We start from the raw sequence: 115,343 nt of genomic DNA on the forward strand, positions 1-115,343 counted from the left end.
AGCTTATTTGCATCTGCAGACATCGAAGCCGTTGGAATAGCGATAAAACTAATCCATTGACCGTTAGGAGACCATTTAAAGCTGCTTGTTGTATACGCAAAAAATGAATCATTTTCTGCTGGCAGCGTCGTAAAAGCCTCTACTTTTTTCACATCTAACCCTGCATATTTGCTCACTGTATATAGCTTTACCGGTCCCCATCCCGTGGGCGCCAGCGCAGCAGCTGACGTAATTAAAAATCGATCTCCTTCCGGAAACCATGAAAACTGATCAACTCCTATGGCTACACGCTTCTTTTCATGCGTTTTAACGTTGTAATATACTAAGATTCCATTCGAAATATACGCAAGCTCCTCGGCAACCGGTGACCATTGATAATGAGTCACATCATTTTCAACAAGCAGCGGTTTTCCTTTTAACGGTGCAATCATTAAAGAATCATTTTCTGCATACGCAACTATATCTCCATGTGATGACCATTGAGGTATAGAGGCATGACGGGCATAGGATAACTGCCTTTCGGTACCGTTATCATATACCCATAGGTTTCCTTGCCGTATAAAACTGACCTTCACTGTATTGGCAGCATTTATTTGCATAGGGAACAACATAAGAAAAAGCAGACATAACGCTATTTTTTTCACCATGTTCACTCCTGTCTTTTTTTATAGCGTTACACAAATCTCCTCATCTCATCACATTTTTGAAAAAATAAAAAAGCGCAGCGGATAGCTGCGCTTTTTGTATATTATGATTTTGACTTAGATTTTGGTGATGGCTTTGTTTTAGCTTGTGCTGCATTATTAGCCGCATCTTTTTCTTTTAATAAACTCATACGTTTTTTCAAGTAGTAACCTTGTCCAATTCCGAATAAGTTACCAATTACCCAATATAGTGCAAGAGCAGATGGAAGTGAAATTCCCGCTACTAAGATGAAGATTGGCATAATGTTCATCATCATTTTCATTGGAGGTTGAATTTCATCCGTCATACTTACACGAATTTGTAAGAATGTCGTAATCGCTGCAACTACCGGTAAAATGAAGTAAGGATCTGGCTTTCCTAAACTTACCCATAAGAATGAATGCTGCGCAATTTCATGCGTTCGTGCAATGGCATTATAAAATGCGATAATAATAGGCATTTGAATAAAGATTGGCAAACATCCGCCAACCGGATTAATTTTATGCGTTTGGTAAAGCTGCATCATTTCTTTTTGCTGCTTTTGCTGTGTTTCCGGATCTTTTTTACCAGCATATTTCTTTTGAATCTTTTCCATCTCTGGACGAAGTGCTTGCATAGCCATCGTGCTCTTTTGCTGTTTTAAAATAAGTGGCAATAGAACTAAACGAATGATAACCGTTGCAATAATAATAGACAGACCATAGCTTCCGCCTGCCCACTCAGCAATTTTCGTTAATGCCATAGATAAAGGGTAAACAAAATAATGATCCCAGAATCCGCCACTTGTAGCCGTAACCGGTGTTTTTGTACTGCTACAGCCGGCTAGAGCTAAAAGAAGCGCTCCCATTAAACCAAGCAATAATAATTTTTTATTTCTTTTCATATTCTTTCCTCCTAATAATGACTAAATGTATGAAGTGTTTTTCAGAAGGAAAGGATCTTCTTCATCATTATTCTTCTCTTTAACTGGTGTTTTTCTATACACATGTATAAATACATTTCGTCTTTTCCATATCGTTAATACTGAAGGATCGATCCCTGCATTCACATGGTCAGTGACAGGTTCCGCATGAAAAGCCGTAAACCTAGCTTCACGAAGCATATAATAACAAAGGATGTATAAAACGAAAGCAGATAAATACGGCGCATATAGAAAAAGATCGTGATAAAATTCCATGTGCCAGCTCTCTTTCTGACTATAATAGTACAATCCAATATATGTAGTGTAGCATTTACGTTCCTGTTACACAACATCAACTTATCTCTTTGACTGTTCTACGTATTACTTTTTAAAAAGTTTCATATTTACGACACAAAATTTGCTCATCATAAAATATGATGAGCAAATCTAATCCCATTCTCTATTCTCGTATGCTTAGCGCTGGTTCTCAGTCTTCTTTTAGTTTCATGAACCACGTAACGCCGAATGCTACACCCACAGAAATAATCATACCGATGATATAGTGAATTAAATTGCTCATACCAAGCGGTGCGGCGATTGCCATCATTGGAATACCTGTGAGTCCGTATGCATTGGCTACTACGTGCATAAGTACAACGTAGCCTCCCCCGGCTGCCCCGCCTATAGCCGCAGCAATAAATGGCTTGCGAAGCCGTAAGTTGACGCCAAAAATAATCGGTTCTGTAATTCCTAAGAAAGAAGAAATAGCCGCCGGAATCGCAATTTTTTTCGTTTTGGCATTTTTCGTCTTAAAGTAAACAGCCAGCCCTGCTCCTCCTTGCGCTACATTCGCGCAGGCCCAAATAGGAAGTAAGAAGTTAACACCAATCTTCGGGTTAGCAAGCAGCCCTGCTTCAATAGCATGAAAACTATGCTGCAAGCCTGTTAATACAATGGTTGAATATAAGCCACCAAACAAAATTCCTGCAAACACTCCGGCTACATCGTATAGAGACTGAAGGCTAATGGAAATTACATCTCCAATATAACGGCCGAAAGGACCAATAAACACAAGTGACACAAAGCCCGTAATAATAACAGTTAAAAAAGGCGTAACAAGTAAATCAACCGAATTCGGCACAATTTTCCGCAGGCCCTTTTCAATTTTACTCATCACGTAAATAGCTAATAAAATTGGAACGACCGTACCTTGATAGCCAATCAGCGGAATACTTAAGCCAAACAAATCCATATATTCTGGCTTAGCATCTGCTAATGTCCATGGATTTAATAACATCGGATGCGTCAAAATCCCTCCGATAACCGCTCCAAGATAAGGGTTTGAACCAAATTCTTTTGCAGCTGAAAACCCGATTAAAATCGGTAAAATGATAAATGCTGCGCCTGAGAACATGTCCAATAAAACAAATAACGCACTATCTTCTGAGACCCAGTGGAACGCTTTCATCATACCGAGCAATCCCATTAATAAACCGCTTGCTACAATGGCTGGAATAATCGGAACAAAAATATTGGAAAGCATGCGAGCAAAACGGGCAAATGGGTTCATCTTCTTCTTCATTTCTTCTTGGTGATCTACTGGGGCAGCAGCCTCTTCAGCGCCTAATTCTTTAACAAAAGCAGCGTGGATTTTATTAACGAGACCGGTTCCAAAAATGATTTGAAACTGTCCTGAATTTGAAAAAGCCCCTTTTACATCCTCTATTTCATCCAAACCTTTTTGATCGATTTTGCTTTCATCTCGAATAACGAGGCGCAAACGCGTAGCACAGTGCTGGGCACTAGCAATATTTTCTTTTCCTCCCAAAAGCGGAACAAGCTTTTTAGCAATTTCTTTTACGTCCATCTTACTTCCTCCTTGTTGTATGTCATAAAAAAAGCAAGACCTAAAACACGCTTATAAAAGACACACTTGTCCTTTATGCGCATTCTAGGTCTTGCCTGCTTTACCAGTCACAATCCCGATTATTCAATTAATACGCTTTCATTGTACTCAATACAACAATATTCGTCAATGCTTTTTTCTATATTCTTTGCTCTATTCGGCAAATGTGAAGCGTGATGTAGCCTAACTCCGCTTCTGGAAAATTAATGTCGTACTCCTCTTTGACAAATTGCTTTATCGTTTCAGCACACTGATACGATTTTTTATATTTGACTTTTAATACGTCGAGCATCTCTTCATCCATCTCATGAAAAGGTTCATTTTGCGCTAAACGATTTAACGCAAAGCGCAAGTGAGTCAGCAGACGCTGATAGGACATGCTGTTTTCATCAATCTCCATATTCAGCTCTTTTTTTATAATCGTAACCATTTCATTAATAATCGTTGTATTCATCATAAGCTGCTGCATTCCCGGTGAATTCAGTTTCGCCGTATGAATATGAAGCGCAATATATCCCGCTTCATCAATCGGCATCGTGATGTCTAACCTCTTTTTGATATGCTGAAGAGCCCACACTCCTATTGCATACTCAGGCTGATAGAGTGATTTAATTTCATTAAGCAATTTATTTTGGATGGAAATTCCGCGGGCTATCCTTTCGACAGCAAAGGATAAATGATCGCTCAAAGCAATATGCACATGATGACTTAGCGTAGCAGAAAGCTGCTGCTCAGCATACGAAATGATTTCTTCCGCCACTTGAATATGCTCTTCAGGAAGATTTTTTAATAGTTCTTGAAACTTTTCCTGTTCTTCTTTCATGACAAAGACTTTCTCCACTTTTGTAGCATTAATAAGATCATTTTTACCTTTTTGAAAAGCGATGCCGGGACCCATCGCAATCTTTTCAACTCCGCCTTCCTTAAAGACAACGGCGTTGTTATTTAACACTTTTAATATCTTCAAATGCGCTCTCCTTTCTTAAAGGAAAAGGCCTTGCTTATTACTTCATCGTTACTTTTGCACAAGCAGTTTCGCCTTTTTGAACCGTCCCTTGAGCCAAAATTTCGAAACTTTCACTTGCATCACTATTTGTAATAACAATTGGTGTGATAATGCTTTTCGCTTTTTCTTGAATAAGCGCTAAATCAAATGTAATAAGAGGTGTTCCTACACTTACTTTGTCACCTTGTGTTACGTGAGCTTCGAATCCTTCGCCTTCCATTGCCACTGTTTCAAGGCCGATATGTATTAATACTTCTGTACCGGCTTCTGTTTTTAAGCCTACCGCATGTTTTGTATGAAAAAGCTGAACGACTTCCCCAGCAACGGGTGAAACAACTTGTCCTTCTGAAGGTTCGATTGCAAAACCGTCTCCCATCATCTTCTGTGCAAACACTGGATCTGGCACTTCGCTGATTGGCAGGATATTACCTGAAAGCGGAGCTAGAACGGTTGTTTCTTTTGATTTTGTCTTATTACCAAATAATTTTTTAAACATCTCAATCACCCTTTTTTAGATTGTACTTGTAGCATACCCCAATGATTCTGCAGAAAAACTTCCCTATCCTGATGGTACATTAACATGGTCATTATTTAACCATGCTTTTTTTATCTTGTAAATAAAAATGTATAAGCGCTTTTATAAGAAGCACGTTCCCTATGCTGCACTTTATGTAACCCTTTCTACATCTTCTGAAGGGTGGATATTGAATTTTAACCCTAAAAAAGAGGTTAAGACATAAACAAATGAATCCAATCTAAAGACGAATAACTCGTATACATGAGCCGAACCGCTTTTGACACCGCAGTTGATTTCCGTGCAAGACTTCGCTTTCCGCGGGCGGATGCTGAGCCTCCTCGTCGCATACGCTCCTGTGGGGTCTCACCTATTCCGCTTTTCCCGCAGGAGTCTTCGGCTTGCCCTCCCATCAACTGCTAGAAAGACTTACAAACATGAAACCTACGTTCACCGTAACAAAAAAAAACGAACCACTAATCAAACATCTTGATCAGTGGTTCGTTTTTCACTTCGTCTAAAATCCTTTTGTCCCAGCCTCTTGAGATTAGAACGTTGACGCAACTTCTTTTGCTTTTTCAGATGCTTTTGCTAGAATATTGTCTGCTTCTGCTGGCGTGTAAGCCATGCCTTCTGCAACAACCAGTTGGAAATCTTGAACACCAATGAATCCCATTACTGTACGTAAATAGCTTTGAGTAAATTCTAGCTCTGCCGCAGGGCCTTCTGAATACACGCCTCCACGAGCTTCTAGTAATACTACCTTTTTATCTGAAGCTAATCCTACTGGACCATTTTCAGTATATTTAAACGTTTTTCCTGCAATTAAAATGTTATCAATATATGCTTTCATTAGTGGAGGGAAACTTAAGTTCCACATTGGAGCTGAGAAAATAACTTTGTCAGCTTGTAAAAACTGCTCTACTAATTCACCCATACGCGTTACTTTTTCTAATTCAACAGCTGATAATTCGTCACCAGCTCCAGCTTTTCCCCACGCCGCTAAAACATCTCCGTCGATGAATGGAACTGTTTCTTTATACAGATCAAGCGTTGTCACTGTATCAGTCGGGTTTGCTGTTTTATACTCATCCAAGAAAACCTGTGCTAAACGAGTTGAAAATGATGCTTCATCAACCTGTGGATTTACTTTTACATATAATACATTTGCCATAAATGTCATCTCCTAAAAAGTGTCTATTATCATCAATTCGAGATATTACTAAACAAATTATCTTTAATTCGAGATTTATTATATAACGTCATTTTTTATGCGTCAACCTTTTCGCACAAAAAAACTCCGCAAGCGGAGTTTTATACACATTGAAATTCTCGAATTTGATTTACATCTACCCCAGCATACACCCAGAAAGATCCTGTCCAGCGATATCCTGCAACTGAGCGTCTGCCCACAAAGGTTGGGTAAAACCAGTAAGGTCGACCATTTCTCGGCCATATATAGGTGTATCGGTATAGGCATCCTGAAATAGCGCCTGGATCAACAGCATAAAGTGATGGACCTCCTGAACCTAGCTTTGGTGCAGGTGTAAAACCTGGCGGCGGACTTGAAGGCGGCTGCGCTCCTCCCTGCGGCGGAAACCCTTGGCCCCCTCCTCCAGGTGGCGATGGTGGAAAGCCTTGACCTCCTCCTCCAGGTGGCGGCGGCGGAAAGCCCTGACCTCCTCCAGGTGGAAACGACGGAAACCCTTGGCCTCCTCCTCCAGGTGGAAACGACGGAAACCCTTGGCCTCCTCCAGGTGGAAACAAATTTTGAAAACGTGGATCGTATTGATATGGATACATACGCACTCCCCCTTTATAATGCTTGCTACGTTACAATATGCATCATAATGAAGATAGGTGAATGTCTACTTTTACCTTCTATAGACTAATTGAACGATGTCAAACTTGGTAAGCTTAAAGAGGAGCCTTATGGGAGAAAGTAATAAATCCAACACGGAAACTACTTGCGTGTTGGATCTGCTTGCGGAAAATACTTTTCAATAAAATTATACAGCCAAAATACGGTAATCAAAATAGGCGCTATCAGAAAAGGATGTTGAACCCACCTTTTCACCAGTACCTTTTCAAATGACGGAATCGATTTTAACACTTGAAATAACGAGCTTCCGCTAAAAATAATGCTCGTTCCTATCAATAAAAAAGATAGCCAGTTAAATTGACCCATCCACATGCTCATAGAGATATAAAAACTAACACTCGTTCCTATCCCCCCCATTATTCCGCTTAAAATACTTTTTACGGAAAAAGGAATCCCTACAAACCATCCGGCTCCTAGTCCTGCACACCCTGCTAAAATGCTAGAAAAAAACAGCGGCTGCTCAAGCCAGAGACATGCATTCACCCCAACCACTAAGGTGACATGTATTCCTACGTGAAGGGAAATTCTTTGGCCAACAGGTTCTGAAACATAATGATAGTAGCGACCGCTATAAAAAATTGTCCACCATAATAATAAAAATGCTGTCACACTTGCCCCTATAATCATAAACACACCTCTCTACGTTATGATTCTATTAATCTCTATCTATTATTTTCCTAATATCCTGTGTCTCTTATTCGGTAATCTACCCTATGCCTTCCATACGTTCACCAGTAAGAAAGTAGACTATGACTGTTTACTTGTAGGGAGCTAAGAAGTTGAATGTCTGCATGTAGAAAAAGATAGTGTAGAACACTTTCTCTTACCTTTACTATTATTCATATGTATAGCTTGCTAGATTTAGTCCTTACAGTTTAGAATTTTTCAGTCGTTCATATGAAACTATTTGCCCCTTTCTTTCGTTATATATATACATGTTTCTTTATCTTTTCACGTGCAAAAAAAGATAAATTCCTATAATATGTTTTCATATTAACCTTTAAGACCTGCGGTAGTATGTCAACTGAAAAATGAAAGAACGTAAAGTTATCAAAGGGCAATTTACTTAAAAAAAGCATCACGAAACTAGACCAGTAACGAATGTTATTTACTGGAAAATATTTGAAAGGTAGCGATGACAAGTTTTATGTCATATTTTCACGCCCCTTTCTGGCGTAAAGAGTTGGTGACTGCGTAGTAGCGCATCCACCAATCGCACGAGTTTTCTTGCGGTTAGAACGAGTGCACGTTTGTGTTGATGTTTTGGTACTTCACTGTACTTTTTCACGTAGTAATCCCGGTAATCTGGAACTTGCTTTCGTACGGAGTTGGCGGCTTCAACTAAGTAATATCGCAAGTAGTGGTTACCGTTACGTGATAGGGACGTGTCTTCGGCAGTAAAGCGCCCAGACTGATGCTTTCGCCAGTATAGACCTGCGTATTTTGCTACTTTAGCTTCATCATCAAACCGGTCTATTTGGCCAATTTCAGCTATGATACCCGCAGCGAATACGGGACCAATTCCAGGGATGGATTCAAGCGTGTGTGTCAATCCAGCCATCAGTTTTTTGATCGCTTTGTCAATTTCTTTTATCTGCTTTTGGAAGGTGCGAATGACCTCGATCGAGGTCCCAAGTATCACATCCATGGAATCTTCCACTACCTTGTCCAAGCGATACGAAGATCGCACGGCTTTCTGAATGGAGGTTGCCACACATTTCGGGTCACCAAATCGGTTTTTCCCTTTCTCTTGAAGGAATGCTGCTAGTTCCTCCAGTGGTAGGTGGGCTAGTTCTTCCAAGCTGTATTTCTCTAAGAAAAGCTCCATCATTGCGTTACCGAAGACCGAGGAGTCTACTTCTTGAGAGAAAGTATTACACTTATAGCTTAGGTGTTGAAGAAAATGCTGCTTTTCTTTTGTCATCATACGAATGAGTTGGTAACGGGACCGAGTCAGTTGTTGTAAGGCCACGTATTGGCTTTCTTTGACCACTGACATCTGGTTACGTCCAAAACGTAAGTAATCCGCAATGATAAAGGCATCGATTTCATCTGTTTTGTTCATGTCCGAATAGCTTTTCTTAAAATTAGCTATTTGTTTAGGGTTCATGACAAACACCTTGGCACCGAAGACTTTTAAGTCTTCATCATGATGGAGAAACATCGACGGGTGAAAACTATAGACCGATGTAGATTCTAAGCCAATCTTTAAGACGTCAACTTCTTGATCGCCTATGCAGTCCAATAAACGCTCTTTAAGCAACGTCGCGCCTGGTAAGTCATTGGTGACGGTAAAGGCATTCAGCTTTTCTCCTTCACCATTTAAAATGCATACTTTCATATCAAACGAACTTACATCTAAACCAACAAATAATCTCACGGGAGAGACCTCCTTTCGATTTAGAATCACTTGGCATTTCCTTGGACGTCTCGAGATATCTCTAGTGTGTACGCCGACCAACAACCTCGTGTATCAGAGCTTCCCCTGCATTCGAAAGCCGCCATAGAGCTACTACCCTCTAGGTTCGAATGACAGGCTGCTCAGCCTGCGAGTAGGGAGTCCCGCGCGTTCACTGAGAAACAGTCTTACATTGTGGTTAATCCACAGGAGAAAGAAGAATTGTCCCAAATGATCCTATGATCATTATCTAGAAATATCTTGAGACGTCCAAGTAATATGTTATTTAGTTTATTAATTAATATGGAAACAGATCTTAGCTCCTAAATAGGGCTTAAATATAATATACGAGGAGATAAAGAAGATGAATTGAATCAATCCTTACAAATAGAGTTTTTAGAAAAAAGAAATTGTTATCATTTCTCCTATTTATGTTATAGAATAATTCATGTATAATAAAAGGCTGTATGGTAACGCAGCTTGCGACATATCTTTTCTTACTTTTAGCAAGTCTATATTCGAAGCAAAAACTGCAAAGCGGGGTTAGTGCGACTCTTCATTAATCGACTTTGCATTAAAAACCAGCATTTTTCTTTTATCATAAAGAAAGAATGAGATTTAATAGTGACAGGTGAATAATATGGGTGAAAATCAAAGAAATGTTAGTAGATTTGACTGGAACTTGGCTTTCCTAATCTTCCTATTGTTTTGCGTAAGCGTTGTGGCAATCCATAGTGCTGAAAAAATTGGGCAGTATGATAAGAACTTCGTAGCGCAACAAGTTGTTTTTTATATTATTGGAATGGTGATTATAGGATTTGTCATGCGTTTTGACTCCGATCAGCTTCAAAAGCTAACGTGGGTTTTTTATGGATTTGGGAACTTTTTATTGCTTCTTTTACTAGTGGCTCCTTCAAGTATTGCTAGAGAAATTAACGGGGCAAAAAGTTGGTTCACACTTCCCGGCTTCTCGTTGCAGCCATCAGAGTTTATGAAAGTGTTTTTGATTATCACACTGAGTACGGTCATTGTTAAACACAATGAAAAATATCGTATCCGAACAGTAAGAGAAGACTTTTTACTGCTTGGTAAACTAGGCGCTGTACTTGCTTTACCTTTATTGTTAATCATGCAGCAGCCTGACTTAGGTACCGCTCTTGTGTTCTTAGCAATCACAGTTGGACTTGTATTTGTTTCAGGCGTAAGCTGGAAAATCATCGCGCCTGCATTTTTAGGCATTACAGCAGTTGGTTCTGTTATTTTGGGACTTGTTGTTTATGCACCTAACTTATTAGAAAAGTATTTAGGGGTTAAGCAATACCAATTTGGACGTATTTATTCTTGGCTTGATCCTGAGTCATATAGTTCGGGAGAGGGCTATCATTTAAAGAAATCGTTAGATGCGATTGGGTCAGGAATGGTAAACGGTAAAGGGATCGGAAATGGAGTTGTCTATTTGCCAGAAGGACAGACCGACTTTATTTTTGCGGTTATTGGAGAAGAGTTTGGCTTTATAGGCGCCAGCATTGTTATTAGTCTTTTCTTCGTACTCGTTTATTACTTGATCAAGCTAGGGCTTGAAACAAAAAATGAATTCAATTCTTACTTATGTGTAGGCGTTATTTCAATGCTTACGTTCCACGTATTTCAAAATATCGGTATGACCATTCAAGTCTTACCTATTACCGGAATTCCACTTCCTTTTATTTCATATGGAGGTAGTTCACTGATGGGGAACATGTTTGCAATGGGTCTGATGTTTGGAATCTCATGGCATCACAAACGCTATATGTTTGGAAATGATTAAAGAGAGACAATGGTCTCTCTTTTTTCTTTTATCTCCCTATTAAGCATGCTACAATAAAGAAAACGCTTTCAAAATCTGTTTTAAAAGGAGTAGATATGCATGCTTGATTACCAATATCGTCGCAAAGCCTATGCTATTTTGTTAAAACAGACATCCGCACCTTCATCTACAACTTCTTTTTCCACCTGGCTCATACAGCTACTAAAACGAAACAAGTAAAAAAGGTGTGCTACTGCACACCTTTTATTTGTTCGACAGCGACGTTAAGCCAATCTGCCTAACGATTTTTTTACTGTCTTCATTTAATCCTTTTACAATAACCTTTTTATTCAATCGCTCATACTTATCGATAATTTTTGAGATGCCGATCACGGCCGATTGATCCCATATATGAGAAGAACTAAAATCAATAATGATGGTATCTGGGTCTGTTTCATACTGAAATTCATCCATAAAGAAACTGATGGTAGCAAAAAATAATTGCCCTGAAACCCTGTATTGCTTCATATTGCCTTCTTTTTGTGAAGTTGTTTTGATTTTAGCCATCTTCCAGCCAAATACAATCGTACTTAAAACAATACCTACCATTACTCCTAATGCTAAGTTATGTGTAAACAATACGATAACCACCGTAACAACCATTACAATAGCATCCGATAGCGGATATTTCGTTAAGTCTTTAAGGGACTGCCAATCAAATGTACCGGCAGCTACCATAAACATAACGCCTACAAGAGCAGCCATTGGAATTTGTTTAACGACATCGCCAAGCACCATAATTAAGAACAATAAAAAGACTCCGGCGACTAAGGTAGATAACCTTCCACGTCCCCCTGATTTTACATTAATCATAGATTGTCCAATCATGGCACAGCCAGCCATCCCTCCAAAGAAACCTGTTACAATATTAGCAATGCCTTGACCGCGCGCTTCTTTATTTTTATTCGAAGGCGTATCTGTAATTTCGTCCAGCACCGTTGCCGTTAGCATAGATTCAAGTAGGCCTACAATCGCCAAAGGAAGCGAATAAGGTAAAATGATGACCAGTGTCTCCACTGATAAATCAACCTTTGGAAAGTGAAGAACCGGCAGCGAACGCGTAATATTCCCCATATCTCCTACCGTTTTTAAATCTAAATGAAAGACAATCGCTACAATCGTCATCAAGACAATAGCAACAAGCGGAGATGGTATTGCCTTGGTCATGAGCGGAAATAAGTAGACGATGAGCAGCGTTCCGGCTACCATGGCGTACATCATCCAATTTGCTCCTTCAAAATGCGGAAGCTGTGCGGTAAAAATCAAAATACCGAGCGCATTTACAAAGCCAATCATCACTGTTTGAGGAAGAAACGATAAAAACCTTCCTACTTTCAAAACACCAAGTAAAATTTGAATAATTCCGGTTAAAACAGTAGCTGCAAATAAATACTCAATGCCGTGATCTTTGACTAAGTTAATCATCAATAAAGACATTGCTCCTGTTGCAGCTGAAATCATAGCTGGTCTTCCACCTGTAAAAGCAATCACAATTGCCATACAAAAAGATGCATACAGACCAACCATAGGATCGACACCGGCGATAATGGAAAAAGCAAGGGCTTCTGGAATAAGCGCAAGAGCAACTGTCATCCCTGACAAAATGTCTACTCGAACATTTGAAAACCACTGCTGTTTAATGCTTGCCATCATGATGGTTTATCACCTCTTATGAATTTTTTATACGATTTTCGACTTTCACGAAAATCAAGGCCGTTTTTAACGTATCAAATCGTACCATACAATTTCCTATTTGGAAACAATTAATTTTCACAAATAAAAAGACGAGAAGCTTGATTGCTTCTCGTCTTTTTATTTGTTACGCGGCAGCATTTCGCTTCCATTCAGCAAATAAATGAAATTATGTTCATTCATTAATTGCTGCTTCAAGCGCAACAACAATCATATCGTTGAACGTCGTTTGACGTTCTTCTGACGTTGTTTCTTCACCAGTGAAGATGTGATCACTTACTGTTAAAACCGACAAAGCATTACGGCCGTATTTAGCGGCTAGCGTATACAGAGCCGTCGTTTCCATTTCAACTGCCAATACGCCGTGAGCTGCTAATTTTTCTAGCTGGCCGTCTTCATTGTAAAATTGATCAGATGTAAATACACTTCCTACTTTTAACTGAAGGCCTTTTTCAACACCTGCATCGTAAGCGCGCTTTAATAAATCAAAGTTAGCTGTCGGTGCGTAGTCAATAGGACCAAATTTAACGCGGTTCATTTGTGAATCACTTGACGAAGACATGGCTAAAATAACGTCACGTACTTTTACATCTTTTTGGATTGCTCCGCATGTACCCACGCGAATTAGGTTTTGAACACCATATTCATTCATTAGTTCATTTACATAAATAGCAATCGATGGTACACCCATTCCCGTTCCTTGAACAGAAACGCGCTTTCCTTTATATGTTCCTGTAAATCCAAGCATACCGCGCACTTCGTTATAGCAAGTTACGTCTTCTAAAAACGTTTCTGCAATGTATTTTGCACGAAGTGGATCACCTGGAAGTAAAATCGTTTCTGCAATATCACCTTGTTTTGCCCCAATATGTACGCTCATTTCGTACCTCCTATATGTAAAAAATCTTACGCTTTCACTATACCATATTGTATCCCTTGCATGTCTATTTACTTCTAACATTATGCGTCAAAAATAAAAAGACATACTGCCCAAAAAATGGCGTAGTATGTCTTTTTATATAAGGGTACGCTAATAGCGCAAGGGATTTACTAACTTTAGCTGAGGTGATATGTATGGGGAAAAAACATCGCAACCGAATTAATTCGCCTAAAAAGAATAATCACATTCCAAAAGAAGCAATTATAGCAGAACATGAAGCCCATGGAGATGAATATTCAGCAACAAACCGAAAAAATGGCCCTGGTCATCATACTCGTGATTACTAAGAGTCAACATATAAATAAAAAGCGGCCAGATAGGTCGCTTTTACCTTATGTTTAACGTACGTGCAGGCGATTCACTTTTTGCCATCCGTCTGTCCATAGCTTGTAGTAATACTTCCCTCGAGTACCTTCATCAATTAACAAAATATCGCCTGTGCTAATAAATCTCGCATCACAATCTTTTGGCAAATTATCAGCAATATTAAACATCTGAAATACTTGTGTTGCTGCGTCTTGATGATCGAATGCTGTAATCGTTAGACGATGGACAGGCTTATATCCGCGCTTTTCACCTTTTTCTTCTGTTTGCATAATGGTTACATCATATTCTGTGCTAATATTAAATTGTTTTTTTATTGTGGTCCACACACTCAACATTCTTCCCTCCACCCAAAAGCAAGTATTTACTCTTTTACGTCATGTATTCTTATATAATTAGTGATAAAATCCGAAAACCCTTTATCGAATCAAAACGTTTTTTGTCGAAATTACTAGTTTTTTCTTATTAAACATGTACATAAAATATTTGTTTCCCATTTTATCATTAGTTGTTTTTGAATGGATGAATCAATAGGCCTACTTAAACAAAATGAAATATTAACGAAAAAAATGTAACCATTGCTCCTATTTTTGGTTATATAGGCGCTTAGAAAGGAGGTAGACTCCTAATGACCAAGCAAGTCCTACACAATATCCAGCTAGTATATCCGTTAAAAAGTGTACGCCTAAATACAAACGGCTAAATCCAATTAATAAAATAATAATAGCAATTACGCATGCAGCTGCCGTTTTAATAGCCCTGCTTCTTGTATACATCCATATTAACAAAAGCACTCCGCTGTAAAACGCCATCGAGTTCATGGCATGTCCGCTCGGAAAACTATAGTGAGAGGCGGGAACGACTTGACTCCAATCAGGTCTTGGTCTTGCAAAAATCTCCTTCAATCCCCAATTTAAAGCGCGAACTCCCCAAAAAACAAGCGTGATATATAAAGCGAGCAATCCTTTTCGTTTATAAAGAAGAAATACTATAATGGCAAACCATATTGGCGCAGTGACATACCAAGATCCTACAGTTGTTATAAATATGATGATGGGTGTTAACGTATCCGTCCTCCATCCTTCAATGGTATGAAGTACATTAAAGTCAAGCTGTTTCACCCAAGGTGTATTAAACGTAAATAAAATGAGTAAAAAGAAAGCTAAAAGCGATACAATAAATAGAGAATATTTTGTAGTGCGATTTACCATTTTTTATTTCCTCCAACCTATTAAAAGAAAAAGCATGTAGCGTGCTACATGCTTTACTTATTCACACGTTTTGGCTGAATATAGTCTTCCGGCTTGGGAGCTTGATGAACGACAAATTCAGCCGAAAATTCCTCTTTTGCATTTATTTTTTTCGTTTGTTTTGATTGCGGCATATACCTCTCTCCTTTCTTTTTACTGTCTTTAATATACGAAAAATAAAGGAGAGCTATGCACGTTAGCTATAGCGTGAAATAATATTGGTTAATCTATTTTTTAACTGAGGAATTTCTTTTTCAGAAACATGAACATGAACGAGCGACTCATCTGCATCCAGCATTTCAGATAAAAACCCGCCAAATCCTCTGGCCCGTCGATCTACTTCTATAAATAAATCGTAGTCATGTAAGCCGCTCGGCTGCACGATGATTTCAATTTCATCTACTTTCCCAGCGTACACTCCACCGCTTGGAACAAATTCAAATTCTTGAACAAAAGGAAGTCTTTTTCTCATCCTGCGAGGAGCTTCTTCGCACTCGACTTGACGCAAGCGAAAGCCAAGCTGTTCCATCGCTTCAATTGTGCTTGTTACCATAAGGTTAGGGAGCACTTTTACATGATCAATATCCGACGGATCAACCGCATCTTTAATATCGAGGCTCGTCGCCACCCACACTCGGGTTCTCCCTAATGTAACAGGCGTATCATCAGGTAGCTGAAAGGTAAAAGGAATAGACTTGGTTTCAGATGGTTGGATCGTAAACGGGTCGTTAATCTTAAACGTATTAAGTTCAATGTCCTGCTTGTATTTTTTATCGTCTCTTTCTTTTACATAGGTTGTGAATAGACGCAGATAGATGCTGTCAATTTTCTGCTCAACATTTCCGCCGTACACTTCAACAATCCCTTCAATCGTTTCACCAGCACGAAATTCATCATTGACAAGCTTAGCATCCACTCGCGCTGCACCAATTCCAATGCGGGCTAACGCTTTATTAAATAGCGCCATGCTTTTCCCTCCCCGAGTTCTTACTATTTATATAGTCATAAATGTCTTTTTGTAAACTTTTAATACTTTCATACGCTTCATCTGCTCTCAGCATTTTTTGAATGATGGTTTTAATGGGCGCCGACAAGCTTAGCTCTTGTTCCCAGCTTTTTTCTTGTTTATCCGTCGGCTCATAACCAGAATACAATAAAAATAAAAGAAAATGACCAAGCGCATAGATATCGCTTGCAACCGATGTTTGTCTCATAAACTGCTGTTCTTCTATAAGGCTGCTTGTTTCTTCATGAGCTCCCAAAAATCTTGCAAGACCAAAGTCAATAACATAAATGGTCCCGTTAACATCAATAATGTTTGGAATACGAAGATCACGGTGAACGATTCCTTGCTCATGAATAACGGAAACTACTTTTAGAATATCAAGTAAAATGTCAAGCGCTTTTTCTTCTGTATATACGCGCTTCTCTTCAAAAATTAAATCTTCAAACGTTTTTCCTTGAATCAACTCCATCACTAGAAAACACCCTTCATCTATTTCAACAGCTTCATACAGCGAAGGAATTTGAGGATGATCTAGTTGAGACAGCAGTTTTGCTTCATAATGAAAAGACTTCAGCCCCTGAGGCGTGCGCTGCTTCGTTTTGCGGAGTTGCTTTATTACTACCTCTTTTTGTTGCACAATGTCACTAGCAACATATGTTATACCATAGCTCCCCATTCCCAGTACATTTATGATTTCATAGCGCTCACAAATGACTGTTCCTTTTTTAAAAGGACGGTCAACTAGCCAGCGATGAAAGTGTTTGAACATTCGATTTTTCATTCCAAATCAACTTGAGAAAAAGCTTGAGAAGAAGCTTCCGCTTTTGCGTTTACGCTTGTAATGGTGATGACCATATTTTGAATGACTGTGGCTGTCATAATATTTGCTTCGTTTATAATCGCTACTGCTGCTATGGTGACGCGGACGTCTGTGATGATGATCACTGCTGCTGTAGTGGCGTGGACGTCGGTAGTGTCGATCACTGCTGCTGTAGCGGCGATGTTTAGATCCAGTTAATGATTCAAATATTTTTCTGAACATAAAGAAAACCTCTTTTCTTAACATTTGTTACCCTTTATACGTACGAAATGTTATAAAGGTTTCAAAAAGTCCCTTACCCTTTTTTAAAATAGTTAAACGTTTCAAAGGAGGCTTAACATGACTTCTACTGACACAAATCCCCTCATTAGATTGGAGGATGTTCTTCGTCTGCAGCAGATGATGCAGCACAAACCTCCTGCTATTCTCCCGCTCTCTTTTATTGGAGAAGATGTAAAATGGATTAAAGAAATTCGAAGAAAAGTAAAAAAAGCTAATCAAAACAATGTTACACGTACACAAGCTTATTTGGACTATTATCAAAAACACCCTGAAATTCACTGGGCTCTTTTAGCACACTTAGTTTCACGAAACGGCGGCTATTATATGACAGATCTCTCCACTACCTTAATAAAATCCCTGCTTTCATCAGAGAAACAGCACGCATACTTCTTGTTTTTAGAACATTCCAACTCAGCGATATTTCATGATGCTTACGCTCAGCTGTTACTCTATGAAAAAAGCAAAGAGCAAAACAGCAATCTGTTTCATTTACTCCCCGCCTTTCACATATCTTCTTTTATGAAAGCTGTTTGGAATGACTTTTGGCAGCATAGAAACAAAACGCTCTTATCAATAGCCCTGATTGTGAACGAACAGTATCATATCGAAAAAAATGTTCTCTTTAAAAAAGAGTTTCAGCGTAATGTTCTTCACTCTTGGCAGTTTCACACTCAAAATTTTCTCGGTATGACTCAAATCGTCTTTCCCTATTATTCAGGTAATAAAATTGATTTATGTGGAACGAAAGTGTACCATTTTGAGTCTGTGATAAGACGGATTGAAGTGGGAAAAACCCTATACGTTCTTCTTTTTTATTCAAACTTGCATGATGCTATTTATACCTTTAGCCTTAAACACCCTCATACAGGGTCTCGAAGCGATTATAATTCAGATATATTTACAAATGACAGAACTCATTCCAAAAAGCTCTATAGCCCGACTTTAACTATGAGCTGGGGAGACCGCGTACATCTTTTTTTAAGAAAAGAAGAATGGTTTGAAGACGAAAGCATATTTTCTCTTCTTGACTCTATTCCCGCTTCTTCAGTTAAAAAAATTCCCCTTCAGCATCATATAAAAGTGCAATCCGCTATAAAAGCTGCTAATCCTTTTTCATAACCGCTGTCTCATAAACAAAACGACGAGTTTCCCCGTCGTTACAGATGTATCTATCTTTTTATTCTTCATCTTGCTCATCAATAATACATTTATCAATGAGATAATCAAAAGTTATATCCGCTAATTCGCCTAGCTCTTCTTCAGCGGGAACATAGCCTCGCTTGACTAGTTCATTGTAAAAGAACTCCGCAATTTCTTCCGTATCAATGACCACTTCGATTTCTTTCACAATATCACTCCTTATCCCGTTTGAACGGATTAGCGTACCTTATTTTTCTTAAAAATAGGTTCACTCCATCTTCTGCTTGAAGTTTTACCTTATACACATTTATGAACAATTTGGCAATAGTATGTCTAAAATTTCAGCAGTTTAAATAGAAAGGTAATTATACCCATTCTTTTTTCATTACCATCGCCGTATACACAATAAAAGATAGCTAAGAGAGATGTGATGATCTATCTCGGCTATCTTTTATTTATTAGGCATCTACCTGCTATTTTCCTTGTTCGGATTTTGCTATCTTTTTTAAATGTTTCAGCACTAAGTTCATGACTTCAGCGTATTCTTCATCTTCAAAAAGCTCATACAAAAATTTATAATCATTGTACACATCTAAAAGACCGTTTATAATCTCATGCTTTTCTTTAGTTAACCTCACTTCTTCTTTTTCAGAACCGTTTTGTTTTTTCATCTTTGGTAGCAACTCCGTCTTTTTAATTTCTTTACCTAAATACAACATATCAACACTTTGAGCGTAATTTTCTGTTTCCTCATGAGGAGTTACGAGAATGAGTTCTTCTTCACTAGCCTCAAGCCATTCTCCATCTGTTACACGTGACAATTCATAGACAATATCTTCCCATGAATCCTCTTTATAACGCCATATTTCTGTTCGAATACCAATGATTTTAAATAACTCTTTTCCATAATTAAAAACCTGGACGATATCGCCGAAGAAAAATTTATATTCAAGCTCTACTCTTTCCTGTACTAATATTTGACCTTCATATTCTTCTAGAAGCTCAATTGTATCTTCTAAAAAAAGACCTTCACTATGGTTGATTTCGTATACAAAAATCCCATCCATCACTTTTATATCGGTAATAGTGCCAACGGTCCCGTATATTGTTACAACGACTGTTTCACCAATTCCGTATTTAGGTTTTTTCTTCCCTGCCATCGTCGCACCTCCTTAGTAAACATACACCTACTGAAAAGTTACAATATTATATGCAGTAACTAAAAAAGGGGAAGTATAACATCTTTAGAACCAAGCCTTTATTATCTATTGCCCTCTATCATTTTTTTCTGCTTATTGTACAGGCTAAGGAAAATAAAAAGATCCGAACGATGAATCGTTCGGATCTTCCTTCAACTAAAATACTGTTGTTCTAGCCTCTTTTTATTTTCTCACGCATTATTTTGATAAAGCTCCCATGCTTCATCAAATACGGTCATACTTGATAAATAATGTCCGTTGAGCTCTAAATAAGAACTCAGTTCGTCATAGTCTGTTGAAGATTTCGGGAAGCTGTGATCATCATAAGCACTTCGCGCAAACTCTCCCATTCGATCATGTTTTTTATTTGATCGGAATTTCATTATATAGTGATAAAAGGATTTCATCGTACTCCCCCTCCAGCGGTATGTGTATCTTTTCTATCATTTTTTCAAGAAATCTACAACTTTCTTCTGTGATATGTAGATGTCGAACACTGCAATATGAGTGTTTTACTGGACAAAAAATATTAAATTCATGTTACAGTTGCAAAACAAATTTCACTATTAGCGTAACGAATAAATATTGTTATATCAATATTTTTCTTTTTTCAAAAAGACATTTGTAACAAAAACACATCGTTTTTATAACAAAAGCGTTGATTCGACAGGTTTCTCAAGCCTTTATGTAATTGCAAAAAAGAAGAATTCATGTTTTAATTCCGTAGTGAAAGGTTATTCTAACAATAATCGCCATTTAAATAAATCTTGTTGGTGGGAGGTTTACATCAGCATATGTTGAGGAAAAATAATACTATGAATACTCGAAATGCTTACTTTGATAATGCTAAATTCGTATTAATTTTTTTAGTTGTATTTGGGCACATGATTTCTCCGTACCGAACAGATAGCAGCGGAATGCTGTCCATTTATCACTTTATCTTTATTTTCCATATGCCTGTCTTTATTTTACTAGCAGGTTATTTCTCGAAAAATTTCCATAAAAAAGGATATTACAAAAAAATATTTACAAAGGTGGCTCTTCCTTACTTAGCTTTCCAAACGATCTATACTCTTTATTATAGTGTGCTTTATACAGATGAAACGTACACGCTTCAATATTTGGTTCCTAGATGGGCAATGTGGTTTCTACTGAGCTTAATTTTTTGGAAATTAATGCTTCCTTTCTTTGCAAAATTCCCAATGTGGATTAGCTTAACTGTCTCTATTTCGCTTGGACTTGCAATGGGCTTCATTGATATTGACGGATTTGATAAAATTCTAAGCATTAGCAGAATGTTTGTCTTCTTCCCGTTTTTCCTTTTAGGCTACTATTTGTCACAGCGACAAGAGCCTTTTACAAATCTTTTGACAGCGCGAAATCGAATCATTGCATCCATCGTATTACTAGTTACATTAATTGGAAGCTATTCTTTCTTAGACGACACGGCTTACACAGATATGCTGTATGGAACGAACACGTACGACAATGTGGCCGAATTTTTAATGCGCGTTTCTCACTATGGAATTGCTTTTCTTGTATCTTTTGCCTTTATGGCTTTAATTCCAACGCGCGGTTTTGCTTTAACAAGCATTGGACAGCGATCACTATACGTGTATTTATTGCACGGCTTCATTTTAAAATGGTTCTTTACAACTGACTTCTCAAAAAGTCTAGAGCCAACATCATGGGGTATTATCGTCTTAATCGCACTGTCCATTTTAGTAACGATGCTTCTTGGCAGCCGTATTGTCGATTGGTTCATCACCGGTACCAAGCTCATCGTTCAGTTTGTTACACCTAAAAAAGCCATTCAGAAATTTTCATTAGCATTCAAACGTACGTTTTCATAAAAGTCATACTCCTAAAGGAGTATGACTTTTTTCATTTTCTTTAGAGAAACCAAGTAAATAATTTCATTTTGCTGAATTTTATGTTAACGTTTTAATATCTAAAGGAAGGGAGTTTTTCAAGATGGAATTAGCATATTATGCTGGAGAGTTTAGAGATATTAACGAGGCTGTTATTCCAATTGATGAACGCGGTCACCAGTTTGGAGACGGTGTTTATGAATTTATTCGTGTATACAAAGGAGTTCCGTTTTCGATTGAACGTCACTTAGACCGCTTAGAAAGAAGTGCAAAGGCAATCTTTATTGAACTGCCGGTTTCAAGACAGGAACTAAAGGACATCATTCGTCAAGGAATGGAAAAATCAACGTTAAAAGACGCTGATATTTATATTCAAGTTACGCGCGGGATTGCTCCTCGAAATCATTTATTTCCTGATGTACCTGCACAATTAGCACTCACAATACGCCATCCTCGCCAAACACCTGAAGAAGCCTATGAAAAAGGCATCTCCACTCTTCTATTGGAAGACGAACGATGGGCTAATTGCTATATCAAATCATTGAACCTACTTCCTAACCTTCTGGCCAAACAAGCTGCGGCTTCTAAAGGGTGCAAAGAAGCTATTTTAGTAAAAGACGGATACATAACCGAAGGGTCGAGCAGCAATGTATTTGCGATAAAAGACAACGTCTTGTTCACGACTCCTGCCACAAGAAAAATTCTATCCGGTATTACGCGCGCTAACGTACTGGAATGTGCGCAGGAACAAGCCATTCAAATCCGAGAACAAAATATGACTCCTTCCTTTTTAAAAGACGCTGATGAAGTTTTTATTACGAGCACGTCTGTTGGTCTTTTGCCCGTTTCGAAAATAGACGAAGTCGAACTTCCAACTGTTCGTCCTGTTACAGTAGCTTTAAAGCACGCATACAGCCTACGTACTGCTGGAACAAAGGCTTATCAATAAGAAAATCCGCCCCTTACAAAATAAGGGGCGGATTTTTAGAATTTAAAGTAGTTGCGCTTTAATAATCTTGGCACTTTTAATAGCTCATCATACCGAATGGATTCATCAAGTTTTTTTGTATCGACAAGAAGCAGCTGTGTTTCCACTTCTTCTATGATCTCTTCTTCTTGATATGACATCCCGCAACCTGAACAGCTGATACATGGCATATGAGTAATTTCGATACTTCTCGTTCCATCTGGCAATTCCCAGTATGCGGTATTGGTTGTTTCTACCGCTTTTTCTTCTTCGCACCATGCGCATTGAACAGTCATATTACAGGACCTCCTTAAGATGATGGAGCATCGTCGCTTTTACCGTCTTTTTTCAATTGAGCTTTAAACTTTTTATCTTTTAATTCATCTCTTTTTTCACGTTTGTCTTTTAGGCTTTCGTGAGCACTGTCACTTTCATATGTTTTACGTCTTTTTACTCTCCCTAACCCTTCCGGTACAAGGTTGAATTGAGCATCATTCATAAGACCCGAGATGCCGATGGAAGAATCTTTAGCATCCGATTCTGGATAAACAGCTCGAAAATAATCATCTGCACGCCCAGGCACATAGCTTTCTGGCTCCGGATACGTCGTAATCACGCCTTCAAAGTTTCGCAGAACAACTTTACTTGCGCTTTGACTAATAATATAGTTTGGTTGAACGGCAATCTTTCCTCCACCTCCTGGCGCATCAATAACAAACGTTGGAACAGCGTAGCCAGACGTATGACCTCGCAGCCCTTCCATAATTTCAAGCCCTTTGGAAACAGGTGCTCGGAAATGCCCAATTCCTTCTGATAAATCACATTGATAAATATAGTAAGGACGAACGCGTATTTTTACTAAATCGTGCATAAGCTTTTTCATGATAGCTACGCTGTCATTAATCCCAGCTAAAATAACCGCTTGATTGCCAACTGGAACGCCTGCATCGACAAGCATTTCACATGCTTTTTTTGTCTCTTCCGTAATTTCAATGGATGTATTAAAGTGAGTATTTAACCACACTGGATGATATTTTCTTAAAATGGCACATAAATTTTCCGTTATTCGCTGTGGAAACACAACGGGTGCTCTGGTGCCAATTCGAATAATTTCCACGTGGGGAATAGCTCTTAAATTTTTCAAAATATATTCTAAAATGTTGTCATTAATCAGCAAGCCATCACCGCCTGAAATGAGTACATCTCGTACTTCAGGTGTTTTGGCGATATAAGCAATCGCAGCATCTAACTGCTTTTTTGGAACGCCCATTCCAATTTGTCCTGAAAACCTTCTTCGAGTGCAGTATCTGCAGTACATGGAGCATTGATTGGTAACTAAGAACAAAACGCGATCCGGATAGCGATGAGTCAATCCTGGCACTGGAGAATCTTCGTCTTCATCTAGCGGATCTTCTAGATCGTATTTTGTTTTATGAAGTTCTTGGCCAACCGGAACAGACTGCATACGGACGGGGCAGCGAGGATCATCTGGATTCATTAAAGATGCATAGTAAGGCGTAATATTAAGCGGAATGGTTTTGGTTGAAATGCGCACTCCTTCTTCTTCTTCAGGAGTTAAATTAATGACTTTTTTTAAATCATCTAGCGTTCGAATTGTGTTTGTTAATTGCCAAATCCAATCGTTCCACTTTTCCTCGGGCACATCTTTCCATAATTCGATATCTTTCCAATGTCGGGACGGCTTATATAAATCATATAACATACAATCGCTCCTTTATGAAGATTTACTATTGTTATATGTTACAGCCCATAAATTGGTTAATTATTTCTCATCCTTTACTTTTTGATAGATCCTTCACCCATACGTTCATATCTTCTAACGATTTATAAATGTAACAATTATTCGTTAACCGTCCCGTATAGGTATACCCAAGCTGATGAAAAGCGGCATTCATCCCAAATGAAAGCGCTCTCGCTATTGTGTATGCACAAAAAATATGCCTCTGTTTTAGCTCCGCCTCTAGTGCGCTTAATAAATGCTTCATGAATCCATACTTTCGGTAAGCAGGGAGAGTCGCACAATCCGTTAGTTCAGCATTGTGATAGACATAGTCAATTTCAGCAGAAGCAGCGCTAACGATATCGTTCTTGTCAACGATGATATAAAACAAACTATCTTCTTGAAGCAAACTAGAGAGATACTCTTCTTCATAGAGGGGAGTCGGATACACTGTGAAGATTTGACGGTAGAGCTGAGAAAGTTGTTTAGCGTCAGATGAAATGGCTCGGCGCATGATCAGTTGATTCGATAAAGGAGAATAATCAGATGTCGGCAAATTCAAAACATCTTGAAGCAGCTCTGTTTCTTTTAACGTCTCCCCGCTGTCTCGGCGGGATTGAGACGTATAGTAGCATAAAAGATACGCGTCGCTTCCGTTAAAATAGTAGGGAACAGTTGCTTCTAAAGAAAATCCCAAGCTCATCCAGTCCAACAGATGTTCGGCACGTGCTTTTATAATCCACTTTTCGTACGTTACCTTATCAATTTCTTTATATATATAGCTGCAAATATCGTTCACATTTCCCCGGTAATCATCCATTCTCAGACGCTTGTTACATTCATCTAAAAAAAGAGTCATAGCAAAGGTTGGTTGACAAATAGTTTCTTGTTTCGCCATTTGTTTGTATCCTCTCCCTTTTTAGCTTAGTCCGCAATACTGCACCAGTCTGCTACGGTGAGCGCAATAATTTCTGCTGCATCAAGCATCGTTTGAATACAAATATACTCATTCGGAAAGTGGGCTACTTCTGTTACTCCTGGTCCAAACACAACTGTTGGAATATCTCCAACTTGTGACAATATCCCTCCGTCCGTTCCCCAAGGAGATGCTTCAATGATCGGCTGTTTCTGTTTCACTTGATAAAAAGAGGACGAAAGAGAGGTCATAAGCGGATGCTCTAATTCAATTTCACCAGGAAGCCAGTGGGCCCCAAACCATTCCAAGTCGACAGGATGCTCAGCAAACCACTCATCACACTGAGGCAAAAGTTCAAGCCACGATTTCATTTCCGCTCTGACATTTTTCATTTTTTCATGCGGAGCAACTCCTATCCTGCCTTCTAATACTACTTGATCAGCAACTGAAGAAGGCCACGTTCCTCCTTGTATATTTCCGATATTAATGGGCACGGGAATGGGAATTTTATTATAGAGCGGGTCTGTAATTCGGCTGTTTCTCTCTTTTTCAAGACCCTCAATATGTTTAAGCACAACAGCTGCTTTTTCAATGGCACTCACGCCTTCATACCGAGTCCCTCCATGTGCTGCTACTCCATGTACGGTCACGCGAAACCACATCGACCCTTGCTGTTTAGGAAAGATCTTCATGTTGGTTGGTTCTGGAATAATGGCACCATCTGCTTTATACCCTCTAAGCACGCAGGAAAGTGTTCCTGCCCCTCCGCTTTCCTCTTCTACTACGCTTTGAAAAATAACATCTCCTTTTAATGAAATACTTAGCTCTTTTAATGCTTGAATCGCTAAAAGTAACGACACATTCCCTCCTTTCATATCTGTTGCACCGCGCCCATATAAGTTTCCATCTTTTACAACGGCCGTATAAGGGTCTTCCTTCCACTGTGAAAGATCGCCGGGAGGCACAACATCAATATGTCCGTTTAAAATGATGGATTTTCCCCCACCTTTTCCTTTTAACACGCCTACCACATTCGGGCTATCTCGGAAACTAGAACGGTTGGAGGCAAAAGCTTCATGGGTACGAAGTGTTTTTTCGTCTGGTTCCCATATATCAATATCTAACTGCAGCTGTCGAAGGCGTTCAATGACAATTGCCTGCGCATGCTTTTCAGAACCCTGTACGCTTGCTTCTTCTACGAAACGCTTGAGTAAACGCACTGCACTTTGACGATGCTCTGTCATCCAGTTATGAATAGATTGCTGTATGTTCATGTAATGGTCCTCCTTATGGTATCGTAATCAATTGATCACTCAGGCGAACTGTCGCTTCTGTTGAACTCAAAATATCCTCTACGGTATAAGGAGACATTAACTCGGTTAGAAGAAGCGCATCTTTTTCTACTTTAAAAACCGCCCGATCCGTAATAACTAATCCCACGCAGCCCGAAGCAGTAAGAGGTAAAGAGCATGTCTTGACCAGTTTTGGTTCTCCTGTCTTGCTCGTATGATTCATTAGCACAATGACTTTTTTCGCTTTTTGAGCTAATTCCATCGCTCCTCCCATCCCAGGAACTCGCTTACCTGGCACAATCCAATTAGCTAAATCCCCTTTTTCACTCACTTCTAACGCACCAAGAATGGTCATATCGACGTATCCTTTTCGAATCATCGCGAAGGCTGTAGCACTATCACAGTATGAAGCCCCTTGAACAGTAGTTGTTGGATAGCCTGCTGCATTGCAGACATTCTCATCTTCTTCACCTAAAGGAGGCGAAGATCCTAACCCTAAAATTCCGTTTTCAGCATGAAACATCACATGAACAGCGCTTGGTACATAATTAGGAATAAGAGAAGGAATGCCAATCCCTAAGTTAACAATCATGCCGTTTTTGATTTCAGCCGCAGCACGTCTTGCAATACGATGACGAATATCTATTCCCAAACCCATTTCCAATTCACTCCTTTTGAAGGCACAATATAATCCACAAATACGCCTGACGTCATCACATTCTCTGGGTCAATGTCGCCAAGAGGAACGATTTCCTCCACTTCAGCAATAGTTATACGACCTGCCATAGCCATTAATGGATTAGTGTTTCGAGCGCTTTTATCATAGAGCAAGTTGCCGAATGGATCTGCTTTTTTTGCATATACAAAAGCCACGTCGGCTGTGAGCGGTTTTTCAACTAAAAATGTCTTGCCGTCTACTTCCACTTTTTCTTTTCCAAATTGAATAATGTCATTTTCTATTCCTACATCAATCAGTACTCCTCCAAGTCCAACTCCCCCCGCTCGAATCCGTTCAGCAAGCGTTCCTTGAGGAGAAAACTCAACTTTCAGCTTTTCTTCTGTCATCAGCGTTCCAGCCACAGGATTCGATCCAATGTGAGAAGCGATCAGTTTTTGAATTCTTCCTTGACTTACTAATTTTCCCGCACCAATATGAGGAAAGCCTGAATCATTGCATATCAGTGTGAAATTTGATTTTTCGCTTTCAATAAGGCCGTCAATGAGAGAAGGCGGACTGCCTACGCCTCCAAACCCTCCTATCATCAGCGTAGCAGCATGATCCACGTATTCAATTGCTTGTTCCACAGTTGTAATCTTTTGAAATGAGTTTTCGACCTTTGTCACTTATTTCACCTCATCTCCCTGTTTTTCATTTTGTACTTCATACAATGTTTTCGAAAGCAACACGACCGCTTCATCAAGTTGGCGATGAGTAATCGTAAATGGTGGCGCAATAATAATACCGTCTCCTTCTACTCCATCTGTTCCTGCTTGTGAAGGATAAAGGAGAAGACCATTTTTATGGGCTTTACTTATTACGCGCGCCGTCATATTTTCGGAGGATGAAAAAGGCTCCTTCGTTTTTGGATTTTGTACAAGCTCAAGACCAACTAGTAAGCCTTTGCCACGAATATCACCAATGATAGGGTAAAGAAGTTGAAGCTCCTTCAATTTTTTTACTAAATAGTCTCCTTTCAGCGCTACTTGTTGAACAAGATCGTTCTTTTCAATATAGGCTAAGACAGCTAGCCCTACAGCGGCTGACAGCGGATTAGCGCTTAGCGTATGGCCGCTCATAATTAATTTGGATCCGTTCATGATAGGTTCAATCGTTTTGCTGCTAGCTAACGTAACGGCTATCGGTGTATATCCTGCTCCCACTCCTTTTCCAAGCGTCATGATGTCTGGTTTAGCTCCCCAGTGCTCATATGCAAACATCACGCCTGTACGCCCAACTCCAGTCATGACTTCATCGGCTATCCATAACACATCATATTTATCACAAATTTCTCTTATCACTTCATAATAACCGGGTGGAGGTGTGAGAGCTGCTCCGGCAGCTCCTACAATGGGCTCTGTAATAAAAGCAGCAATATGTTCAGGGCCGGTTCGTTTGATAACTGTTTCCAATTCGTGTGCACAAGCAAGATTACAGGATGGATAGGTTTGATGAAACGGACATCGATAGCAATAAGGAGGTGAAACCGAAGGATAATCTTCAAGCAAAGACGAGAAACGTTTTCGTCTTCCAACGTGCCCTGACATAGACAGCGCTCCTATTGTAATACCGTGATAGCTCATCCAGCGTGACAAAACCTTTGTTTTGGTTGGCTTTCCTTGCTCTTGAAAATGCTGAATGGCTGTTTTCATAGCCGTTTCAGTCGCTTCTGTCCCGCTGTTAACAAAAAAGCTCCACTGGAAATGATTGCTGCTTAATTCACATAGTTTCTTAGCTAAGGCTTCCGTCGGATCGCTTGTAAACTGCGACCGATATACAAACGCAACTTTCTGTGCCTGATCCGTCATCGCATCAATAATTTCTTTTACGCCGTGTCCGATGCTTGCTGTAACTGCCCCTGACGAAGCATCTATGTACTTTTTTCCATCTTGGTCGTACAAATAAATTCCTTTTCCATATGAAATAACTGGGTAGTCGTCGTCGAGCAGCGGCTTTATCACATGGGTTTTATTCATTTCCGCACTCTCCTTTCAAACACACACTCTTATTAAACTGTATGCTGAAAAGAAGAGTTTCTTGCCAATAAAAAAAGCCCTAGCATATAGCTAGAGCTTTTACACATATTAAGCTGATTGCGTTACAGATTTATCGATACGCTTTGCTTCTGACTCAGCCACAATAACGGCACACGCAGCGTCTCCTGTAATATTTACAGACGTACGAAGCATATCAAGCAAGCGATCAATTCCGATAATTAATCCGATACCTGCTACAGGCAGGCCAACCGAACTCAGTACCATCGCTAGCATAATAAGACCAACTCCCGGCACGCCTGCTGTACCAATACTAGCAAGCACCGCTGTCAACACAACCGTCACAAGAGCGCCCAACGACAGATCAACCCCGTATACTTGCGCAATAAAAATAGTCGCTACACCTTGCATAATTGCCGTTCCATCCATGTTAATAGTTGCACCTAATGGCTGAACAAAACTGCTGATAGACTCGGGGACACGAAGATTTTTTTGCGCCACATTCATTGAAATCGGAAGCGTTGCATTACTGCTTGATGTACTGAATCCAACTGTCATCGCAGGAGCAAACCCCTTAAAAAATTCAATAGGGTTACGTCTGGCCATAAGAGCGACTGATCCCCCATATGTTACGATTGAATGGATGAACAGCGCGAGCACGACTACAATCATGTATAGCCCCATCGCTTTAATTGCCTGCCAGCCTTGACTTCCAACCGCGGTTGCAAGAAGCCCAAATGTTCCGTACGGAGCAAACTTCATCACTAGATTCACAAGGTACATCATCAATTCATTTCCTTGCTCAAGTAAATTGTAAAGTCCTTTTGTTTTACTTCCAAGCATCGTGATACCAAAACCGATAAAGATAGAGAAAACGATAAGTTGAAGCATATTCCCTTCAGCCATCGCTTGAATTGGATTGACTGGAATCATATTTAAGAATGTCTCTCCAACAGGTGGTGCTTTTTCAGCTTCAAAAGAAGCGTTTTGTGTATCAAAAGATCCAAATGTACCCGGTTTAATTGCATACGCTAAAATTAAACCGATAATAATTGCAACGGTTGTTGTCACTAGGAAGTAGGAAACTGTTTTTGCCCCGATTCTTCCTAATTTTTTAGGATCTCCTAAACCTGCTACACCTAACGTGATAGAGAAAAACACAATTGGTACAACAAGCATTTTAATTAAGCTTAAGAAAATTTGGCCAAGCGGTGTAAACAAGTACTTGTCCAGCGGAGCAAAAGCACTTGGAGCAAAAGCATTGATTAACACTCCTACAATAGCACCAGCAATTAGCGCGATAATAATCTTTGTCGATAGCTTCATAGATTTACCTCCCGTAAATAAATTATATTAGAATGATTCTAACTACCATACTTATTTTACCATGCATTGAGGGCGATAACACTCAAAATATACAATATATTAAAAATTTTCAGATTAATAGTTTAGGAATATTTTTAGCTATACAAAAAACCATGAGAATATCATGGTTTCATAGACCTGTTATTCCCTCACTGAATGCTTACGGAGTTAGCTGTCGGATTCGGGTATGTGAGTTACCCTACTTGATTCATTCAAGATTCACCCCAAGTACATTACGCACAAATATGGGTCCTCCGTTCTCTTATAAAACAAAAGAGATTAAGCAAATAATTTTCTTTAATATTTTTGCATGATAATAATTGTTACTTTAATTAAAATTCATTTTATATGTTTCTGTCAAGTTTTTATTCAAAAATAATGCATGATTTTATCGTAAAAAGTTGAGAATTGTTATATTTTAAAATATTTACATCATATTTCAATAAACTAAAAACACCTATTTAACAAGACTTACAATCTAATGAATAAAAAATTAATTCAAAAAATAGTTTATAAAGTGAACTTTCTTCTCATTAATATCATTCATAAATATGTATAATTATTCTAACATCCATGTACTTTACTGCTTCCATAAATATTTTACTTATCAAAAAAATAACTCTTTCCAACTGTTGATTTTATCCTTGTACTGCTTGATATACACTCCTTAAAATTTCACTGACTTTATTGATGCGAAGAAATCGACATTATCAATTCCCCTTATTCTACTTAATTCTGCTCAAGATAGAAGTATAGATTTCCTACTATCTTTTAAAAAAGGAGCGGGTAATTATCATATAAAACTATCGGAGTTGGAACGGTACAAGTTCTTTACTTTTTACTTATTCCCTCTCGTTATTTAACCCATAAAAAAAAGAGGCCGTGACGGCCTCTTTTTTTTATACAGTAACAGGTTCAGAACTTGCTTTACGATTCTTTAATTTTTCAACAATGTCACGAGCTACCCACACACCACACGCACTTGCCTGCGCGAGTCCTCGCGTAATACCAGCTCCGTCTCCTCCCACGTATAAACCGGAAATTTCAGTTTCAAACTTATCGTTTAACTTCGGACGGGCGGAGTAAAATTTCGCTTCCACACCGTAAAACAGCGTATGTTCAGATGCTAACCCAGGCGTTACATGATCCAGTGCTTCTGTCATTTCAATTAAGCTTTTCATTGTATTGTATGGAAGCACTAAACCCAAATCACCAGGGACAGCTTCTTTTAACGTTGGTTCTAAAAAGCCTTCTTTAATTCGATTCGTTGTTGAACGGCGCCCCTTTAAAATATCTCCATACTTTTGAACAACTAAGCCTCCGTTTGACAGCATATTAGCTAATCTTGACACTTCGTGCGCATATTCGTTCGGCTGATCAAATGGATCCGAAAATTTATGAGAAACAAGCAGCGCAAAGTTCGTATTTTGACTTCCAAGCTTCGGATCTTTGTATGCGTGTCCATTTGCTAACATAATCCCTGAATGATTCTCTACTACCACATGCCCTGAAGGATTGCTGCAGAACGTTCTGACTCTTGTACCTACAGACGTATTGTAAATAAATTTCCCTTCGTACAAGTGCTTGTTGATTTCTTCCATAACAACGTTAGATGTTTCTACTCGAACACCGATGTCTACTTGATTGTTAATCATTTTCAAACGGCGTTTTTTTAGTAAGTCGCTCATCCACTTCGAGCCGTCTCGACCTGGTGAAACCACGACTTTATCAGCCGTAATTCTGTCACCATTCTTCAATTCAATACCGCGTACGATATGCTGACCATCTTCTTTTTCTGTTATTAAATCGGCTACTTCCGTTTTATACTGCATATCAATTTTTTCTTTTAAGTATTCATAAATGCTTTTTAAAATTTCTAAATTTTGCTCTGTTCCTAAATGACGCACTTGGGCACGCAATAGCTTTAATCCTGCTGCGTATCCGCGTTTTTCAATTTCACGAACTTTATCAGTTAACGGATCCGTAATCGTATCGGTTGCTCCGTGTTTTAAATTAATTTCATCCACGTATTTAATTAAATCTACCACCTGTGATTCAGACAGATAATCCGTCATCCAGCCTCCAAATTCACTGGTGATATTAAACTTCCCGTCTGAATATGCGCCGGCTCCACCGAAACCATTTGTGATAGAACAAGCAGGCAAACAGCCAGCAAACTCTTTTCTGCCAACTGCAGGCGGACATTTTTCAATTTTTTTCTGAAGAATCGGACAATTACGTCGATAGATATCGTGTCCTTTATCGATTAACAAAATAGTTGCTTCCGGTAATTTTAACGTTAGCTCATAGCAAGTAAAAATTCCAGCGGGTCCTGCCCCTACCACAATAACATCATAATTTGAGTTCATTGTACATTCTCCCATCATCTTTTTTCTTTGGGTAAAAGATAAAAGTTATTGACCGAATTTTCTTTTTTTATTATCATTCGGTTATTTTCTAGCCATTTGATAATATATCAAAAACAAACCCTTTAGTCAACAATATACACGAACATTAAAATAAAAAAAAATAAAAAACATTCGTTTTTATTTCAACCAAATAAAAACCAGCGAACGAATAGCAAGCGCTACGAAATGTTCACTGGTTCTTTAATATACGGAAGAGCAATTTCTACTTTTGTTCCTACTCCTACTTTACTCGCAAATGAAATATGCCCTTGATGCTGTTCGATTATTCGGTAGCTAATCATTAATCCTAGCCCAGTTCCTGTTTGTTTGGTGGAATAAAATGGTTCACCTAGCCGAGCTAAAGATTGCTCATCAATTCCACATCCTTCATCCTCGATAATGACCATGCCGTATTCATTTCTTTTCTCAACGGTAACTTTAACTGTACCTTTGCTCATTGACTCAAGCGCATTTTGAATTAAATTAATAAAAACTTGTTTAAGCGCATTTTCTTCACAAAAGATTGTAATCTCATCACTAATCTCATTAATAATACGACAATTTTTATAATTGGCGTGTGTATCTAATAGTAATGTCACGTGACGTATGATTTGATTGAGACTTTTCGGATGGTATGAATTTTCAATTTTAGGCTTGGCCAGCGTTAAAAATTCTTGAATAATGGATTCGACGCGATTCAATTCTTCAAGCATAATATCATTGTATTCTTCATTATACTGTTTCGATGCTTTTAGCAGCTGAATAAACCCTTTAATCGCCGTCATTGGATTACGGATTTCATGTGCTACTCCTGCCGCTAGCTTGCTCACCATTGTAAGCTTTTCAGATTTGCTTGCCATTTCATCATATTTTTTTCGATCCGTTACGTCGCGAATAATATACTGAATGGCATCCTGTCCTTCAAACTTAATTTTGGTTGCCGAAGATTCAATAATGACGACCCCTTTTTTAGTCAATAGTTTCACATCAACACGTGGCCTCACGGACATTCCATTCATCAGCTGAACCATTCGTTCTTTTACAATTTCTAAATGTTCGGGGTGAATAAAGTGAAGCCAAGGACGCCCGATATACTCTTCTTTTTTCTCGCCGCCAAGAAGTTTAACACCAGCGGGATTCAAATATTGAATTCTGCCTTCTCTCGTTACAATAAATGCATCTTGACTCTGCTGGACAAACTGCTTATATTGCTTCATTTTCCGAATGACTTCCTCTTGCTTTTCAATACTTGAGGAAAACTCTTTCCACTGAACAACTAAGAGCGGAATATCTTCTTCCGTGCGCTGAATATGGATATGCATCGGAAACTGCTGATCTACTTTTTTCTTAAGTAAAACAACTTCTTCCTCTTGCTTTCTTAACGGTTCCACTTCATGCTTTTCAATAAAAAAGCGATTTGGCTCTTCAAATACATTACAGGAAAGAAGCCGTTCCTCCGTCGTTTTAAAAAGGTGGCAGCAAGCTTCATTTAAAATTTGAATATCGCCATCCATATTCATTACGAGCATTGGTGTAAATGACATTGAAAATAGCTGTTGAAATACTTTTTCCTTTTCCATATATTCACCTTCGCTTATTGAGTTACTAGCTATAGTATAATATGGTAAATGTTGATTTGGCAAAATTTTTTTATTATTTAAACAATTTATATGTAAGTTTGTCCTTTTCCATCTTTTATAAAAAGCTCGCACATGCGAGCAAATGAGACCTAATCAGCAAAAACAAGTGCAGCCAATGATGATTAATAAAATAAATAGTACAACAATTAATGCAAATGACTGGCCCGTTCCGCAATGATGATAACCGCCAATTGGATAGTGGCAAGTATCATATAGGTGGTGATAGCCTCCGTGATGGCATGGGTCGTAACAATCGTAGTTATACATAGCAATCTCTCCTCTTGTTTTTTTCATTTCGTACACTGTACTTTATATGCGTTAGTTGATTGTCCTGTATGTGCATTCGCCCATTTTTTACTTTCTCTTACGCCATATTCGCCTTTTGGGCTGCAGCGTATACGAAAACAACAAAAGTAAAATACTGCCCATCACCAGTAGCGTAGTAAAATCTTTCATAAACTCAATAATGACCCCTATATACGGGAGATGGTATGCGTAGCTTCCAATCACTTTAAAAGAAGCAGGCAAAGAATTTCTTTGAGCTGTAACCAGTACATCAGGGTCTTGATTATGGGCCAGTACAAGTTCATTCTTTGAAGAAGATGATTCGTCTCTAAAGACAACTATATCTCCGCGATGCAGGTGGTGATAATCCGTTTCTTGAACGGTCACGGTGAAACCAAATAGGCTTGGAACTGTACTAACAAATAAAAATGTAAAGCAAATTGCATAAAGAACAAGTACATATCGAAACGCAGAAAACATACATTTATTGATCATAGGTAATCATCTCAATTCGCTCGGTTACTTTATTTAGCGCGGGGGTAATGTGATTAAATGAAGTAGAGCGCTCTGTAAATTGAATTAAAAGTAGCAGCAGTAAAAAACTTAACATGATTAACCGTAGCATCCGAGCATAAAAATCACGCATGCTCTCACTCCTTTTTTCTATACTAAATTCGGTCGTACAATAAGCCTTCAGTCAATAATTTGATTCAGTATATGCACATAGAGGGCGTTTGGCTCATTGTTTCTTCTTGGAGGTCTCGGGAGTGATCAGTGATCGGCATAAATTATGAGTTTTAGCATATGTTTGGTTACGTATGGAAATGTTTTTATACTCCGACAATAAGGGAGCTGAACATATGGCTAATTATTCCTTTGATCAATATATTAAAAAAGCAATGAAATACGATTTTCTAGCTAACTACTATAAGTATAGTGATCCATCTAAGCATATTCATTATTATCAAAAGCATTTGTACTATATCCAGCAGGCCATCTTAACTTCTTCTGAAAATACGAATTTACGCGTAAATCCGCCGCAAATTCGTATACTTCACGCTTCTCCAGATTCTCCATCTGTAGATATTTATATTAACAACAAACGAGTGATTCGCAACTTAACTTATAAACAAGAAACAGATTATATTGAATTACAAGAACCTGGAAGATACACAATTTCTATTTATCCCGCTGGAGAAACGGGAAGACCTGTTTTAACGGAATCATTTACATTTGAAGGAAACCAAAATTACACGGTAGCGGCGGTAGATGAGCTAAACAAGCTTGATTTATTATTTATCTATGACAATACGGATGTACCAAGTGGAGAAACGAAGCTTCGGTTTGTGCACCTTTCTCCTGATGCTCCTGCTGTGGATATTGCGGCTAGAGGTGGAGACGTCATTTTTTCTGGCGTACAGTTCAAAGAAGTCACAAAATATTTGCCTTTATCCCCCATGCATGTTCAACTTAGTGTGCGCATAGCAGGAACCAAAAATGTAGTACTCGAAATCCCAGCACTGAACCTTCGCCCGAATCGAACATATACGGTATATGCCGTCGGATTTGCTAAAAACCGTCCTGCATTAGAAGCGCTGATTTCCCAAGACCGTTAACAAAAAAAACCTTCCAAATTGGAAGGTTTTTTTTATTCACTGCGCGAAATTAAACGTACGCGAATATCATCATTTTTTAAATCAAACTTTTGTACTTTTACAGCAAAATCACTCTCTAACTTCATCTGCTGTAACGCTACGTATACTGATTCATTCTTTGGATCGATTGTTACCCATTCTGGTAGCGCAAAATTATTATTTACGTATCGAAGCACTGTGCGGACAGGCAGCTGCAGCTTCCCAACAGAAAGTGACTGCTGTTCAAGCACAATATCTCCATTTTTTTGTACGATCGGATCAAATGTCATTCGAATATTAATATCATCGCCGAATACTTGAATCGTTCCGTCTACTCTTACTACATCGGTAAGAGTAATTTTGTAGTTAAGCGGCTGATTCTTAAATTCTTTTTTTAAATATTTATCAATCAGTACATTTAAGTCCGCTTTTTTAGCCAAAATAGTTAGTTCTGCGTCTCCTTCTACTTTTTCAGAGGGAGTTGGATTGACCTTGTCAACCGGTTGAAAAATAAACGCAATAATAAGGATAGCCCCTAGAACATTAATCCCTAATAACGCGATAAATAGGGTTTTCCACTTCTTCATATAACAATCTCCTTACTCGTTCCCACTCTCTTTCGTGTTTTTCTCTTTTTCATCAGATGTAACTTCTTCTGCTGTTTCCTTTTTCTGGTCTCCAACGAGAGGATCTTCTTCCTCCATTGATTTACTAATGCGCTCAGCCATTAGTTTGTACCCTTTTTTATTAGGGTGAAACTCGTCTTTCCCTAATAAATTTACGTCAGAATCATAAAAAATATCATCAATTTTTACATAACTTACATTATCATATTGAGAAGCAATTTTCTCGCTTGCCGCATTCCATTCATTAATAACGACATTAATTTCTTTCACATCACTTAACGATTTAAAGAATGGATTATAAAAACCGATTAAATAAATATGGGCATTAGGATTAAGCTTACGTATGCGTGAAAACACGTCATTTAGACGTTTTTCATATTTTGACTGCTGTGATTCAAACGTCTTAATTGAGATATTGTAAAAGTAATCCCTTACCACTTTCATCACGTCATTGCCGCCAATCGTCAAGAAAACGATGTCTGCTCTTGATACTTCAGCTGCTACTCCCGGCTGATTTAACCTCGCTAATAGCTGATCCGTCCGATTTCCTCTTTTCCCTAGATTCTCTGTTCGTACATTTTGCACTTCATTTTGTTTAGAAAGGTATTTAGTTAAGTATGGTACATAACCGCCTTTTTTAGACTCATCTCCTACTCCTTCAGTTAATGAGTCGCCAATGGCTACAATATCTAAATCTACAGGGAAAAAGCCTTTCGGAATATGCTTTTTAGGTGTTAAATCCACTTCTTTCTGAACGGCTTCTTCTTTATTGTCCGTTGGCAAAAAAGTCGTTGTCGAACAGCTCGCTAACACCACCGCACTCATACTGCTTATCACTATACTTTTCCATTTTCTCATCATAACACCTACTAACTATGCTGTATTCTCGCTGTCACAAGCAATACTGCTTACCGCTCTGAATAACTATATCTTTATATCTTATCATACTATGTCAAGTTGATATTTTACTACGTTTCTTATATATAGTATATGTAAAAAAAAGGATAAGCATGTTTCTTTCATAAAAATATCCGCTCACACATCACTGTAAAGATAGCTGTGTGAGCGGATAGATTTGACGATTTTATAGCTCTTACTGAAGGGTTTTAATATCTTTTATCATATCATCATAAGGAGGATCAGTCACTCCCTGATAAGATTTTTGAACCACTCCATCTTTGTCAATTAGAAAAAAATACGTACCGTGAATAACCTGCGGATCTTCTTGCGGCTTTTTCACAATCATCTTAAATTGATCCAGCGCAAACTTTTCAATTTCCGCTTGTTTATAGCCCGTTAAGAAATCCCAATTCGAAAAATCAGCGCCAAATTTAGTCGCATAGTCCTTCATTTTCTGAGGAGTGTCCACTTCAGGGTCTACGCTAAATGAAACAAAGTGAACGTCCAGGCCTTCATCCTTAGCCATTTTTTGTAATTTAGCCATATGAGCCGTCATTGGGGGACATACGGTTTCGCAGCTTGTGAAGATAAAGTTAGCTACCCAAACGTTCCCTTTCAGCTGACTTAGCCCTACTTTCTTTTGATCTTGGTTAACATAAGAAAAAGAGTCCATCTTCCAATTAAGCGGATTTTCTATTTTGGAACCACAGGCTGTTAACATCATGCAACTAATAAGCAGTAAAAAAAACAATTTATAAGACCAGCTTTTCATATGTTCCTCCTGCACGGTTAAAGTTTAGTCATAGCTAGGGAAAATCAAGATAAACGTTGAACCTTTTCCTGGTATGCTTTCCACTTCAATTCTTCCATTCATTTGTTCCACCAGTTGATAAGAAACCATCAGACCAATCCCTGTTCCTTTTTCTTTTAAAGAATAAAACGCTGTTCCCAGCCGCTTCACTTGTTCACTGGTCATGCCTATACCAGTATCTTCAATTTGAATATGTACATGCCCTTCTCGCTTGTAAAGCCCCACTCGAAGCGTTCCCCCAGCTCTCATGGCTTCAATTCCATTTTTCATAATATTAAGCAGAACTTGATTCAATTCGTTTCGGCTGCCGCGAACATACATCTCTTCTTTTGCGTCTAATTCTATGAGTATATTGTTTGTTAATAAAGCATAAGAAGATAATAAATCTACTAAGCTTGTAATACACTCCAAGCAGTTAATAAAACGATGCTGGTGAACATCCGGCTTGGCTAACGATAAATAGTCATGAATAATCGCTTCTGCTCTGTCCATTTCATTAATCATAAGATGAATGTAACTTAATTCAGTGTTTGAAAGCTTTGTGTTATCTTGAAACAGCTGCAAAAACCCTTTTACCACCGTCATAGGATTTCGAATTTCATGCGCTACAGAAGCAGCTAATTGGCCAATTGCATTCATTTTCTCCGCTCGCTGCAATTCCTTTTGCATCCTCGTTTTTTCCATAATAACTTCCAATTCATCAATCGCTTTGGTAATTCCGTCTTTTGTATGACTGAGATCTGTTTCTACATTCAGGTGTTCTTTTGTTACTGACACTTGATGAAAAAGCTGCTGCAGCCGCTCGGTCATTTCATTAAATCTTGTGTGTACATTCCCTAACTCAGAATCATCTTCGTGTGTCAGCTTCACATCAAATTTCCCTTGACTAACCGCTTGAATTCCTTCTATTAATTCCCCAAGGGGCGACATTAATCGCCTTAGTCCCCAGTCTTGAATCACAATAATGAAGGTAAACAGAAGCGTAAACGCAACGACCAAAGACACAATTAAACGTTTTTGATAGATATAGATAGCGCTTGCATCTACATCTACACCAAGAATAGCCACAACTTTTCCAGAGCTGTTTGTAATAGGCGATAAAACGGTTATCCACGTCCCGAATTCGTCTTTGTATGTAGATGTTACGATATTTTTCTTTTTTCGTTCTGCTTCCTTAAATGATTTGTAAAATTCTTCTCCCCCATAATAAATCATGGACGGCTCTAGCGATTGCTTAATTTTCTTATTCGCTGTTACGATAATCTTATTTCCATGCGATTTAAATTTTTCGGTCGTCATAATATATCCCTGCAAGTACGACGGATGCAATTCATAAATCTTTCTGAACTGCTTTTCTAGCTCGTCTTTTTCAGGAATCGGCCCGTTCCTTGAATCCACTGCTGCTATTACGTCTTGTTTAGATAAAGACTCCCTCCATAAATCGGCCATAATTAACACATGCTGCGTTAACGTCTCTTTTGCCATTTTTTTTTGAACTTGATAGCTAATGGCTAAAGAAATGACTCCAAGGGCAACTACAATTAAAGTAGAAAATAAAACCGTTTTGTTAAACACACTCAAATTTCGAATATATTTTTTCATCGGTATACTCCGGATTCAAAAGAATAGTAACCAGCACAGCATTCGCTGGTAGAAAGTTGATTCTATTATATCACACGTTCGTCCACTTCTCTTTCTCCTTTTTCCAAAAAAGAGAAAGCCAAAAAAGTGACTTGCAAAAAGCAACTCACTTTATTCAGCAAAATACATAAAACCAATTGCACCAATACCCGTATGCGTCGAGATAATAGGCGTCGTATCTTCAATCGAAAATTGCGTATAGCCTCTTGCCTTCACGATTGATTCTTTTAGCTTAGAAGCGAGCCCAAGTCCATCTGCATGTACAAGCCCTACTCCTTTAATACTTTTTCCTTCTGTATGCTCTTCGAACTGCTTCGTTAAAAACTTAACAATTTGAGAATGACTGCGCACTTTAGCAACAGGAGTGTATACTCCGTCAGCTAGGGAAGCAATTGGCTTAATATTTAAAAGAGAACCGATTAGCCCTTTTCCACGTCCAATACGTCCACCTTTAACCAAATTTTCAAGCGTATCGACTACGACAAAAAGATTCGTATTTTGACGCACCTCTTCCAAGCGCGCGACAATTTCTTCTACCGTATGCCCCTCTTCAATCATTTTCACCGCTTCAAAGACTTGAAACGAAAGAGCTTTTGTAATGTACATAGAATCGACAACGGTGATATTTCCTTCCACCATTTGAGCCGCGCTTTCAGCTGCTCGAACGGTTCCGCTCATTCCTCCAGTCATATGAATGGAAATGACGTCATACCCTTCACTCACTAATCGTTCATATACTTCAACAAAAGAACCAATAGCCGGCTGAGAGCTTTTTGGTAATTCTTTTGAATTTTTCATTTTTTCAATAAAATCTGTCGGCGTTAATTCCACGCGATCCAAATATGTTTCATTATCAATATTAATACATAAAGGTATCATCTCAATACCGTATTTTTCAGCTTCTTCCAACGTTAAATCAATTGTTGAATCCGTTACCACTTTAATTTTCGACATGTGTTCACCCCTACAAGATGCATTGCAAACTAGTATAACATGAACGCTTACAACAATATAGTTATAATAGAATGCAAGTTTTGCTAATTCGTAAAATGCATGTTCAACCTTTTAGATCAACAAAAAAAGTTGACTCTGCTGAAATATTCAGAAAAGTCAACTTTTACGTTTATGCATTATGCTTTAATACATGAGACTTAAAGAGCTGTTCGTAATCTTTCCATTTCAGCACGCGTTTTAAATATTCTTGAAACGAGTAGGTTTGCTTCGGAACTGATTCGTTCGTGATTTGTCTAATAAATAAATCAAGTTTTGCAGATAACATGAACCGAAACGTGCTATTTTCCTCTAAAACTGGAATTTCAGTAATTTTTACTTTTTGACCACTGACATGTTTAAATTCAAGGCTTTTTAATAGCAAGGCGATCAACCCTCTTTTTACCCGTTTATTTTATTATAATGCTTGAGGTACTTTCTGTCTTGATAAAATAAAAAGAAAACACAAATATTTTTTAAAATAAAAATGCTTCATCAACTTATTCGACAGTTGATGAAGCATTCCTTTTTAAAACGACCTTCTATTTAAATAAACAAGTGAAACAAGTTGCTTTCTTTATTAATTTCTGTGTAAGGAAATCCTTTTTTATCCATACGATTAATTAGTGGATAATAATCTTCTTTATGCTTAAGCTCGATTCCCACAAGTGCAGGCCCGCTGTCTTTGTTATTCTTTTTCGTATACTCAAAGCGCGAAATATCGTCTGTCGGTCCAAGCACTTCGTCTAAAAATTCACGAAGAGCTCCTGCGCGCTGAGGGAAGTTAACGATAAAATAATGCTGTAATCCTTCATAAATCATCGAACGTTCTTTGATTTCTTGCATACGTCCAATGTCATTGTTGCCTCCGCTGATGACGCAAACAACCGTTTTTCCTTTAATTTGCTCACGGTATGAGTCAAGAGCAGCAATCGAAAGAGCTCCTGCTGGTTCTGCTACAATCGCATTTTCATTGTATAGAGATAAAATGGTTGTGCAAACCTTGCCTTCAGGAACAACTACAATATCGTCCACAAGCTCTTTACTGATGTCATACGGAAGCGTTCCAACTGTTTTAACAGCCGCTCCGTCTACAAATGGATCGATTGCCGGTAGCGTCACTACATTTCCATTTGCTAAAGATGTCTGCATACCAGGCGCGCCTGCTGGTTCTACCCCAATCACAGCTGTTTGAGGCGAGATGCTTTTTACGTATGTGCCGACACCGGAAATTAATCCGCCCCCGCCGATACCCGCAAATACGTAGTCAATTTCATCTTCACAGTCATTGAACATTTCAACGGCTACTGTACCCTGTCCTGCAATAACGTCTACATCATTAAATGGATGAATAAATGTTCGATGCTCCTCTTCACTGCATGCAATAGCTTGTTCATAAGAATCATCAAACGTATCTCCGATTAGTACGACCTTTACGTTATCTTTGCCTAGAAATTTCACTTGATTAATTTTTTGGCGTGGCGTTGTGCTCGGCATAAAGATTTTACCATCGATATTTAAATGACGGCACGCATATGCTACACCTTGTGCGTGGTTTCCTGCACTTGCACAGGCAATTCCATTTTCTAATTCTTCTGGGGATAACTTTTTGATTCGATTGTACGCACCGCGGATTTTAAATGAGCGCACCACCTGTAAATCCTCACGTTTTAAATAGATATTACATTCATATCGTTCAGACAAAACGTCATTACGCTGTAGTGGTGTATGCACAACAACATCTTTAATCAATTGATTTGCAATCATGATGTCCTCTAAATGTACGTGTTTTGTTCGATTATCTACTTGTTGTTTCATAACCAACTTCCTTCCTCTTCTACCATTATTAATTTGTACATTATATCACATAAAATTTAGAAAAATCATTATTTTTCATTAATAATGACTAAAAAAACTTTTCCAACTATTTTACTGTCCACATACTTTACATATGTTTAGCAAACGCTAAATAGACTTACAAAATTGCCCATACTTTCTACATGCAGCTGATGCTATAACAGGTATAAATTAAGAAAGGTTGTGGAATAAATGGAGTTTTCACTTCAAAGTTATGAAAGTGCCATTCCATGCGAAGTAACGGCAGATGAAGAAAACGGTAGATATATGCTTCGCAAAGCAGATACAAGCGGAGAAGTTTTTAATACACCAAGCGAGCTGATTCAATGGATTGAAGCAAACTGGAGCGCTGAACAGTTTGTTAGCACAGCCGCTTTTCACGAAATGATGAAGCAATTAAAATCAATATAAAAAGAGATTGAGACATAACGAAATAGCCCCCACCTAAAGACGTCTAATATGAATCGGTTTTTACACCGCAGTTGATTTCCGTGCAAGACTTCGCTTTCCGCGGGCGGTGAGCCTCCTCATTGCTTCCGCTCCCGCCTGAGTCTTCGCCTTGCCCTCCAATCAACTGCTAAAAGCACCTACAGACATGAAACCTACGTTCACCATCACAAAGAAAGATCCGAACGATGAATCGTTCGGATCTTTCTTCAACTACCATACTTTTGTCCCAGACTCGCATTTTTTTAATAAGGGAAATCAGCTTCGCTCGTATACGGTAAAATAATACGTGTAGGGATTTTTTTCATCTTTAATTCCTTGCTGCTTCGAAATAACTTTCCATTCGCTCAAATCAATCGCAGGAAAATGTGTATCGCCGTCAAAAGATTCTTCAATATGCGTAATATAAAGTCGGTTTGCAACGTCTAATGTTTGCTTATACAGAGTAGCTCCACCAATCACAAAGAGCTCGTCTTCTTTTTCAGCATCTAATGCTTCTAGTTCCTCAACTGAATGAATAACGGTTGCTCCTTCTTGCTGATAATCTTTTTGACGCGTAAGAACCACATTTTCGCGATTAGGGAGCGGTCGTCCAATTGATTCAAATGTTTTTCTTCCCATTACAATCGTATGACTCGTTGTGATGCGCTTGAAATACTTTAAATCTTCCGGAAGACGCCATGGCAAATCATTCTCTTTACCGATCAGCCTATTTTGATCCATTGCGACAATGAGGGAAATCATACGCTCACAGCTCCTTTAATGTGAGGATGCGCATTATAATCTACTAATTCAAAGTCTTCAAATTTAAAGTCAAAAATTGATTTTACGTCTGGATTGATTTTCATTTTTGGTAATGCATGAGGCTCGCGCGTCAACTGCAGGTTTACTTGTTCGATGTGATTGCTGTAGATATGCGCATCACCAAACGTATGAACAAAATCACCTGGCTCTAAATCACACACTTGTGCCACCATCATTGTAAGCAGCGCATATGAAGCTATATTAAACGGTACGCCTAGGAAAATATCAGCTGAGCGCTGATACAATTGACAAGACAATTTGCCGTCCGCTACATAAAACTGAAATAAGCAGTGACAAGGCGGCAAAGCCATATTGTCTACATCAGATACATTCCAGGCGCTTACCATTAAGCGGCGCGAATCAGGATTGTTTTTGATTTGATTAATAACATTTGTAATTTGATCAATTTTTTCGCCGTCCGGCGTTGGCCATGAACGCCACTGATGACCATATACAGGGCCAAGCTCGCCGTTTTCATCCGCCCATTCATTCCAAATGCGCACGCCGTTATCTTGTAAATACTTAACGTTTGTATCTCCTTGTAAAAACCAAAGCAGTTCATGAATAATTGATTTCAAATGAAGTTTTTTTGTCGTTAATACCGGGAAACCTTCTTGTAAATTAAAACGCATTTGATAGCCAAATGTGCTAATTGTACCTGTTCCTGTCCGATCTTCTTTTTTTGTTCCATTTGCTAACACATGCTCGCAAAGTTCAAGATATTGTTTCACTTCCGACACTTCCTTTATTAAAAAGTCCTTTTCTATTGTATAAGTGTTCACGGGCTAAGTAAACAACTAAATCTCAGCTCATATAGAAAAGTTCTTTATCATGTAGGTACGCGATTTCCCCGAAAAAAAAACGAGAATGAGACCTAATGAAACCTACGTTTACCATGACCATAAAAAAATCCGAACGAATTTCATTCTCTCTCAAGAATCTCGATTCATCGTTCGGATCTTCCTTCGGCTAAACTACTTTTTAACAGCTTAGTCTTTGTTAATTAAATACAATTGTGCGGTTTTCATGCACTAAAATGCGGTCTTCTAAGTGCCATTTCACAGCGCGTGCAAGCACCGTACGTTCAATTAAGCGGCCTTTTTTCTTTAAGTCATCCGCATCATCACGGTGATTCACGCGTTCAATATCTTGTTCAATAATTGGTCCTTCATCCAAGTCGTCCGTTACATAGTGAGACGTAGCACCAATTAATTTTACGCCTCGTTGATATGCACGTTCATATGGACGTGCTCCAATGAATGCCGGTAAGAATGAATGGTGAATATTAATAATGCGATACGGATTTTCAGCCACAAAGGTCGGCGTTAAAATTTGCATATAACGCGCTAAAATAATTACATCAATATCATAATCTTTTAATACTTGAAGCTGTTTTGCTTCTGCTTCTTGACGAATGTCTTTTGTCGCTGGTATATGCTTAAATGGAATGCCAAACGATTCAACTACTTCGCGCGCATCTTCGTGATTGCTTACAACGACAGCGATGTCTGTCATCAAGTCTCCGCTTTCCCACGCCCACAGCAGCTCTAGCAGACAGTGAGGCTCTTTTGACACAAAAATAGCTGTTTTTTTCAAATTATGAGCATATGTAAACTGCCAGTTCATCGAAAATGTATCGGCAATCTTTTTGAAGCTTTCTTCTAGCTTTACTTCTTTAGCTAATAAATCCTCACATTCAAATTCGAAACGGATAAAAAACATGCCGCCTTCATGGTTTGTTGAATGTTGACTTGATTCTACAATATTTGCACCGTGCTCATGTAAAAACGTAGACACAGCGGCTACAATACCCGGTTTGTCCGGACAGCTAATTAGCAGCCGACCTCGGTTTTTATATTTCTCTTTATATGAAGTTAAATGTTTTTGAATATGCGATTTCATGTAATTCCCTCTCTTTTTTTAAATATACAGACAATTGTACCATTATCCTTGTAGCGATGCGACATTGAAATAAGGCTTTGACAAAAGAAAGCCGAAACGTTTGCTTCGGCTTTCGTATTTGTTGTTCTACCATCTACTCCATCAAATCGTTCATTCACTGATCTTTACGTTCTACACATACATAAAATGAGTGTTTCCTAAAGTGCTGCCGCTCATCCCCTTAGCTTCCTGCTTTAGAATTAACCATAAAAAAGCCGCTAGTACAACACCAGCGGCTTTTCCTTATTATTGCACGGCTTTTTCACTCACTTCATGCAAAGCATTTCTCACCGTACCATATTCACTTGCGTGAGGACGATCTCCGTCATCTTCGTATCCGTAGTCAAACATTCGATTTCGATTTAACGTTAACTTCGTAATCGTTGGACGCAACAAATCAAATAATTCAAATCGTTTTTTCAAATGTGGAAATGATGCTTGATAATGCAAGATTTCTGCTCGTACACTTTTCCAAAAGTCCTCTTCTTCTACACCTTCATGCTCTTCTAAGATGCTTGCTAAATAGCGGAAGTGACAAACAAATAACCCTGTTAAAATAAACTGCGTCAATCCTTCCGGCTCTTCGCTGCGCAGCACTTCTTTTAATTCAAAAGATAGCTGCTGCAATTCTTCAAACGGCTGATCGCTAATATTCACGTCGTCTACAAAATCTTTCATAATAATTCGAACCGGCTTGTTGTTTTTAAGAACCAGTACCGTATTTTGACCGTGCGGGGAAAATACAGTGCCGTATTGATACAAGTAATGAAGTAGTGGCGGCAACACAGCGCTGGTTAGCGCATTAATCCACTCGTTAGGAGTTAAGCCTGACTTTTCAATATATGACGAAACTAAAGCCTTCCCTTGACCGTCAACATGTAATAGCGCAGCTAGCGTAATCGCATGCTCTCCTTCTTCTAGCTCTTGATAAATGCTTTCACGCCAAACGACTCCAAGCATCTCTAGATACTGATAAGGCGCATTTTTAATAGAAGCGAACGTCGGCTGAGTGACGTTTAACGTAGCCACTTCTCCTAAAAGTCCTACTTTGCACGTATCTTTTAAAAACGTATCACGATCTCTTATACCTTTTATATGCTGAGTGACTTGAGGAGCAATGACCGTCCTCTCACTTGGAAGGCCTCTGTACACAAGCGTATTTAATATACTCATTGGAAGCTTTACGTGATACTTATCTCGATTTGTTGTATTCACAAATGTACGAATCGACTGCTGAGGCAAGTATTGATCCTGCCCTTCTCCTAAAGGAACAATTAAATTATTTGCAATGTATTCAGCGAATAAAGGAACAATTACGTTCAGCCACTGCCATTCATGGACAGGAATATAATAATAGTCCGCAGGTAAAAGACTTTGGCTTGTTAACTCTTTTTCAAATTCAGCTAGCGTCTCAGCGCTTAACTCCTTCTTCATGACATCATCAAAACCAAGGGTATCCAACGAATGAAATGAAGCAATTTGCTTCTCTACAGCAATCCATGAAAGCTGAATTTCTTGTTTTTGCTCGGGCGCAAACCGAAGATAGTCATCATAACCAAACCCTATGCGCCCTTTATTATACGTAATCCAAGGATGCCCCGTCATTTCACCTTCTAGCTCTGCATAATCCATATCTGCTAATTCATCAGCTGATTTTCGATTTTGCAAATGCAAATCTGCTACTAATGTATGAAAATATTCTTTTGCTAAGTGGCCTGCAGTTGAGCTAGACATTCCTTTGTCTTCAGATAAGCTAATTAACAGCTGCAGTGCTTCTGAAAATGTGGGGTTTGACGTTTGAGATGTTAGTTTAATACTTTCTGGCAGTACAGAAAAACTATCAAACATTCGCTGTTTCGCTTGATATGTATACGTAACGCCCCGATGGTCTTCCCATTGATACATAGCAATCGCACCCTGTTTTTGCAGTTGTTTCGGCTCAATAATATGTTCATACATGAATTCCTGCAGCATTTTAGCTAAAAGCTGTCGATTTGCTTTTTCCCATGATTGCTTATTAAATACAGAAAGATTCGTTTCTTTGATTTTCATCCTTCATTCTCCTCGTATATTATATTTAAGCCCTATTTAGGAGCTAAGATCTGTTTCCATATTAATTAATAAACTAAATAACATATTACTTGGACGTCTCAAGATATTTCTAGATAATGATCATAGGATCATTTGGGACAATTCTTCTTTCTCCTGTGGATTAACCACAATGTAAGACTGTTTCTCAGTGAACGCGCGGGACTCCCTACTCGCAGGCTGAGCAGCCTGTCATTCGAACCTAGAGGGTAGTAGCTCTATGGCGGCTTTCGAATGCAGGGGAAGCTCTGATACACGAGGTTGTTGGTCGGCGTACACACTAGAGATATCTCGAGACGTCCAAGGAAATGCCAAGTGATTCTAAATCGAAAGGAGGTCTCTCCCGTGAGATTATTTGTTGGTTTAGATGTAAGTTCGTTTGATATGAAAGTATGCATTTTAAATGGTGAAGGAGAAAAGCTGAATGCCTTTACCGTCACCAATGACTTACCAGGCGCGACGTTGCTTAAAGAGCGTTTATTGGACTGCATAGGCGATCAAGAAGTTGACGTCTTAAAGATTGGCTTAGAATCTACATCGGTCTATAGTTTTCACCCGTCGATGTTTCTCCATCATGATGAAGACTTAAAAGTCTTCGGTGCCAAGGTGTTTGTCATGAACCCTAAACAAATAGCTAATTTTAAGAAAAGCTATTCGGACATGAACAAAACAGATGAAATCGATGCCTTTATCATTGCGGATTACTTACGTTTTGGACGTAACCAGATGTCAGTGGTCAAAGAAAGCCAATACGTGGCCTTACAACAACTGACTCGGTCCCGTTACCAACTCATTCGTATGATGACAAAAGAAAAGCAGCATTTTCTTCAACACCTAAGCTATAAGTGTAATACTTTCTCTCAAGAAGTAGACTCCTCGGTCTTCGGTAACGCAATGATGGAGCTTTTCTTAGAGAAATACAGCTTGGAAGAACTAGCCCACCTACCACTGGAGGAACTAGCAGCATTCCTTCAAGAGAAAGGGAAAAACCGATTTGGTGACCCGAAATGTGTGGCAACCTCCATTCAGAAAGCCGTGCGATCTTCGTATCGCTTGGACAAGGTAGTGGAAGATTCCATGGATGTGATACTTGGGACCTCGATCGAGGTCATTCGCACCTTCCAAAAGCAGATAAAAGAAATTGACAAAGCGATCAAAAAACTGATGGCTGGATTGACACACACGCTTGAATCCATCCCTGGAATTGGTCCCGTATTCGCTGCGGGTATCATAGCTGAAATTGGCCAAATAGACCGGTTTGATGATGAAGCTAAAGTAGCAAAATACGCAGGTCTATACTGGCGAAAGCATCAGTCTGGGCGCTTTACTGCCGAAGACACGTCCCTATCACGTAACGGTAACCACTACTTGCGATATTACTTAGTTGAAGCCGCCAACTCCGTACGAAAGCAAGTTCCAGATTACCGGGATTACTACGTGAAAAAGTACAGTGAAGTACCAAAACATCAACACAAACGTGCACTCGTTCTAACCGCAAGAAAACTCGTGCGATTGGTGGATGCGCTACTACGCAGTCACCAACTCTTTACGCCAGAAAGGGGCGTGAAAATATGACATAAAACTTGTCATCGCTACCTTTCAAATATTTTCCAGTAAATAACATTCGTTACTGGTCTAGTTTCGTGATGCTTTTTTTAAGTAAATTGCCCTTTGATAACTTTACGTTCTTTCATTTTTCAGTTGACATACTACCGCAGGTCTTTACTTGTCTTAGAATAGGGATTGTTTTATTACGCAGCGGCATTACAGCGCTAGCAGCTAGCAAAGCAGCTGCTCCCGCTACTAAAGGAAATGCCAAATCCACTTTGCTGATTTCTAATGCTAAAATCGGTGCAATCAGCAGAGCGATATTTTGAACAGCAATAAGCCAGCTGTAATAGTAAGCAGCCGCTTCTTTACTTTTTCGAAATAAATAGATATCCAGTATAACCATGCTGAGATAAAACCCGGCTCCATATAAAATTCGGCTGATAATAAACACGCTGAGATGATTAGCATATGCCTGCAAACACAGCACCAAAACACTAGCACCCGTTATGCCATAAAAAAGCGGTATAACGTTGCCGTTCAATAGTTTGGTAGGTACCGTAAGCTTTAAGACAATCGCCATAATACTCGGCATCGCATACAGCAAAGCGCTGCCTTGACTGCTCATGCCATATGTTTCATGTGTAAACAATGTAAAATAAGGGCGAATGACATTGTGCCCAAGGTAAAAAAAGAAAATCGCCAGCAAATAAAAAAAGATGGGCTCGTTTATGCTTTGAATGGATGGCGTTTTTTCTGCTTTTAAAGGTAATGCTTTTCTTGTTAAGAGCCATACGGCCAGTACCATATCAATTAAAGCAAAGTATTGATATACGTTAAGCGGCATTTCCCATGCAATAACCGTACTTCCAAACAAGCTAGCGACAATAATAGCCGTATGAACAATAAATACATACGTTGTTGCAGCACTTGCCTTTTTCTGTCCTTTTTTCATGTGGCCTACTAAATAGGGGTACAAAAGATATAAACTGCTTTGAAATAGGAGCAGCACTAAGGAAGTAGCTAAAAATTCATAAAAAGTAGAAACTTCGCTCAAAATGACTTTAATTAAGGCCGTCATTAAAAGTGACGTTACAACTACATATTTTACGTTCCATTTCTTAAACAGCATTCCCCATAAAGGTGTCATAACAATGACCACAATCCGGCAGCAAATAATGAAAAAAGACGTCATCGCCACTCCATCTACATGAAATGCATGTGTAAAATACTGTGGATAAAATGGTGATAATAATACTTCTGACGTCATGGTCATAAACAAGCAGATAAAAACAAAACGCGCGGAAATCATTTCTTAAAATCCGAACTTTTGGAAAACAGTATTTTTATATATTTTGTACACGCTTTTGCCTGCAATTTGGTTAATCAAAACAGCATTGCGATAAGCGCCTAAACCTAAGTCCGGTGCTCCAACTCCGTGTGTATGAAGCTCTCCGTTTTGCACAAATAGCGGGGCTCCTTTCTTCTTCATCTCAACTTGATAGCGTTCGTTAATTTTCAGCTGGCCTTTTTCATCGAATAGTACATGTTCTTTTAAACCTTCCATAAAAGCAGGCTCTTTTGCATGATAGCCAGTAGCCATAATGACAATTTCACTTTCTTCTTTTTCAAATGAGTCTTGCTCGTATTGGTGAAGAGTCAGAAGATGTGTATCGTTTATCTTTTCAACGCCTGCAAGTTCCGTAAGCGCGCGCATCGTTAGAGGCACTTCTTTTCCTCCAATTGTTCGTTCGTAAATCAAATCATAAATATTCCCGATTGTTTCAAAGCTTATTCCTTTATAGAGGAGAGCTTGATTTCGTAAAACGCTCTCTTTTTTCTCTTCGGGCAATCTGTAAAAATAGCGGGTATAATCCGGTGAAAAATGTTCAAGGCCAAGCTTTGAATATTCCATTGGATAAAAACCTTTTGAGCGCGTATACCAATTCAGCTTATACTCAAACTCAGGCTGCTGTTGAAGTAAATCATAGACAATTTCAGCTGCACTTTGACCAGAGCCAATTACGGTTATGCTTTTAGCCTGCAGCGTTTGCTGACGCTTCATTTTGTAATGAGCGGAGTGATAAAACGTATCGCTTGCCACTGTTTGAAAGTCTCTTGGCACTACGGGCTGCGTACCTACTCCAGTAACAAGATGATAGCTGTAATAGGTATAAAGCTTTCCTTCTTTTTCAACTGTTACTTCGTAGTAAGGCTTAGCGTCTTCATGCATTTTTACTTCTTTTACTGTGCTGTTAAATTCAAGCCCACTCAGCTGGCTCGCTACCCAGCGGCAATAGTGATTGTATTCATTTCTCGGAATATGAAACTTTTCAAAGAAATAAAACTGATACAAGCGCTCATGCTCATGCAAATAATTTAAGAACGTGTATGGACTCTTCGGATCCACCATCGTGACCACATCTGCCATAAACGGCACTTGAAGTGTTGTACCTTCTAAAAGCATTCCTGGATGCCAATTAAACTCATTCTTTTGTTCAAAACATTTATATGTACAATCTTTTTTATCAATTAAAGCGGCTAATCCTAAATTAAATGGACCAACTCCTACTCCAATTACGTCTAAAATGTCCCGTTGTTCCATTCGCTCCACCTTCTTTCAAATACTTCTCTTTCACATTTCATCAGTACACCCGTTTTATCAGGCAGCGACACTTCTTTCATGAATTGAAACCCGCATTTTTTAAATACTGCAATCATTTTTTCATTTCGTCTATCTGGCTCCGCTATTACTTTAGCAGTGTCTGCTACGTTAAACTTATGCTTTAGCAAACTAAGAAGGAGCGGATAAATATAGCCTTTTCCTAAAAAAGCAGGTTCTCCAATCAATAAATGAATTCCTTGATCTCCTTTTTCATAAGGATAATAGTTACTGATTATGTCACCTTCAACCATATAAGATTCCCAATAGCTCATAGGTACACCATCAATTTCTCCGATTAGCAGCTTTTGATGAGAATCAGCTAAAAATGTTTTTAAATGCTGCTCGTACGCCTGTTTTGAAATATTTAAATTCCAATACGGAATAACATGCGGTTCATGCATCCACTTGTACAGCCGTTCGAAATCTTTTGCAAAAGAAACAGAGCGAAAGGTAATGCTCTGCTCCTTTTGCTGAATCATAAATGGATACTGCGTTTGCAAGGCTGATTTCATACACGTACACCTGCAGATTCGAACAATGGATTCTCGACATTTACATAAACAGACTGTGTTTCAAGAGATCCTACCAGCTCATCCATATCATGAACGCGCGTTAAGAAGTTGGCTTTGCAAGGAAGCACTTTCTCTTCTAACATTGATGAAACAAGCCCTGTATGATCTTTTTCTTTGTACATCTCGATCTCTTGTCGCAAAATCAATAGCAGATCTGATTCTTGAGTGAGGCCAGCTGCACCAAAAGCGTTAACTAATCCTAAAATATGATTAAAAAATACGTAATAACGAAATCTTTCTTCTGCTACAGCGTCATCACAGACCGTATCGCTTTCTCCGTTTAAGAAAGGAAGCAGCTTGCGAAGCTCTTGTTCCTTTGATTTCATAAAGTAATAGCCTTGGTTATCGCGGTAGTAAAACACCGATGGATATCCGTTTTCATCAAGTTTAATAACGGAGTTTTGCTGATGAGCTTCCAGCGCAATTCCTTTTTGAGTGTAAAGCCACATCATAGGATGAAAAGATACGTCTAAATAGCGTTTAAACCAGCGCTTGCTTACATCTTCAGTCGTGCTATTTTCACTTGCAGCAATGTGATGAATAATATTTTCAATTTGAGAAGCTTCTCCAAACACATGATCTTGACACAAACTGGCTAGAAGTGTTGTACGATCCCCTTGCTTACCTTGAAAAGGATTGCTTCGAATCATAACTTCAAATCCAAGCTCCTTTTCTCCAAGCGTGATGTAAGCAGGGTCTTCAATTACTTGAAAAGCCGGATGATTTTCGTGAAGCTCCGCCTGTAATCCCTTTTGCAATAAACGGCTAACTTCTACCCCTCTGCTTAATTCTTTGCGTTTGTTCACTCTCAGTGAATTAGTGATCTTTACCGGAATGGAAAATTTGTACATCACATCTGCATTGTTACTGTATACGGTTCGAACAGACGAAGTCGGATAAAACAGCTGACCGTGTGGCCCTAGATAAGCAAGCCTGCCTTTTTGAATCCATTGGCACACTTCTTCTTTTCCTAAAAGATAACGAGCTTGCAGCGGATGCATAGGTATAAGTGAATAATCGTCCGCTTGGCAATAAGAATGTATGAATTCTTCAGAAACCGTCTTATCTTTTTTCAGCTGCTCTTTAATAAGCTGTGAAGCGGTTTGATTTCCAGCGGACTGTTCTGCAACGAGAGATGCATGCGCTTTAAAATAATGAAGCTGAAATTCCCCGTTCACTTCAGGTCCAAATACCTCTTCTTCTTCAGGTAATATCCCTTGGCGGCTTTTAGGTGTTGGATGCAGCTGGTGCCCAATAAGCAGGGACTGTTCAGATTCTAAGAACGTTTTGTCCCATTTATAGCACGTCTCTAACTCTTTCTGCCTTTTTTCAATGAATAATTTCATATTTTCATAGCTTAATAGAACACGTATAATTAGCTCATTTACTTGTACTAAATGATCCGTTACTTCTTTTAAAAGAAAGGCCAAAAGAGTGACGATATCTAACTCCTTAATCTCCTCTTGCTGAATACGATAAGAAAAGTTTGAAAAGAACAAGTGACGTCCGGTGGCTGAGCGGTACTTTACTGGAAAGTAAAGAGTTACCGGCTGTTTTTCTAGTCTAAGAACGAGCGTTTCCTCACTTTTTATTTCTGAAACGGACTCCCATACTCCCTTACCTGTCTCTCGAATATAGCAATTAATAATGTTTTGCATCGTAATAAAATTAGCCGATAACTGAGCGTTCACGTAATCGCTCCTCCTTTTTCTCCAACTGTTTGCCTAAAGCAACAACTTCCTCTAAATGAGTGACAACAGAATCAAATGTAATCATAGGATTTAACATCGTTAGTTTTAAATAGACTCGTTCTTTATGCTTTGTTTTTGCCATGATAAACGTGCCTTTTTCGTATAAGTGCTGCTGAATACGCTGATTCAACCTATTTTCATAATGCTGATGCTTTTGACAATCACTATATAAAATATCTGGTACATAGCGAAAGACAACCGCGTTCATATAAGGGTCATTTAACACTTCTACATTGCTTTGTTTTTGTAAGTAGTCAGCTGTTTGCTTAGCAGTTTCAATCGTGTGGTCAACCATTTCTCCGTATTCATTTGCACCTACTGCACCGAAAGTAAGCCAGAGCTTCAAGGCGTCAAACCGCTTTGTCGTTTGAATGCTGCGGTCTACTAAGTGCACATGCTCATCTTCTTCAGGATTTAAATAATCTGCATGAAGCTGAATGTGTTTAAACATAGCTGAATTTTTCAGTAAAAATGCTCCGCAGCTTACAGGCTGATAAAACCATTTATGAAAATCCATCGTGATAGAATCCGCTTGTTCAAGAGCTTGTAAGCGTTCACGGTACTTATGGGAAAACAGCAGCCCTCCTCCATAAGCGGCGTCAGCATGGAGCCAGAGCCCTTCTTTTTTAGCAAGCTCACTTATTTCAAAAAGAGGATCTACGCTGCCAAAATCTGTTGTACCTGCCGTTGCTACAATAGCAAAAGGGAGGTTGCCCTGAGCTTTCACTTCCTGTATTGCTTCTTCTAAGCTTTTTATATCCATTTCATGCTGCTCATTGCACTTTACACTCACCACTGCACGCATGCCCAGCCCAAGCTGAGCTGCAGATTGTTGCACCGTAAAGTGCGCTTTTTCCGAGCAGAAAATCCGCAGTTTTTTAGCTTGGAACGGTAAGCCTTCTTTACTAACATCCATTGAAAAGGCAGAATGGCAATATTCATTACGAGCAAGCAGGAGTCCCATATAATTTGACTGCGTCCCTCCGCTTGTAAAAATGCCTGAAGATGAGCTTGGATAACCAATTTGTTGTGTTAACTCATCAATCACTTTATCTTCTATATACGTAGCTGCCGGACTTTGATCCCACGAGTCCATAGATTGATTCAAAGCAGAAATCATCACTTCCGCAGCAAGAGCGGGTATAATCGGAGGGCAATGCAAGTGCGCCATTGCTCCGGGATGCGAAATATGAAGCGAATGATTCATCACTACTGCTTGTACGTTATCAAATAAATCTTCTAGCGGCTGTTCGTGCTTGCTAAAATAGACAGAACGATTGACTAAGTTTGACAACTCTTCAACGTCGATGTGAGTATAAGCGGACTTTAATTCATAGTAGTGACGTTTGATCATCTCAGTCATTCCGCCTATCATCGCTTCATAATTCTCGAGGCTTTCCTTTGATGATGATAAAAACCACTTTTCAAACGGTGCCATTCTATTTATTCACCCACTTCTCTTCTGCTGCTTTTACCGCTTCTTCAAATTTCGTTAATATTTCATCCGTTTGTTGTTTCGTTAAAATTAATGGAGGAAGCAAACGAATAACAGCACCATGCCTTCCACCGACTTCTAAAATGACGCCTCTGTTAAAACATTCTTTTTGAATCAGCTTAGCTAACTCACCGTTTGCAGGATGACTGCCGATTTTATTAGCCGGCTTTGTCGCGTCGATGATTTCAACACCCAGCATCAAACCTCTTCCACGTACATCTCCAATCGACAATACTTGCTTTTGAATATGTCTTAGCTGGCTTTGAATGTAGGCTCCCAACTCGTGAGCATGCGCAGGTAAGTTTTCTTGTTTTATAAATTGCAGAGTAGCCCGTCCTGTAGCCATTGCAAGCTGATTTCCTCTAAAGGTGCCGATATGTGCACCTGCTTCCCATTGATCAAGCCTTTTATCATACAGAACAACGGATAATGGAAGGCTTCCTCCAATTGCTTTAGACAGTACTAATACATCTGGTTCGATATCAGCGTGCTCAAATGCATACAGTTTTCCTGTTCGTCCAATTCCAGTTTGAACTTCATCCACAATAAGCGGAATATTTCGTTCTTTTGTAATTCGACGAAGCTCTTTTAACCATGGAATCGGTGCTGGAACAGAGCCTCCTTCTCCTTGTACAATTTCTACTACAACACCGGCAGGAGTAACAATTCCGCTCTCAGGATCATCCAGCATATTTTCAATATATGTACTAATATACGTGTGTCCTTCAGCACCTACGCCAAAAGGGCAGCGATATTCATATGGGTAGGGTAAAAAATGTGTATCTGGCACTAGCGCATGAATGTGCTTTTTTGGACTCGTTGTACCGCTGATGCTTAATGTTCCGTGTGTGGAGCCGTGATATCCCCCTTGAAAAGATAAAATCGTTCGGTTGCCTGTTGCTGTTTTCACAAGTTTCAAAGCCGCTTCAATTGCGTCTCCTCCAGTGGGACCGCAAAACTGAATTTTCGCTTTGTTTGCGAAATTTTCCGGCAAACTAGCGAACACTTCATCGATAAAAGCTTCTTTTACAGGCGTTGTTAAATCTAATGTATGTAAAGGAATAGATTTTGCTAAAACGTCTTGAATTGCTTCATGAACTACGTGATGGTTATGACCAAGAGCAAGTGTGCCGGCTCCTGCTAAACAATCAATATACTCTTTTCCATCCATATCCGTGATCACGGCGCCTTTTGCCTGCTTAATCGCAATAGGAAGGCGTCTAGGATAAGATCTTGCATTGGATTCTCGTTCATTTTGCATAGCAAGCAGCATTTCGTTTGATGTAAGTTGTTTCGTTGACGTTGACATATCATATCCTCCTGTTTGTTCAATTGATAATGATTTTCATTAACAATTACAACAATAAATGATAATGATTATCACTGTCAATAATTATTCTGAAAATATGAAATTATTCCTATTTCACTCTACAGTCGTAAAAACTCAGTATTTCTCTTGTGTATCAAGGGTTAAAAGAGTTTTATGTTGTTTTCCAATTAGGGAAAACTATGTAATAAGTCCCTTTCTATTTCCAAATAAAAAAGTGCTACAATTTCTTGTAGCACTTCTGTTACTTTTGCTTATTCATCGTTTCTTTTGCAGCTTTTACACTCCTTGGGTCAAGCGGTTTCGTATATTGACAATTTACTCGAACCCCTGAACCAATACGAATTTCTTTCACGGGAGTAACGGATAAGAACGCTTGAAGATTTTCAGGCTTCAGCCCTTTTGTCCCGATTAAAATAATATCTTTATCTTTCATTCTTCTTAACAGCTTTTTAATATGAGGAATACCGTTTAGCGCACTTTTATCCGCTCCTGAAGTCATGACACGCTGAATTTGCTTATAGCTTAAAAGCGTTTCAAGCGCCTTTTCTTGATCACTGATTTCATCAAATGCTAAGTGGAACGTTACGTTCATTTCTCCTGCCGCATCCAGCAGTCGCTTTAAAGCTTGCTCATCGATAATTTTGTCTTCTGTTAAACAGCCAATTTCAATTCCATCAATGCCAATTTCTCTTGCATAGTGAATATCTTCAATCATTGTTTGCAAATCATCTTCATCATATTGAAAAGATTGATTATGTGGACGAATCATCACAAATATTGGGATATGTATCGTTTCTTTCACTTTTTTCATCAAACCGTAGCTTGGGGTTAAGCCGCCTTCACCGATTCCAGTTACAAGACTTATACGATCGGCACCATGTTCCTGGGCAACTTTAGCATCATGCAAGGTTGCAGCTGTGACTTCTAATATCATTCTAAAAACACCCTTTCCCCTTTAATATAGAGCTTTTGCCTTCTTTTCCCTGTATTTATACTTAAAAAACTCTACCAAACTCTCTTATGTAAGAAAACACCCAAAAGATGTGATTAATATTTTCAAAAAATTGAATGTCATGGAAAAAGAGTAAGAACTATTCTTTTTCTCATGACGTTTCAATTAATAAAATTCTATATTTATACTAAAGATCCAAAAATACATCCCTTTTATCTAGGGTAAAGGGTTTATTAAAAAGAGCGTGGATTTGTTTGTTGCATGAACATCCACTCATTTAAAGAATGAGGCTGCTGATGACCAACGGGTGCTGAGACATCGCGGCATCCGCAATCTTGCATCGGCATTTGACCCATTCCTCCGTGCATTGGCGGCATTCCTCCATGCATCGGCATTTGACCCATTCCTCCGTGCATTGGCAGCATTCCACCTTGCATCGGCATTTGACCCATTCCTCCGTACATTGGCGGCATTCCACCTTGCATTGGCATTTGACCCATTCCTCCGTGCATTGGCGGCATTCCTCCATGCATCGGCATTTGACCCATTTCTCCGTGCATTGGCGGCATTCCACCTTGCATCGGCATTTGGCACATTCCTTCGTGCATTGGCGGCATTCCACCTTGCATCGGCATTTGACCCATCCCTCCGTGCATTGGCGGCATTCCTCCATGCATTGGCATTTGACCCATCCCTCCATGCATTGGCGCCATTCCGTCTTTCATGGGCATTTGATCCATCCCTCCATGCATTGGCGGTAGTTCTCCGTACATTGGCATTTGATTCATGTCTTTTTGCATAGTTGGCATTTGACTCATTCCGCCATGCATCGACGGCATTCCGTCTTTCATCGGCGGCATTTCTCCGTGCATCGGCATTTGCTTTGTGCCTTCTTGTATCGGCATTGCCTGCATTTCCTTTGCAGAAGGCATCGGCGGCATTTTAGCAGGCTTAGGTGCTGCTTGCATATATGGATTGGATATCGGTTGTCCGGTTTGTTTCATTCCATACGAATTTCTCATTTTTAAGGGCTCCTTCCCATTCTCTTACTCTGTTTACGTTATTCTTTTTACCATCAATCTGAAATTCGTCCATAAGAAAATAGGCCTTCTACACATTCAAAATTGTAGAACGTATGAGAAAAAAGCTATAATCGAGGCGAATTGCAGATAGAAAGGTGGCACATGATGAATAAAACCATTATCGTATGGATTCGAAAAGATTTTCGGCTGGTTGATAACCCAGCTCTATTTCACGCAGCTAAAGAAGGAATGGTTGTACCTGTTTATATCCATGACGACCATGAAGAAAACTCAATGGGAAGTGCAAGTAAATGGTGGCTTCACCATGCGCTAAATGACTTTAAAACTTCGATCGAACAAATACAAGGAACGCTAATTGTACAAAAAGGAAACCCTAAAGATGTGTTGCAAAAATTACTCCATGAAACGAATGCGCAAGATATTTATTGGAACAGACGCTATGAACCATATGCGCTAAAAAGAGATAAAGAGCTTCAAGCTTTTTTTTCAGAGCAACAAATAAATATTCGCACATTTGAAGGATTTCTCCTTCATGAACCTTGGAAAATCACAAAAGAAAATGGAGATCCTTATAAAGTATTTACAGCTTACTATAAAGCTGCTCAAAAACATGCCGTATCTTCTGCTGTAAAAAAAGTTACTTCCATACAGGCCTTCTCTAAACCAATTGAATCTCTTTCGGTCTCAGATCTCGATTTACTTCCAAGCATCCCCTGGGACGAAACGATTAAGTCGACGTGGGAAGCTACGGAAAAAGGCGCTGTTAATGCCTTTAAAACGTTTTTAAAGAAGAAGTTGCTTCACTATGAAAAAGGACGAGATTTTCCCGCTGAAGCATTAAATTCATTTCTATCTCCTTATTTTTCTACAGGACAGCTCTCAGCTCGAGTCCTTTATCATTATTTGAGAACTAAAGCAGAAAAAGTAAGCTCTGATGCCTTTGACCATCAAGCTGAAATGTTTATTCGTCAACTTGTATGGAGAGATTTTGCTTATCAGCTGCTTTATCATTTCCCACACACTACAAGTGAACCGCTGAATGAAAAATTCAAGCAATTTCAGTGGGCGGACGGCAATGAAGAGCTTCAAGCTTGGAAAAATGGAAAAACCGGCTATCCCCTTGTCGATGCCGGAATGCGGGAGCTGTGGGAAACAGGTTTTATGCACAATCGAGTTCGAATGGTAGCTGCTTCCTTTTTAGTAAAGCATCTTTTAATTCATTGGAAACACGGAGCCAATTGGTTTTTTGATACCTTAGTAGATGCAGATTTAGCTAACAACACAATGGGCTGGCAGTGGGTTGCAGGCTCGGGAGCAGACGCCGCGCCATATTTTCGTATCTTTAATCCAACTGCTCAATCAGAAAAATTTGATAAAGAAGGAGAATATATTAAAAAGTGGCTTCCAGAGCTTAGAGATCTGCCTTCCTCCTACATTCATAAACCTTGGGAGGCTCCAGCAGACGTATTAGAAAAAGCAAACGTTACGCTTGATAAAACATATCCGACTCCAATTGTTGATCATAAAGCAGCTAGAGAGCGTGCGCTAGAGCATTATCAAGACATCAAATAAGAGGTATTATTCACCTCTTATTTGATGTCTTGATTTTTTAAATGTGTAAAAATTCCCATTTCGCATCTATTCGCAACTAAAAACATGTATTTGAAATCCATTTATAGGGTTTTCAAGCCCAGTTTCCCTCTCTATAGCACATTTGATTTTTCATATTTTTTCCTATAATTTGAATATATAATAATGATTATATGTGCTTGAGAACTCTCTCACTGCATAGATCTGATTGGAGTGATTCGATGCCCGTTTGTCCTTCTTGTAACTATAAGGAAGATTATAATTTTTGCAGAATGTGCGGCACTCAAGTTCGTCACACCTTCACCAACCAAGAAGATCAGCTTTTTTATCCATTAAAAGATCGAATCATTGCCGATGACAATGAACCAAAGCATCAAGCTATTTTATCTCATACCCATGATTTAGTATGTGCTATTACTGAAGATGGCATTTATGAATACGCTTCTCCTTCTTACGCTAAAACATTAGGGGTTTATCCTGATGAACTTATTGGACAACATGTGCTTATCAATGCGTATCCTGAAGACAAGCACCTAATCTCGACTATTTTAGCTAACATGAGCAAAACAAAAGATGCCTCCACATTTGAATACCGGAAGTTTCACGTGAATGGCACCATCGTTTTATTAGAATGTAAAGGCGCTCCAATTATCACAGCTACTGGAGAAATCGAAGGGTTTGTATTTATCTCACGAGACGTAACAGAGAAAAGACAAGCAGAGAAAAAGATCCAGAATTCAGAAAAACTCTCTGTCATTGGTCACCTTGCTGCAAGTATCGCACACGAGGTTAGAAATCCTTTGACAACCATTAAAGGGTTTATACAACTGTTCAGTGAGACACAGCAGCCGAAAGAAACAATGGTTTATCGAGATCTCATTTAGCACGAACTCTCACAAATTGAACATATTATCGCAGAATTTATGAGCTTAGCTAAACGAGAGTACGCATATACAGAAAGCCTTATTATGACAGACTTGCTAGATGAGGTATTAAAGCAATTTGAACCGGTTACCGAAGTCAAAAACATCCACATCATTCGCCATTATCCAAAAGAATATCCCCTGCTCATTAGTGGGCAAAAAACACAGCTAACCCAAGCATTTATTCATATTATACAAAATGCCATTGATTCTATGGAAAGCGGCGGCAAGCTGGCTGTATCGATTGAAAAATCAGCTAGAGAAACGCTATGCATTGTGATAAAAGATAGCGGATGTGGAATTGACTCAAAGCGTATCCCTCATATAGGAGAGCCTTTTTATACAACAAAAGAACGAGGAATAGGCCTGGGACTAACCATTTGCAACAAAATTATTAACGAGCATAATGGGTTGTTCCACGTATCAAGTGAAGAAAATGACGGCACAAGCATTACCATTACCCTGCCTATGAAAACGCCTGAACTTTATGTGGTAGAAGTGTAAAAGAAGCCATCTAATTTACTCAGATGGCTTCTTTCTTTAAAACAGCTGGGTGTACAGCTGATACTTATAAAGCATATAGAAACTTCCTATCACTGCCAGGTAAAAGATGAGAGTCTCTGCTCCACCACCTGTTTCATATGTTAAAGGAGGCTTAAACTTCTTCTTGCTAAGAGGAGAGAAAAAAGGTACCCCTCGTTTAGAAAAGAAATCTCCAAGAATATGAAAAGCGTATCCATAGGCTATCCCTAATGTAAAATCGTTGTTATACATCGTATGTAAATAAAAAATAAGTCCACTTGCAAGAATAGAATGCGTGATACCTCGGTGTCCAAAAATAGATTTAATGACTTTTGCAAGACCAAGAGATCTTCTACCAATATATGAATTTGGTTCATCTATATCAGGAAGCAGCGCTCCAATCGCAATGCCTACAACATAAGGAAATGTAAACGAAGCGTCTCCTGTTATAGCCACACCGGCACCGGCAGCAATCGATGTTGCAATATGTGTGTGATATCTCAAATATGCCACCTTCTTTCTTTTTCAACTTAAGGCAAGCACCGTAACCAAAATCATACATATGTTCGCCCAACGTTAACTATAAGTGAAGGTGGTAAAAATGTCAAAATAATCTATAGTTATGTAAACTGCATACCGACTAACCCGATAAGCATCACAAGAAAACTAATAAGAGTACCCTTTCCATTTTTCTTTGCTCTTCCATCTTTTTTGACAATGGAATAAATCCACGTACTCGAATACACAGCGAATCCAAGAAAACCAAATAACGTAATATATGTAAACATGCCGAAACTCCTTTGCTTGTCATTACTATTAACTATACGAGATTTTTTCAAAAAAACAAAGTAGTATGACGGCTTGTTTAATATCTCTTTCTTTTTCTTATACTAAGAAGAGGAGGGATGTCTATGCACCAAAAGCAGTTGGAAGATATATTTGACTTTTATGGACTGAGCGAGGTTTATCGAGGCAAATTTGAAGATGTTGATCACCACTGGTTATTTAAAGACGCCGAACCAACTATACTAGAAGATTTTTTTAATTCTCACGATTGCGAAGACCTTGCATGCTGTACTCTTGAGGAGTTTTGTTTTTCATTCATGAATTTTCAATCAATCCATGCACAAATTCCCCACGTGTACTATTACTAAAAAAGTGATTTCGCAGGAAAGCGAAATCACTTTTTATTAAAAGCCTAAAGAAATATATTTTACTTCTAAATATTCTTCAATTCCGTAATGTCCGCCTTCACGTCCAAGTCCACTTTCTTTAAAGCCGCCAAACGGCGCTTGTGGTGTAGAAGGTAGTCCATCATTTAGTCCTACAATACCATATTCTAAAGCTTCAGCAATACGAATAGCTTCTGAAATATTTTCAGTGAACACATAAGCTGCTAATCCGTAAGGCGAGTTATTTGCACGGCGAATAACTTCTTCTTCTGTTTGATACGTCGCAATTGGAGCAATCGGTCCGAATGTTTCTTCGTACATACAAAGCATATCATCCGTTGCACCATCTACAACCGTAGGCTCAACAAAAAGTCCGCTTCCCTCTTCGCGTACAGCCCCTCCAGTTAAGACGTTTCCACCCTTTGCTACAACATCATCTAAGTGGCGCTTTACTTTTTCTAACGCTTTTTCATCGATTAAAGGTCCGATATCCGTACCTTCTTCTAAGCCGTTTCCGACTTTCAGCTGACTAACGGCTGCTGCAAACTGCTCTGCGAACGGTTTAGCAATAGACTCGTGCACGTAGATGCGGTTTGTACATACGCATGTTTGACCAGCGTTACGGAATTTAGAAGCAATTGCATTTGTTACTGCTTTATCTAAATCAGCATTTGCTGTTACGATAAACGGAGCGTGTCCGCCTAATTCTAAAGACACTTTTTTAACCGTATCAGCTGCTCCACGCATTAACAGTTTACCTACTTCTGTAGAGCCCGTAAACGATAGTTTGCGTACGCGTCCATCTTGAAGCCACGCTTCTCCAATCGCTTTTGCATCTCCTGTAACTACATTCATTACGCCTTTTGGAATACCTGCTTCCTGCGCCAACTCTGCTAGACGAAGAGCCGTTAGTGGCGTTTGTTCTGCCGGTTTAATAACCGCTGTACATCCAGCTGCTAGAGCTGGGGCTACTTTACGCGTAATCATAGCTGCCGGGAAGTTCCAAGGTGTAATAGCTGCCATAACTCCCACAGGCTGCTTATGAGCAAATAATCGTTTATTAGGAGAGGAAGCTGGAATTGTTTCACCGTAAATGCGTTTTCCTTCTTCTGCGTACCATGAAACGAATCCGTTGGCATAGCCAATTTCACCTTTTGCTTCTTTAAGAGGCTTACCTTGCTCGACTGTCATGATTTCAGCCAGTTCATCCGTGTGTTCTTCGATCAGCTGATGCCATTTAAATAATAATTTACCGCGCTCTTCTGCTGTTTTTTTAGACCATGTTTGAAACGCTTCATAAGCAGCATCTGCTGCTAGCTTTGCTTCTTTTTCTCCGCCTTTTGCAACGGTAGCTACTACTTCATTTGTTGCTGGATTTACCACTTCGTATGTATCATTTGCCGAAACAAATTCTCCGTTAATATATAAGTTTGCTTGCTTCATATTTCTTCACTCCCTGCTTAAATTTATCTACTCACTGTTCGGTACTGTCCGACACATATTTTCGAATTTTACGGCTCGCTTGTGATTGACTAATACCAAGCTGTTCGGCTACTTTGTAAGATGACCTATGCTGTTCAAACGCCTTGATGACCATTTCTTTTTCCACATGTTCAATCATTTCAGGAAGCGTATGCACAGGTGGATCGATAGCAAACTCTTTTGCAAATGGCAAGTCTTTAAGCGTAATCATTTCTTCTCCTGTAACAACCAGACGCTCAATGATATTTTCCACTTCGCGAACGTTTCCTTTCCATTCCTGCCCTAAAAATGCATCTAATGCCTTTGGTGATAAGCGTACATTACGTTCGTATACCGTATTAAAATGATGAAGAAACTGATAGACAAGAGGCAGAATATCTTCTTTTCGCTCTCGTAAAGGTGGGATCGTAATTGGCACCACGTTAAGTCGATAGTACAAATCACGTCTAAACTTTCCTTCTTCGACCATTTGCTCCAGGTTTTGATTCGTAGCAGCAATAATTCGTACGTCTATTGATACTGCTCTTGTTGAGCCCACGGGACGAATTGTACGGTCTTGCAGTACATGGAGCAACTTACTTTGTGCTGAAAGAGAAAGTTCACCAATCTCATCTAGAAAAAGCGTGCCTTCGTTCGAAAGCTCAATGATCCCTTTTTTCCCTTCGCGAAATGCTCCAGTGAACGTACCGCCTTCATAGCCAAATAGCTCTGACTCAATAAGCTGTTCAGGAAGCGCTGCACAATTAAGCTCATGATACGGCTGCTGTTTTCTTGTACTAAGCTGATGAAGCAGTTTTGCTACTCTGCTTTTTCCTACCCCTGTTTCTCCAAGTAAGAGAACGGTTGTATTTACAGAAGCAACTCGTTGAATGGTTGAAAAAACTTTTTTCATCGCTTCGCTTTTTGTTACGATTCCTTCTAAATCTACGGATTCGTTTAACTCTTTTTTATAGTTTTCAAGCTGTTCTTCCATCTCTTCTACTTTTCGTTTTAATTCCATTAAGTCTGTGAGATCTCGAGAATAGCTAATAACACTTTTCAATTGCCCGTCATTAGTAAATACTGGCCTGGTCCGCACATGAAGATATCGGCCTGAGTTTGTTTTTTGAACCAATTCAATTGCTTGATTAGATTCAATCACCTTTAACGTGGCCGAAGGATAAAAGATGCCCATTTCCTGAAGTTCTTTTACGTGCTTTCCAATAAAATCTTCCACTTTCAAAGCATAATTTTTTTCACACTCTGAATTTACAACTAATACATACCCATTTGCATCAGTTACAAAGATTTCATCAAATGATGACTCAAATATATCGTAAAGTTCGTCGTTAATTTGCTGAATCTGCTTTTTATGAATGGTCATTTGAATCACCTTTTCGTCAAAAAATAATTATTATTTTATTTTATCAGAAAATGAAAAATCTATAAATAGAGTGTCCAAACATATCCATTCTTTGTGATTTATGAAGAATGAGTGAAGAGTTCTCTCTTCACTCATGCCTCAATTTCTCTTATACTTCAACCGTTTGCTGCACGCTTGCTTCTAGTGCTGCTTCAAAAATAGCTAAGCCTTCTTCTAGCTGCTCATCTGTAATAACAATCGGCATTAAGATACGAAGAACGTTTCCGAATACTCCCGCGCTAAGCAGTAATAATCCACGTTTGTTTGCTTCTTTTACGATGCGCTGTGTAAGCTCTTTATCCGCTTCTTTTGTTTCGCGGTCTTTCACAAGCTCGATAGCAGACATAGCTCCTAATCCGCGGATATCACCGATACAGTCATATTTTTCTGCTAATTTTTCAAATCGTGATGTTACCACTTTTCCAAGGTACTCACCGCGTTCATTTAGCTTTTCTTCTTCAATGATATCAAGTACAGCTAAAGCCGCTTCACATCCAAGAGGGCTTCCGCAGTACGTTCCGCCAAGCTCACCAGGATTAGATTCATCCATGATTTCAGCGCGGCCGATGACACCACTAATCGGTACACCAGCTCCTAGTGATTTAGATACTGTAATTAAATCTGGTGCAACGTCAAAGTGTTCAATACCGAAGTAGCGGCCCGTACGTGCAAAACCAGCTTGAATTTCATCTGATACAAATAAAATTCCGTGCTCTTTACATAATTGATACACTTCTTGCACAAAACGTTTACCTGGAACAATGAAACCACCTTCGCCTTGAATTGGCTCCATTACAACAGCTGCAATCGTTTCTGGTGCTACTTCTGTATTTAAGAAGTTTTTGAATTCAGTGATCATAAACTCTTCGTATGCTTCAACTGATAATCCTTGTGGGCGGCGATACTCATAAGGATATGGAGCTTTGTATACTTCAGGAGCAAACGGTCCAAATTCATATTTATATGGCTTTACTTTACTTGTCATTGTCATTGTCATTAATGTACGGCCGTGGAAACCGCGGTTAAATGAAATAATTCCTTGACGCTTTGTATATTTACGAGCAATTTTCACTGCATTTTCTACAGCTTCTGCTCCGCTATTTAAAAGTAATACTTTCTTGTCAAATTCACCAGGAGCAATTGCTGCTAGTCTTTCTGCAAGCTCTACATATGACTCATACATCATGACATTAAATCCTGTGTGAATAAAACGGTCTACTTGCTTGTGAAGCGCTTCTTTTACTTTTGGATGACTATGTCCTACATTGATTGTGCCAATTGCCCCTACGAAATCAATAAACGTATTGCCATCGACATCTTTAACGATCGCCCCTTCAGCCGTATCAGCAAATGTCGGAATGCCATAACTTACACCTTTCGGAATGGCACGGTGTCTTCTATCTAATAATTGCTTTGCATTTTCTCCCGGTAAATTTGTTGCTACTTTGCTAAAAGTTTGACTCATTTTTTATCTTCCTCTCATATTAAATAATTCTTCAATTAGTTTATATGCAAAAAACGTGCCAACTTTTAAAAGGCTGAAAAATAAGCATTTTTAGATAATTCTAACGATAATTCACTCATTAATGAGTCAATATAAACTTATCAGTAAGTCAAAAATGACTCTCTTTTCACATAAAGTGCAGGGATTTTATATTGCCATAAAAGGAACAAGGCTTTTATAATAAATGTATAAATATAGTAATGTTATGATTAATCTCTTTATAAAGGAGTGAAAAATATGCTAGAGGGCTGGTTTTTATGGGTTATTTTATTTTGGGTTGTCTTTTTAATGAGCATGTTTGCTATCGGCGGATTTTTTATGTTCAGAAAATTTTTAAAGCGCTTACCAAAAGAAGACGGCATGTCTGAACTTGATTGGCAAGATCACTATCTTTCCAAAACCATTCACCTTTGGTCAGCGGATCAAAAGCAGCTATTAAACGTTCTTGTTGAACCAGTACCTGAACTATTTCGCGATGTGGCCAAACAAAAAATTGCAGGGAAAATTGGGGAACTCGCACTTGAGGAACAAGCCGCCTCTATAACAGAAGACTTAATCGTACGTGGATACATCTTAGCTACGCCTAAACGTGATCATAAATTTTTATTAAAAACATTAAAAAAGCAAAAAATAGATGCCGTCCCTTATCAGCATTTATTTTAAATCAAAAAAGGTGGCTGCGTAGCCACCTTTTTTAATTTAATATCGTTGTATTTCCAAGACGATCATTGTGCAGCTTTCGTTCGAGCTTTTTGTACGATGTGTACATCGCAATGCGCCAAGGTACAATCATACCAAATGCTAAAATCCAGAACATACCGCCAAGCTGGCCAACATCAATTGAAGAACTTAAATATATTTTCATTGCAATTCGAATAATAAGCAAACCAATAATAATGAATGCAAAAGCTTTTGAACGCTTCAAGTAAATATGATCGTCACGAATTTCAAATTTAGACGTTTTAATTAACAGGATTGAGAAGATCATGCCTGCTATTAACGCCTCAAGCAGTTCTGCACCCGTTACTCGAAACATTGGAAAGATAAACATTAACGCTCCCGTACTCATAAAAAAAGGCGGAAGTATAATTTTTTTTGCATTCGTTGGTTTATCAGCAGCTTTCATTCGAACAACTAATATGAAAGAAGCCATAAAAATTGCGACAAGTGTTGAAGCAATAACCAATGAAATCCTTCCTTTACTATAGTTTAGTGTGTACTTATATTATAATCCAAAAAACATCAGAAGTAAAAGTGCAACAAAAAAACAGAAGAGGATCTCTTCTGTTTTTATTTAGTAGAGGTAATATCTGCTTTTGCTTTTTGCTTTTGTTTTTGCTTTTTCATTGCTTTTAGTAAGAACCCGCCTTTAAATTTACGCGGCTCGTATGAAATAATGAAAGCACGAGGCTCATATTCTTCAATGAATGCTAATAGCTCTTCTTCTCTACTTCTTTTTGTTAAAATGTCTAATCTATAGCGTGCACTGTCTCTTCCTTCACCTTGGTACACAGTAACACCAAAACCTTCCTGTCGAAGGCGGTTAATTAACTCTTCATTTTTGGTCATAAGGTTAACTAAGAATGTTGTATATCCGATAGCAAGCCTAGATTCGATATAACTTCCAAGTATAATTCCCACTCCAAATCCAACTGCGTATACAACCATAGCAAGCGTGCTTTGATCTCCTGAAAATACTAGGGATAAGCCAAATACATAAATTAACGCTTCAACAAATCCAAAAACCGAGGCATACATACTCATACCTTTGACTAAAAAAATTGTGCGCAGCGTCAAGATCGGTACATAGATCAGTTGCAAAAGCAAGATTAACAAAATATCTTTCAATTTATACACCTCTTTTTAACAATTAAAAATATGACGATTTCATTGTATCACTCCGTATTTATAGAAGATATAGTAAAAATAAATTTTTTCTATATATTTTTTCGAGTCATATTCTTGCTTCTTTCCTAAGAGCTAAAATGAACGTTTGGTCTTTAAAAAACAAAAAAGAACCTGCCAACTTCCAGATTCTTTTTTGTATCATTTTCCCTTTTTAAAAGCCCGTAAACCCTCCAAATACGCTCGTTGTATAAATAATAATTTTTGTCATCCAGTCAAAATATAAAATAAACCCCATGCCAATCATTGCGTATCCGCCAACTTTCATCATGGAATTCATATGTTTTTTTAACCAGTTCATTTTTCCAATAAAGAATGTCATGATAAAGAACGGAATAGAAAACCCAAGTGAATACGTTATCATGTACAAAAGACCGGAGCCTGGGTTTGTCGCTGCAAGCGCCATAACCGATACTAAAATAGGTCCCGTGCAAGGAGTCCAGCCGGCAGCAAAAGCCATACCAATAAAAGAAGAACCTAAGAGTCCAGCCGGCTTATTGGCGAATTGAACTTTATGTTCCTGCATAAGAATTCGAGGCTTAAAAATCCCTAGTACAACTAGACCAAAGAAAATAATAAGAATAGCGCCAATCTGCCGAATTAAATCCTTATAGTTAAAAAACCACTGACCAATAAAGGATGTCGCAAAACCAATCATAATAAAGATAACAGAAAATCCCAGCAGGAAAAAAGCTGTGTGAATAAAAGCTTTGCGCTGATGTGACTTAGCGCCTTCCTTTAGCTCGCTGACTGATACTCCCGTTATGTACGATAAAAAAGCTGGATACAAAGGCAAACAGCAGGGTGAAATAAACGATAAAAAGCCTGCGCCAAATGCCAAAAATAAATTTAAATCTCCCACATTTCCCACTTCCCTTTTTTGTTCTTTTTGTTCTTTTTCGTTACCATTTTGTAACCAAATTGTCTTATCTCACTTCTTTCAAATAGTACCATTATCTTGTATAATTAGGTAAACGACTTGTTAGAAGGGATACATAGCATTGGCCAAAAAAGATATTCTATTAGCGATTGAAAAGAAACGAGAAGAACTCATCCGCATAGTCCGAGTAAGTGGATTAAACTCTCCACCTGCTATTAAACATAGTCAAGAATTAGATCATTTATTAAACGTTTACAATGAATTCCCTGCTCAAACAACAGAAACAACCTCTTCATGAAGGTTGTTTCTTTTTTTCACCTTCACTCTATCAATTCTTTATAAATCTCTTTTACTCCTGTTTCTTTATTGAAATTTTCCTCTTTTTCACTGTGCTGAAGCTGATACATATTATAGTACAAACCGCCTTTATCTAGCAGTTCAGCATGCGTTCCTTTTTCGACTATTTTCCCTTTATGCAATACTAAAATACAATCGGCGTGTTGAATAGTTGATAAACGATGTGCAATCGCAATCGTTGTGCGGCCTTTTCCCATATCTCTTAACACTTCTTGAATCGCTTCTTCCGTTTCTGTATCGATATGGGCTGTTGCTTCATCAAGAATAAGGATTTTAGGGTTTCGAATCACCGTTCTTGCAAATGCTAAGAGCTGACGCTGACCGCTTGATAAAGTTGAACCTCTTTCCACTAGCACTTCATTATACTTATTAGGAAGAGCTTCGATAAATGCGTGAGCTTGCACAAATTTCGCCGCTGCTTTTACTTGCTCATCAGAAAAATGGTCTTCATGCAGCGTAATATTTCGCTTTACGGTATCGGCAAATAAAAAGGCATCTTGCAGCACCAGCCCTACCTGATCTCGAAGCTGTTTATTTGAAAAGGACGACAGTGGTTTATTATCGATCAAAATGTCTCCTTTTTGCTGCTCATAAAAACGCATTAATAAATTAATGATGGAGCTTTTCCCGCTTCCAGTATGGCCTACTAAAGCCACTGTTTCTCCTTCGTTTACCGTAAATGATATATCAGAAAGCACATCTCGAACACCGTCATAGGAAAACGTGACGTTTTTGAATTCTACCGTTCCTTTTTGTACCCCCTGCTTTTGTTCTCCTGTCATCACTGGATTTTTTTCTCCCTCATCCATCAAATCAAATACCCGGGAGGCTGATACCATCGCTTGCTGATACATAGAAAGACGCTGCATCATTTCATTAACGGGCTCAAAAAAACGATCCAAATAGTTGATAAACGCGTAAAGAACACCAATTTTAACAGGACTGTCAGCTACGGAAATGCCAAAATAACTGAGCACAAGAATAACGGCTAAAATATAAAGAATTTCGACAGCAGGCCTCAGTAGCAAACCATCTAACTTAATATTGCGCATGCCCGCTTTGTAGTGCTCATCATTAATTTCTTCAAATTCCGAGCGAAGCCGCTTTTTTTGACGAAATAATTGAATAATGGACATGCCTTGCAAAGACTCATGAAGCTTGGCATTTAACTGACTTAGCTTTTCTCGGAGCTGTCCGTAGTAAATAGCGCTGTAATGCTGATAAAGCTTCATAAGTCCCCAAATAAACGGGAGAAGAACTAAACAGTAAAAAGCCAGCTTCACATCTAGCATAAACATCGCTATAAAAATACCAATCAAAAATACCCCATTTTGAATAAAAACCGCGATGACTTCTACAAACATTTCTTTCATAGCTTCCGTGTCATTTGTAATTCGAGAAACAAGGCTTCCCGTTGGCGTGTTGTCAAAAAAGCGAAGCGCCAGACGATGAACATGAGAAAAAACGTCAATTCGAATCTGCTGAATAATTTGAAGCGCAATTTTCTGAAACTGCAGAAGCTGAAAGTATTGAACGACAATTTTTAAAAGCTGTAAAAGCAAATAACTGCTTGCAAGCCACACCAGAGGCTGAAGAGGCAAATACTTAGGAGTTAAATAATCGTCAATGAAAATTTTAATCAAAATGGGCCCTAATAAATCAGCAGCCGTAGCAATTAATAATAGAGTGAACGCTAAAAAAAATGATTTTTTATGCGGAATTGTATAGTGAAACAGACGTTTATGTACCGAAGAATGCTCAATTTTCATTTTTCGTCTCTCCTTCTTCTACCGCACGTTCAAGCTGCTGTCTATCGTACATATCCTGATACCAGCCGCTCACGCTAAGCAGTTCCTCATGAGTTCCTCGCTGAATAATTTTCCCTTTATCAAGGACAAGAATCAGGTCTGCATGAGTAACCGAGCTCAGCCGATGCGCTGTAATAATCGTTGTTCGATTTTGACGTTTTTGCTTCAACGCTTGTAAAATACCCGCTTCCGTTTTTCCATCTACCGCTGATAGCGAGTCATCTAAAATTAAAAGCTCAGGATCTAATAGAAGAGCTCTTGCAATCGAGATACGCTGTTTTTGTCCACCAGATAACGAAACGCCTTTTTCACCTACTATTGTTTGATAGCCATCTGTAAAATCGAGGATGTCTTTATGTACATTTGCAACTTTAGCCGCTTCTTGGATTTCTTGATTGCTTGCGTCTTCTTTTCCGAACGCGATATTAGCAGCGACTGTTGTCGAAAACAAAAAGTGATCTTGAGGAACATATCCAATGCTTTTGTACAGTGAATCAAAAGCATAATCTTTAATGTCTTTTCCTCCCCATAAAACAGCTCCGTCGCTTACATCAAATTCACGAAGCAACAGCTTTAAAAGCGTGGTTTTCCCAGCACCCGTCTTTCCAACAATCCCTAACGTTTGACCGCGAGAAAGTGTAAAGTAAATTTCGTTTAACGTGTATTCGTCTTCTTTACCATACGAAAACCTATGAATAACAGCTTCAATATTTCCTGTTGGCAGTTCAACACTAGGATGCGCTGCTTCTTCAATCGAATTTTCTTCTTTTAATAAAGAAAATACCCTGTCATATGATGCTCTTCCTCGTTCCACAATGTTAAATAGCCAGCCAAACGCGAGCATCGGCCAAATAAGAAGGCCCAAATAAGTTGTAAAGGTAACAAGCTGCCCCAGTGTTAACTCTTCATTAATCACCATCTTGCTGCCAAAAATAAGAGCAAGTAAAAAAGAAAGTGCTACAATAATCGAAATGGTCGGATCAAACAATGCATCTACTCGTGCTACTTTCATGTTCTTTTGAACAACATCTGCAGACTTCATACGAAATTCTTCGACATCAGCTGCTTCTTCCCCAAACGTCTTAATGACTTTAATTCCGCTAATGCTTTCTTGAACCTTATCATTTAAAGTAGAAAATGCTGCTTGTGCGTGATGAAACCGCGCATGAAGCAATGTACCATAGTAACTTGTTAAAACGGCCATAAGCGGCATAGGAATAAGGCAAATAAGCGTTAATTTCCAGCTGATTGTTAGGGCCATTGTGCATAGAACAAGCCCTCCTGTGACAATGGAATCCACGAGCGTCAAAACGCCCGAACCTGCAGTTTGTTGAATAGCTTGAATATCATTCGTTGCATGGGCCATCAAATCCCCAATTCGCCGCCGCTGATAAAAGGCCTGATTCATCCTGGTAAAATGAGTGTAGAGGGTATTTCTCAGCTGCTTGGCTAGTTTAACAGATGAACCAAATATCATAATACGCCATATGTATCTTGTGAAATAGGCCACAACAGCAGCTCCTAGCAAAATGCCAACCATCTGCATTAAGCGCTTTCCATTCAGCGTCCCTTCTTTAATGCCATCTACCGTTAAACCAATAATTTTAGGCGGGAGAAGTTCTAATGCTGCCACAATAATGAGCAGCGCTATCCCCGTTATGTAAGACTTTTTTTCCTGTTTGAAAAACCACCATAACTCTCGAAAAATTTTCATCGTATCCCCCTAGCCCCACAACCATTTTCTTATCTCTATCATAAAACAAAAGACACCCTTCTGAATAGAGAGTGTCTGTCCAATTAACCATTATTTAATTTGGCCGTTCATTGCTTTCATCATTTGGTTAATTTTTTTCTGCGATGGTTTCATGCCCATTTGCATCATCATCATTTTTAACATTTGTTCATTAATTGGTGGATTTTTCTTCAGATAGCTCATCATATACTTACGAGCAATGAAAAATCCTAGCGCTATCCCAACAATTAATGCTAGAACACCAACTAGAATATACATTCCCATGGTATTACTTCCTCCTTCGTGTTGTCTAACTTACAGTGTACTAGACCATACGCTATTATACAATATTTCCGTTCCAATTTCCTTAAATAATTACACAAATTTTCTTGTTTTCACAGGCCTCAGCCAGCCGTATTCATCCGTTCCATAATTCACTGCTAAAAAACAAGGATCTAGCTTGCGTAATACTTCAAAAAAAGCTGTCTCAGCATCAACATTGCCATCTCCTTCAATTGTTATACAGCGATTCGTTAATTTTATAGATGCTCGACTTTTTTTATGAGGATATTCTAGCACAAACGTCTCTTGATGAGTAAAAAAATGAGGATAATGAGAAAACGCCTGAAGTAATTCTCGTTGAATAAATGAATTGGGCAGTTGGCGAGTAATGTAATGAACTTGTTTTTGTAAATGCGTTTCCTGCAAGTGACGTTTCATTTTATATTCAATCAGCAGCTGATAAATGAGCTTTTCTCTTCGAAAATAGGATGATGCAACTTCTTCCTCCATTAAATATACTTCATACGTTCTCACGATTCATCCTCCCTTTCGGCTCGTTCTTTTTTGTACCATTATACCGAATGGTGTACGCAATGCTTGTCTATCGATGAAAAAATTTCTTTGTTTTTTTGTCGAAAAAAAAGAGCAGACCATAGGAGTCTGCTCTTTCTTGTGAAAAAGAATTATGCATTAAGCAAGCTTTTCACTTTTGCTACTACATTTTCAACTGTAAAACCAAATTCTTTCATGATTGTTTCACCAGGAGCAGATGCACCGAAGTGATTAATACCAAGAACTTGTCCCTCGTCTCCAACATAGCGTTCCCAGCCAAGTGTAGAAGCCATTTCAATACCTAAACGTTTTTTCACTGATTTAGGGATAACACTTTCTTTGTACTCAGCAGATTGCTCTTCGAAACGATCCCATGCAGGCATACTTACTACAGATACATCAATGCCTTCTGCAGCTAATGCTTTTTGTGCTTCTACTGCTAGGCTTACTTCAGAGCCTGTTGCAAGTATTAATGCATCCGCTTGGTCTTTACCAGCTTTAGATACAACGTACGCGCCTTTAGACACGCCTTCGTATGCATTTTCTTTTGTACCTTCAAGCGTTGGCAAGTTTTGACGAGTCAATACAAGCGCCGTTGGGCGGTCAGTTGATTCTAATGCTAAGCGCCATGCAGCAGCTGTTTCATTTGCATCTGCAGGACGAACCACTGAAAGACCTGGCATTGCACGAAGTGATGGCAATTGTTCAATTGGCTCATGTGTTGGGCCGTCTTCTCCAACTGCGATACTGTCATGTGTGAATACATATGTTACAGGAAGCTTCATTAAAGCTGCTAAGCGAATTGCTGGGCGAAGATAATCAGAGAATACAAAGAATGTTCCTCCGAATACTTTTACACCGCCGTGTAGAGCCATACCGTTTAATGCAGCTCCCATTGCAAATTCACGTACACCGAACCAAATATTACGTCCGCTGTAATCAGCTGCAGTGAAGTCTTCTGAACCTTTAATCATTGTTTTATTTGACCCAGCTAAGTCAGCTGAACCGCCGAAGAATTGAGGTACAGCTTGTGCTACTGCGTTTAATACTTCTCCAGAAGAAGCACGGCTAGCTAAGCTTGAACCCGTTTCGTATGCTGGAAGCGTTTCTTCCCAGCCTTCCGGTAACTTTCCTTCTACTGCTAGTTCAAATTGACGACCTAGTTCAGGATATTTTTCTTTATACTGTGCAAATACATCGTTCCATTCGTTTTCTTTCTTTTGGCCATCTTCAGCAATTGTAGCTTTGAAGTGAGCATACACTTCTTCTGGCACATAGAAATCTTCTTCAAATGTCCATGCATAAGCTTCTTTTGTTAATTTTGTTTCATCGGAACCTAATGGAGAACCGTGCACGCCAGAAGTACCCGCGTGGTTTGGAGAACCAAATCCGATTGTTGTTTTTACTTCAATTAGCGTTGGGCGTGTTAAATCGCTTTTTGCTTCTTCAATTGCGTTTGCAATCGCTGTCAAGTCATTGCCGTCTTCAACGCGAATTACTTGCCATCCGTAAGCCTTGAAACGATCTTCTACGTTCTCAGAGAACGAGCGATCTAAATCTCCGTCTAAAGAAATATCATTTGAATCGTATAAAACAACTAAGCGTCCTAATTTTAAGTGTGCCGCTAATGAAGCTGCTTCAGCAGATACACCTTCCATTAAGTCTCCGTCACCACAAATACCATACGTAAAGTGGTCTACAATTTCTAAACCTTCTTTGTTGTATGTTTCAGCTAAATGACGTTCTGCCATTGCTTTACCAACAGCCATTGCAATACCTTGTCCTAGTGGACCAGTTGTTGCATCAACACCTGCTGTATGACCGAACTCTGGATGACCTGGTGTTTTGCTTCCCCATTGACGGAAGTTTTTAAGGTCTTCAATTGATAAGTCATATCCAGCTAAATGAAGCAAGCTGTATAATAGTGCCGATCCGTGTCCTGCTGATAATACAAAGCGGTCACGGTTGAACCAGTTTGGATTCTTTGGATTGATGTTCATAAATTTTGTCCACAATGTATATGCCATTGGAGCAGCTCCCATTGGCATACCTGGGTGACCTGAATTTGCTTTCTCAATCGCATCGATTGATAAAGTACGAATTGTTGCAATCGAAAGATCTTCAATACGTTGTGTCATACTCTTCATTCCTTTCAAAACTATGTACATATGTTATCATACTAATGATTTGCTTATTTGTACAATACTTGAACCAAAAAAATTTCCACTTTTACAGTTTTTGTGTGCCTTATTAAAAATATACAAAAAACTAGAGGGAACTCTCCCTCTAGTTTTACTAGAACGTCTTAGTGAAGACGCTTCTTTTTGCTCTCTTTTAACTTCTTAGGCGTAACATCTTTACCTTCCTCGTCCACAACTTTAATCGTATGAAGGTGGTTTGTCATAGATTGTCGGAAAACTTTTAAATATTCCTGACGTAGCTCTTGCTGTTCTTTCGCTTCAGATTCTGTCAGACCTTCAGCCTTTGCCTTTTTTGAAAGAGCATTAATACGAGCAAGTTTATCTTTTGATAGCATATAAAACCTATCTCCTTATAATCAATAATTAAAATTACCGAACCGTTCCGGCAACATGTAGTCATCTTACTAAATCTCTTTCGTTTTATCAAGAGATTGAGCACTCTCTTGATACTCTTGATAGCGACGATGTACCGTTGCTTTTGAAATATTATAACCAAAACCTTTTAGCGTAACTGAAATTTCAGCAAAGGTTAAGCCGTTATGACGAAGGCGGACAATTTCTTCAATCGGCGCTTCTTTTTTTTCTCTTCCTGAGTTAACTCCTTGATTTTTTAAATTTTGCTGCGGACGATAACCGTTTTCTACGGCTCTTTTCATTCCTCTTTTAATTTTAGCATTATGTAATTTCCGCTGATGCTCTTCCACTAAGCTAATAATATCTAACACCATCGAATCAGATTCTGAAAGCTGAAGCTGACCTTGATGACTAATCGTATAAATCGTAGCATTTTCTTTATGAAAAGCATGAAGAAGCGCAATTCGGGCATTTCCTCTGCCTAATCGCGTTTCGTCTTGAATGAGCAGCACAGATATTTTTTCTTCTTTCATTGTATGAAGAACATCCAATATACCCTCTCTGTCTACGTCATATCCGCTTGCTTTTTCCATTACGACTTTTTTTACGTTTAGATGGTGAAGATCAGCAAGCTTTTTTAATTCTTCTTGCTGGCGCTGTAAAGATGTTTCTTGGGTTTTTTTATCCGTACTTACACGGCAATAAATAATGGCGTCCACTTTTATCACGACCTTTTCGGCTTCTAACAATATTCAGGAACGGCCGTTACACACTACTGTTCAATTGCCACTTGATTATGTAACTCTTTTTTTAAAACAGGAATATATAATTTATCTCCAGGAGATAAAGACTGGGCAGTGTCTGAGTTTAGATCATTGACGTCTTCAACCCATTTGACAAATTCATTGGTGGTCAAATGATGGTGATTATGATACTTGTTGGACAAGTCCCAAAGCGTATCTCCTTTTGTAATAGTAACCGTTGAATATTTGTCTAAATCTACTTTATCCGCTCCTAAAACCAGCGTCAATACATATGTAAGTGCAGCGATAACTGCAAAAAAAATAGCGTAATGTTTCATAGAATGTAAGAATTGGTGCATATTATGATCCCCCTATCAGAATATATGTTCTTATTTTATTGAGAACATTTGTTTCTGTCAATGGAATTCTTCGAACTTATGTTTGTATATTGACACATCACGTGGTATAATTCACCTAAAGAATAGCTAAAATCGAGGTGAAAAATATGAAGCTATCAAAACGTCAACAAGACATACTAGATTTTATTAAGCACGAAGTAAAATTAAAAGGTTATCCGCCTTCTGTTCGTGAGATTGGGGAAGCGGTGGGATTAGCCTCTAGCTCCACTGTACACGGGCATTTAGCTCGTTTAGAAAGTAAAGGGTTAATTCGCAGAGATCCAACAAAACCAAGAGCAATCGAAGTTCTTCAACTAGACGAAGTAAACATCCCTAAAAGCAATGTCATTAATGTTCCTGTTATCGGTAAAGTAACAGCGGGTCTTCCTATAACAGCCGTTGAAAATGTGGAAGAATATTTCCCTCTTCCAGATAAATTCGTTTCTCCAGATGATCATGTATTTATGCTTGAAATTATGGGAGAAAGTATGATTGAAGCAGGTATTCTAGATGGCGATATGGTAATCGTACGTCAGCAGCAAACTGCTAATAACGGAGATATTGTGGTCGCTATGACCGAGGACAACGAAGCAACGGTAAAACGTTTCTTTAAAGAAGAAAATTTCGTTCGTTTACAGCCTGAAAATTCAACGATGGCGCCTATTATTCTTCGCCACGTAACGATTTTAGGAAAAGTCACTGGTGTATATCGCACGATTCACTAATCACACTGTATGTAAAACCAACTAATCATGATGTTAGTTGGTTTTTTTACGTTTGTTTTCTAAAAAAATTGGCATATTATAAATGATACGTCGAATCATTACAGGCAGGTAGAGCGGTTTTTATAAAGGCTGTTTTACCTTTTACTTTCTGTCTGCATTTTTTCGACTCTCAAAAAAAATACAACCGACTATAAGAAGGATGTAGTTTATGACCAATACACCAAGGAAAACAGAACCATTTCAAACTATTATGCCTACCAAAGCAATGAACATGTTTCTTTTTCCTTTTTCCTTTGATCGAAAAAATAAAGAGCAGCTTGTTCATGCACTAGAAGCAAATATGTTTGAGTTTTTTTCCATTCAAAACAAACATGTAGAAAAAGAATACTACGGAGAACAGTATTACGTATCTCATGATAGCTTGGATCAATATTTCCTTCCTTACATTGAATGTATTCTATTTCCTGATTCGTGCGAAAAAGAAGGCTTGCTTCGATTTTCAAAAAAAATAGACCATACCGTTACGCTACAAACTTCCTCCACCACCGTGTCTAGCAACGTGCTGTCTGTGGATGTTTTTTTATGTCCTTTTGAAATTGGCGTCATGACCATTCGCACTGAGATGAGTCATAATCATTACACCTATGATGACATTTTAGAATTCATGAATCATTTTCGTGTATTAGAACCGAAGCTTGCTGAAGAGCATGGATCCACCATTACCTATGAACACCATCGCTATAGCAAAGTACAGGATTATATTTTTTCACAGCTCGCGCCATTTTTGAACGAACACATCAAAAAAGAAGCGACGCGTGAACAGCACGTCGGGAGTCTTCCTTATTTTATCGATGAACGGATGTTTGTATTAAGTTATGTAACGGTAAATCAAGAGCAAGAGATTAACTCCACAACTTTATTTCGTACTGGGCAGCTAAATAGCTATACGCCTGACGGGAAACCGTTTATCTCTGCACACAACCATGAGTATATTAAAACGTATAATACCAAACACGTGTATTCCAGATGGGCTCCTGAAACTTATTACGTTATAACAGACCATGTGTTTTCGTGTATTTCTAAATCGACAGACTCTAAAACGGATCAGCTTTTGATGAATCATCTATTTGGCCAACATTACTATAATTTATTTTTGCATTTTTTCTATAAAATCGTGTTGCTAAAACTATCCTATGAGTATTCTCAGCTCACGTTTCATAAAAATTCAGAGGGCATCGAGCGACTAATTCGCTCTATTACTGTATTTTCAGGTAAATATTTATTTTTAGAAATTAGCTCTCGCACGGAAGGTCAAGAGTTTTCTGAGCTCTTTAAAAAAATCTTCCACATCAATTCTCTTTATCAAGAAGTCAAAGAAACCCTTGGTACTTTGTATCAAAATCAAGAGAAAATCGCGGCCAAGCGTCACAATTACTTATTATTAATTTTAACGATTTATACCGTTCTTTCCGGTATTTACGGAATGAATTTAGTTATTAGCAAGCTAAAGGGAAACATCAATTGGGATAGTATGAAGCAGTTTTCTATCTTTGAATATATCGCTTTAATAGTAGCTTTATCAGGAATTCTGATCAGCATTAGTCTCGGAGTGAGTTCCCTATGGAATTTATTAAAAGATCGATTTAAAACATAAAAGCTGTTCGCATCAGAAAATACATTTTAAAAAAGAAGAGATTGAGACATAACTAAACCAAGCAAGTCTAAAGGGAAACAAATGAAATAAATAAGCTAGCAGGGATTGCTTGTGACATCGCAGTTGATTTCCGTGCAAGACTTCGCTTTCCGCGGGCGGCCGGTGAGCCTCCTCGTCGCTTGCGCTCCTGCGGGGTCTCACCCCTTCCGCTTTTCCCGCAGGAGTCTTCGTCTTGCCCTCCAATCAACTGCTGGAAAGAACTAAACAAATGAAACCTACGTGCACCATAAAAAACGAACCACTAATCAAACATGATGATTAATGGTTCGTTTTTCGCTTCGACTAAAATCCTTTTTTCCCAACCTCTTTTATCTATTACTAAATCACTGCCTACTCCACTGAACCTTTTATTACACGTTGTGCCGCTGTTGTAATTTCAGAACAATCTAACATTATACTCTATAAGAAAAATATATACAAAATAATAAAATATGGTATCATAGGGTAGGAATTTTGTACCTTATCTTTGAAATAATTTGCAGGAGGTAATATGCTTAACTCATTTTTATCCAAAAGCCTGATTCTTTTATGTGTCATGATTCTTACATGGTCTCTATGGGGCAGTTATAGCGCGATGACAAATTCATTGGACTTAAAAGGCTTGGCTTTAAGTAATTCATTTATTATTGAAGGAATATGTATCACTTTCCTTGTCATTTTTCTAATAGCTATTGCAAGTAGATACATGAACAAAACTGTTTTTTTTATTTCACTGATTGTTTTGACCTTAGGTGTTCGATTAGCATGGATGCTTTCTGTTCAAACACCTGTAAAATCTGACTTTCTTGTCATGTTAGATGCCGCACGTAATATCGCAAAAGGAAATTATGAATTTAACCAAAGCGTTTATTTCACTACATGGGTATATCAGCTAGGCTTTTCATTCTATGAATCTATTGTTATTCGCTGTTTTGGAGATAGCATTTTTACATTAAAATTGTTAAATATTTTTTATTCTACTGGAACCGTTATTTTTATTTATCTAATTGGCGCTAAAGTATTTAACGAACTTGCTGGGAGAATGGCAGCTTTCCTATATGCGTTCTACATTCCGAACATTCTCTACAGCTCAGTGTTAACCAATCAGCATTTAGCTACTTTTTTATTTTATGCAGCTTTTTACCTTATTATAAAAAGATTTGCTCATAACAAGTTTAGCTGGCTTTATATTGGTCTTCTATTGTCGTTAGGAAATTTAATGCGCCCTCTGGGACCCATTATTATCGTTGCTGTTTTCATTTATTTCATCTTGCAAATTCTTCAACCTTACATTAAAGCGAAGGATGCTGCTGAGTTAAAAACTCGTCGAAAGAAAATAGGAAAAAACCTCGTAGGCGTACTGGCTACTTTTTTTATTGCAAATGCGCTAATCAACTACTCTTTTGTAGCGAGCGGTATTTCTAAATATCCTTTAAGTAACAGAGATCCTTTATGGAAATTCGTTATTGGCTTTAATTATGAAACAAGCGGTTCTTATTCTTCAGAGGATGCTAGTCGTTTTATGGGTATGCCAATTGGAGAAAAACGAGCTGAAGCAGAAAAAGAAGTAATTAAAGAGCGAGTAGCAGATAAAGAGCAACTTTTAGATCTCTTTCACATTAAATTCCTGAATATGTGGGGAGGAACGGATGCATCTACATTTTGGAGTATTTCATTAACTCCTCAAGAAGATGTACCTTTTAATAAAGAGAAATTAATTAGTGCTGCTCAAAGTTATGAAAGAATCATTTACGTTTCAACTACTATTCTTTCCATTATTGGACTTATATGTTTATTCCTGAAGAAGCAGGATAAATATCCGTATACACTGTTTTTATTACTAATCATAGGATACGTTCTTATTCACTTGCTTATTGAAATTCAAACTCGCTATCGATTCTTTATTTTCCCAAGCTTTATGCTGCTCGAAGGGTTTGGTATTTCAGTGATTCTATCTTATTTACTAGTACGGTTTACTAAAAATAAGACCCAGGCAAAATGTGAAGAGATAAATTAAATGGAAGGGATTATGCAACCGTGATAAAATTCCTGAAATTCGGATTTGTAGGTATAATGAATACCCTGCTCACTATTATCAGTTACTTAGCACTGATTCATTTTGATATGAATTATATATTGGCTAACGTACTATCCTATTTCATTGGCGTCATAAACAGCTACTATTGGAACAAATCGTGGGTGTTTCAAGCAACTGTGCATAAATGGATGTTAGCTCAATTTTTCATCGTAAACCTTATTACTTTAGCAATTAATACATCTTGCTTATTCCTTCTTGTACACTATACACCTGCTAATCCGATAATTGGACAACTGTTGTCTACTTGTATAGGAATGTTTTTTAATTTTTTTCTTAATAAAATATGGACGTTTAAGCACACAAACAATCACTCGATAGGAGGTAAAGCATGAAAGAACTAATTTCAATCGTGGTACCTATGTATTTTGAAGAAGAAGTAGCTAATGAATGCTATAATCGCTTGCTTTCCGTCATGCATGAAAATCACATTAACTATGAATTCATTTTCGTCAATGACGGCAGTACAGACCGAACAATTGAAATCTTAAAGGACGTAGCAGCTATGGATTCTAACGTAAAAATTATTGATTTTGCCCGTAATTTCGGGCACCAAACTGCCGTCACAGCAGGTATTGACTATGCTCAAGGTGATGCTATCGTAATTATTGATGCTGACTTACAGGATCCGCCTGAAATGATTCCTGAATTAATTGCTAAATGGCAGCAAGGCTATGAAATTGTATACGCAAAGCGCAAGAAGCGAAGCGGAGAGACCTTTTTTAAATTGACAACGGCTAAGTATTTTTATCGCTTTTTAAATTATATGTCCGATATTGAAATCCCAAAAGACACGGGAGATTTTCGTATTATCGACCGAAAAGTTGCGGACGTATTCAAAAAAATGACTGAACGCAATCGTTTCGTAAGAGGAATGATGTCTTGGATCGGCTTCAGGCAAACATATGTAGAATATGAGCGCGATGAGCGTTTTGCTGGTGAAACAAAATATCCTTTAAAAAAGATGATCAAGTTTGCTTCAGATGGAATTATTGGTTTTTCAACGAAACCTTTACGTTTAGTAATGGTTATTGGCTTGTTATCAGTTTTTGTATCACTTCTCGTTTTAAGTTATTCGATTGTTGTTTGGCTGATAGGTGAAAATATTCAGCCTGGCTGGACTTCGATTATGGTAGCTATCACTTTCTTTAGCGGTATTCAGCTACTTGGTTTAGGTCTAGTGGGACAATACATCGCAAGAATTTACGATGAAAGTAAAAATAGACCTATTTACGTTGTACGTGAAACTATTAACTTTTCTGCGGCTTCAACAGATTCTCAAAACGTGCGTGAAAAAGTATATAGCTAAAAAAACAAGGAAGAAAACAGTTGTTTTCTTCCTTGTTTTTTATTCTTTTTGAAGCTGTAAATCGCTTGTCACCCAGTCAGGAATTCCATCATCTTCATCAAATTCAATAATGACATCCGTTATTCCTTTTTCCTGTAAAATACGATTTTCGAGACGATCTTTAATATCATCCGCTTCTGCTACTGTTAAAGAAGGATCAATTTCTACTTTTAATTCAACGTGAAGCTCTTCTCCTTCTTTCATCACCATTAACGTTTGAATATCACGCACTTGTACATCTTGCATAACAATGGCGCCAATTTTCATTTCCATTTCTTTATCTGCTTCACCAAGCGCTCCAGCAGCGTTATCTAAAAATACTCGTCCTACTACAAAAAACATCATAAGACCAATTAGCATAGAAGCAATTCCTTCAGCTTGATGAAAAGGCGTAAACCGCGAAATAAAAACGGCAATTAAAGCCAATACGCCTCCTCCAGTGGCTACCAGATCTTCCATAAAAACAAGCTTAGTTGCTGGCTTTGCTTTCTTTAGATGAACAAAGCTTTGCGTAAAAACATTGACCTCTGCAGTATTCATTCCGACATCGTGCAAAATTTCTTTCATTGCCTTAAAGAGGACAAACATCTCAAGTAATACCGAGATGCCAAGTACTGCAATATTTAAGATAAAGCCTGAAGACTTCGTCGGATGAAGAATATGATGATACCCTTCTTTAATCGTTTCAAATGCCATAATTCCTACTACAAGAACCGCTCCTAATAAAACGAGATTAACCAATCGTCCAAATCCGTTTGGAAATCGTTTGGTCGGAGCTTTTTTGCTTAATGCTGAACCTATAAAAACAAAGAACTGATTTGCTGCGTCTCCTAAGCTGTGCATCGTTTCAGCAAACATCGCTACATTTCCCGTTAAAGCAAAAGCAATCCCTTTAATAATGGATATAATGGTATTAACTATAGCGGCCATCATGGCCGATTTATTTCCTTTTCGCAATAACTTAATTAATTCACTCATGCAATCCCTCCGTTTGTGCCTTTGATGAGATTCAATTATGGTTAGTGTATGTGAATTTAAAAATTAAAAACCTCCAACATATAAGTTGGAGGTTTTTAGTCATGTTTCATTATTTTTTAAAACGATAAGGTACCGTTGTAACGATTACGTTTTTACGGTAAAGCAAATGTGCTTTTAACAGCAGACTGGACTGATTATGAAGGATGTTTTGCCAGCTTTTTTTCGTGATGAACTGCGGAATAACAACCGTAATAGCCATATTATTTTCCCGGGCTTTTTCTTCAGCCATATCGATGAATCGAAACAGCGGACGCACAAGACTGCGGTATTGAGAGTGAAACGTAACAATACGAATATCAGGCTGCCACTTTTCCCACTTCTCTTCCATTCTCTTTTCGCTTTCTCGGTCAAAAGCAACGTGCACCGCAATAACGGTATCACCAATCGTTCTTGCATAGTTCAATGAATTTTCTACTACCTTTGTCATTCCTGCTACAGGAACAATGACCACACTTCCTTCAAGCTTTCCAATCTTTTCTCCTTGCTTAATACGAAGCTGCTCTCCTACCGCTTCATAATGCGTATGAATGCGATGAAAAATATAAACGATAACCGGTAAGAAAACGAGCACGGACCATACTTGTGAAAACTTCGTTGTAAACAAAATGATTAGCACCGTTAAGGTAATGAGGGCACCAATTAAGTTAATGGTTAGCTTTCCTTGCCAGCCGGCCGGCTTTTCTCTAAGCCATTTGACAATCATGCCTGTTTGAGAAAGCGTAAATGGAATGAACACTCCAACTGCATAAAGAGGAATTAATTGTTCCGTCGCTCCTTTAAAGGCGACAAGTAAGACAATAGAAGCAATTCCAAGGGTCACAATTCCATTTGAATAGCCTAGTCGATCGCCGCGAATTTGAAACATTCTTGGCATGTATTTATCAGACGATAAGTTTACGGCAAGCAAAGGGAAAGCTGAAAAACCCGTATTCGCTGCTAGCACTAAAATCAGAGCTGTGGTGCCTTGAATAAAATAATAAAACCCATTTCGTCCAAATACACTCGATGCAATTTGTGATACAACCGTTTCATCTGCTTTTGGAGAAATGCCAAGCCAATAAGCTAAAAACGTGATGCCAGAAAATAAAACGGCTAAAATACCGCCCATCAGCATTAATGTATGAACAGCATTTTTTGCACCTGGATCTTTAAAGTTAGGCACTGCATTCGAAATAGCTTCTACACCAGTCAATGCCGAACAGCCTGATGAAAAAGCTTTTAATAATAAAAACAAACTAATACCTGGCACCACGGTACCGAGAGATGTATGAAGCTCAGGTGAAACTTGACCTGTCACTATTTTGAAGAAGCCCACCGCTATTAACAAAATAAGAGCAATCACAAATAAATAAACCGGATAAGCTAAGACAGAAGCGGATTCTGTTACACCTCGTAAATTTAAAACCGTAATAAAAATCACCAGCAAACACGCAATTACTACGTTATAGTGATGCAGCGTTGGAAAAGCCGAAGTTAAAGCATCGGTTCCTGCTGAAACACTCACGGCAACTGTTAAAATATAATCTACTAACAGTGATCCCCCAGCGATAAGTCCAGGATTTTCTCCTAAATTGGTTTTCGAAACAATATAAGCTCCTCCGCCTTGCGGATACGCATAAATAATTTGACGATATGAAAGAATTAAAGCCGTCAGCAGCACCAATACCCCAATCGCAATTGGAATCGAATACCAATAGGCAAGCACGCCCACTGTTGCAAGGACAATCAAAATCTGTTCTGTTCCATAAGCCACTGAAGATAAGGCATCTGATGATAAAATAGCCAGCGCTTTAAGCTTACTAAGCTTTTGATCGCCTAACTCTTTTGTTTTGAGCGGCTTTCCAATCAATAATCTCTTGAGAACTGAATAGTTCACGTAATTTCCCTCCGATGATTGCTTAGCTACTATTCACTGTTCGTTGCTAAGCTCCGTTACAAGTTCATGAATAAGTGATATTATCCCTAAAAAATACCTTTTTATGTTAAAAAAGCGCACAAAAAAAACACTAAGGGTTCTCAGCGTTTTTACACAGCTTAAACCTCCTCTCCAAAACGCTTATGGGGTTAGCTGTCGGATTCGGGCTATGAGAGTAGCCCTACCTTTTAAAAAAGGATTCACCCCAAGTGACAATGCACAAATTTGGGTCCCCCACTTCTGACGAATTAAGCGATAACAGGTCAATATAATTTTCGGTTAAAGGGTATGATTGATAACAAGTTTCTTTCATAACTATCCTTTGTTCTTAGATAATATACTCCCGTACAAATGGTTTGTAAAGCATTATTTTACGTAAACGATAAAATAGTACTTAAGGCGCTTTTAAGGGGAAAACAAAAGGCCTTCTGCCTGCTTACAGAAGACCTGCTTTCTTTAACTTTTTGCTTTTAAAACGGCTGCTAGCTTGTTTTTCGTTTGAGGACCATAAATGCCATCTACATCATAAGGAAGATACACAAGCTGAAAACGTCTGACTGCATCTTTCGTTTGTACTCCATATATTCCGTCTACTGACCCTACTTTAAAATTAACCGCGTTTAATGCTCTTTGAAGCTGTTTCACTGCTTCTCCAGAATCGCCTTGTTTTAAAATTCCATTGGGAAGTGGATATTGTTCAGAAGGTGGTGTTGGAGTAGGTGTTGGAGTAGGTGTTGGAGTAGGTGTTGGTGAAGTTCCTGAAGGAATAACAATTGTTTTTCCAACCTGTAGTGTTAAAGGATCAGAAAGCCCTGTATTCGCTTCTTGAAGCGCTTGTACTGTTATTCCGTACTTCTGTGCAATACTGTACAGCGTATCTCCTTGCTTAATTGTATACGTTTTTTCACCTGGTTCAGAAGGTGATGGATTTGGTGTCGGTGTCGGTGTCGGTGTTGGAGATGGAGATGGCGATGGATTTGGAACTGCACGACGAGGTAAATTTAAATATACGGCAATTCCTTTTGCATACGATTCACCCATGCTTTTTAAAAAAGCTTCATTTTGAAGAAGTGCTGCATCGGCGCTCCTATCAATAAAAGCTATTTCAGTTAGTACTGCAGGCATATTTGTTAAGCGAAGCACCGCATAATTAGCTGATTTTCGACCGCGATTCGGATGATTATACGACAGCAGCGCTGGCTGTACTTGGCCGTGGACAATTGATTGAAACGTTTTACTGGCATTGCTGGCGCTTCTATAAACATAATCTTCGTATCCTGTTCCTCCACCGGCATTTACGTGAATAGACATAAATGCATCTGCTCCCCACGAGTTAGCTTGAGAAGCTCGCTGAGATAACGATAAAAAAGTATCTGTGGTACGGGTGGTTTTAATCGTAAAGTCACTGTAGGTGCTATTTAAATAGCTTATTAAATATTGTTGAATTTTTAACACTAAGTTTTTTTCATATAGTCCGCTTGCTCCAACTGCTCCTGCATCTGCCCCACCATGTCCTGCATCAAGATAGATTTTTTTCATATTACTTGTCCCTCCTTATTGTTAACATATGCATGAGGGAAAAAAGTGCTACGTATACTAGCCTACTTAGTGAAAAATTACTAAAAAAGGAGATTGAGACATAACGAAATCACTTCAACCTAAAAACGAACAAATGGGATAAATGCGCTAGTATGGATGGCTTGTTACATCGCTGTTGAATTCCGTGCAAGGCTTCGCTTTCCGCGGGGGGGCTGGTGAGCCTCCTCGTCGCGTGCGCTCCTGCGGGGTCTCACCTATTCCGCTTTTCCCGCAGGAGTCTCTCCAATCAACTGCTAGAAGCAACTAAATAGATGAAATCTACGTTTACCCTACCAATAAAAAAATCCGCACAATTCATCGTGCGGTTCCCTCCCCCTAACATACTTTTGGTCCAAATTCTATTCTGGTTGATTAAAGTATAGATCAGGAGGGTCTATTATTTATAACATTAGGACCTATTTAAAAAGCAGAACGCCTACAACAATGAGAATAATCCAAATTGGAATGCTTATCAATATCCCTATCACTAAACCTTTAAAGAAATTTCCTTCTTTCATTTTCATTACATTCCTCTCCAACAGTATTTTCTAACGATACTATGATTGGCTGAAAACTCTCTGAAGTTATACTGAAATACAGTGCAGAGTGAACACATAAACAATCTCACTATCTGTTATACACTACTTTTACTTATAGATTCAATGAGACAAAAAGCTCATCCTTTTTGATTCATGTAAACAAATTCTTTCTTGTATGTAACAAAACAATAAAAAAGCTCCCTGTAAATTATACGACAGGCAGCTTTTTTATAAACAAGCTATATTATTCAATTTACGTATGCAGAATGTTATTTATTCATTGTGAAAAACAAAAAAGTCGGAGAGAACGTACAAACGATCTCTCCGACTTTTAAAAATTAATATTGGCTCATGTATTGGTCACGTTCCCAAGGATGAACTTGTGTACGGAACATATCCCACTCGATTTCTTTCGCTTCAACGAAGTGCTCTGCTAAGTGTTCACCTAATGCAGAAACCATAACTTCATTTGATTGGAAGCTATCTAAAGCTTGAGCTAATGTTGCAGGTAAATCTACGATACCTTCTTCAACACGCTCTTCTTTTGTCATTACATAGATATTACGATCGATAGGTTTTGGAGCTTCAAGATTGTTCTTGATTCCATCTAAACCAGCTTTTAATAGAACAGCCATTGCTAAATATGGGTTAGCAGCCGGGTCTACGCTACGTACTTCAACACGAGTTCCTACGCCGCGAGAAGCTGGGATACGGATTAATGGGCTACGGTTGCGAGCAGACCATGCAACATAACAAGGAGCCTCATATCCAGGTACTAGACGCTTATAAGAGTTTACAGTAGGATTTGTTACTGCTGTAAAGCTGTGTGCGTGCTTGATGATACCTGCGATAAATTGACGAGCAGTATCACTTAGCTCTAGATTACCGTTCTCATCATAAAATGCGTTTTGGCCATCTTTGAATAATGAAACGTTACAGTGCATACCTGAACCGTTCACACCAAATAATGGTTTTGGCATAAATGTAGCATGTAAGCCATGTTTACGTGCAATTGTTTTTACAACAAGTTTGAACGTTTGGATATCATCACAAGCTTTTAATGCAGCAGCATATTTGAAGTCGATCTCGTGTTGTCCAGGAGCTACCTCATGGTGAGATGCTTCAATTTCAAAGCCCATTTCTTCAAGCTCTAATACGATGTCACGACGGCAGTTTTCACCAAGGTCAGTTGGCGCTAAGTCGAAGTAGCCACCTTTATCATTTAATTCTAATGTAGGTTCGCCTTTTTCGTCTAATTTGAATAAGAAGAACTCTGGCTCAGGTCCAAGGTTAAAATCAGTAAATCCTAACTCTTCCATCTCTTTTAACACACGTTTTAAGTTATTACGTGGATCGCCATCAAACGGAGTTCTATCTGCATTGTAGATGTCACAAATAAAACGTGCTACTTTACCTTTTTCAGATGTCCAAGGAAAAATAACAAATGTATCAATATCCGGGAATAGGTACATATCTGATTCTTCAATACGTACAAACCCTTCAATAGAAGAACCGTCAAACATCATTTTGTTGTCTAACGCTTTTTCTAATTGACTTACTGGAATTTCAACGTTTTTAATTGTTCCTAAAATGTCAGTGAACTGAAGACGAATATATTTTACATTCTCTTCTTGAACTTTGCGGAAAATATCTTCTTTTGTGTACTTTGCCATCGTGTGATCCTCCCCTAAATCTCTATATAATATTTATAATCTATACCCCTCATATACGAACGGCATAAATATTGATAACTTTATTAATGAAAGAACCTGGACATATCTCCTTGATTTAAAGTTGCTCGATTAAAACGGCCTGCTTGCATAAGTTCTGCACGAAGCATTTTTCGCAACTCATCGTCCGTTAATTCTGGCTTTGCTGTTTCTGCCACAACTTTTTCTTCTTGCTTATGCCCTTTTTGCTCCTTTTGAAGATGAAACAGCTGTTTTACACCTGCTAAGTTTACACCTTGTTCGATTAGATCGCGGATTTCAAGCAGCTTATCAACATCGTTAAATGAGAATAGTCGTCGATTTCCTTCTGTTCTTACCGGTGCAACTAATTCATGTTCTTCATAGTAGCGAATTTGGCGAGCAGACAACTCAGTTAACTGCATCACAATTCCAATCGGGAAAAGTGGCGTATTTCTTCGAATGTTGTCACTCATTTCAGTTCCTCCTTTGGATTAACTATTTACATTGTATGCTATGTTAGTTCACCTGTCAACCGAATGTTAGTAATTCTAACATAAATTTTTCTGAACATTTTTTCTATACAAATAAATAGCACTTCGTTTATTTTTATAGCTTATTTTTTTCCTTGTTAACGGGGAGAAATAATCTTTCTATCTTATAAAAGTTCTTTTGTCAGTAATTGATCTACCGCCATGCATATTGCTACTTTTACATGAGCATACGTTAATCCGCCCTGCACGTAAGCGACATAAGGCGGCCTGATAGGACCATCTGCCGTAAGCTCGAGGCTCGCTCCTTGTATAAACGTTCCTGCTGCCATAATCACATCATCTTCATACCCTGGCATATAAGCAGGATACGCCGTTACGTGTGAATTAATTGGCGAAGCGAATTGAATTGCCTGACAAAAAGCCACCATTTTATCGCGGTCATCAAACTGAACGGATTGAATTAAATCTGTTCGTTCACTGTCCCACTTCGGTTCACTTTGCATACCAAGCTCTTCAAACATAGCGGATGAGAAAACCGCTCCTTTTAAGGCTTGACCTACTACGTGCGGCGCCAAGAAGAACCCTTGATACATTTCTTGCAAGCTATACAGCGTCGCTCCAGCTTCTGCACCGATTCCAGGAGTTGTCATTCGGTATGAACAAGCTTCCACTAGGTCTTTTCGTCCTGCAATATAGCCACCGATTTTAGCGAGACCTCCACCAGGGTTCTTAATAAGCGACCCCGCCATCAAATCTGCTCCTACATGCGTTGGCTCGATTGTTTCTACAAATTCACCGTAGCAGTTGTCAACAAATACAACAACGTCAGGCTTAATGCTCTTTACAAACGAAATCATTTCTTTTATTTGAGCGACTGTAAAAGAAGGACGAATGCCGTACCCTTTTGAACGCTGAATGCCTATCATCTTTGTATGCTCATGAATAGACGCTTTCACTTCTTCAAAATCCACTTGACCTTCCTCAGTTAAATCTACTGATTTATAGCTAATGTTATATTCTTTTAAAGAACCTACACCGCTTCCTCGTATGCCAACGATTTCTTCAAGCGTGTCATAAGGCTTTCCAGTTATATATAATAGTTCATCTCCAGGACGCAGTACACCAAACAGCGAAATGCCGATTGCATGCGTGCCTGAAATAATTTGCGGACGCACTAGACATGCTTCTGTTCCAAAAACGTCCGCATATACTTTCTCCAACGTATCGCGGCCTAGATCGTCGTAGCCATACCCCGTTGTCGGATTAAAATGTGAATCACTCACTCGGTTTTGCTGAAAGCTTTGCAGCACTCGAAATTGATTTGCTTCAATACGCTCGTCAATTTTCTCATGTACGGGCTTAATCTGCTTTTCTACTTTTGCAGCAAGTTCCCGAATGCGTGCCCCGTTTTTTAACTGATCAAACATCATTTCTTTGTTCCTCAACTTTCTTCAAGCGTTTGTAGCTTTTTGTAAAGGGGATGCTCTTTTGCGATATACCCTTTGCACTGATACTTCTCAGTTTCTTCATTGAATTTTAACGACTCAAGAATAGAGACCGTTTTGAGTTCAGCGAGCATTTTCCCTTCATAAGCCGGCAGCAGCACATGAAAAAATGCCATTTCTTTTTTCATTTCTTCTTGAATTCTTTCCCCAAGCTTCACTAAATCAGCAGCTTTAAAAGCGCTCATTGATAAAGATGTCGAAGCGGATGGGACAAATAGTTCATGCTGCATATCTTCTTTATTGTAAACTGTCAGCATCGGAATGTCCGTTACGTTCAGCTCTTCTAGTAAGCGATGCACTGTTTTTTCGTGGTTATTGTAATCTGGATTAGATGAATCTACCACGTGCAGAACAAGGTCAGCTTCGGTTACTTCTTCAAGTGTTGAACGGAACGCGGCTACTAACGTTGTTGGAAGATCTTGAATAAATCCAACCGTATCCGTTAACAGAGCCGTTAGTCCTGACGGAAGCGTATACTGTCTTGTCGTCGGATCAAGAGTTGCAAACAGCTGATTTTCTTCAAAAATACCCGCCTCTGTTAAGCGGTTAAAGATCGTCGATTTACCAGCGTTCGTATAGCCCACAATTGCAATTTGATAGACATGATTACGCTTACGTCTTTCTCGATAACGTTCGCGGTGACTTACCACTGTCTTTAACTGACGCTTAATTTCATCAATTTTACGGCGAATATGTCTGCGGTCACTTTCAAGTTTCGTTTCACCAGGACCTCTTGTTCCAATTCCGCCTCCAAGACGTGACAAAGCGGTACCTTGTCCTACTAACCTAGGCAGCAGATAATTTAATTGAGCAAGTTCCACCTGCATTTTTCCTTCTCGCGTTTGAGCACGCTGTGCGAAGATATCCAAAATCAGCTGCGTGCGGTCAATAACACGCGCAGATAACCCTGCTGACAAATTGCGGATTTGACTCGGTGACAATTCATCATTAAATACAATTAAATCAGGCTCTAACTCTTCTTCAAGAGCCACAAGTTCTTCTACTTTCCCTTTTCCAATATAAGTAGCTGGATGAATGCGATCGCGCTTTTGCGTTAACCTTACCAGCACTTCGCCTTTTGCAGTCTCAGTTAAAGATGCTAGCTCATCCATTGAATATTCAAAACGTTCGTCATCGTCATGAAGCTGACATCCGACTAAAATTACGCGTTCAAGTTCAGTATTCATTTCTGCTGTCAAAGATTTTTCCTTCCCTTACTATTAAATTGACAAATCATTCATATCATATCAAAAAAATGTCCATTTCTCCATCTTTGCAAAAGAGACAGAATACATTGTCTTTTACTAGTTTAACACCCTTTTTAAAATCTATAAAACGATGATTAAAAAAACATTGAAATATCACGAAATTCTGTATACAATTTGAATTGGTTTACTTATCGAAATTTGAATCAGGCTGCCTGATTTTAAAATAATAGTCGCTACTTGGTGAAAACAGAATAAAGGGGATAGCATCATGACTTGGGACGTACTTAGCATTATTGGAACGATTGCTTTTGCAATCAGCGGAGCTTTCATTGCCATGGAAGAGGAATATGATATTTTAGGCGTTTACATACTCGGAATCGTAACGGCTTTTGGCGGAGGAGCCATTCGAAACCTGCTTATCGGTGTACCGGTGTCTGCCCTTTGGGAACAAGGACTCTTTTTTCAAATTGCTTTATTATCTATCACTGCCACTTTTTTATTTCCAAACAATATCTTAAAACATTGGAAGCGATGGGGAAATTTTTCGGACGCCATTGGCCTTGCAGCATTCGCGATTCAAGGAGCGCTTTATGCCACTCATATGAACCATCCGCTTAGCGCGGTTATTGTAGCTGCGGTCTTAACAGGAAGCGGCGGGGGGATTATCCGAGATTTATTAGCACGCCGAAAGCCTACTGTTCTTAAAGATGAAATTTATGCCGTATGGGCGATTATCGCAGGATTTAGCGTAGGGCTCCATATTACAAACACGCCTGTAGAACTTTATACGTTATTTATCTTGCTTGTAGGCCTTCGGATGTGTTCATACATTTACAAATGGCGCCTGCCGATTAAAACGATTCGACAACCAAATATGTAGAAAAAAGCCTTTCATGACGAAAGGCTTTTTTTCACAGCTGAATATCGCTTGACGTTAAAGTTAAAAGCTCGTTGCGTTCAAAGCTTTCTTCTTCTAAAAGCCTCATGGATTGAGTACGTATGGAACGTTCAATAATGTTTCGCACATATCGACCGTTACTAAAATCCCTAGGCGTCTGATTGTACTTCACGTCCATAAAATGATCTTTTAGCTTTTTATAGGCCTCTGTACTAAACTGATACTGCCTGTCATTCATCATGTGACCCGCAATGTCCATCAGTTCATTAACATCATAATCCGGAAAATCAAAAATAAACGGAAACCTAGAGCGCAGTCCTGGATTAAGACTTAAGAAATTTTCCATTTCTCTTGGATAACCAGCTAAAATCAATACAAACTTATCATTTGAATCTTCCATATGTTTGACCAATGTATCAATCGCTTCTTTTCCAAAATCTTTTTCTCCCCCTCTTGCAAGAGAATAAGCCTCATCGATAAATAAAATACCTCCAAGCGCTTTTTTTACAAGATCTCTCGTTTTCTGAGCGGTATGACCAATGTATTCTCCAACTAAATCTGCACGCTCTGCTTCAATTAAATGTCCTTTAGACAAGATGTTCATATTCAAAAATAATTTACCCAGCAGGCGGGCTACCGTCGTTTTCCCTGTTCCTGGATTTCCTTTAAACATCATATGCAGCGCCTGCTTTCCCGCTTTTAAGCCCTGTTCCTCTCTTTTTTTGTTAATATATAGCCACGCATATATTTCTTTTATCATTTTTTTCAATTCTTCCATTCCAACCAGTCCGCTCATTTCTCGTTCAATTTCCCGAAGCGGCTCATGATTTATCACAGCTTTTTTGGCAGGACGCGGAATTGATGTCGTATACGATTTTTCCTTTTTTGTTTCATTATTTAAAATGATATTAATTTGCCCATTATTTTTAAGAGTTATCGGCTGTTCCACCATGTTCACCTCTCGTTTCATCCCACTTCTCTGTATCGCATAGCTGCATGCGATGAACGATACGAAGACAATGATCTCTTATTACCGAAGAAATAATCGTCTATTATAAGGTTTATGTTCAATGAGTAAAAACAATGTTAAGAAACTTTTCTAAGCCTTTATTTACATAAAAAAAGCATCCGAATATGCGGATGCTTCTCTTTAATCTCTATTCAAGTTCTACTGTAATATTTTTATTTGGTACAAATGTCGAAATCGCATGTTTATAAATCAGCTGCTGTTTTCCTTCAGATTCAATTAGCACAGTAAAATTATCAAATCCTTTAATTAGTCCTCTTAATTGAAAACCATTTAAAAGAAATACCGTCACATAGATATTTTCTTTACGTAATTGATTTAAAAATTGATCTTGAATATTAACTGATTGTTTCATTATTCGGCCTCCTCGTTTCTCTATCTGTTTACTTAATTCGCTTCTTTCTTCAGCTTTCCTGCAATATATGTAAAAATTTCAGCAAACTTTTCGGGAAATTTGTCAACTTCCATCTCTATCCATTTTACAGGCATTTTATTTCGAAACCATGTTAACTGACGCTTTGCATATCTGCGTGAATTTTGTTTCAACTGTTCAACGGCTTCTTCGAGCGTACAGCGTCCCTCAAAATAAGCATAAAGCTCTTTGTAGCCGATAGCTTGAATTGATTGTACATCATGCAGACCACTTTCGTACAATGATTTGACTTCCTCAAGCAGTCCAGCCTGCATCATCATATCGACTCGGTGATTAATTCTCTCATATAATACGTCTCGATCCATTGTAAGTCCAATAATGGTTACATCGTATAATAACTCTTGCGACTGTTCTTTTGTATAGTCACTGAATTTTTTGCCGGTTACTTCATAAACTTCAAGGGCTCGAATTACACGGCGATGGTTATTTTTATGAATAGCAGCCGCACTGTCTGGGTCAATTTCTTTGAGCTTCTCATACAGGGGATCAATGCCATGAGCTTTAATAAATACTTCCATTCGTTCACGAACTTTTTCATCACTAGGCGTTTCTGTGAACTGATAATCATAAATAACGGATTGAATATAAAGACCCGTCCCTCCAACAATCAGCGGCATTTTTCCTCTAGCACGAATATCATCGATTTGTTTTCTTACAATCTCTTGAAATTCTGCCACAGAAAACGATTCATCCGGCTCCTTAATATCGATCAGGTAATGGGGAACACCCTGCATCTCTTCTTCTGACACCTTTGCTGTTCCGATATCCATCCCTTTATAAATTTGCATCGAATCACCTGAAATAATTTCTCCGTCTAACTGTTTGGCAAGTTCAATGCTTAATTTTGTTTTACCAACCGCAGTTGGTCCAATAATGACAATAAGTTTTGGTTTCTCTCCCGTCATAACAACACTACTTTCATCTATAGGCATTCACATCATTCCATTTTATCCAAATGGTCATGATTTATTCAACAAAACGGCTAGCTGCAGCTAGCCGCATTGCTTACATCACTCGCTTAAACATTTTTTCCATTTCATACGTCGAATGATGAATAATAATTGGTCGTCCGTGCGGACACGTAAATGGATCCGTTGTTTTTCTTAACGTTTCAAGTAAAGCAAAAATCTCATCGTTTCGCAAATGATGATTCGCTTTAATCGATCCTTTACAGCTCATCATAATAGCCGCTTCTTCTCGTAACTTTTCGATATTGACTCGTTTCATCGTAAAGATTTGCTGAATCATCTCTTCAATGGTTTCCTGTTCCTCTCCTTTTGGAAACCACTGCGGATGTGAACGAACGATATAGGAGTTTTGTCCAAACGGTTCTAAAAAGACTCCTACTTCAGCAAGCATGTCTTTGTATTCTTCTAAAATCAAGGCTTCATTTCCCGAGAACTCTAGCGTGAGCGGCATAAGCAGTTCTTGAACTTCTGAATCTACTTCTCCAAGCTTTCGCTTAAAATATTCGTACTTGATTCTCTCCTGCGCCGCGTGCTGATCAATAATAAATAATCCTTTTTCATTTTGCGCCAAAATATACGTTCCGTGCATTTGGCCAATTGGGTACATCGCAGGAACACGCGGTTCCGGCTGCTCTTTGGCTGAACGGTTTGGTTCTGGAATAGGTGCGTTTTCTTCCACCGATTCTTCATAGTGTTCTATTTCTCGAAACGTTGGTTCAAGTTCTTCATCTTGACGTATGACCTCTGTTTTAACAGGCGGCATGATCTCGTCTACACGAGCGGGAGTCTCCTTAAAGCTAGGCTCGCGAACCGTATCAGACGGCTGATAGCCAGACGGTTTAGACTGATGATCAAATGTAAAGGTCTGCTGCTCAGTTGGCTGCACAGCTGATTTTGACTTGGTTGGTACTACAGCATCCGGAATTAACTGCTGCTTTTTAAAAGCAGCTTTTACTCCTTGTTCAATAAGCTCAAACAGCTCCGCTTCTTTACTTAAACGCACTTCTAGTTTCGCTGGATGAACATTCACGTCCACTAACAAAGGGTCCATTGTAATGGTTAAAAACACGATTGGAAAACGGCCGATAGGTAAAAGGGTATGATAGCCCTGCTGTACCGCTTTTAACAACCCGTAGTTTTTAACAAAACGACCGTTAATAATGGTGGACATATAGTTGCGAGAAGCTCGTGTAATTTCAGGAAGAGCAACGTAACCATTCACTTCATAATCAAGAGACTGAACGTTAATCGGAATCATTTTTTTGGCCACTGCCATTCCATAAATAGCTGCAAGCACTTGGCGCACATCTCCGCTTCCGTTCGTATACAGAAGCTGTCTTCCTTGATGCATCAGCCGAATTGAAACTTCAGGATGAGACATCGCAAGGCGATTGACGACATCCGTTACGTTACCAAGCTCCGTGTTTACCGTCTTCATATATTTTAAACGTGCAGGTGTGTTAAAAAATAGGTTTTCAATAACAAGTTCGGTACCTTTTCGGCTTGACGTTAATTCGTGATGAACGATTTCTCCGCCTCTAAGTTTAAGGTGAGTGCCGGCTTCTTCTCCCGTACTCGTTTTGAGTTCAAGCATTGAAACCGAAGCAATACTTGGCAAAGCTTCACCGCGAAATCCTAACGTTCGAATTCGAAATAAATCTTGTTCTGTTTTGATTTTACTTGTCGCATGTCTTTTAAAAGCGGTCAAGCAGTCTTCAGAAGCAATGCCGTCTCCATTATCCAATATACGAATTTTTGAAAGCCCAGCTTCTTCTAGTTCAATTTCAATAACTGTACTGTTTGCATCAATAGCATTTTCGACTAGTTCTTTCACCACCGAAGCAGGTCGTTCAACAACCTCTCCGGCAGCAATTTTATTTGAAAGTTCGTCTGAAAGCTGCACAATTTTACCCACAGACTCACTCCTCTCAATCTATTTCTTTTTTAATGATTTTTGCAGTTCATACATCGCATTCATTGCGTCTAAAGGCGTCATTTCTAAAATATCGAGCTCTTTTAAACGATCGATAATTGCTTTTTCACGTTTTGAAAGCGCAGGCTTTTCTTTTTTCTCTTCTATTTCAAAGAACGAAAGCTGATTGGCTTCATCTGCTTTTTTACGATCTGCACGTTCTTCTTGAACCAAAGAAGCACCTTCTTGTGGAACTTGTTGTGTTATCTCTTCTCTTTTTGGAGCCTGACGTACAGGTTCACGCTCAGAAAATTGTTCTAAATCGTGTAAGATGACGCGAGCTCTCTCCAGAAGCGGATCTGGAAGTTCTGCTAGTTCCGCTACGTGAATACCATAGCTTTTATCTGCGGCACCATCTTTGATTTTGTGTAAAAAGACGACTTTCCCATTTTTTTCAACCGCGCTTACATGAACATTTTTAAGCGCAGGAAGCGACTCATCGAGTACGGTTAATTCATGATAATGAGTAGAAAATAGTGTCTTACAGCCAATATGTTCATGAACGTATTCAATAATTGCTTGAGCAAGAGCCATTCCGTCATACGTAGACGTGCCCCGTCCAATTTCATCTAACAGGATCAGACTCGACTGAGTGGCATTTGTCACTGCATTCTTCGTTTCTAGCATCTCGACCATAAACGTACTTTGGCCTGAAATTAAGTCATCAGCTGCTCCGATACGTGTAAACACTTGATCAAAAATCGGCAGAACCGCTTCGTCAGCTGGCACAAAACAGCCAATTTGAGCTAATATCGCCGTTAAAGCGACCTGACGCATGTACGTACTTTTACCAGACATATTTGGTCCTGTAATCAGTAAAATTGAACTATCATCCGTCATTTGACAGTCGTTTGGCACATATTCCTGCGAATTCATTACTTTTTCTACTACTGGATGGCGTCCATTTTGAATCGAAATGTCTTCACTTGAAAAAATAGGCTTCGTGTAATGACGTTCTTCACTGATTTTTGCAAAGCACTGCAGTACGTCGAGCTCACTTACTTTTTTAGCAAGTTCTTGCAGCCTTGGAATATATGCTTTTACTTCTTCACGAATTTGTAAAAACAATTCATATTCCAGCTCTACAATTTTCTCTTCCGCTTCTAAAATTAGCGCTTCTTTTTCTTTCAGCTCAGGCGTAATAAAACGTTCTGCATTGGTTAACGTCTGTTTTCGTTCATACATTCCTTCAGGCAAAAGATGCAGATTTGCCCGCGTTACTTCTATATAATAGCCGAACACACGATTATAACCAATTTTCAGTGAGCGAATCCCTGTTTTCTCACGCTCTTGCTGTTCAAGTGACGCAATCCACGTTTTTCCGTTTCGGCTTGCATCTCGATATTGATCAAGCTGTTCATGATAGCCGTCATTAATAATGTCTCCTTCTTTAATTGACAACGGAGGGTGCTCTTTTAATCCTCTTTCAAGAAGATTAGCTAATCGCTCACAAGGATCAATGTCTTCGACAAGCTTTGTGGCATAAGGATGATTCAAACGATTCACAACCTCTTGAATATGAGGCACATTTTGCAATGATTTTTTTAATTGAATTAAATCACGAGCATTTACATTCCCAAAAGCTACTCGACCAGCTAAGCGTTCTAAATCATATACGTCTTTTAGCAACTCACGCAGTTCTTCTCGTTCAAAAAACTGTTTCATTAAGACATCTACCATATTCAAACGATTATCAATATCCGCTTGTTTTAAAAGCGGACGGTCAATCCAATTTTTTAATAAACGGCCGCCCATTGCCGTAACGGTCTGGTCTAATAGCCATAGAAGCGAGCCTTTCTTTCCTTTTGAACGAATCGTTTCGGTTAACTCTAGGTTTCGCTTAGAGAACAAATCAATTTTCATATATTCATTGATTTGATAAAACTGCACGGGCTGTAAGTGCTCAAGCGAACGCTTCTGCGTGCGAGTTAAATACTGAAGAATACGCGCAAACGTTGTAATAAGCTTTTGCTGCTGAAGCGACTCTACTAAATAATCTAGTCCTTCTACTTGATCTGTACTATTCTCATAAGAAATGGTAATCGTCATGCGCTCTTTTAGTGTTTGTAATAAGTCAGCAGGAAACTCAGAGCTTACAACGACTTCTTTTGCTTCTTTTGCATAAATTTCTGAGACGATATCGTGAAACGAACTAACAAGCGTTACGCTGTTTTCTCCTGTAGACAAATCAGAAAGAGCAAGACCAAACGTTTGATCCTCGAACGCAGTAACAGAACAAATATAGTTATTTTCCTTTTCATGCAGTCCGCGTTCGTTCATCAGTGTTCCGGGTGAAATCACCTGCACCACTTCTCGCTTTACAACACCTTTTGCATGCTTAGGGTCTTCTACCTGCTCACAAATAGCTACTTTAAATCCCTTTTCAATTAAACGCTCGATATACGTAGGAGCAGAGTGATACGGAACCCCGCACATCGGAATTCGCTCTTGTCCTCCTCCGTCTCGACTTGTTAATGTTATTTCAAGTTCTTGAGAAGCTGTCGTAGCATCTTCAAAGAACATTTCATAAAAATCACCTAATCTAAAAAATAAAAAGGCATCTTGATACTCTGCCTTAATTCTCAAATATTGCTGTATCATTGGCGTATACGCTGCCATACTATTCCTCCATACCACATCTAGTTGTGCGTTTTTGCTACACGTATTATAACATAAGTCTTTCTTAAACTTAATTTATTCAAATAGAACAATCTTCAATTTCTTTTCATCAAACAAATAAAAAAGCTTCGGACGAAGGAAGAAGCTTGTCCGAAGCTTTTCATTATTTACTGCTGTTCAAATGACTATGCTTACGTCCGTATAAGAAGTAAACCACTAGCCCTAGTACAAGCCAAATTACGAAACTAATCCATGTTAACTTTGGAAGCTGAAGTGCTAAGTATAAACAGAACACAAAAGCTAAAATTGGAACCACCGGCACGAACGGTACGCGGAAACCAGTCGATTCTGAAGTTTGTTTTGATTTACGTAAATATAAAATTCCAATTGATACAGTCATGAAAGCAAAAAGAGTACCGATATTTGTTAACTCTGCTAATCTTCCTAATGGTACTAAACCAGAGAAGATAGATACTAGTAAACATGTAATCCACGTATTTACTACTGGCGTTTGTTTTTTCTCACTGATTTTTGAAAAAGGCTTCGGCAATAGACCATCTCGACTGATCGCATAAAATAAACGAGTTTGTCCATACATCATAACGAGTAATACCGTTGTAATACCAACAATTGCACCTAATGAAATAAATCCTGCTACCCAGTCTTGATTAATGTAGCTTAAAGCAAATGCTACAGGGTTTTTAACATTTAATTCAGTATAAGGGACGATTCCTGTTAAGATAAGCGATACGACGATATAAAGGACTGTACAAATCGCAAGAGATGCGATGATTCCAATTGGCATATCTCGCTGAGGCTTACGTACTTCCTCGGCCGCTGTTGCTACAGCATCAAATCCAATGTAGGCGAAGAATACAGTTGCTGCTCCTGTCGCTACTCCCGAGAAACCAAACGGCATAAACGGCGTCCAGTTTTCTGGCTTAACATAGCTAACTCCTACCCCGATAAACAGAAGTACAACAGCCAGTTTAATAATAACCATGATAGCATTAAAACGTGAAGATTTTTTTACTCCTTGTGTTAAAAGCAAGGTAATTAAGAAAACAATCATAATTGCTGGAATATCAATGTACGTGCCGTTTGCAGGATTGTATGCACTTGTTAAAGCTTTTGGAAAATGTATGCCAAACCCTGCTAACAATCCTTGGAAATACCCCGACCATCCGCTCGCTACAGCAGAAGAAGCAAGACCGTATTCCAAGATAAGATCCCACCCTAAAATCCAAGCGATTAATTCACCAAATGTTGCATAACTGTAAGTGTATGCACTTCCTGAAACGGGAACTGTTGAGGCAAACTCCGCATAACAAAGAGCTGCAAACACACACGCAAGTCCTGACATAATGAAAGATATAACTAAAGCTGGACCGGCATGTTCAGCGGCGGCTACGCCCGTTAATACAAAAATTCCGGTTCCGATAATGGCTCCAATTCCTAACATCGTTAAATCGAAAGCGCCTAAATCCTTTTTTAATTTAACACCTTTAGAGTTGGTTTCACTAATTAACGTTTGAATTGATTTTTTACGAAATAAGCTCATAGTAAACCCCCAAAAAATACTTATCTGATATAACTAAATTTTCTGAAAATTAATGCATTATTTTCTTTAGATTTACTATACACTGCGCATTCGACAAAAAGCAATATATTTTTTTATTTTTATAAGAATTTTCTTAAAATAGTAAAAATAAAAAAACTAGGAAGAACTTCTTCCTAGTTACTCATCGTCTCCTAATATAAAATCAGGATCTAAATCTTCAAATTCATCGTCATCTACGTCTAAATCAAACTCGTCTTCATCATCGCAGCCTTTCGGATTTACTGCAACACAAACCTTGGTTTCGCCAATCACTTCCGCCAACAATTCTCTCTCTACTTGAACAATCGTTTTATTGCCATTTGGTGAAATTGTGCACTCTAGGCAATTTGGCTGCTGCAGCACGCGAACAATTACTTCGTAATCGTCTCCAATCGAATCTTCGTCTTTATAGCGCAGCTTAATATTATCTTTGTATGATACGGTTTCCGTCCAAACTTCGGTTTTTGTATTATTATTGTACGAATACCAGATGTTAATATCATATCTGCCGTCAACTTCTACATTGCTGCCGCTTTTCTTTGCTTTGTACTCATGGTTAATCACCCAGCATCCTAAGATGCTTGTTGGTCGATTTTTCGGTGCAAGCGTATGAGACGATTGTGTAAACTTGCGACCTTTACCTACGACTGCTTTTGTAATAATTTCTCTATAGTGTTGTGACATGTGAGCATACCCTCCTCAAACTATCTTCATTTCATCCTATGCAGGCTCATTCACTTGTTTGCACATTATTTTTAAGAAACTAGGTTTAAGGCATAAAAAACCTATGTTCCATTGTATGCAAGGATATAGAAAAACGTGACAATTATTAGAGAGAAAATCTGCCCAATTTTCATGCCACATAATGCACACGTGATGCACAAAAAAATGCCTCAGCAATTTGCTAAGGCATTTTTTCTTTATGAACAGCTAGATCCAGGGCTGTTTCGCACCTGTGAACCTGTTTCACCGCGCAGTAAATCACCATCTGTTGACACAATAATTTCATCTGTTACTGTGTTTGAAATAGTGTTAGCGACAAGTTGAAGCAAATCATTCACGTTTATTTGAGACTCTTGAAACTGCTGAATAATCGGCAGTTCATCCAGCTCTTCCTGTAAACGATCGATTTTTGCCTCCACTTGTTTTAACGCTTCTGTCTTACCATAATGTTGGAAATTAACAGCTTGTTTTTGCAAACTTTTAATGCTTGCAATGGTTTCACGCACTTTTTGATTTTCGTTAAGCTGAGCTTCGGCACGCTTGAAGAAATCTACTTCTTCCGTTTCAGCAATCATTTTTGCCAGCTCTTGAGCACGTTTAATTACGTCACTCTTGTTATACTGCGCCATATTACTTCACCTCTGCTGTTTCTTCTACCATTTCCCCGTTTAATGTCCATGTTTTGGCTTTTGTAATTTTTACTTTTACAAGTTGCCCAATCACTGACTTAGGTGCTTTGAAGTTTACAAGCTTACTTTTTTCCGTGTAGCCTGCTAATACTTCCGGATTATTTTTACTTTCACCTTCTACTAATACTTCGACAACTTTACCTTCATATTCCTTCAATTTCTTTGCAGAAATTTCATTTACAAGAGCATTTAAACGCTGAAGACGCTCTTTTTTCACTTCCATTGGTACGTTGTCTTGCATCTTAGCAGCCGGCGTACCTTCACGAGGTGAATAAATAAACGTATAAGCACTATCAAATTCAACCTCACGATATAGCGACATTGTTTCTTCAAACTGCTCATCCGTTTCATTTGGGAAACCAACAATAATATCAGTTGTTAATGATGCCGTTGGAATGGCTTCTTTAATTTTACGAACAAGCTCTAAATAATGTTCACGAGAATATTTTCGTGCCATAATTTTTAAGATATCACTGCTTCCTGATTGAACAGGCAAGTGAATGTGATCGACAAGATTTCCACCTTTAGCAAGAACTTCAATTAAACGGTCATCAAAGTCACGAGGGTGACTTGTTGTAAAACGGATACGAGCAACGTCAATTTTACGGATTTCGTCCATTAAGTCGCCTAAGCCGTACGTCATGTCTTCAAAATCTTTTCCGTATGCATTAACGTTTTGGCCTAGAAGCGTAATTTCTTTGTAGCCTTGAGCAGCTAAATGACGTACTTCTTGGATAATATCTTCTGGACGGCGGCTTCGTTCTTTTCCTCGCGTATACGGAACGATACAGTACGTACAGAACTTGTCACAGCCGTACATGATGTTAACCCATGCTTTGACGCTGCCTTTACGTGCTCTTGGAAGGTTTTCAATAACGTCCCCTTCTTTAGACCATACTTCAATCACCATTTCTTTTGCTAAGTATGCTTCGTTCAAAATGTGAGGCAAACGGTGAATGTTATGTGTACCAAAAATCATATCCACGTGCTGATGTTTTTGTAAAATTTTATTTACAACTGACTCTTCTTGAGACATACATCCGCAGACGCCGATTAATAGCTCAGGACGCTCGCGCTTTAAGGCCTTCAAGTGTCCTAATTCACCAAACACTTTATTTTCCGCATTTTCACGGATCGCACACGTATTCAATAAAATAACATGAGCATCTTCAACAGAGTCAGTCGGCTCGTAGCCAAGGCCTAGAAAAATACCAGCCATTACTTCTGTATCGTGCTCATTCATTTGACAGCCGTACGTACGGATATAAAACTTACGTCCCTGTCCCATTCCATGAAACTGTTCATCGATTGCAAAATCGTTGTGATAGGAAACTTCTTCTTTTCCTCGTTTTTTCGCATCTTTTAAAGAAGGTGGCATGTATACTGTTTGAAAATATTTGCTGTAATCCTTTTCGGATTTTTTGTCCGCTGGATTAACTTGGTTGCTTTCTAAACGTTGTTTTTCGTTCATAAAAAAATCTCCTTTCGCCATGACAATTGTCACGTTGCACCTGTAAATCGCAAAAAAATGTGACAGCCTTATGCTTATGCATAAAACTCATCACATTAACATAGTATATAACTTTCAAGTAGCGAACACAATCATATACCTATTTTCTATACCTATGACTATGAAAAAATCCGAACGAGCTGGATTCTCCATTAAGAATCTCAATTTACCGTTCGGATTTTCCCTCTACTAAACTGCTTTTATTGCAGCCTCTTTTACATAAATTCAGCCACTAGCTCATCAAATTTTTCCTCAGTCATACCTAAGTCTGCTTTTGACAGCGGCTCTTCACTATAGCCGTGAACAAGCTGCTGATACGACGGCTGATGCGCATTTTGATAAATAAGCCCTGTTACTAAGCCATTATGCTCCATTAACGTCTGCATAGCTTGCATACGATTGTTTGCATCATAACCTTCAATTGTGCTAAGACTAGTTAGGTTTTCTTTAAACCAATCATACGTGTTCACTTTGTTATACGTTACGCACGGGCTAAATACGTTAATTAAAGAAAAACCTTTATGCTGAATGCCTTGTTCAATTAAGCTTGTTAACTCTTTTAAATTCGTTGAAAAGCTTTGCGCTACAAACGTTGCCCCGGAAGTTAACGCCAGCTCCATGACAGATAAAGACGACTCAATTGATCCTTCAGGCGTACTTTTTGTTTTGAATCCTACTTCACTGCGAGGAGATGTTTGTCCTTTTGTTAAACCATAGATTTGGTTATCCATTACGATATACGTTACATCGATGTTTCGGCGAATCGCATGTACCGTGTGTCCCATACCGATAGCAAACCCATCTCCATCACCGCCAGATGCGATAACGGTTAAATCACGATTAGCCATTTTTACACCTTGAGCGATTGGAAGCGCACGTCCGTGAATACCGTGAAAACCATATGAATTAATATAACCAGAGATACGTCCAGAGCATCCAATACCTGAAATAACAGCAAGCTCATGAGGTTCTAAACCTACGTTAGCAGATGCGCGTTGAATGGCTGCTTGTACGGAGAAATCTCCACACCCCGGACACCAGTTAGGTTTTACACTGTTACGAAAATCTTTAAACGTTGCCATTTAACACAAACATCTCCTTACTTTTTGCGTATACTTCTTGCGGAAGAAATGGATTTCCATCGTACTTCAATACGCTTTGAATTTTATCATGACTTGCGATATTCATTTTTAAAATATTAGCAAGCTGTCCAGTAGCATTGTTTTCAACGACAACTACTTTTTTAGCTCCTTGCACGTAAGGAAGCAGTTCGTCAGCTGGGAAAGGATGAATTAAACGAATGTGAGCGTGATTTACTTTTATACCGTCCTGTTCCAAACGTTCCATTGCCTCTTCAATAACTCCACGCGTCGAATTAAATCCAACAAATAAAATATCAGACTCTTTTTCATGAGAGTGAACATGAATTGGCGTATTAAAACGAATTCCTTTTGTTTTACGAAGACGCTTATTCATTTGATCATCGCGGTTCACCGGAGATTCAGATGGCTTTCCTGTCTCATCATGTTCTACTCCCGTTACGTGATGAATGCCATGCTTCATTCCTGGAATGACGCGTGGTGATACGCCGTCTTCTGTTACGCGGTAGCGCTTGTAATATTGTTTTTCTTCCAACTCTTCTAGCTCTCCTTGCTGAAGCTTGCCGCGGCGGATTTCAACGCGGTTATAGTCAAGCGGTTCTACCGACTGTTTCCCAAGTGAAAGCTGTAAATCCGTTAGCATAATAACTGGACACTGATATTCTTCTGCTAAGTTAAACGCTTCAATCGTATCGTAGAATGCTTCTTCAACCGTACTTGGCGCCATGACGATCTTCGGAATTTCACCGTGCGTACCGTAAATCATAGCCATTAAGTCAGACTGTTCTTGCTTAGTTGGAAGCCCTGTACTTGGACCGCCGCGCTGCGTATCAATAATCACAACAGGCTGCTCAGTGATGCCCGCTAATCCAATCGACTCCATCATTAATGATAGACCAGGTCCAGCTGATGCTGTCAGCGCACGTACGCCTGCATAGTTAGCTCCGATAGCCATCGTACATGCTGCGATTTCATCTTCTGTTTGAATAACAGTTCCACCGAATTGAGGAAGCTTTTTAATTAAGTATTCCATGATTTCTGAAGCAGGGGTAATTGGATATGCTGGCATAAAACGAGCCCCACCGGCTAAAGCACCTAGTGCAATCGCATCGTTTCCAATCATAAACATACGTTTTTTACCATCCGCTGGATCTAGTTTCATTGTTTCTAATTGTTCGCCTAGCTGTTCACGAATGTAATCTGCACCTTTTTTAATAGCTTCCATGTTTTTTTGTACAACTTTTTGGCCCTTTTTACCGAAGATTTCAAGCACTACTTCTTCAAATACTTCTGTGTCTATATGAAGCACAGCACTTGAAGCGCCTACAGCAACCATGTTCTTCATTAGCGACGTTCCTAGTTCCGTTGCAATTTCTGTAAACGGAACAGCGTATAGCGTAGCAGTTGTACATGTTTCGGGCAGACTTGGGTTGAATTTCGCATCTGCAATTACAACGCCTCCTACGCGCAGCTCATGGACGTTTACATCGATTGTTTCCTGATCGAACGCAACTAAAATATCCAAATCATCTGACACAGATCGAACCTGAGTTGTACTCACTCGGATCTTATTATTTGTATGTCCACCTTTGATACGAGAAGAAAAATGACGATAGCCGTATAAGTAATAACCTAATCGATTTAAAGCGGTTGAAAAGATTTCTCCCGTACTTTCGATTCCCTCACCCTGCTGTCCGCCAACTTTCCATGAAAGTTGCTGTACCATAAATCAACGCCACTCCTTTAATTGCTCTTAATATAGAAATCTATTTTATTGATAAAAACTGAAAAAAGTAAATTAGCAAACGATTTCATTTGCTTCTGCATTTCACGAACAAAAATCATCCGCAAAACTCCCACAGCACCTTGTCGCTGTGCAGGATACGTTTCTGCTTGAACAGCTCCATAATCCGTTTTCAATTTTATTCCGATTGCCAGAAAAATGCAACCCTTTCCATTGAATTCTCAATCGTTTTAATTATATTTATATTTAATGAATAAGATGAAGTTTTTTAATGATCTTTTCTGCCTTCACATGAGGTATTATTATATAAATAACTTCTATAAAAAGAGCTTTCCCAAAAAGAAAAAGCTCTTTTTTTATTAGTTGCATACACGATCGGCAAAGTTTTGAAACAGAAAACGTTTTACCTGCTCCTCAGTGTAATACTTAAGGAGTTCTTCAATTAAATTCGTATACTGTTCATATCTTCCGAGACGATAAACCGTTTTGTCAATGCCGTCAAAGTCTGAGCCAAAACCAACGGAGTATTCGCCTCCTCTTTCACATATGTAATCAAGATGACGGATCACATCCGCTATGTGCGCTTTGGCAGAACTCGTTAAAAATTCAGGGACAAACGTAATACCAATCACGCCGTTTCGCTTTATTAAAGCATGAATTTGATCGTCTCTTAAATTCCGGGGATGAGAACACAATACGTGTGAATTGGAATGAGTAGCCACTACATATTGTGCTAGCTCAATCACATCCCAAAAACCTCTTACTGATAAATGAGAGACATCCGTCCATACTTTATGTTCATTATTCAATTCAACAACTTCTCTTCCAAAAGACGATAACCCCGCACCTCGAGGTTCTAAAATACCATCACATACAGCATTGCTGTAATTCCATGTCAAGCCTACTGAACGTACACCCAGTGAAAAAAGTGTCTTTAAGCGAACTAAACTTGTATCAATGGCATCGCACCCTTCAAGCGTCAGCATGGCTCCAAGTTCACCTTTTTTCAAGCTATCTATATCGCGCTTTGAACGAACCCATTTTACACCGGGAAGCGATAAAATATGACTCTGAAACAGCTGAATCATTTCTAACGCAACATCAAAGCGCTGAGCTGCCGGAACCGCTTCTGGAATATAAATAGCGAATAGCTGAACTTTCCCTTTTGCTTTTTTTATGCCTTCTAACGTAACATGCAGCGCTGAATCATATGTAAAAGATAAACGTTTATTTAACCAGAGCTTCATTAATACATCACAATGAGCATCAAATATCACAACCAACACCCCTTTAACTCTATACAAAAAGGACCTGTTTGGCTTCTATGCTTTACAGGTCCGTGGTTTTTATAATTATCGCGGCTCTACAATTAATTTAATGGCTGTTCGCTCTTCTCCATCAATTTGAATATCTGTAAAAGCTGGGATGCAGATTAAATCAACCCCACTTGGTGCAACGAACCCTCTTGCGATTGCTACAGCTTTTACTGCTTGATTAAGTGCCCCGGCCCCAATGGCTTGAATTTCTGCTGCGCCGCGTTCGCGCAGCACGCCTGCTAAGGCACCAGCAACTGAATTTGGATTAGACTTTGCTGAAACTTTTAATATTTCCATATCTAGCTCCTCCTTATTCTTTACAATGTATGATGAGAGATCATTAGACCAATGACTTAATTGATTTCAATGTTACTATATTCACGATATGTCAAACGTATTCCTGCTTGTTTTTCCTAAATATTCAAAAACTTATATTTCTACACCTTTCTTTTTTCTTTTTACGTTTTTGACAAAATAAAAAAGCCAATGTATCGCCTTTCGACACATTGACTTTTTCCCTTTATTCAAAAAACGGATGATCTTCGTTAATTAAAATTCGCTCTGTTTTTGTTGCTTTCCCCGTCTTTTGATCAATATCAATAACGATTCCACTAAGCTGCGTTCTTCCTTCTTTTGGCACTTCAAATCGAACAGGAAGAGACGTTAAAAAACGCTTAATAACAGCTTCGCGCTCCATCCCTAAAATGCCGTCATAAGGTCCCGTCATTCCTACGTCAGAGATGTAGGCTGTTCCTTTTGGCAATATACGATTGTCAGCTGTTTGAACGTGCGTATGAGTGCCGACAACAGCGCTGACACGACCGTCCACATACCAGCTAATCGCTTGCTTTTCACTTGTTGTTTCAGCATGAAAATCAATAAAAATAAGCGGAGTGCGCTGGCGTGCTTCTTCAATTAATTCATCTGCTTTTTGAAATGGACAATCGAGCGGAGCCATAAACGTACGCCCTTGTAAATTAATCACGGCTACCTCAAGCTGATTGTACGTAAAATACGTAATTCCTTTGCCCGGTGTGCCTTCAGGAAAATTTGCTGGACGAACAAGATTTTTTGCATCGTCAATAAAATCAAAAATTTCACGTTTGTCCCACGCATGGTTACCAAGAGTAATAATGTTAGCCCCTGCTTGTAAGAACTGACGATAAATCTTTTCGGTAATTCCTTTTCCTGAAGCTGCATTTTCTCCATTCACAATTGTAAGTCCCGGAGAGTATTTTCTTTTTAATCTCGGTAAATATTCTTCAACCATTTCACGGCCTGGAGAACCAACTACGTCTCCAATAAATAAAATTCTCATGTAAAAGCTCCTATACTTCATTCTTAATCTGCATCTTCATCTCTACGAAAAAAAATAAAGTGGCGAAACGCCACTTCATTTTTATTTTGCATACTCTACTGCTCTTGTTTCGCGAATAACCGTTACTTTGATGTGGCCAGGATAATCCAGCTCATCTTCAATTCGTTTTCGGATATCTCGAGCAAGTCGATGCGCTTCTAGATCACCAATCGTATCTGGTTTCACCATAATACGAACTTCACGCCCTGCTTGAATTGCAAATGATTTTTCAACGCCTTCATAAGACTCTGAAATTTCTTCTAACTTTTCAAGACGACGAATGTAGTTTTCTAACGTCTCACTGCGAGCACCTGGTCTTGCAGCAGATAATGCATCCGCTGCTGCAACTAGTACAGCAATGATTGATGTTGGTTCTGTATCTCCATGGTGAGAAGCAATCGCGTTAATAACAACCGGATGTTCTTTATACTTTGTAGCTAATTCAACACCGATTTCTACGTGGCTTCCTTCTACCTCATGGTCAATTGCTTTACCAATATCATGTAACAATCCTGCTCGTTTGGCTAACGTTTCATCTTCACCTAATTCAGCAGCCATAAGTCCTGATAAATGAGCTACTTCCATTGAATGTTTCAGCACATTTTGACCATAGCTTGTTCTGAATTTTAAGCGACCAAGAATTTTCATCAAGTCTGGATGCAACCCGTGAACACCGACTTCAAACGTCGTTTGTTCACCGACTTCACGAATATATTCGTCCACTTCGCGGCGAGATTTTTCAACCATTTCTTCAATACGTGCGGGATGGATACGACCATCTTGAACGAGTTTATCAAGTGCAATTCTTGCTGTCTCACGACGAATTGGGTCAAATCCTGATAAAATAACTGCTTCTGGCGTATCATCAATAATAAGATCAATTCCTGTCAAAGTTTCAAGCGTACGGATGTTTCGACCTTCTCGACCGATAATTCGGCCTTTCATTTCGTCATTTGGCAAGTTAACAACTGAGACAGTCGTTTCAGCAACATGATCTGCTGCGCAACGCTGAATAGCAAGTGAAAGAATTTCTTTCGCCTTTTTATCGGCGTCTTCTTTTGCACGGTTTTCTGTTTCTTTTACCATTATTGCAATGTCGTGGGAAAGTTCATTTTCAACACGATCTAAAATAATCGCTCTTGCATCTTCTCTTGTTAAGCTTGAAATACGCTCTAGCTCTGTTTGCTGTGCACGTACTACTTCTTCAACTTTGCTTTCCATCTCTTCAATATGCTGTTGTTTAACAGTAAGAGAATCATCTTTCTTTTCAAGTAACGCTTCACGTTTATCAAGTGATTCGTCTTTACGATCAAGATTTTCCTCTTTTTGCATTAATCGATTTTCTTGTTTTTGAAGTTCTGCTCGACGATCACGAATATCTTGTTCTGCCTCTGTACGAAGCTGATGGATTTCATCCTTCGCTTCTAGTAAAGCTTCTTTTTTCAAAGCTTCCGCCTCGCGGGTTCCTTCATCAATAATTTGTTCTGCACTAGACTTTGCTCCCGCAATTTTAGCTTCAGCAATCGATTTACAAACAAAAAAGCCAACAACTGCACCGACGATTAGGCCAAGCAAAGCGAAGATGATTGTATTAGTATCCATCATTTCACCTCCCCTTGCTATAAACTTGTAAGTTTTAAATTTCATGTCGGCATGTACATCGTATTCACCT

At 38.8% G+C, this 115,343-nt stretch carries 113 protein-coding genes and 2 riboswitches (1 of these 115 cut by a window edge); of the genes, 20 read left to right on the plus strand and 93 right to left on the minus strand.

Translation table 11 applies throughout. The annotated features are described in order from the left end of the window. The 11 genes from NST66_RS19280 to NST66_RS19330 form a co-directional block, all read right to left on the minus strand. A protein-coding gene (locus NST66_RS19280) for a TolB family protein (RefSeq protein ID WP_340843651.1) crosses the window boundary here: on the minus strand, positions 1-647 show its 5' portion. The gene continues 559 nt to the left of window position 1, outside the view; only the first 647 of its 1,206 coding nucleotides appear in the window; it begins with the start codon at positions 645-647; its stop codon lies beyond the left edge, outside the window. 101 nt (positions 648-748) lie between these two features. Further along, entirely contained in the window at positions 749-1,567 is an 819-nt protein-coding gene (yidC, locus tag NST66_RS19285) for a membrane protein insertase YidC (protein WP_014458568.1), read from the minus strand. Between the two features lie 21 nt (positions 1,568-1,588). Further along, on the minus strand, positions 1,589-1,861 hold the full coding sequence (locus NST66_RS19290) for a hypothetical protein (protein ID WP_013058702.1): 273 nt from the start codon (positions 1,859-1,861) through the stop codon (positions 1,589-1,591). 211 nt (positions 1,862-2,072) lie between these two features. Then, entirely contained in the window at positions 2,073-3,452 is a 1,380-nt protein-coding gene (locus NST66_RS19295; protein WP_098626905.1) for a sucrose-specific PTS transporter subunit IIBC, read from the minus strand. A 178-nt stretch (positions 3,453-3,630) separates the two neighbouring features. Next, positions 3,631-4,458, minus strand: coding sequence for a PRD domain-containing protein (locus tag NST66_RS19300; RefSeq protein ID WP_033579862.1), 828 nt, complete (start codon positions 4,456-4,458; stop codon positions 3,631-3,633). Between the two features lie 37 nt (positions 4,459-4,495). Then, positions 4,496-4,993 (minus strand): PTS sugar transporter subunit IIA, encoded by a 498-nt coding sequence (locus tag NST66_RS19305; RefSeq protein ID WP_028415105.1) that lies wholly within the window; start codon positions 4,991-4,993, stop codon positions 4,496-4,498. Between the two features lie 233 nt (positions 4,994-5,226). Next, a complete protein-coding gene (locus tag NST66_RS19310) occupies positions 5,227-5,424 on the minus strand; it encodes a hypothetical protein (RefSeq protein ID WP_372452798.1) in 198 nt (65 codons plus the stop codon). 134 nt (positions 5,425-5,558) lie between these two features. Then, entirely contained in the window at positions 5,559-6,185 is a 627-nt protein-coding gene (locus NST66_RS19315; protein ID WP_028415106.1) for an FMN-dependent NADH-azoreductase, read from the minus strand. Between the two features lie 140 nt (positions 6,186-6,325). Continuing rightward, positions 6,326-6,814, minus strand: a complete 489-nt coding sequence (locus tag NST66_RS19320; protein ID WP_221817772.1) for a transporter — start codon at positions 6,812-6,814, stop codon at positions 6,326-6,328. Between the two features lie 160 nt (positions 6,815-6,974). Further along, positions 6,975-7,520: a hypothetical protein gene (locus NST66_RS19325; protein WP_033579860.1), complete on the minus strand. Its 546-nt coding sequence runs from the start codon at positions 7,518-7,520 to the stop codon at positions 6,975-6,977. Between the two features lie 523 nt (positions 7,521-8,043). Next, on the minus strand, positions 8,044-9,273 hold the full coding sequence (locus NST66_RS19330; protein ID WP_050691787.1) for an IS110 family transposase: 1,230 nt from the start codon (positions 9,271-9,273) through the stop codon (positions 8,044-8,046). Positions 9,274-9,931: 658 nt separating this feature from the next. Between NST66_RS19330 and NST66_RS19335 the strand changes: the two genes are divergently transcribed. Further along, positions 9,932-11,098 carry an FtsW/RodA/SpoVE family cell cycle protein gene (locus NST66_RS19335; protein WP_014458560.1) on the plus strand — a complete coding sequence of 389 codons (1,167 nt, stop codon included), beginning with the start codon at positions 9,932-9,934 and terminating at the stop codon, positions 11,096-11,098. Between the two features lie 243 nt (positions 11,099-11,341). On the opposite strand, the gene NST66_RS19340 is transcribed toward NST66_RS19335, so the two are convergent. Beyond that, complete coding sequence (locus NST66_RS19340; protein WP_340843652.1) at positions 11,342-12,790, minus strand: SulP family inorganic anion transporter; 1,449 nt, start codon at positions 12,788-12,790, stop codon at positions 11,342-11,344. A 214-nt stretch (positions 12,791-13,004) separates the two neighbouring features. Continuing rightward, a complete protein-coding gene (deoD, locus tag NST66_RS19345) occupies positions 13,005-13,709 on the minus strand; it encodes a purine-nucleoside phosphorylase (protein WP_013058711.1) in 705 nt (234 codons plus the stop codon). 194 nt (positions 13,710-13,903) lie between these two features. Here deoD and NST66_RS19350 point away from each other — a divergent pair, with 194 nt between their 5' ends. Then, positions 13,904-14,056, plus strand: a complete 153-nt coding sequence (locus NST66_RS19350; protein WP_013058712.1) for a hypothetical protein — start codon at positions 13,904-13,906, stop codon at positions 14,054-14,056. Between the two features lie 51 nt (positions 14,057-14,107). Here NST66_RS19350 and NST66_RS19355 read toward each other — a convergent pair whose 3' ends face one another. From NST66_RS19355 to NST66_RS19375, 5 genes are all read right to left on the minus strand, one after another. Continuing rightward, a complete protein-coding gene (locus NST66_RS19355; protein WP_013058713.1) occupies positions 14,108-14,431 on the minus strand; it encodes a hypothetical protein in 324 nt (107 codons plus the stop codon). Between the two features lie 246 nt (positions 14,432-14,677). Then, a complete protein-coding gene (locus tag NST66_RS19360; RefSeq protein ID WP_028415110.1) occupies positions 14,678-15,304 on the minus strand; it encodes a phosphatase PAP2 family protein in 627 nt (208 codons plus the stop codon). 235 nt (positions 15,305-15,539) lie between these two features. Next, positions 15,540-16,310 (minus strand): sporulation protein, encoded by a 771-nt coding sequence (locus NST66_RS19365; protein ID WP_028415111.1) that lies wholly within the window; start codon positions 16,308-16,310, stop codon positions 15,540-15,542. Continuing rightward, positions 16,297-17,130, minus strand: a complete 834-nt coding sequence (locus NST66_RS19370; RefSeq protein ID WP_047749946.1) for a serine/threonine protein kinase — start codon at positions 17,128-17,130, stop codon at positions 16,297-16,299. Before NST66_RS19370 ends, NST66_RS19365 begins: the two co-directional genes overlap by 14 nt. Positions 17,131-17,136: 6 nt before the next feature. Next, entirely contained in the window at positions 17,137-17,391 is a 255-nt protein-coding gene (locus NST66_RS19375) for a hypothetical protein (protein WP_080754470.1), read from the minus strand. A gap of 117 nt (positions 17,392-17,508) precedes the next feature. On the opposite strand from NST66_RS19375, the gene NST66_RS19380 reads away from it, so the two are divergent. Then, positions 17,509-18,570: a DUF2515 family protein gene (locus tag NST66_RS19380; protein ID WP_033579858.1), complete on the plus strand. Its 1,062-nt coding sequence runs from the start codon at positions 17,509-17,511 to the stop codon at positions 18,568-18,570. Between the two features lie 58 nt (positions 18,571-18,628). Here NST66_RS19380 and NST66_RS19385 read toward each other — a convergent pair whose 3' ends face one another. The 3 genes from NST66_RS19385 to NST66_RS19395 form a co-directional block, all read right to left on the minus strand. Further along, complete coding sequence (locus tag NST66_RS19385) at positions 18,629-18,799, minus strand: YozD family protein (RefSeq protein ID WP_013058720.1); 171 nt, start codon at positions 18,797-18,799, stop codon at positions 18,629-18,631. A gap of 265 nt (positions 18,800-19,064) precedes the next feature. Continuing rightward, complete coding sequence (locus NST66_RS19390) at positions 19,065-19,751, minus strand: hypothetical protein (protein WP_013058721.1); 687 nt, start codon at positions 19,749-19,751, stop codon at positions 19,065-19,067. 230 nt (positions 19,752-19,981) lie between these two features. Further along, the gene (locus NST66_RS19395) at positions 19,982-20,197 is read right to left on the minus strand and encodes a YozE family protein (protein ID WP_013058722.1); all 216 of its coding nucleotides are present in this window, start codon (positions 20,195-20,197) and stop codon (positions 19,982-19,984) included. Between the two features lie 408 nt (positions 20,198-20,605). Here NST66_RS19395 and NST66_RS19400 point away from each other — a divergent pair, with 408 nt between their 5' ends. Then, complete coding sequence (locus NST66_RS19400; protein ID WP_013058723.1) at positions 20,606-21,643, plus strand: acyltransferase family protein; 1,038 nt, start codon at positions 20,606-20,608, stop codon at positions 21,641-21,643. Positions 21,644-21,764: 121 nt separating this feature from the next. Next, complete coding sequence (gene dat / locus NST66_RS19405; protein ID WP_028415114.1) at positions 21,765-22,610, plus strand: D-amino-acid transaminase; 846 nt, start codon at positions 21,765-21,767, stop codon at positions 22,608-22,610. A 35-nt stretch (positions 22,611-22,645) separates the two neighbouring features. Here dat and NST66_RS19410 read toward each other — a convergent pair whose 3' ends face one another. The 13 genes from NST66_RS19410 to NST66_RS19470 all read right to left on the minus strand — a co-directional run bounded on the left by NST66_RS19410 (position 22,646) and on the right by NST66_RS19470 (position 35,633). After that, positions 22,646-22,924: a YokU family protein gene (locus tag NST66_RS19410; RefSeq protein WP_013058725.1), complete on the minus strand. Its 279-nt coding sequence runs from the start codon at positions 22,922-22,924 to the stop codon at positions 22,646-22,648. A gap of 14 nt (positions 22,925-22,938) precedes the next feature. Further along, a complete protein-coding gene (gene ablA, locus NST66_RS19415) occupies positions 22,939-24,351 on the minus strand; it encodes a lysine 2,3-aminomutase (RefSeq protein WP_028415115.1) in 1,413 nt (470 codons plus the stop codon). Between the two features lie 67 nt (positions 24,352-24,418). Then, positions 24,419-25,267 (minus strand): putative beta-lysine N-acetyltransferase, encoded by an 849-nt coding sequence (gene ablB, locus NST66_RS19420; RefSeq protein ID WP_033579855.1) that lies wholly within the window; start codon positions 25,265-25,267, stop codon positions 24,419-24,421. A 26-nt stretch (positions 25,268-25,293) separates the two neighbouring features. After that, a complete protein-coding gene (locus tag NST66_RS19425; RefSeq protein ID WP_033579854.1) occupies positions 25,294-26,559 on the minus strand; it encodes a peptidase in 1,266 nt (421 codons plus the stop codon). A gap of 13 nt (positions 26,560-26,572) precedes the next feature. Continuing rightward, positions 26,573-27,235 (minus strand): 3-oxoacid CoA-transferase subunit B, encoded by a 663-nt coding sequence (locus NST66_RS19430; RefSeq protein ID WP_029715086.1) that lies wholly within the window; start codon positions 27,233-27,235, stop codon positions 26,573-26,575. After that, positions 27,220-27,921: a CoA transferase subunit A gene (locus NST66_RS19435; RefSeq protein ID WP_028415119.1), complete on the minus strand. Its 702-nt coding sequence runs from the start codon at positions 27,919-27,921 to the stop codon at positions 27,220-27,222. The genes NST66_RS19430 and NST66_RS19435 overlap by 16 nt, the downstream gene beginning before the upstream one ends. Beyond that, positions 27,922-29,271: an aspartate aminotransferase family protein gene (locus tag NST66_RS19440; protein ID WP_034270780.1), complete on the minus strand. Its 1,350-nt coding sequence runs from the start codon at positions 29,269-29,271 to the stop codon at positions 27,922-27,924. A gap of 108 nt (positions 29,272-29,379) precedes the next feature. After that, entirely contained in the window at positions 29,380-30,615 is a 1,236-nt protein-coding gene (locus tag NST66_RS19445; protein WP_033579852.1) for a dicarboxylate/amino acid:cation symporter, read from the minus strand. A gap of 180 nt (positions 30,616-30,795) precedes the next feature. Further along, positions 30,796-30,950, minus strand: a riboswitch (cyclic di-AMP (ydaO/yuaA leader). 603 nt (positions 30,951-31,553) lie between these two features. After that, a complete protein-coding gene (locus NST66_RS19450) occupies positions 31,554-33,023 on the minus strand; it encodes an NAD(P)/FAD-dependent oxidoreductase (RefSeq protein WP_155007690.1) in 1,470 nt (489 codons plus the stop codon). A 218-nt stretch (positions 33,024-33,241) separates the two neighbouring features. Beyond that, positions 33,242-34,642 carry an ATP-binding protein gene (locus NST66_RS19455; RefSeq protein ID WP_028415123.1) on the minus strand — a complete coding sequence of 467 codons (1,401 nt, stop codon included), beginning with the start codon at positions 34,640-34,642 and terminating at the stop codon, positions 33,242-33,244. 153 nt (positions 34,643-34,795) lie between these two features. Continuing rightward, positions 34,796-34,969 (minus strand): YjcZ family sporulation protein, encoded by a 174-nt coding sequence (locus tag NST66_RS19460; protein ID WP_080518349.1) that lies wholly within the window; start codon positions 34,967-34,969, stop codon positions 34,796-34,798. Positions 34,970-35,056: 87 nt separating this feature from the next. After that, on the minus strand, positions 35,057-35,482 hold the full coding sequence (locus tag NST66_RS19465; RefSeq protein WP_230624675.1) for a hypothetical protein: 426 nt from the start codon (positions 35,480-35,482) through the stop codon (positions 35,057-35,059). After that, positions 35,472-35,633, minus strand: a complete 162-nt coding sequence (locus NST66_RS19470) for a hypothetical protein (protein ID WP_168761226.1) — start codon at positions 35,631-35,633, stop codon at positions 35,472-35,474. The genes NST66_RS19465 and NST66_RS19470 overlap by 11 nt, the downstream gene beginning before the upstream one ends. A 214-nt stretch (positions 35,634-35,847) precedes the next feature. Between NST66_RS19470 and NST66_RS19475 the strand changes: the two genes are divergently transcribed. Continuing rightward, entirely contained in the window at positions 35,848-36,603 is a 756-nt protein-coding gene (locus NST66_RS19475) for a DUF4397 domain-containing protein (protein WP_014458542.1), read from the plus strand. A 32-nt stretch (positions 36,604-36,635) separates the two neighbouring features. On the opposite strand, the gene NST66_RS19480 is transcribed toward NST66_RS19475, so the two are convergent. The 7 genes from NST66_RS19480 to ilvA all read right to left on the minus strand — a co-directional run bounded on the left by NST66_RS19480 (position 36,636) and on the right by ilvA (position 43,407). Then, positions 36,636-37,208: a YpmS family protein gene (locus NST66_RS19480; RefSeq protein WP_028415126.1), complete on the minus strand. Its 573-nt coding sequence runs from the start codon at positions 37,206-37,208 to the stop codon at positions 36,636-36,638. Positions 37,209-37,220: 12 nt separating this feature from the next. Next, positions 37,221-38,105 (minus strand): SGNH/GDSL hydrolase family protein, encoded by an 885-nt coding sequence (locus tag NST66_RS19485; RefSeq protein ID WP_014458541.1) that lies wholly within the window; start codon positions 38,103-38,105, stop codon positions 37,221-37,223. A gap of 235 nt (positions 38,106-38,340) precedes the next feature. Beyond that, positions 38,341-38,919 (minus strand): SCO family protein, encoded by a 579-nt coding sequence (locus tag NST66_RS19490; RefSeq protein ID WP_033579851.1) that lies wholly within the window; start codon positions 38,917-38,919, stop codon positions 38,341-38,343. Positions 38,920-38,943: 24 nt separating this feature from the next. Continuing rightward, the gene (locus NST66_RS19495; protein ID WP_033579850.1) at positions 38,944-40,560 is read right to left on the minus strand and encodes an ATP-binding protein; all 1,617 of its coding nucleotides are present in this window, start codon (positions 40,558-40,560) and stop codon (positions 38,944-38,946) included. A 150-nt stretch (positions 40,561-40,710) separates the two neighbouring features. Beyond that, positions 40,711-41,553 carry a DegV family protein gene (locus tag NST66_RS19500; protein ID WP_028415129.1) on the minus strand — a complete coding sequence of 281 codons (843 nt, stop codon included), beginning with the start codon at positions 41,551-41,553 and terminating at the stop codon, positions 40,711-40,713. Between the two features lie 169 nt (positions 41,554-41,722). After that, a complete protein-coding gene (locus NST66_RS19505) occupies positions 41,723-41,974 on the minus strand; it encodes a YpmP family protein (RefSeq protein ID WP_013058743.1) in 252 nt (83 codons plus the stop codon). Between the two features lie 161 nt (positions 41,975-42,135). Continuing rightward, positions 42,136-43,407 carry a threonine ammonia-lyase IlvA gene (gene ilvA / locus NST66_RS19510; RefSeq protein ID WP_013084697.1) on the minus strand — a complete coding sequence of 424 codons (1,272 nt, stop codon included), beginning with the start codon at positions 43,405-43,407 and terminating at the stop codon, positions 42,136-42,138. Positions 43,408-43,638: 231 nt separating this feature from the next. Between ilvA and NST66_RS19515 the strand changes: the two genes are divergently transcribed. Continuing rightward, the gene (locus tag NST66_RS19515) at positions 43,639-43,857 is read left to right on the plus strand and encodes a hypothetical protein (protein WP_155007689.1); all 219 of its coding nucleotides are present in this window, start codon (positions 43,639-43,641) and stop codon (positions 43,855-43,857) included. A 294-nt stretch (positions 43,858-44,151) separates the two neighbouring features. Here NST66_RS19515 and NST66_RS19520 read toward each other — a convergent pair whose 3' ends face one another. The 4 genes from NST66_RS19520 to NST66_RS19535 form a co-directional block, all read right to left on the minus strand. Continuing rightward, on the minus strand, positions 44,152-44,637 hold the full coding sequence (locus NST66_RS19520; protein ID WP_155007688.1) for a dihydrofolate reductase: 486 nt from the start codon (positions 44,635-44,637) through the stop codon (positions 44,152-44,154). Beyond that, complete coding sequence (locus NST66_RS19525) at positions 44,634-45,428, minus strand: thymidylate synthase (RefSeq protein ID WP_013058746.1); 795 nt, start codon at positions 45,426-45,428, stop codon at positions 44,634-44,636. The genes NST66_RS19520 and NST66_RS19525 overlap by 4 nt, the downstream gene beginning before the upstream one ends. 268 nt (positions 45,429-45,696) lie before the next feature. Continuing rightward, entirely contained in the window at positions 45,697-46,599 is a 903-nt protein-coding gene (gene purU, locus NST66_RS19530) for a formyltetrahydrofolate deformylase (RefSeq protein ID WP_028415133.1), read from the minus strand. Between the two features lie 285 nt (positions 46,600-46,884). Then, a complete protein-coding gene (locus tag NST66_RS19535) occupies positions 46,885-48,690 on the minus strand; it encodes an IucA/IucC family protein (protein ID WP_033579849.1) in 1,806 nt (601 codons plus the stop codon). 381 nt (positions 48,691-49,071) lie between these two features. Here NST66_RS19535 and NST66_RS19540 point away from each other — a divergent pair, with 381 nt between their 5' ends. Further along, the gene (locus NST66_RS19540; protein WP_050691787.1) at positions 49,072-50,301 is read left to right on the plus strand and encodes an IS110 family transposase; all 1,230 of its coding nucleotides are present in this window, start codon (positions 49,072-49,074) and stop codon (positions 50,299-50,301) included. A gap of 115 nt (positions 50,302-50,416) precedes the next feature. On the opposite strand, the gene NST66_RS19545 is transcribed toward NST66_RS19540, so the two are convergent. The 8 genes from NST66_RS19545 to NST66_RS19580 form a co-directional block, all read right to left on the minus strand. Next, positions 50,417-51,586, minus strand: coding sequence for an MFS transporter (locus tag NST66_RS19545; protein WP_340843653.1), 1,170 nt, complete (start codon positions 51,584-51,586; stop codon positions 50,417-50,419). A 3-nt stretch (positions 51,587-51,589) separates the two neighbouring features. Further along, positions 51,590-52,879, minus strand: a complete 1,290-nt coding sequence (locus NST66_RS19550) for a lysine N(6)-hydroxylase/L-ornithine N(5)-oxygenase family protein (protein ID WP_049166069.1) — start codon at positions 52,877-52,879, stop codon at positions 51,590-51,592. After that, complete coding sequence (locus NST66_RS19555) at positions 52,858-53,451, minus strand: GNAT family N-acetyltransferase (RefSeq protein ID WP_028415137.1); 594 nt, start codon at positions 53,449-53,451, stop codon at positions 52,858-52,860. The genes NST66_RS19550 and NST66_RS19555 overlap by 22 nt, the downstream gene beginning before the upstream one ends. Next, positions 53,448-55,202, minus strand: a complete 1,755-nt coding sequence (locus tag NST66_RS19560; protein ID WP_155007686.1) for an IucA/IucC family protein — start codon at positions 55,200-55,202, stop codon at positions 53,448-53,450. Before NST66_RS19560 ends, NST66_RS19555 begins: the two co-directional genes overlap by 4 nt. Further along, a complete protein-coding gene (locus NST66_RS19565) occupies positions 55,180-56,700 on the minus strand; it encodes a pyridoxal phosphate-dependent decarboxylase family protein (protein ID WP_155007685.1) in 1,521 nt (506 codons plus the stop codon). The genes NST66_RS19560 and NST66_RS19565 overlap by 23 nt, the downstream gene beginning before the upstream one ends. A 1-nt stretch (position 56,701) precedes the next feature. Then, positions 56,702-58,066, minus strand: coding sequence for an aspartate aminotransferase family protein (locus NST66_RS19570; RefSeq protein ID WP_033579844.1), 1,365 nt, complete (start codon positions 58,064-58,066; stop codon positions 56,702-56,704). A 262-nt stretch (positions 58,067-58,328) separates the two neighbouring features. Next, entirely contained in the window at positions 58,329-59,021 is a 693-nt protein-coding gene (locus tag NST66_RS19575) for a copper homeostasis protein CutC (RefSeq protein WP_014458532.1), read from the minus strand. Between the two features lie 251 nt (positions 59,022-59,272). Beyond that, positions 59,273-60,061, minus strand: coding sequence for a hypothetical protein (locus NST66_RS19580; RefSeq protein ID WP_340843654.1), 789 nt, complete (start codon positions 60,059-60,061; stop codon positions 59,273-59,275). 165 nt (positions 60,062-60,226) lie between these two features. On the opposite strand from NST66_RS19580, the gene NST66_RS19585 reads away from it, so the two are divergent. From NST66_RS19585 to NST66_RS19595, 3 genes are all read left to right on the plus strand, one after another. Continuing rightward, complete coding sequence (locus NST66_RS19585; RefSeq protein WP_445326389.1) at positions 60,227-61,654, plus strand: cryptochrome/photolyase family protein; 1,428 nt, start codon at positions 60,227-60,229, stop codon at positions 61,652-61,654. A gap of 239 nt (positions 61,655-61,893) precedes the next feature. Beyond that, the gene (locus NST66_RS19590) at positions 61,894-62,556 is read left to right on the plus strand and encodes a PAS domain S-box protein (protein ID WP_340843656.1); all 663 of its coding nucleotides are present in this window, start codon (positions 61,894-61,896) and stop codon (positions 62,554-62,556) included. Between the two features lie 84 nt (positions 62,557-62,640). Further along, the gene (locus NST66_RS19595) at positions 62,641-63,099 is read left to right on the plus strand and encodes a sensor histidine kinase (RefSeq protein ID WP_340843657.1); all 459 of its coding nucleotides are present in this window, start codon (positions 62,641-62,643) and stop codon (positions 63,097-63,099) included. 36 nt (positions 63,100-63,135) lie between these two features. Here NST66_RS19595 and NST66_RS19600 read toward each other — a convergent pair whose 3' ends face one another. Then, positions 63,136-63,621: a metal-dependent hydrolase gene (locus tag NST66_RS19600; protein WP_013084711.1), complete on the minus strand. Its 486-nt coding sequence runs from the start codon at positions 63,619-63,621 to the stop codon at positions 63,136-63,138. 116 nt (positions 63,622-63,737) lie between these two features. Continuing rightward, positions 63,738-63,905 carry a hypothetical protein gene (locus tag NST66_RS19605; RefSeq protein WP_165573659.1) on the minus strand — a complete coding sequence of 56 codons (168 nt, stop codon included), beginning with the start codon at positions 63,903-63,905 and terminating at the stop codon, positions 63,738-63,740. A gap of 123 nt (positions 63,906-64,028) precedes the next feature. On the opposite strand from NST66_RS19605, the gene NST66_RS19610 reads away from it, so the two are divergent. Continuing rightward, positions 64,029-64,271: a hypothetical protein gene (locus tag NST66_RS19610; RefSeq protein ID WP_033579816.1), complete on the plus strand. Its 243-nt coding sequence runs from the start codon at positions 64,029-64,031 to the stop codon at positions 64,269-64,271. Between the two features lie 36 nt (positions 64,272-64,307). Here the strand turns inward: NST66_RS19610 and NST66_RS19615 are convergent, their stop codons facing one another. From NST66_RS19615 to gabT, 3 genes are all read right to left on the minus strand, one after another. Then, positions 64,308-65,732, minus strand: a complete 1,425-nt coding sequence (locus NST66_RS19615) for an NAD-dependent succinate-semialdehyde dehydrogenase (protein WP_028411357.1) — start codon at positions 65,730-65,732, stop codon at positions 64,308-64,310. A gap of 31 nt (positions 65,733-65,763) precedes the next feature. After that, entirely contained in the window at positions 65,764-67,134 is a 1,371-nt protein-coding gene (locus NST66_RS19620) for a sigma-54 interaction domain-containing protein (protein ID WP_028411358.1), read from the minus strand. A 148-nt stretch (positions 67,135-67,282) separates the two neighbouring features. Further along, on the minus strand, positions 67,283-68,638 hold the full coding sequence (gabT, locus tag NST66_RS19625) for a 4-aminobutyrate--2-oxoglutarate transaminase (RefSeq protein ID WP_028411359.1): 1,356 nt from the start codon (positions 68,636-68,638) through the stop codon (positions 67,283-67,285). A 276-nt stretch (positions 68,639-68,914) separates the two neighbouring features. On the opposite strand from gabT, the gene NST66_RS19630 reads away from it, so the two are divergent. Beyond that, a complete protein-coding gene (locus NST66_RS19630; protein ID WP_028411360.1) occupies positions 68,915-69,340 on the plus strand; it encodes a DUF2621 domain-containing protein in 426 nt (141 codons plus the stop codon). Between the two features lie 31 nt (positions 69,341-69,371). Here the strand turns inward: NST66_RS19630 and NST66_RS19635 are convergent, their stop codons facing one another. The 3 genes from NST66_RS19635 to NST66_RS19645 all read right to left on the minus strand — a co-directional run bounded on the left by NST66_RS19635 (position 69,372) and on the right by NST66_RS19645 (position 71,444). Continuing rightward, positions 69,372-69,863, minus strand: a complete 492-nt coding sequence (locus tag NST66_RS19635; protein WP_013084715.1) for a CcdC family protein — start codon at positions 69,861-69,863, stop codon at positions 69,372-69,374. A gap of 104 nt (positions 69,864-69,967) precedes the next feature. Further along, on the minus strand, positions 69,968-70,525 hold the full coding sequence (locus NST66_RS19640) for a DUF2179 domain-containing protein (protein ID WP_013058767.1): 558 nt from the start codon (positions 70,523-70,525) through the stop codon (positions 69,968-69,970). Positions 70,526-70,736: 211 nt separating this feature from the next. Continuing rightward, the gene (locus NST66_RS19645) at positions 70,737-71,444 is read right to left on the minus strand and encodes a cytochrome c biogenesis CcdA family protein (RefSeq protein WP_033579815.1); all 708 of its coding nucleotides are present in this window, start codon (positions 71,442-71,444) and stop codon (positions 70,737-70,739) included. A 139-nt stretch (positions 71,445-71,583) separates the two neighbouring features. Here NST66_RS19645 and NST66_RS19650 point away from each other — a divergent pair, with 139 nt between their 5' ends. After that, positions 71,584-71,760, plus strand: coding sequence for an aspartyl-phosphate phosphatase Spo0E family protein (locus NST66_RS19650; RefSeq protein ID WP_013084718.1), 177 nt, complete (start codon positions 71,584-71,586; stop codon positions 71,758-71,760). A 22-nt stretch (positions 71,761-71,782) separates the two neighbouring features. Here the strand turns inward: NST66_RS19650 and NST66_RS19655 are convergent, their stop codons facing one another. The 8 genes from NST66_RS19655 to yneA form a co-directional block, all read right to left on the minus strand. Continuing rightward, positions 71,783-73,588, minus strand: coding sequence for an ABC transporter ATP-binding protein (locus tag NST66_RS19655; protein ID WP_340843658.1), 1,806 nt, complete (start codon positions 73,586-73,588; stop codon positions 71,783-71,785). After that, the gene (locus NST66_RS19660; RefSeq protein WP_340843659.1) at positions 73,578-75,341 is read right to left on the minus strand and encodes an ABC transporter transmembrane domain-containing protein; all 1,764 of its coding nucleotides are present in this window, start codon (positions 75,339-75,341) and stop codon (positions 73,578-73,580) included. Before NST66_RS19660 ends, NST66_RS19655 begins: the two co-directional genes overlap by 11 nt. A 90-nt stretch (positions 75,342-75,431) precedes the next feature. Then, positions 75,432-75,644 (minus strand): YneF family protein, encoded by a 213-nt coding sequence (locus tag NST66_RS19665; RefSeq protein WP_013058772.1) that lies wholly within the window; start codon positions 75,642-75,644, stop codon positions 75,432-75,434. A 90-nt stretch (positions 75,645-75,734) separates the two neighbouring features. Beyond that, complete coding sequence (sirA, locus tag NST66_RS19670; protein ID WP_028411364.1) at positions 75,735-76,175, minus strand: sporulation inhibitor of replication protein SirA; 441 nt, start codon at positions 76,173-76,175, stop codon at positions 75,735-75,737. A gap of 149 nt (positions 76,176-76,324) precedes the next feature. Further along, the gene (gene tkt, locus NST66_RS19675; protein ID WP_049166088.1) at positions 76,325-78,331 is read right to left on the minus strand and encodes a transketolase; all 2,007 of its coding nucleotides are present in this window, start codon (positions 78,329-78,331) and stop codon (positions 76,325-76,327) included. Between the two features lie 167 nt (positions 78,332-78,498). Continuing rightward, positions 78,499-78,729, minus strand: a complete 231-nt coding sequence (locus NST66_RS19680) for a DUF896 domain-containing protein (RefSeq protein ID WP_013058775.1) — start codon at positions 78,727-78,729, stop codon at positions 78,499-78,501. A 69-nt stretch (positions 78,730-78,798) separates the two neighbouring features. Beyond that, the gene (locus NST66_RS19685) at positions 78,799-79,467 is read right to left on the minus strand and encodes a YneB family resolvase-like protein (RefSeq protein WP_028411365.1); all 669 of its coding nucleotides are present in this window, start codon (positions 79,465-79,467) and stop codon (positions 78,799-78,801) included. Positions 79,468-79,520: 53 nt separating this feature from the next. Continuing rightward, complete coding sequence (gene yneA, locus NST66_RS19690) at positions 79,521-79,850, minus strand: cell division suppressor protein YneA (RefSeq protein WP_028411366.1); 330 nt, start codon at positions 79,848-79,850, stop codon at positions 79,521-79,523. Positions 79,851-79,996: 146 nt separating this feature from the next. On the opposite strand from yneA, the gene lexA reads away from it, so the two are divergent. After that, entirely contained in the window at positions 79,997-80,614 is a 618-nt protein-coding gene (lexA, locus tag NST66_RS19695; RefSeq protein ID WP_013058778.1) for a transcriptional repressor LexA, read from the plus strand. Between the two features lie 208 nt (positions 80,615-80,822). Further along, positions 80,823-82,268 (plus strand): hypothetical protein, encoded by a 1,446-nt coding sequence (locus NST66_RS19700; RefSeq protein WP_034270839.1) that lies wholly within the window; start codon positions 80,823-80,825, stop codon positions 82,266-82,268. Positions 82,269-82,335: 67 nt separating this feature from the next. On the opposite strand, the gene NST66_RS19705 is transcribed toward NST66_RS19700, so the two are convergent. Then, positions 82,336-82,536 (minus strand): hypothetical protein, encoded by a 201-nt coding sequence (locus tag NST66_RS19705; protein WP_223546232.1) that lies wholly within the window; start codon positions 82,534-82,536, stop codon positions 82,336-82,338. Positions 82,537-82,818: 282 nt separating this feature from the next. On the opposite strand from NST66_RS19705, the gene NST66_RS19710 reads away from it, so the two are divergent. The 3 genes from NST66_RS19710 to NST66_RS19720 are packed head-to-tail and all read left to right on the plus strand — an operon-like array spanning position 82,819 to position 85,711. After that, complete coding sequence (locus tag NST66_RS19710) at positions 82,819-84,324, plus strand: ArnT family glycosyltransferase (RefSeq protein WP_028411368.1); 1,506 nt, start codon at positions 82,819-82,821, stop codon at positions 84,322-84,324. A gap of 20 nt (positions 84,325-84,344) precedes the next feature. Then, complete coding sequence (locus NST66_RS19715; protein ID WP_028411369.1) at positions 84,345-84,737, plus strand: GtrA family protein; 393 nt, start codon at positions 84,345-84,347, stop codon at positions 84,735-84,737. After that, positions 84,734-85,711: a glycosyltransferase family 2 protein gene (locus NST66_RS19720; RefSeq protein WP_028411370.1), complete on the plus strand. Its 978-nt coding sequence runs from the start codon at positions 84,734-84,736 to the stop codon at positions 85,709-85,711. Before NST66_RS19715 ends, NST66_RS19720 begins: the two co-directional genes overlap by 4 nt. 39 nt (positions 85,712-85,750) lie before the next feature. Here NST66_RS19720 and NST66_RS19725 read toward each other — a convergent pair whose 3' ends face one another. From NST66_RS19725 to hflX, 7 genes are all read right to left on the minus strand, one after another. Continuing rightward, on the minus strand, positions 85,751-86,728 hold the full coding sequence (locus NST66_RS19725; protein ID WP_028411371.1) for a cation diffusion facilitator family transporter: 978 nt from the start codon (positions 86,726-86,728) through the stop codon (positions 85,751-85,753). A gap of 109 nt (positions 86,729-86,837) precedes the next feature. Next, on the minus strand, positions 86,838-88,664 hold the full coding sequence (locus NST66_RS19730) for an APC family permease (protein WP_028411372.1): 1,827 nt from the start codon (positions 88,662-88,664) through the stop codon (positions 86,838-86,840). Positions 88,665-88,826: 162 nt separating this feature from the next. Then, positions 88,827-88,968, minus strand: a riboswitch (cyclic di-AMP (ydaO/yuaA leader). Positions 88,969-89,159: 191 nt separating this feature from the next. Continuing rightward, positions 89,160-90,242: an N-acetylmuramoyl-L-alanine amidase gene (locus NST66_RS19735; protein WP_340843660.1), complete on the minus strand. Its 1,083-nt coding sequence runs from the start codon at positions 90,240-90,242 to the stop codon at positions 89,160-89,162. A 916-nt stretch (positions 90,243-91,158) separates the two neighbouring features. Continuing rightward, positions 91,159-92,493 (minus strand): type I glutamate--ammonia ligase, encoded by a 1,335-nt coding sequence (glnA, locus tag NST66_RS19740; protein ID WP_013084732.1) that lies wholly within the window; start codon positions 92,491-92,493, stop codon positions 91,159-91,161. A gap of 83 nt (positions 92,494-92,576) precedes the next feature. Further along, positions 92,577-92,984 carry a MerR family transcriptional regulator gene (locus tag NST66_RS19745; protein ID WP_014458504.1) on the minus strand — a complete coding sequence of 136 codons (408 nt, stop codon included), beginning with the start codon at positions 92,982-92,984 and terminating at the stop codon, positions 92,577-92,579. Positions 92,985-93,166: 182 nt separating this feature from the next. Beyond that, positions 93,167-94,429 carry a methionine gamma-lyase family protein gene (locus NST66_RS19750; RefSeq protein WP_033579808.1) on the minus strand — a complete coding sequence of 421 codons (1,263 nt, stop codon included), beginning with the start codon at positions 94,427-94,429 and terminating at the stop codon, positions 93,167-93,169. Between the two features lie 14 nt (positions 94,430-94,443). Continuing rightward, the gene (hflX, locus tag NST66_RS19755) at positions 94,444-95,706 is read right to left on the minus strand and encodes a GTPase HflX (protein WP_081085247.1); all 1,263 of its coding nucleotides are present in this window, start codon (positions 95,704-95,706) and stop codon (positions 94,444-94,446) included. Between the two features lie 277 nt (positions 95,707-95,983). Between hflX and NST66_RS19760 the strand changes: the two genes are divergently transcribed. Next, the gene (locus NST66_RS19760; RefSeq protein ID WP_013058789.1) at positions 95,984-96,595 is read left to right on the plus strand and encodes a trimeric intracellular cation channel family protein; all 612 of its coding nucleotides are present in this window, start codon (positions 95,984-95,986) and stop codon (positions 96,593-96,595) included. Positions 96,596-96,626: 31 nt separating this feature from the next. Here the strand turns inward: NST66_RS19760 and spoVK are convergent, their stop codons facing one another. From spoVK to rny, 16 genes are all read right to left on the minus strand, one after another. Next, entirely contained in the window at positions 96,627-97,583 is a 957-nt protein-coding gene (gene spoVK / locus NST66_RS19765) for a stage V sporulation protein K (protein ID WP_016765353.1), read from the minus strand. A 187-nt stretch (positions 97,584-97,770) separates the two neighbouring features. Continuing rightward, positions 97,771-97,995 (minus strand): RNA chaperone Hfq, encoded by a 225-nt coding sequence (gene hfq / locus NST66_RS19770; RefSeq protein WP_013058791.1) that lies wholly within the window; start codon positions 97,993-97,995, stop codon positions 97,771-97,773. Positions 97,996-98,027: 32 nt separating this feature from the next. Then, entirely contained in the window at positions 98,028-98,978 is a 951-nt protein-coding gene (miaA, locus tag NST66_RS19775; protein WP_033579840.1) for a tRNA (adenosine(37)-N6)-dimethylallyltransferase MiaA, read from the minus strand. Positions 98,979-99,078: 100 nt separating this feature from the next. Then, positions 99,079-100,956: a DNA mismatch repair endonuclease MutL gene (mutL, locus tag NST66_RS19780; protein ID WP_033579807.1), complete on the minus strand. Its 1,878-nt coding sequence runs from the start codon at positions 100,954-100,956 to the stop codon at positions 99,079-99,081. A gap of 18 nt (positions 100,957-100,974) precedes the next feature. After that, positions 100,975-103,632 carry a DNA mismatch repair protein MutS gene (mutS, locus tag NST66_RS19785; RefSeq protein ID WP_028411377.1) on the minus strand — a complete coding sequence of 886 codons (2,658 nt, stop codon included), beginning with the start codon at positions 103,630-103,632 and terminating at the stop codon, positions 100,975-100,977. Between the two features lie 163 nt (positions 103,633-103,795). Next, a complete protein-coding gene (locus NST66_RS19790; RefSeq protein ID WP_033579805.1) occupies positions 103,796-105,193 on the minus strand; it encodes an amino acid permease in 1,398 nt (465 codons plus the stop codon). A gap of 177 nt (positions 105,194-105,370) precedes the next feature. Then, a complete protein-coding gene (locus NST66_RS19795) occupies positions 105,371-105,916 on the minus strand; it encodes an outer spore coat protein CotE (RefSeq protein ID WP_013058796.1) in 546 nt (181 codons plus the stop codon). A gap of 236 nt (positions 105,917-106,152) precedes the next feature. After that, on the minus strand, positions 106,153-106,584 hold the full coding sequence (locus tag NST66_RS19800; protein WP_013058797.1) for a RicAFT regulatory complex protein RicA family protein: 432 nt from the start codon (positions 106,582-106,584) through the stop codon (positions 106,153-106,155). Position 106,585: 1 nt separating this feature from the next. Beyond that, the gene (gene miaB, locus NST66_RS19805; protein ID WP_340843661.1) at positions 106,586-108,115 is read right to left on the minus strand and encodes a tRNA (N6-isopentenyl adenosine(37)-C2)-methylthiotransferase MiaB; all 1,530 of its coding nucleotides are present in this window, start codon (positions 108,113-108,115) and stop codon (positions 106,586-106,588) included. A gap of 254 nt (positions 108,116-108,369) precedes the next feature. Next, positions 108,370-109,236, minus strand: coding sequence for a 2-oxoacid:ferredoxin oxidoreductase subunit beta (locus tag NST66_RS19810; RefSeq protein WP_013058799.1), 867 nt, complete (start codon positions 109,234-109,236; stop codon positions 108,370-108,372). Further along, entirely contained in the window at positions 109,223-110,980 is a 1,758-nt protein-coding gene (locus tag NST66_RS19815; RefSeq protein ID WP_013058800.1) for a 2-oxoacid:acceptor oxidoreductase subunit alpha, read from the minus strand. The genes NST66_RS19810 and NST66_RS19815 overlap by 14 nt, the downstream gene beginning before the upstream one ends. Before the next feature lie 17 nt (positions 110,981-110,997). Beyond that, the gene (locus NST66_RS19820) at positions 110,998-111,174 is read right to left on the minus strand and encodes a hypothetical protein (protein WP_155278273.1); all 177 of its coding nucleotides are present in this window, start codon (positions 111,172-111,174) and stop codon (positions 110,998-111,000) included. Between the two features lie 183 nt (positions 111,175-111,357). Continuing rightward, a complete protein-coding gene (locus NST66_RS19825) occupies positions 111,358-112,275 on the minus strand; it encodes a dipeptidase (protein WP_033579803.1) in 918 nt (305 codons plus the stop codon). Positions 112,276-112,350: 75 nt separating this feature from the next. Further along, a complete protein-coding gene (gene spoVS, locus NST66_RS19830; protein ID WP_003181955.1) occupies positions 112,351-112,611 on the minus strand; it encodes a stage V sporulation protein SpoVS in 261 nt (86 codons plus the stop codon). Between the two features lie 223 nt (positions 112,612-112,834). After that, positions 112,835-113,632 carry a TIGR00282 family metallophosphoesterase gene (locus NST66_RS19835; RefSeq protein WP_028411380.1) on the minus strand — a complete coding sequence of 266 codons (798 nt, stop codon included), beginning with the start codon at positions 113,630-113,632 and terminating at the stop codon, positions 112,835-112,837. Between the two features lie 81 nt (positions 113,633-113,713). After that, positions 113,714-115,273, minus strand: a complete 1,560-nt coding sequence (gene rny / locus NST66_RS19840; protein WP_013058803.1) for a ribonuclease Y — start codon at positions 115,271-115,273, stop codon at positions 113,714-113,716. Positions 115,274-115,343: the final 70 nt, after the last annotated feature.

It is taken from the genome of Priestia sp. FSL W8-0524 (genome assembly GCF_038005965.1).
GTDB classification, from domain to species: Bacteria; Bacillota; Bacilli; order Bacillales; family Bacillaceae_H; genus Priestia; species Priestia zanthoxyli.

Bases quoted from the DNA above. Each gene is read 5' to 3' on its own strand.
- yidC (WP_014458568.1), bottom strand. From the start codon at position 1,567: ATGAAAAGAAATAAAAAATTATTATTGCTTGGTTTAATGGGAGCGCTT.
- NST66_RS19290 (WP_013058702.1), bottom strand. From the start codon at position 1,861: ATGGAATTTTATCACGATCTTTTTCTATATGCGCCGTATTTATCTGCT.
- NST66_RS19295 (WP_098626905.1), bottom strand. From the start codon at position 3,452: ATGGACGTAAAAGAAATTGCTAAAAAGCTTGTTCCGCTTTTGGGAGGA.
- NST66_RS19305 (WP_028415105.1), bottom strand. From the start codon at position 4,993: ATGTTTAAAAAATTATTTGGTAATAAGACAAAATCAAAAGAAACAACC.
- NST66_RS19310 (WP_372452798.1), bottom strand. From the start codon at position 5,424: ATGGGAGGGCAAGCCGAAGACTCCTGCGGGAAAAGCGGAATAGGTGAG.
- NST66_RS19315 (WP_028415106.1), bottom strand. From the start codon at position 6,185: ATGGCAAATGTATTATATGTAAAAGTAAATCCACAGGTTGATGAAGCA.
- NST66_RS19320 (WP_221817772.1), bottom strand. From the start codon at position 6,814: ATGTATCCATATCAATACGATCCACGTTTTCAAAATTTGTTTCCACCT.
- NST66_RS19325 (WP_033579860.1), bottom strand. From the start codon at position 7,520: ATGATTATAGGGGCAAGTGTGACAGCATTTTTATTATTATGGTGGACA.
- NST66_RS19335 (WP_014458560.1), top strand. From the start codon at position 9,932: ATGGGTGAAAATCAAAGAAATGTTAGTAGATTTGACTGGAACTTGGCT.
- NST66_RS19340 (WP_340843652.1), bottom strand. From the start codon at position 12,790: ATGATGGCAAGCATTAAACAGCAGTGGTTTTCAAATGTTCGAGTAGAC.
- deoD (WP_013058711.1), bottom strand. From the start codon at position 13,709: ATGAGCGTACATATTGGGGCAAAACAAGGTGATATTGCAGAAACGATT.
- NST66_RS19350 (WP_013058712.1), top strand. From the start codon at position 13,904: ATGGGGAAAAAACATCGCAACCGAATTAATTCGCCTAAAAAGAATAAT.
- NST66_RS19355 (WP_013058713.1), bottom strand. From the start codon at position 14,431: ATGTTGAGTGTGTGGACCACAATAAAAAAACAATTTAATATTAGCACA.
- NST66_RS19360 (WP_028415110.1), bottom strand. From the start codon at position 15,304: ATGGTAAATCGCACTACAAAATATTCTCTATTTATTGTATCGCTTTTA.
- NST66_RS19365 (WP_028415111.1), bottom strand. From the start codon at position 16,310: ATGGCGCTATTTAATAAAGCGTTAGCCCGCATTGGAATTGGTGCAGCG.
- NST66_RS19370 (WP_047749946.1), bottom strand. From the start codon at position 17,130: ATGAAAAATCGAATGTTCAAACACTTTCATCGCTGGCTAGTTGACCGT.
- NST66_RS19375 (WP_080754470.1), bottom strand. From the start codon at position 17,391: ATGTTCAGAAAAATATTTGAATCATTAACTGGATCTAAACATCGCCGC.
- NST66_RS19380 (WP_033579858.1), top strand. From the start codon at position 17,509: ATGACTTCTACTGACACAAATCCCCTCATTAGATTGGAGGATGTTCTT.
- NST66_RS19390 (WP_013058721.1), bottom strand. From the start codon at position 19,751: ATGGCAGGGAAGAAAAAACCTAAATACGGAATTGGTGAAACAGTCGTT.
- NST66_RS19395 (WP_013058722.1), bottom strand. From the start codon at position 20,197: ATGAAATCCTTTTATCACTATATAATGAAATTCCGATCAAATAAAAAA.
- NST66_RS19400 (WP_013058723.1), top strand. From the start codon at position 20,606: ATGAATACTCGAAATGCTTACTTTGATAATGCTAAATTCGTATTAATT.
- dat (WP_028415114.1), top strand. From the start codon at position 21,765: ATGGAATTAGCATATTATGCTGGAGAGTTTAGAGATATTAACGAGGCT.
- NST66_RS19410 (WP_013058725.1), bottom strand. From the start codon at position 22,924: ATGACTGTTCAATGCGCATGGTGCGAAGAAGAAAAAGCGGTAGAAACA.
- ablA (WP_028415115.1), bottom strand. From the start codon at position 24,351: ATGTTATATGATTTATATAAGCCGTCCCGACATTGGAAAGATATCGAA.
- ablB (WP_033579855.1), bottom strand. From the start codon at position 25,267: ATGGCGAAACAAGAAACTATTTGTCAACCAACCTTTGCTATGACTCTT.
- NST66_RS19425 (WP_033579854.1), bottom strand. From the start codon at position 26,559: ATGAACATACAGCAATCTATTCATAACTGGATGACAGAGCATCGTCAA.
- NST66_RS19430 (WP_029715086.1), bottom strand. From the start codon at position 27,235: ATGGGTTTGGGAATAGATATTCGTCATCGTATTGCAAGACGTGCTGCG.
- NST66_RS19440 (WP_034270780.1), bottom strand. From the start codon at position 29,271: ATGAATAAAACCCATGTGATAAAGCCGCTGCTCGACGACGACTACCCA.
- NST66_RS19445 (WP_033579852.1), bottom strand. From the start codon at position 30,615: ATGAAGCTATCGACAAAGATTATTATCGCGCTAATTGCTGGTGCTATT.
- NST66_RS19450 (WP_155007690.1), bottom strand. From the start codon at position 33,023: ATGAACTCAAATTATGATGTTATTGTGGTAGGGGCAGGACCCGCTGGA.
- NST66_RS19455 (WP_028415123.1), bottom strand. From the start codon at position 34,642: ATGGAAAAGGAAAAAGTATTTCAACAGCTATTTTCAATGTCATTTACA.
- NST66_RS19460 (WP_080518349.1), bottom strand. From the start codon at position 34,969: ATGTATAACTACGATTGTTACGACCCATGCCATCACGGAGGCTATCAC.
- NST66_RS19465 (WP_230624675.1), bottom strand. From the start codon at position 35,482: ATGATCAATAAATGTATGTTTTCTGCGTTTCGATATGTACTTGTTCTT.
- NST66_RS19470 (WP_168761226.1), bottom strand. From the start codon at position 35,633: ATGCGTGATTTTTATGCTCGGATGCTACGGTTAATCATGTTAAGTTTT.
- NST66_RS19475 (WP_014458542.1), top strand. From the start codon at position 35,848: ATGGCTAATTATTCCTTTGATCAATATATTAAAAAAGCAATGAAATAC.
- NST66_RS19480 (WP_028415126.1), bottom strand. From the start codon at position 37,208: ATGAAGAAGTGGAAAACCCTATTTATCGCGTTATTAGGGATTAATGTT.
- NST66_RS19485 (WP_014458541.1), bottom strand. From the start codon at position 38,105: ATGAGAAAATGGAAAAGTATAGTGATAAGCAGTATGAGTGCGGTGGTG.
- NST66_RS19490 (WP_033579851.1), bottom strand. From the start codon at position 38,919: ATGAAAAGCTGGTCTTATAAATTGTTTTTTTTACTGCTTATTAGTTGC.
- NST66_RS19495 (WP_033579850.1), bottom strand. From the start codon at position 40,560: ATGAAAAAATATATTCGAAATTTGAGTGTGTTTAACAAAACGGTTTTA.
- NST66_RS19500 (WP_028415129.1), bottom strand. From the start codon at position 41,553: ATGTCGAAAATTAAAGTGGTAACGGATTCAACAATTGATTTAACGTTG.
- ilvA (WP_013084697.1), bottom strand. From the start codon at position 43,407: ATGAAACAACAAGTAGATAATCGAACAAAACACGTACATTTAGAGGAC.
- NST66_RS19515 (WP_155007689.1), top strand. From the start codon at position 43,639: ATGGAGTTTTCACTTCAAAGTTATGAAAGTGCCATTCCATGCGAAGTA.
- NST66_RS19520 (WP_155007688.1), bottom strand. From the start codon at position 44,637: ATGATTTCCCTCATTGTCGCAATGGATCAAAATAGGCTGATCGGTAAA.
- purU (WP_028415133.1), bottom strand. From the start codon at position 46,599: ATGAAATCGCATATTCAAAAACATTTAACTTCATATAAAGAGAAATAT.
- NST66_RS19535 (WP_033579849.1), bottom strand. From the start codon at position 48,690: ATGAAAATCAAAGAAACGAATCTTTCTGTATTTAATAAGCAATCATGG.
- NST66_RS19545 (WP_340843653.1), bottom strand. From the start codon at position 51,586: ATGATTTCCGCGCGTTTTGTTTTTATCTGCTTGTTTATGACCATGACG.
- NST66_RS19550 (WP_049166069.1), bottom strand. From the start codon at position 52,879: ATGGAACAACGGGACATTTTAGACGTAATTGGAGTAGGAGTTGGTCCA.
- NST66_RS19555 (WP_028415137.1), bottom strand. From the start codon at position 53,451: ATGAAATCAGCCTTGCAAACGCAGTATCCATTTATGATTCAGCAAAAG.
- NST66_RS19565 (WP_155007685.1), bottom strand. From the start codon at position 56,700: ATGGCACCGTTTGAAAAGTGGTTTTTATCATCATCAAAGGAAAGCCTC.
- NST66_RS19570 (WP_033579844.1), bottom strand. From the start codon at position 58,066: ATGTCAACGTCAACGAAACAACTTACATCAAACGAAATGCTGCTTGCT.
- NST66_RS19575 (WP_014458532.1), bottom strand. From the start codon at position 59,021: ATGATATTAGAAGTCACAGCTGCAACCTTGCATGATGCTAAAGTTGCC.
- NST66_RS19580 (WP_340843654.1), bottom strand. From the start codon at position 60,061: ATGAGAAATTCGTATGGAATGAAACAAACCGGACAACCGATATCCAAT.
- NST66_RS19585 (WP_445326389.1), top strand. From the start codon at position 60,227: ATGAATAAAACCATTATCGTATGGATTCGAAAAGATTTTCGGCTGGTT.
- NST66_RS19590 (WP_340843656.1), top strand. From the start codon at position 61,894: ATGCCCGTTTGTCCTTCTTGTAACTATAAGGAAGATTATAATTTTTGC.
- NST66_RS19595 (WP_340843657.1), top strand. From the start codon at position 62,641: ATGACAGACTTGCTAGATGAGGTATTAAAGCAATTTGAACCGGTTACC.
- NST66_RS19605 (WP_165573659.1), bottom strand. From the start codon at position 63,905: ATGTTTACATATATTACGTTATTTGGTTTTCTTGGATTCGCTGTGTAT.
- NST66_RS19610 (WP_033579816.1), top strand. From the start codon at position 64,029: ATGCACCAAAAGCAGTTGGAAGATATATTTGACTTTTATGGACTGAGC.
- NST66_RS19615 (WP_028411357.1), bottom strand. From the start codon at position 65,732: ATGAAGCAAGCAAACTTATATATTAACGGAGAATTTGTTTCGGCAAAT.
- NST66_RS19620 (WP_028411358.1), bottom strand. From the start codon at position 67,134: ATGACCATTCATAAAAAGCAGATTCAGCAAATTAACGACGAACTTTAC.
- gabT (WP_028411359.1), bottom strand. From the start codon at position 68,638: ATGAGTCAAACTTTTAGCAAAGTAGCAACAAATTTACCGGGAGAAAAT.
- NST66_RS19630 (WP_028411360.1), top strand. From the start codon at position 68,915: ATGCTAGAGGGCTGGTTTTTATGGGTTATTTTATTTTGGGTTGTCTTT.
- NST66_RS19655 (WP_340843658.1), bottom strand. From the start codon at position 73,588: ATGAAAATTGAGCATTCTTCGGTACATAAACGTCTGTTTCACTATACA.
- NST66_RS19660 (WP_340843659.1), bottom strand. From the start codon at position 75,341: ATGAAAATTTTTCGAGAGTTATGGTGGTTTTTCAAACAGGAAAAAAAG.
- NST66_RS19665 (WP_013058772.1), bottom strand. From the start codon at position 75,644: ATGGGAATGTATATTCTAGTTGGTGTTCTAGCATTAATTGTTGGGATA.
- tkt (WP_049166088.1), bottom strand. From the start codon at position 78,331: ATGACACAACGTATTGAAGATCTTTCGATTGCAACAATTCGTACTTTA.
- NST66_RS19680 (WP_013058775.1), bottom strand. From the start codon at position 78,729: ATGCTATCAAAAGATAAACTTGCTCGTATTAATGCTCTTTCAAAAAAG.
- yneA (WP_028411366.1), bottom strand. From the start codon at position 79,850: ATGCACCAATTCTTACATTCTATGAAACATTACGCTATTTTTTTTGCA.
- lexA (WP_013058778.1), top strand. From the start codon at position 79,997: ATGAAGCTATCAAAACGTCAACAAGACATACTAGATTTTATTAAGCAC.
- NST66_RS19700 (WP_034270839.1), top strand. From the start codon at position 80,823: ATGACCAATACACCAAGGAAAACAGAACCATTTCAAACTATTATGCCT.
- NST66_RS19710 (WP_028411368.1), top strand. From the start codon at position 82,819: ATGCTTAACTCATTTTTATCCAAAAGCCTGATTCTTTTATGTGTCATG.
- NST66_RS19720 (WP_028411370.1), top strand. From the start codon at position 84,734: ATGAAAGAACTAATTTCAATCGTGGTACCTATGTATTTTGAAGAAGAA.
- NST66_RS19725 (WP_028411371.1), bottom strand. From the start codon at position 86,728: ATGAGTGAATTAATTAAGTTATTGCGAAAAGGAAATAAATCGGCCATG.
- NST66_RS19735 (WP_340843660.1), bottom strand. From the start codon at position 90,242: ATGAAAAAAATCTATCTTGATGCAGGACATGGTGGGGCAGATGCAGGA.
- glnA (WP_013084732.1), bottom strand. From the start codon at position 92,493: ATGGCAAAGTACACAAAAGAAGATATTTTCCGCAAAGTTCAAGAAGAG.
- NST66_RS19745 (WP_014458504.1), bottom strand. From the start codon at position 92,984: ATGAGTGACAACATTCGAAGAAATACGCCACTTTTCCCGATTGGAATT.
- NST66_RS19750 (WP_033579808.1), bottom strand. From the start codon at position 94,429: ATGTTTGATCAGTTAAAAAACGGGGCACGCATTCGGGAACTTGCTGCA.
- NST66_RS19760 (WP_013058789.1), top strand. From the start codon at position 95,984: ATGACTTGGGACGTACTTAGCATTATTGGAACGATTGCTTTTGCAATC.
- spoVK (WP_016765353.1), bottom strand. From the start codon at position 97,583: ATGAAACGAGAGGTGAACATGGTGGAACAGCCGATAACTCTTAAAAAT.
- hfq (WP_013058791.1), bottom strand. From the start codon at position 97,995: ATGAAACAATCAGTTAATATTCAAGATCAATTTTTAAATCAATTACGT.
- miaA (WP_033579840.1), bottom strand. From the start codon at position 98,978: ATGACGGGAGAGAAACCAAAACTTATTGTCATTATTGGACCAACTGCG.
- mutS (WP_028411377.1), bottom strand. From the start codon at position 103,632: ATGGCAGCGTATACGCCAATGATACAGCAATATTTGAGAATTAAGGCA.
- NST66_RS19790 (WP_033579805.1), bottom strand. From the start codon at position 105,193: ATGAGCTTATTTCGTAAAAAATCAATTCAAACGTTAATTAGTGAAACC.
- NST66_RS19795 (WP_013058796.1), bottom strand. From the start codon at position 105,916: ATGTCACAACACTATAGAGAAATTATTACAAAAGCAGTCGTAGGTAAA.
- NST66_RS19800 (WP_013058797.1), bottom strand. From the start codon at position 106,584: ATGGCGCAGTATAACAAGAGTGACGTAATTAAACGTGCTCAAGAGCTG.
- miaB (WP_340843661.1), bottom strand. From the start codon at position 108,115: ATGAACGAAAAACAACGTTTAGAAAGCAACCAAGTTAATCCAGCGGAC.
- NST66_RS19810 (WP_013058799.1), bottom strand. From the start codon at position 109,236: ATGGCAACGTTTAAAGATTTTCGTAACAGTGTAAAACCTAACTGGTGT.
- NST66_RS19815 (WP_013058800.1), bottom strand. From the start codon at position 110,980: ATGGTACAGCAACTTTCATGGAAAGTTGGCGGACAGCAGGGTGAGGGA.
- spoVS (WP_003181955.1), bottom strand. From the start codon at position 112,611: ATGGAAATATTAAAAGTTTCAGCAAAGTCTAATCCAAATTCAGTTGCT.
- NST66_RS19835 (WP_028411380.1), bottom strand. From the start codon at position 113,632: ATGAGAATTTTATTTATTGGAGACGTAGTTGGTTCTCCAGGCCGTGAA.
- rny (WP_013058803.1), bottom strand. From the start codon at position 115,273: ATGGATACTAATACAATCATCTTCGCTTTGCTTGGCCTAATCGTCGGT.